Origin of the sequence: Bacteroides ilei, assembly GCF_900128495.1 — a bacterium.
GTDB lineage: Bacteria > Bacteroidota > Bacteroidia > Bacteroidales > Bacteroidaceae > Phocaeicola > Phocaeicola ilei.
The window spans coordinates 1,841,714-1,957,056 of the sequence record NZ_LT635801.1; the positions used below are offsets into that span (position 1 = coordinate 1,841,714).

At 45.3% G+C, this 115,343-nt stretch carries 85 protein-coding genes, 4 tRNA genes and 2 pseudogenes; 49 read left to right on the top strand and 42 right to left on the bottom strand.

Going from position 1 to position 115,343, the window contains the following annotated elements:
* Positions 1-273 precede the first annotated feature (273 nt).
* The 3 genes from BQ7489_RS07915 to rprY all read left to right on the top strand — a co-directional run bounded on the left by BQ7489_RS07915 (position 274) and on the right by rprY (position 4,949).
* A complete protein-coding gene (locus tag BQ7489_RS07915) occupies positions 274-2,433 on the top strand; it encodes an elongation factor G (RefSeq protein ID WP_072530580.1) in 2,160 nt (719 codons plus the stop codon).
* A 265-nt stretch (positions 2,434-2,698) separates the two neighbouring features.
* The gene (locus BQ7489_RS07920; protein ID WP_072530581.1) at positions 2,699-4,249 is read left to right on the top strand and encodes an ATP-binding protein; all 1,551 of its coding nucleotides are present in this window, start codon (positions 2,699-2,701) and stop codon (positions 4,247-4,249) included.
* Position 4,250: 1 nt separating this feature from the next.
* Positions 4,251-4,949, top strand: coding sequence for a response regulator transcription factor RprY (gene rprY, locus BQ7489_RS07925; RefSeq protein ID WP_072530582.1), 699 nt, complete (start codon positions 4,251-4,253; stop codon positions 4,947-4,949).
* A gap of 74 nt (positions 4,950-5,023) precedes the next feature.
* Here the strand turns inward: rprY and BQ7489_RS17660 are convergent, their stop codons facing one another.
* Both BQ7489_RS17660 and BQ7489_RS07930 read right to left on the bottom strand, forming a co-directional pair.
* Entirely contained in the window at positions 5,024-5,200 is a 177-nt protein-coding gene (locus tag BQ7489_RS17660) for a hypothetical protein (RefSeq protein WP_204352746.1), read from the bottom strand.
* A gap of 116 nt (positions 5,201-5,316) precedes the next feature.
* The gene (locus BQ7489_RS07930) at positions 5,317-5,763 is read right to left on the bottom strand and encodes a MarR family winged helix-turn-helix transcriptional regulator (protein ID WP_072530583.1); all 447 of its coding nucleotides are present in this window, start codon (positions 5,761-5,763) and stop codon (positions 5,317-5,319) included.
* 184 nt (positions 5,764-5,947) lie between these two features.
* Here BQ7489_RS07930 and rpsF point away from each other — a divergent pair, with 184 nt between their 5' ends.
* From rpsF to rplI, 3 genes are read left to right on the top strand one after another with little or no spacing between them, the layout of a single operon-like run.
* Positions 5,948-6,295: a 30S ribosomal protein S6 gene (rpsF, locus tag BQ7489_RS07935; RefSeq protein ID WP_072530584.1), complete on the top strand. Its 348-nt coding sequence runs from the start codon at positions 5,948-5,950 to the stop codon at positions 6,293-6,295.
* A 2-nt stretch (positions 6,296-6,297) separates the two neighbouring features.
* Positions 6,298-6,567 carry a 30S ribosomal protein S18 gene (gene rpsR, locus BQ7489_RS07940; RefSeq protein WP_005841178.1) on the top strand — a complete coding sequence of 90 codons (270 nt, stop codon included), beginning with the start codon at positions 6,298-6,300 and terminating at the stop codon, positions 6,565-6,567.
* A 17-nt stretch (positions 6,568-6,584) separates the two neighbouring features.
* Positions 6,585-7,034: a 50S ribosomal protein L9 gene (rplI, locus tag BQ7489_RS07945; protein ID WP_072530585.1), complete on the top strand. Its 450-nt coding sequence runs from the start codon at positions 6,585-6,587 to the stop codon at positions 7,032-7,034.
* A gap of 302 nt (positions 7,035-7,336) precedes the next feature.
* Here the strand turns inward: rplI and BQ7489_RS07950 are convergent, their stop codons facing one another.
* Positions 7,337-7,531 carry a PG1828 family lipoprotein gene (locus BQ7489_RS07950; protein ID WP_072530586.1) on the bottom strand — a complete coding sequence of 65 codons (195 nt, stop codon included), beginning with the start codon at positions 7,529-7,531 and terminating at the stop codon, positions 7,337-7,339.
* A gap of 361 nt (positions 7,532-7,892) precedes the next feature.
* On the opposite strand from BQ7489_RS07950, the gene mtaB reads away from it, so the two are divergent.
* The 9 genes from mtaB (at position 7,893) to BQ7489_RS08000 (ending at position 20,632) form a co-directional block, all read left to right on the top strand.
* Complete coding sequence (gene mtaB, locus BQ7489_RS07960) at positions 7,893-9,209, top strand: tRNA (N(6)-L-threonylcarbamoyladenosine(37)-C(2))-methylthiotransferase MtaB (protein ID WP_072530587.1); 1,317 nt, start codon at positions 7,893-7,895, stop codon at positions 9,207-9,209.
* A gap of 8 nt (positions 9,210-9,217) precedes the next feature.
* Positions 9,218-10,240 (top strand): glycosyltransferase family 2 protein, encoded by a 1,023-nt coding sequence (locus BQ7489_RS07965; protein ID WP_072530588.1) that lies wholly within the window; start codon positions 9,218-9,220, stop codon positions 10,238-10,240.
* A gap of 58 nt (positions 10,241-10,298) precedes the next feature.
* Positions 10,299-11,294 (top strand): AI-2E family transporter, encoded by a 996-nt coding sequence (locus BQ7489_RS07970; RefSeq protein ID WP_072530589.1) that lies wholly within the window; start codon positions 10,299-10,301, stop codon positions 11,292-11,294.
* A 280-nt stretch (positions 11,295-11,574) separates the two neighbouring features.
* Positions 11,575-14,526 (top strand): SusC/RagA family TonB-linked outer membrane protein, encoded by a 2,952-nt coding sequence (locus BQ7489_RS07975; RefSeq protein ID WP_162617785.1) that lies wholly within the window; start codon positions 11,575-11,577, stop codon positions 14,524-14,526.
* Positions 14,527-14,538: 12 nt separating this feature from the next.
* Entirely contained in the window at positions 14,539-15,966 is a 1,428-nt protein-coding gene (locus BQ7489_RS07980) for a RagB/SusD family nutrient uptake outer membrane protein (protein ID WP_072530591.1), read from the top strand.
* Between the two features lie 16 nt (positions 15,967-15,982).
* Positions 15,983-17,044, top strand: coding sequence for a choice-of-anchor J domain-containing protein (locus BQ7489_RS07985; protein WP_072530592.1), 1,062 nt, complete (start codon positions 15,983-15,985; stop codon positions 17,042-17,044).
* Positions 17,045-17,059: 15 nt separating this feature from the next.
* Entirely contained in the window at positions 17,060-18,154 is a 1,095-nt protein-coding gene (locus BQ7489_RS07990; RefSeq protein WP_072530593.1) for a M20/M25/M40 family metallo-hydrolase, read from the top strand.
* A 27-nt stretch (positions 18,155-18,181) separates the two neighbouring features.
* Positions 18,182-19,024 carry a cyanophycinase gene (locus tag BQ7489_RS07995; protein WP_072530594.1) on the top strand — a complete coding sequence of 281 codons (843 nt, stop codon included), beginning with the start codon at positions 18,182-18,184 and terminating at the stop codon, positions 19,022-19,024.
* 6 nt (positions 19,025-19,030) lie between these two features.
* Positions 19,031-20,632 carry a YfcC family protein gene (locus tag BQ7489_RS08000; RefSeq protein ID WP_072530595.1) on the top strand — a complete coding sequence of 534 codons (1,602 nt, stop codon included), beginning with the start codon at positions 19,031-19,033 and terminating at the stop codon, positions 20,630-20,632.
* 129 nt (positions 20,633-20,761) lie between these two features.
* Here the strand turns inward: BQ7489_RS08000 and BQ7489_RS08005 are convergent, their stop codons facing one another.
* The 10 genes from BQ7489_RS08005 to BQ7489_RS08050 all read right to left on the bottom strand — a co-directional run bounded on the left by BQ7489_RS08005 (position 20,762) and on the right by BQ7489_RS08050 (position 32,777).
* Complete coding sequence (locus tag BQ7489_RS08005; RefSeq protein ID WP_072530596.1) at positions 20,762-22,894, bottom strand: M3 family metallopeptidase; 2,133 nt, start codon at positions 22,892-22,894, stop codon at positions 20,762-20,764.
* 42 nt (positions 22,895-22,936) lie between these two features.
* Entirely contained in the window at positions 22,937-23,860 is a 924-nt protein-coding gene (miaA, locus tag BQ7489_RS08010) for a tRNA (adenosine(37)-N6)-dimethylallyltransferase MiaA (RefSeq protein WP_072530597.1), read from the bottom strand.
* Positions 23,861-23,978: 118 nt separating this feature from the next.
* Positions 23,979-24,533, bottom strand: coding sequence for an IS1096 element passenger TnpR family protein (locus BQ7489_RS08015; RefSeq protein WP_072530598.1), 555 nt, complete (start codon positions 24,531-24,533; stop codon positions 23,979-23,981).
* A gap of 44 nt (positions 24,534-24,577) precedes the next feature.
* Positions 24,578-25,345, bottom strand: coding sequence for an acyl-ACP--UDP-N-acetylglucosamine O-acyltransferase (gene lpxA, locus BQ7489_RS08020; protein ID WP_072530599.1), 768 nt, complete (start codon positions 25,343-25,345; stop codon positions 24,578-24,580).
* 6 nt (positions 25,346-25,351) lie between these two features.
* The gene (locus BQ7489_RS08025) at positions 25,352-26,737 is read right to left on the bottom strand and encodes a bifunctional UDP-3-O-[3-hydroxymyristoyl] N-acetylglucosamine deacetylase/3-hydroxyacyl-ACP dehydratase (protein ID WP_072530600.1); all 1,386 of its coding nucleotides are present in this window, start codon (positions 26,735-26,737) and stop codon (positions 25,352-25,354) included.
* Positions 26,738-26,741: 4 nt separating this feature from the next.
* Entirely contained in the window at positions 26,742-27,782 is a 1,041-nt protein-coding gene (gene lpxD, locus BQ7489_RS08030) for a UDP-3-O-(3-hydroxymyristoyl)glucosamine N-acyltransferase (protein ID WP_072530601.1), read from the bottom strand.
* A gap of 271 nt (positions 27,783-28,053) precedes the next feature.
* On the bottom strand, positions 28,054-28,878 hold the full coding sequence (gene pyrF / locus BQ7489_RS08035) for an orotidine-5'-phosphate decarboxylase (RefSeq protein WP_072530602.1): 825 nt from the start codon (positions 28,876-28,878) through the stop codon (positions 28,054-28,056).
* 23 nt (positions 28,879-28,901) lie between these two features.
* The gene (gene prfA, locus BQ7489_RS08040; protein ID WP_072530603.1) at positions 28,902-30,011 is read right to left on the bottom strand and encodes a peptide chain release factor 1; all 1,110 of its coding nucleotides are present in this window, start codon (positions 30,009-30,011) and stop codon (positions 28,902-28,904) included.
* Positions 30,012-30,036: 25 nt separating this feature from the next.
* Positions 30,037-31,206 carry an AIR synthase-related protein gene (locus BQ7489_RS08045; RefSeq protein WP_072530604.1) on the bottom strand — a complete coding sequence of 390 codons (1,170 nt, stop codon included), beginning with the start codon at positions 31,204-31,206 and terminating at the stop codon, positions 30,037-30,039.
* 65 nt (positions 31,207-31,271) lie between these two features.
* Positions 31,272-32,777 (bottom strand): glycoside hydrolase family 10-like protein, encoded by a 1,506-nt coding sequence (locus tag BQ7489_RS08050; protein WP_072530605.1) that lies wholly within the window; start codon positions 32,775-32,777, stop codon positions 31,272-31,274.
* A 165-nt stretch (positions 32,778-32,942) separates the two neighbouring features.
* Here BQ7489_RS08050 and BQ7489_RS08055 point away from each other — a divergent pair, with 165 nt between their 5' ends.
* The 5 genes from BQ7489_RS08055 to BQ7489_RS08075 all read left to right on the top strand — a co-directional run bounded on the left by BQ7489_RS08055 (position 32,943) and on the right by BQ7489_RS08075 (position 41,745).
* The gene (locus tag BQ7489_RS08055; RefSeq protein ID WP_072530606.1) at positions 32,943-34,376 is read left to right on the top strand and encodes a carbon starvation CstA family protein; all 1,434 of its coding nucleotides are present in this window, start codon (positions 32,943-32,945) and stop codon (positions 34,374-34,376) included.
* A 5-nt stretch (positions 34,377-34,381) separates the two neighbouring features.
* Positions 34,382-34,870, top strand: coding sequence for a hypothetical protein (locus tag BQ7489_RS08060; RefSeq protein WP_072530607.1), 489 nt, complete (start codon positions 34,382-34,384; stop codon positions 34,868-34,870).
* Between the two features lie 23 nt (positions 34,871-34,893).
* Complete coding sequence (locus tag BQ7489_RS08065; protein WP_072530608.1) at positions 34,894-36,150, top strand: hypothetical protein; 1,257 nt, start codon at positions 34,894-34,896, stop codon at positions 36,148-36,150.
* A 192-nt stretch (positions 36,151-36,342) separates the two neighbouring features.
* Entirely contained in the window at positions 36,343-38,451 is a 2,109-nt protein-coding gene (locus tag BQ7489_RS08070; protein WP_072530609.1) for a hypothetical protein, read from the top strand.
* A gap of 69 nt (positions 38,452-38,520) precedes the next feature.
* A complete protein-coding gene (locus BQ7489_RS08075; protein ID WP_394334077.1) occupies positions 38,521-41,745 on the top strand; it encodes a DUF4450 domain-containing protein in 3,225 nt (1,074 codons plus the stop codon).
* Positions 41,746-41,886: 141 nt separating this feature from the next.
* On the opposite strand, the gene BQ7489_RS08080 is transcribed toward BQ7489_RS08075, so the two are convergent.
* The 3 genes from BQ7489_RS08080 to BQ7489_RS08090 form a co-directional block, all read right to left on the bottom strand.
* Complete coding sequence (locus BQ7489_RS08080; RefSeq protein WP_072530610.1) at positions 41,887-43,527, bottom strand: rhamnogalacturonan acetylesterase; 1,641 nt, start codon at positions 43,525-43,527, stop codon at positions 41,887-41,889.
* A gap of 7 nt (positions 43,528-43,534) precedes the next feature.
* Positions 43,535-46,306 (bottom strand): alpha-L-rhamnosidase, encoded by a 2,772-nt coding sequence (locus BQ7489_RS08085; protein WP_072530611.1) that lies wholly within the window; start codon positions 46,304-46,306, stop codon positions 43,535-43,537.
* A gap of 115 nt (positions 46,307-46,421) precedes the next feature.
* Complete coding sequence (locus tag BQ7489_RS08090; protein ID WP_072530612.1) at positions 46,422-47,555, bottom strand: glycoside hydrolase family 88/105 protein; 1,134 nt, start codon at positions 47,553-47,555, stop codon at positions 46,422-46,424.
* A 307-nt stretch (positions 47,556-47,862) separates the two neighbouring features.
* On the opposite strand from BQ7489_RS08090, the gene BQ7489_RS08095 reads away from it, so the two are divergent.
* Positions 47,863-49,140, top strand: coding sequence for a rhamnogalacturonidase (locus BQ7489_RS08095; RefSeq protein WP_204352767.1), 1,278 nt, complete (start codon positions 47,863-47,865; stop codon positions 49,138-49,140).
* A 164-nt stretch (positions 49,141-49,304) separates the two neighbouring features.
* On the opposite strand, the gene rplS is transcribed toward BQ7489_RS08095, so the two are convergent.
* Complete coding sequence (rplS, locus tag BQ7489_RS08100; protein ID WP_072530613.1) at positions 49,305-49,658, bottom strand: 50S ribosomal protein L19; 354 nt, start codon at positions 49,656-49,658, stop codon at positions 49,305-49,307.
* A 202-nt stretch (positions 49,659-49,860) separates the two neighbouring features.
* Between rplS and BQ7489_RS08105 the strand changes: the two genes are divergently transcribed.
* The 13 genes and pseudogenes from BQ7489_RS08105 to tnpC all read left to right on the top strand — a co-directional run bounded on the left by BQ7489_RS08105 (position 49,861) and on the right by tnpC (position 66,578).
* Positions 49,861-50,616, top strand: a complete 756-nt coding sequence (locus BQ7489_RS08105) for a 5'-nucleotidase C-terminal domain-containing protein (RefSeq protein ID WP_113745284.1) — start codon at positions 49,861-49,863, stop codon at positions 50,614-50,616.
* Between the two features lie 13 nt (positions 50,617-50,629).
* Positions 50,630-51,475, top strand: coding sequence for a bifunctional metallophosphatase/5'-nucleotidase (locus tag BQ7489_RS08110; RefSeq protein WP_072530615.1), 846 nt, complete (start codon positions 50,630-50,632; stop codon positions 51,473-51,475).
* Positions 51,476-51,536: 61 nt separating this feature from the next.
* A complete protein-coding gene (locus BQ7489_RS08115) occupies positions 51,537-54,512 on the top strand; it encodes a serine hydrolase domain-containing protein (protein ID WP_083580693.1) in 2,976 nt (991 codons plus the stop codon).
* A gap of 120 nt (positions 54,513-54,632) precedes the next feature.
* The gene (locus tag BQ7489_RS08120) at positions 54,633-54,800 is read left to right on the top strand and encodes a DUF362 domain-containing protein (protein WP_021971341.1); all 168 of its coding nucleotides are present in this window, start codon (positions 54,633-54,635) and stop codon (positions 54,798-54,800) included.
* A 384-nt stretch (positions 54,801-55,184) separates the two neighbouring features.
* Complete coding sequence (locus BQ7489_RS08125) at positions 55,185-56,471, top strand: IS1380 family transposase (protein ID WP_071147970.1); 1,287 nt, start codon at positions 55,185-55,187, stop codon at positions 56,469-56,471.
* Positions 56,472-56,744: 273 nt separating this feature from the next.
* Entirely contained in the window at positions 56,745-59,801 is a 3,057-nt protein-coding gene (locus tag BQ7489_RS08130; protein WP_239496927.1) for a SusC/RagA family TonB-linked outer membrane protein, read from the top strand.
* A 23-nt stretch (positions 59,802-59,824) separates the two neighbouring features.
* Positions 59,825-61,270, top strand: coding sequence for a RagB/SusD family nutrient uptake outer membrane protein (locus BQ7489_RS08135; protein WP_072530617.1), 1,446 nt, complete (start codon positions 59,825-59,827; stop codon positions 61,268-61,270).
* 101 nt (positions 61,271-61,371) lie between these two features.
* A complete protein-coding gene (locus tag BQ7489_RS08140; RefSeq protein WP_239496985.1) occupies positions 61,372-62,484 on the top strand; it encodes a metallophosphoesterase in 1,113 nt (370 codons plus the stop codon).
* Positions 62,485-62,553: 69 nt separating this feature from the next.
* Positions 62,554-62,627: transfer RNA gene (locus tag BQ7489_RS08145), tRNA-Ala, on the top strand.
* A gap of 497 nt (positions 62,628-63,124) precedes the next feature.
* On the top strand, positions 63,125-63,889 hold the full coding sequence (locus BQ7489_RS08150) for a hypothetical protein (protein WP_162617786.1): 765 nt from the start codon (positions 63,125-63,127) through the stop codon (positions 63,887-63,889).
* A 106-nt stretch (positions 63,890-63,995) separates the two neighbouring features.
* A complete protein-coding gene (locus BQ7489_RS08155) occupies positions 63,996-64,364 on the top strand; it encodes a hypothetical protein (RefSeq protein ID WP_008668732.1) in 369 nt (122 codons plus the stop codon).
* Between the two features lies 1 nt (position 64,365).
* Positions 64,366-64,710, top strand: coding sequence for an IS66 family insertion sequence element accessory protein TnpB (gene tnpB, locus BQ7489_RS08160; protein ID WP_072529653.1), 345 nt, complete (start codon positions 64,366-64,368; stop codon positions 64,708-64,710).
* A gap of 88 nt (positions 64,711-64,798) precedes the next feature.
* A pseudogene (gene tnpC / locus BQ7489_RS08165) lies at positions 64,799-66,578 on the top strand (IS66 family transposase).
* A gap of 87 nt (positions 66,579-66,665) precedes the next feature.
* Here the strand turns inward: tnpC and BQ7489_RS17965 are convergent.
* From BQ7489_RS17965 to BQ7489_RS08180, 3 genes and pseudogenes are all read right to left on the bottom strand, one after another.
* Positions 66,666-66,822: pseudogene (locus tag BQ7489_RS17965) on the bottom strand (site-specific integrase); the annotation flags it as partial.
* Positions 66,823-67,271: 449 nt separating this feature from the next.
* Positions 67,272-68,282 carry a GGGtGRT protein gene (locus BQ7489_RS08175; protein WP_072530619.1) on the bottom strand — a complete coding sequence of 337 codons (1,011 nt, stop codon included), beginning with the start codon at positions 68,280-68,282 and terminating at the stop codon, positions 67,272-67,274.
* A 17-nt stretch (positions 68,283-68,299) separates the two neighbouring features.
* Positions 68,300-69,001: an iron-sulfur cluster assembly scaffold protein gene (locus tag BQ7489_RS08180; RefSeq protein WP_022354280.1), complete on the bottom strand. Its 702-nt coding sequence runs from the start codon at positions 68,999-69,001 to the stop codon at positions 68,300-68,302.
* Positions 69,002-69,286: 285 nt separating this feature from the next.
* Here BQ7489_RS08180 and BQ7489_RS08185 point away from each other — a divergent pair, with 285 nt between their 5' ends.
* The 5 genes from BQ7489_RS08185 (at position 69,287) to metH (ending at position 74,722) form a co-directional block, all read left to right on the top strand.
* Positions 69,287-69,799 carry a DMP19 family protein gene (locus BQ7489_RS08185; protein WP_072530620.1) on the top strand — a complete coding sequence of 171 codons (513 nt, stop codon included), beginning with the start codon at positions 69,287-69,289 and terminating at the stop codon, positions 69,797-69,799.
* Between the two features lie 96 nt (positions 69,800-69,895).
* Positions 69,896-70,708, top strand: coding sequence for a hypothetical protein (locus BQ7489_RS08190; protein WP_072530621.1), 813 nt, complete (start codon positions 69,896-69,898; stop codon positions 70,706-70,708).
* Between the two features lie 153 nt (positions 70,709-70,861).
* Positions 70,862-71,431 carry a Yip1 family protein gene (locus BQ7489_RS08195; RefSeq protein ID WP_072530622.1) on the top strand — a complete coding sequence of 190 codons (570 nt, stop codon included), beginning with the start codon at positions 70,862-70,864 and terminating at the stop codon, positions 71,429-71,431.
* Complete coding sequence (smpB, locus tag BQ7489_RS08200) at positions 71,431-71,889, top strand: SsrA-binding protein (protein WP_072530623.1); 459 nt, start codon at positions 71,431-71,433, stop codon at positions 71,887-71,889. Before BQ7489_RS08195 ends, smpB begins: the two co-directional genes overlap by 1 nt.
* Positions 71,890-71,965: 76 nt before the next feature.
* Positions 71,966-74,722 (top strand): methionine synthase, encoded by a 2,757-nt coding sequence (gene metH / locus BQ7489_RS08205; RefSeq protein WP_072530624.1) that lies wholly within the window; start codon positions 71,966-71,968, stop codon positions 74,720-74,722.
* Positions 74,723-74,829: 107 nt separating this feature from the next.
* Here metH and BQ7489_RS08210 read toward each other — a convergent pair whose 3' ends face one another.
* The 5 genes from BQ7489_RS08210 to BQ7489_RS08230 form a co-directional block, all read right to left on the bottom strand.
* On the bottom strand, positions 74,830-75,567 hold the full coding sequence (locus BQ7489_RS08210) for a nucleotidyltransferase family protein (protein ID WP_072532080.1): 738 nt from the start codon (positions 75,565-75,567) through the stop codon (positions 74,830-74,832).
* 4 nt (positions 75,568-75,571) lie between these two features.
* Positions 75,572-76,999, bottom strand: a complete 1,428-nt coding sequence (locus BQ7489_RS08215; protein ID WP_072530625.1) for a RapZ C-terminal domain-containing protein — start codon at positions 76,997-76,999, stop codon at positions 75,572-75,574.
* Positions 77,000-77,113: 114 nt separating this feature from the next.
* Positions 77,114-77,185, bottom strand: a tRNA-Glu gene (locus BQ7489_RS08220).
* Positions 77,186-77,223: 38 nt separating this feature from the next.
* Positions 77,224-77,298: transfer RNA gene (locus tag BQ7489_RS08225), tRNA-Glu, on the bottom strand.
* Positions 77,299-77,473: 175 nt separating this feature from the next.
* Entirely contained in the window at positions 77,474-78,838 is a 1,365-nt protein-coding gene (locus BQ7489_RS08230; RefSeq protein WP_072530626.1) for an alanine/glycine:cation symporter family protein, read from the bottom strand.
* Positions 78,839-79,094: 256 nt separating this feature from the next.
* On the opposite strand from BQ7489_RS08230, the gene BQ7489_RS08235 reads away from it, so the two are divergent.
* Both BQ7489_RS08235 and BQ7489_RS08240 read left to right on the top strand, forming a co-directional pair.
* Positions 79,095-80,927, top strand: a complete 1,833-nt coding sequence (locus BQ7489_RS08235; RefSeq protein WP_072530627.1) for a TrkH family potassium uptake protein — start codon at positions 79,095-79,097, stop codon at positions 80,925-80,927.
* 3 nt (positions 80,928-80,930) lie between these two features.
* Entirely contained in the window at positions 80,931-81,620 is a 690-nt protein-coding gene (locus tag BQ7489_RS08240; protein ID WP_072530628.1) for a potassium channel family protein, read from the top strand.
* Between the two features lie 79 nt (positions 81,621-81,699).
* Here the strand turns inward: BQ7489_RS08240 and mltG are convergent, their stop codons facing one another.
* Positions 81,700-82,728 (bottom strand): endolytic transglycosylase MltG, encoded by a 1,029-nt coding sequence (gene mltG / locus BQ7489_RS08245; RefSeq protein WP_072530629.1) that lies wholly within the window; start codon positions 82,726-82,728, stop codon positions 81,700-81,702.
* A gap of 174 nt (positions 82,729-82,902) precedes the next feature.
* Entirely contained in the window at positions 82,903-85,491 is a 2,589-nt protein-coding gene (gene clpB / locus BQ7489_RS08250) for an ATP-dependent chaperone ClpB (RefSeq protein WP_072530630.1), read from the bottom strand.
* A 204-nt stretch (positions 85,492-85,695) separates the two neighbouring features.
* On the opposite strand from clpB, the gene BQ7489_RS08255 reads away from it, so the two are divergent.
* Together BQ7489_RS08255 and BQ7489_RS08260 are read left to right on the top strand one after the other, a co-directional pair.
* Positions 85,696-86,277 (top strand): DUF6621 family protein, encoded by a 582-nt coding sequence (locus tag BQ7489_RS08255; RefSeq protein WP_072530631.1) that lies wholly within the window; start codon positions 85,696-85,698, stop codon positions 86,275-86,277.
* Positions 86,278-86,340: 63 nt separating this feature from the next.
* Positions 86,341-87,258 (top strand): LysR substrate-binding domain-containing protein, encoded by a 918-nt coding sequence (locus BQ7489_RS08260; protein ID WP_072530632.1) that lies wholly within the window; start codon positions 86,341-86,343, stop codon positions 87,256-87,258.
* A 40-nt stretch (positions 87,259-87,298) separates the two neighbouring features.
* On the opposite strand, the gene BQ7489_RS08265 is transcribed toward BQ7489_RS08260, so the two are convergent.
* Positions 87,299-88,375: a YeiH family protein gene (locus BQ7489_RS08265; protein ID WP_072530633.1), complete on the bottom strand. Its 1,077-nt coding sequence runs from the start codon at positions 88,373-88,375 to the stop codon at positions 87,299-87,301.
* A gap of 683 nt (positions 88,376-89,058) precedes the next feature.
* On the opposite strand from BQ7489_RS08265, the gene BQ7489_RS08275 reads away from it, so the two are divergent.
* From BQ7489_RS08275 to BQ7489_RS08285, 3 genes are all read left to right on the top strand, one after another.
* Complete coding sequence (locus BQ7489_RS08275; RefSeq protein WP_072530635.1) at positions 89,059-90,720, top strand: M23 family metallopeptidase; 1,662 nt, start codon at positions 89,059-89,061, stop codon at positions 90,718-90,720.
* Positions 90,721-90,726: 6 nt separating this feature from the next.
* Positions 90,727-92,373 (top strand): C69 family dipeptidase, encoded by a 1,647-nt coding sequence (locus tag BQ7489_RS08280; RefSeq protein ID WP_072530636.1) that lies wholly within the window; start codon positions 90,727-90,729, stop codon positions 92,371-92,373.
* A 124-nt stretch (positions 92,374-92,497) separates the two neighbouring features.
* Positions 92,498-94,243, top strand: a complete 1,746-nt coding sequence (locus BQ7489_RS08285) for a phospho-sugar mutase (protein ID WP_072530637.1) — start codon at positions 92,498-92,500, stop codon at positions 94,241-94,243.
* A 116-nt stretch (positions 94,244-94,359) separates the two neighbouring features.
* Here the strand turns inward: BQ7489_RS08285 and phoU are convergent, their stop codons facing one another.
* The 9 genes from phoU to BQ7489_RS08330 all read right to left on the bottom strand — a co-directional run bounded on the left by phoU (position 94,360) and on the right by BQ7489_RS08330 (position 103,324).
* Positions 94,360-95,046, bottom strand: coding sequence for a phosphate signaling complex protein PhoU (phoU, locus tag BQ7489_RS08290; protein ID WP_072530638.1), 687 nt, complete (start codon positions 95,044-95,046; stop codon positions 94,360-94,362).
* 18 nt (positions 95,047-95,064) lie between these two features.
* Positions 95,065-95,817 (bottom strand): phosphate ABC transporter ATP-binding protein PstB, encoded by a 753-nt coding sequence (pstB, locus tag BQ7489_RS08295; RefSeq protein ID WP_072530639.1) that lies wholly within the window; start codon positions 95,815-95,817, stop codon positions 95,065-95,067.
* A gap of 63 nt (positions 95,818-95,880) precedes the next feature.
* Positions 95,881-96,765: a phosphate ABC transporter permease PstA gene (pstA, locus tag BQ7489_RS08300; RefSeq protein ID WP_072530640.1), complete on the bottom strand. Its 885-nt coding sequence runs from the start codon at positions 96,763-96,765 to the stop codon at positions 95,881-95,883.
* A gap of 2 nt (positions 96,766-96,767) precedes the next feature.
* Positions 96,768-97,961, bottom strand: a complete 1,194-nt coding sequence (pstC, locus tag BQ7489_RS17410; RefSeq protein WP_072530641.1) for a phosphate ABC transporter permease subunit PstC — start codon at positions 97,959-97,961, stop codon at positions 96,768-96,770.
* A gap of 15 nt (positions 97,962-97,976) precedes the next feature.
* Entirely contained in the window at positions 97,977-98,795 is an 819-nt protein-coding gene (locus tag BQ7489_RS17415; RefSeq protein ID WP_072530642.1) for a PstS family phosphate ABC transporter substrate-binding protein, read from the bottom strand.
* A gap of 166 nt (positions 98,796-98,961) precedes the next feature.
* On the bottom strand, positions 98,962-99,753 hold the full coding sequence (gene nudC / locus BQ7489_RS08315; RefSeq protein ID WP_072530643.1) for an NAD(+) diphosphatase: 792 nt from the start codon (positions 99,751-99,753) through the stop codon (positions 98,962-98,964).
* Positions 99,754-99,808: 55 nt separating this feature from the next.
* Entirely contained in the window at positions 99,809-101,947 is a 2,139-nt protein-coding gene (locus tag BQ7489_RS08320; protein WP_072530644.1) for a Tex family protein, read from the bottom strand.
* Between the two features lie 129 nt (positions 101,948-102,076).
* Positions 102,077-102,367, bottom strand: coding sequence for a chaperone modulator CbpM (locus BQ7489_RS08325; RefSeq protein ID WP_072530645.1), 291 nt, complete (start codon positions 102,365-102,367; stop codon positions 102,077-102,079).
* 18 nt (positions 102,368-102,385) lie between these two features.
* Positions 102,386-103,324 carry a DnaJ C-terminal domain-containing protein gene (locus tag BQ7489_RS08330; protein ID WP_072530646.1) on the bottom strand — a complete coding sequence of 313 codons (939 nt, stop codon included), beginning with the start codon at positions 103,322-103,324 and terminating at the stop codon, positions 102,386-102,388.
* Positions 103,325-103,502: 178 nt separating this feature from the next.
* Between BQ7489_RS08330 and BQ7489_RS08335 the strand changes: the two genes are divergently transcribed.
* The gene (locus BQ7489_RS08335) at positions 103,503-105,239 is read left to right on the top strand and encodes a bifunctional metallophosphatase/5'-nucleotidase (protein WP_072530647.1); all 1,737 of its coding nucleotides are present in this window, start codon (positions 103,503-103,505) and stop codon (positions 105,237-105,239) included.
* An 8-nt stretch (positions 105,240-105,247) separates the two neighbouring features.
* On the opposite strand, the gene BQ7489_RS08340 is transcribed toward BQ7489_RS08335, so the two are convergent.
* From BQ7489_RS08340 to BQ7489_RS08355, 4 genes are all read right to left on the bottom strand, one after another.
* Positions 105,248-106,633: an efflux transporter outer membrane subunit gene (locus BQ7489_RS08340; RefSeq protein ID WP_072532081.1), complete on the bottom strand. Its 1,386-nt coding sequence runs from the start codon at positions 106,631-106,633 to the stop codon at positions 105,248-105,250.
* Positions 106,634-106,648: 15 nt separating this feature from the next.
* On the bottom strand, positions 106,649-109,762 hold the full coding sequence (locus BQ7489_RS08345; protein ID WP_072530648.1) for an efflux RND transporter permease subunit: 3,114 nt from the start codon (positions 109,760-109,762) through the stop codon (positions 106,649-106,651).
* 25 nt (positions 109,763-109,787) lie between these two features.
* The gene (locus tag BQ7489_RS08350; protein WP_072530649.1) at positions 109,788-110,993 is read right to left on the bottom strand and encodes an efflux RND transporter periplasmic adaptor subunit; all 1,206 of its coding nucleotides are present in this window, start codon (positions 110,991-110,993) and stop codon (positions 109,788-109,790) included.
* Between the two features lie 226 nt (positions 110,994-111,219).
* The gene (locus BQ7489_RS08355) at positions 111,220-111,531 is read right to left on the bottom strand and encodes a nitrous oxide-stimulated promoter family protein (protein WP_072530650.1); all 312 of its coding nucleotides are present in this window, start codon (positions 111,529-111,531) and stop codon (positions 111,220-111,222) included.
* 103 nt (positions 111,532-111,634) lie between these two features.
* Here BQ7489_RS08355 and BQ7489_RS08360 point away from each other — a divergent pair, with 103 nt between their 5' ends.
* The gene (locus BQ7489_RS08360) at positions 111,635-113,020 is read left to right on the top strand and encodes a threonine/serine exporter family protein (protein ID WP_072532082.1); all 1,386 of its coding nucleotides are present in this window, start codon (positions 111,635-111,637) and stop codon (positions 113,018-113,020) included.
* Between the two features lie 129 nt (positions 113,021-113,149).
* On the opposite strand, the gene BQ7489_RS08365 is transcribed toward BQ7489_RS08360, so the two are convergent.
* Positions 113,150-114,640 (bottom strand): butyryl-CoA:acetate CoA transferase, encoded by a 1,491-nt coding sequence (locus tag BQ7489_RS08365; RefSeq protein WP_072530651.1) that lies wholly within the window; start codon positions 114,638-114,640, stop codon positions 113,150-113,152.
* 275 nt (positions 114,641-114,915) lie between these two features.
* On the opposite strand from BQ7489_RS08365, the gene BQ7489_RS08370 reads away from it, so the two are divergent.
* Positions 114,916-114,988: transfer RNA gene (locus BQ7489_RS08370), tRNA-Thr, on the top strand.
* Positions 114,989-115,343: the final 355 nt, after the last annotated feature.

Genomic DNA, 115,343 nt, shown 5'->3' on the forward strand with positions numbered 1-115,343 from the left:
TCAAGTTGTTTTGATAAAGATTTCAAGGTCTTTTTTTACAGATTTCAAGCTGTTTTTCTGAAACGTGAAGATCTTTTTTATGCCCGGTTTTATTTTTCTATATCCTTTTCTCTTCTTGTAGAAAGAGTTAACCGAATTGTTATGCCGAAGAACATAGTTTAGTAACACTGAATGATAATTGTTTTTTTACGCATTAATTTCTAATTTGCGCATCACTTATGAATGAGATATGAAAAGCATATCCTTATGTTACTAATTAAATCTTGAAATACCATGAAAGTATATCAGACTCACGAAATCAAGAACATTGCCCTCCTTGGCAATGATGGCTCAGGTAAAACCACCCTCACAGAAGCGCTGCTCTATGAGAGTGGTATTATAAAACGTCGCGGCAGAATTACTGCCAAAAATACAGTCAGCGATTATTTTCCGGTAGAGCAAGAGTATGGGTACTCTGTTTTCTCTACCGTTTATCATGTAGAGTGGAATGGTAAGAAACTGAATATCATCGACTGTCCGGGTAGTGATGACTTTGTTGGTGCAGCTATCACAGCTTTGAATGTGACCGATACGGCTATTCTGCTGTTGAACGGTCAGTATGGTCCGGAAGTAGGTACACAGAATCATTTCCGTTATACAGAAAAACTGGGTAAGCCGGTGATTTTCCTGGTTAACCAGCTGGATAGCGAAAAGTGTGACTTCGACCATGTACTCGAGCAGTTGAAAGAAAATTACGGTTCTAAGGTAGTTCCGGTGCAGTATCCGTTAGCGACTGGTCCGAACTTCAATTCGTTGATCGATGTACTTTTGATGAAAAAATATTCATGGGGTCCTGAAGGTGGTGCCCCTACCATTGAGGATATTCCTGCCGAAGAAATGGAAAAGGCCATGGAATGGCACAAGAAACTGGTGGAGGCTGCGGCCGAACATGATGAAACCTTGATGGAAAAATTCTTTGAGTCGGAATCGTTGACCGAAGATGAAATGCGTGAAGGCATCCGGAAAGGGCTGGCAGTACGCGGCATGTTCCCGGTGTTCTGTGTATGTGCCGGGAAAGATATGGGTGTGCGCCGTCTGATGGAATTCCTGGGTAACGTGGTTCCGTTCGTTGATGAAATGCCGGTTGTCCACAATACACGTGGCGTTCCTGTTCCGCCCGATCCTAACGGTCCTACTTCCCTGTATTTCTTCAAGACTGCTGTCGAGCCGCATATCGGCGACGTACAGTATTTCAAGGTGATGAGCGGTGTGGTACACGAAGGTGACGACTTGACCAATGCCGACCGCGGATCAAAGGAACGTATGGCACAGCTTTATGTATGTGCCGGTGCCACCCGTGAAAAAGTGGATGAACTCCGTGCCGGAGATATAGGCTGTACCGTGAAGCTGAAGGATGTGAAGACAGGCAATACCTTGAACGGCAAGGATTGTGAAAACCGTTTCAACTTCATCAAATACCCGAATCCGAAGTATACCCGTGCCATCAAACCGGTGAATGAAGCTGATACGGAAAAGATGATGGCTGTGTTGAACCGTATGCGTGAGGAAGATCCGACATGGGTGGTTGAACAGTCAAAGGAATTGAAGCAGATTTTGGTTCACGGACAGGGTGAATTCCACTTGCGTACCTTGAAATGGCGTCTGGAAAACAATGAAAAGATACCTGTACAGTTCCTTGAACCGAAGATTCCGTATCGTGAAACCATTACCAAGGCCGCCCGTGCCGATTACCGGCATAAGAAACAGTCGGGTGGTGCCGGTCAGTTCGGTGAAGTCCATCTGATTGTAGAACCTTATTACGAAGGTATGCCTGCTCCCGAAACCTATAAGTTCAACGGACAGGAATTTAAGATGAATGTGAAGAGTACCGAAACTATCGATCTGGAATGGGGAGGCAAACTGGTATTTGTGAACAGTGTAGTAGGTGGTGCCATCGATACACGTTTCATGCCGGCTATCCTGAAAGGAATCATGAGCCGTATGGAACAAGGTCCGCTGACCGGTTCGTATGCCCGTGACGTGCGTGTCATTGTATACGACGGCAAGATGCATCCGGTAGATTCAAATGAAATCTCCTTTATGCTCGCCGGTCGTAACGCCTTCAGTGAAGCCTTCAAGAATGCCGGTCCGAAGATTCTGGAACCGATTTATGACGTGGAAGTGTTTGTTCCGAGCGACAAGTTGGGCGACGTGATGAGCGATATGCAGGGACGTCGTGGCATGATTATGGGTATGAGCAGCGAGAAAGGATATGAAAAGCTTTCCGCCAAGGTTCCGTTGAAAGAAATGTCGAATTATTCTACAGCGTTGAGTTCTCTGACAGGTGGCCGTGCTTCATTTATCATGAAGTTTGCAAGTTATGAACTTGTTCCTACCGATGTGCAGAATAAGTTGATGAAAGAATTCGAAGAGCAGGAAAAAGAAGAGTTATAAGCTCTAGTTGTTGTTTTTATAGGTTGAAAGGTCGTATTTATTAAAAATACGGCCTTTTTTATATAACTAACCTTAAACAATTTGGATAAATAATTTGTTTCTAATGTGAATTTTAGTTATTTTTGCATTAAAAGGAGATTCAGGCTTATATTAAATACTTAAATTGATATGTTAATTTTAAGATTCAGTTAATAATTGAGAAATCTCAGATTAAAACATGTTAAGTCTGGTACGATATAAACGATAGCCTGTTAAATTTGCCTCCATGAAAAAGACAACTATTTGGATATTAGGTATTGTAATGGGCCTATCTTTTCTGAGCTTGCTTTATCTGCAGGTAAGTTACATTGAAGAGATGGTCAAGATGCGTAAGGAGCAGTTTGAAGAAAATGTAGGACGTAGCCTTGCGCAGGCGGTTCACAATCTGGAGCTGGTCGAAACAAAGAGATATCTGGAAAAGGATGTTGCTGCAACTGAGCGGGCGGCCCGTTTGTCGCAGCAGATGGAGAGGGAAGAAGCTGCCGATAATAATGTGGTGGAACATCATCAGTATATGGTTACTTCTCCCGACGGTACAACCTTTTCTACTTTTGAAATGAAGACGGTCATCAAACGTCCGTCCAGTATTCCGAAGGTAGTGATTTCTACCGGTAAGAATATTCCTCAGACTTCGCGTGCCTTGCAGGAAATCTTGAAGGAACGTTATATTTACCAGCGTGCCTTGCTTGATGAAGTAGTATATAATATATTGTATACTGCGAGTGACAAGCCGCTGAAGGAGCGTGTGAATTTCAAGCAGCTTGATCATTTTTTGAAGGCCGAACTTCTGAATAACGGCATTGATATACCTTATCATTTTTCGGTAACCGACCGTGACGGTAAGGAAGTATACCGCTGTTCGGATTATGTGCACGACAATGAAAAAATATATTCCCGCCTGCTTTTCGAGAAGGATCCTCCTGCCAAGATGGGGTTTGTAAACATTTTCTTCCCGACGATGGATAATTATATATTCAGTTCGGTACGGTTCATGATCCCGTCTATCATCTTTACCTGTGTACTGCTGGTAACGTTTGTCTTTACGATCTATATCATATTCCGGCAGAAGAAGCTGACTGAAATCAAGAATGATTTCATCAATAACATGACGCATGAGTTCAAGACACCGATTTCTACCATATCGTTGGCGGCACAGATGTTGAACGACCCGGCCGTTGGCAAGTCACCGGCCATGTTCAAGCATATTTCCGGCGTAATTAATGATGAAACCAAACGTCTACGTTTTCAGGTCGAGAAAGTCTTGCAGATGTCGATGTTCGAACGTCAGAAGGCTATTCTGAAGAAGAAGGAAGTCGATGCCAACGAATTGATTTATGGTGTTACCAACACGTTCCGGCTTAAGGTGGAGAGCTGCAACGGTACAATCGATGTGGCTTTGGATGCCGATGATCCGTTTATATACGTTGATGAGATGCATTTTACCAATGTAATCTTCAATTTGTTGGATAATGCGTTGAAATATAAGAAGCCTGATGTGAATATTCATCTGAAGGTACGTACCTGGAATGAAGCGGGAAAGCTTCATATTTCGATTGAGGATAACGGAATCGGAATAAAGAAAGAGAATTTGAAGAAGATTTTTGAAAAGTTCTATCGGGTCCACACCGGCAATCTGCATGACGTGAAAGGATTTGGTCTGGGCCTGGCCTATGTTAAGAAGATTGTGACAGATCACAAAGGGACTATCCGTGCTGAGAGTGAACTGAACGTCGGTACTAAATTTATAATTGTATTACCTTTATTTAAAGACGAATAATATGGACGAAAAATTACGAATCTTGCTGTGCGAAGATGATGAGAATCTTGGCATGCTGTTGAGAGAATATTTACAGGCAAAGGGATATTCGGCCGAACTGTTCCCCGATGGTGAGGCTGGCTATAAGGCTTTTCTGAAGAACAAGTACGACCTGTGTGTGCTAGATGTGATGATGCCTAAGAAGGATGGTTTTACGCTGGCTCAGGAAATCCGCCAGGCAAATGCCGAAATTCCGATTATCTTCCTGACCGCGAAGACGTTGAAAGAAGATATTCTGGAAGGGTTTAAGATCGGTGCAGACGACTATATAACCAAGCCGTTCAGTATGGAAGAGCTTACTTTCCGAATTGAAGCTATCTTGCGTCGTGTACGGGGAAAACGCAACAAGGAAAGTAATATGTATAAGATAGGTCGTTTTACGTTCGATACCCAGAAACAGATTCTGTCAATAGGTGACAAGCAGACCAAGCTGACCACCAAGGAATCTGAGCTGTTGGGATTGCTTTGTGCGCATGCGAATGAAATCCTTCAGCGTGATTTTGCCTTGAAGACCATCTGGATTGACGATAATTATTTCAATGCACGAAGCATGGATGTGTATATCACCAAGTTGCGTAAGCATCTGAAAGACGATGATTCGATTGAAATTATCAATATACACGGAAAAGGCTATAAACTTATTACTCCGGAACAGGAATGAGGCTGTTTTGCGGGAAATAAAAAAGCCTGGATTCATTGAATCCAGGCTTTTTTATTTCTGATCTTTCGGAATAATCAGTCCGTAATGCGTTTGTTAAGAACAATGTAAGCGATCAGACCGATAACAATAAGTAACAATGATCCTCCCAAAACTGCATTGTTGTTTACATTGCCTGCCGCATAGCACGCAATCAGGATGACTGCACCGATGATAACCAGTATCACTCCTAAGTTCTTTAATAAGCTTTTCATGTGTGTCTTCTATTTTATGGTTTATTATATTCTTGGTTACAAATTAAAGTATAATTCTTGTATTGAGAAAATTATTTTAGGAAAAAAAATGAAATAGTTGACAGTGAATCGTTTTTTCAGTCTTTTGTATTGGTGAATATCTTTCTCAATACTTCCTGGCTTACCCGGAGTTCTTCCAGTGTCAGTCCGTGTAAAGCTTCCTTCAATGTCTTGTTGGCAATGAAACGGGCATTTTCTTCCAGTTCTTTACCGGTTTTGGTCAGATGAACCAGATTGGTCCGTCTGTCTTTCTTGTCCGACATGCGTACCACAAGGTTCTGGCGTTCCATATTGTCAATCAGGCGGGTCATACTGGGTTTGTCCTTGAAGGTGGCATTGCATAATTCCTGTTGTGTTACACCGTCTTTTTCCCAAAGGAACAAAAGGACAGTCCATTGTTCCGGAGTTATTTCTATTCCGTTCTGGCGGAAATTACGGCTTAGCTTGCGGTTGATGGCAGCCGAGACTTTACCGTTCAGGATGGCAAAAATTAATTGCAGGTCGAAATTAAATTGTTCTATCATAAATTATTGTTTCAACAACTACACAAATATACGGTGTTTTTCGGTATGTCTGTAATAAAGGAATGTATAAATAACATTCTTTATCATTTAAAAATGAGTTAAGTATTTGTTTATTAAATAAAAGTTAGTACCTTTGCGCCGCAATTGAAAAATTTTTATTAATAATTTAATTATAACGAATAGTATGAATCAATACGAAACCGTTTTCATTTTAACTCCCGTTTTGTCTGATGTTCAGATGAAGGAAGCGGTAGAGAAGTTCAAAGCTATCCTTACTCAGGAAGGTGCGGAGATCATCAATGAAGAAAACTGGGGACTGAAGAAACTGGCTTATCCGATCCAGAAAAAGTCTACAGGTTTCTATCAGCTGATTGAGTTTAAAGCAGAACCGTCGGTAATCGCAAAACTTGAAGTAAACTACCGTCGTGACGAACGTGTTATCCGTTTCTTGACTTTCAAGATGGATAAGTACGCTGCAGAATATGCTGCTAAGAGAAGAAATGTTAAATCAACTAAAAAGGAGGAAAACTAATCATGGCACAGCAACAATCAGAAATCAGATATTTAACTCCGCCTTCAGTAGACGTTAAAAAGAAAAAATACTGCCGTTTCAAAAAGAGTGGTATTAAGTATATCGACTACAAAGATCCTGAATTCCTGAAGAAATTCTTGAACGAACAGGGTAAAATCCTTCCGCGCCGTATTACAGGTACTTCATTGAAGTTCCAGCGTCGTATTGCGCAGGCTGTTAAGAGAGCTCGTCACTTGGCTTTGCTGCCTTTCGTAACTGACATGATGAAATAATTAAAGGAGGAATAAGTATGGAAATTATCTTGAAAGAAGACGTAGTTAACTTGGGCTACAAGAATGATATTGTAACCGTTAAGTCAGGTTATGGTCGTAACTATCTTATTCCGACTGGCAAGGCCGTTATCGCTTCTCCGGCTGCAAAGAAAATGTTGGCTGAAGAATTGAAACAGCGTGCTCACAAATTGGAAAAGATTAAAAAGGATGCTGAAGCAGTTGCTGAATCTTTGAAGGGCGTATCTTTGAAAATTGCTACAAAAGTCAGCGCTACTGGTTCTATCTATGGTTCAGTAGGTAACATCCAGATTGCTGAAGAATTGGCTAAATTGGGTCACAACATCGATCGTAAGATTATTGTTGTTAAGGATCAGGTTAAGGAAGTTGGTCATTACAAGGCAATCGTTAAACTTCATAAGGAAGTTTCTGTTGAGATTCCTTTTGAAGTTGTTGCAGAAGAAGCTTAATTTTGCAGTCTGTAAATACTTGATAATTCCCCTGTCGGACTTGTTTCGGCGGGGGATTTTTTTGTATATATGTTTCGGAGGTGTGTGCGTACGGATAGGGGGTAGTTTGTATTGATGTGTTGAAGTAGTGTGTGTATTTGCCTGTTGTGATAAAGAGTGGGTAGATAGAATAGAGGGGGATTAAGGTGTGTAGATACATGGGATAGATGTATCTGAATATTGCAGGAGGAGGGAAAAGGGCATAAAAAAAGTCTGTAGGCTGAGCTTACAGACTTTCAATTCTCTCGAATGTTCGGCTTCAATTATTCAGCTACAACTGCAGAGTCAACTGCTGCTGAATCAACTGCTGCTGAATCAACTACTGGAGCTGCTTCTTCTACAACTGTTGCTGCGATTGAATCTGAATCAACTGTAGATTCTGAATTAGCTGCTTTGTTACCGCAAGATGCGAAAGAAACAGCAGCAAATGCTACGAACAAAAATACTAATTTTTTCATTTTCTTTGCTTTTTAAAATCTGTAATACTTTAGTTGTTTTCTTAAAACGTTGCAAAGATATGTACTTTTCAGATACGTTGTTCTCCTGTCTTGAACTTTTTTTTGAAAAAGTGTATTTTTAACATTTTTAAAGTCATATATCCTTGTAAAATGCTCATTTGTGCTCTTTTTGTGCATGAATTTGTAAGATTTTTATTTCTTCTTATCTTATTTTATTTAAATGCTGTCTATTTGTGTCAATGCCCGGTTGGGGAGGATGCTGGTTTATTCCCAAAAAAATGATAACTCTGGAGTCTTGGATCTGAAAGTTCGGATAATATTGCGTAACTTTGTAACTTGAAAACATTTATATAAAGACAGAATGATTGATACAACTGTATTTCAGGATAAAAAGGCTATCTATTATACATTAGGATGTAAGTTGAATTTTGCCGAAACCTCGACCATAGGTAGAGCGTTGAAGGAAGCGGGGGTCCGTACGGCACGTGAGGGCGAGAAGGCTGATATCTGTGTAATCAACACTTGTTCCGTTACGGAAATGGCCGACAAGAAATGCCGGCAGGTAATCCATCGCCTGGCAAAGGAAAACCCAGGTGCCTTTATTGTCGTTACCGGTTGTTATGCACAGTTGAAGCCGGGTCAGGTGGCCGATATTGAAGGAGTTGATCTGGTGCTGGGTTCGGAACAGAAAGGGGATTTGCTGAATTATTTGGGCGCTATGGAGAAACACGGGCATGGTGAGGCTATTGTAACTGCTTCAAAGGATATCCGGAAGTTTTCCCCTTCCTGTTCGCGTGGTGACCGTACCCGTTATTTTCTGAAAGTTCAGGATGGCTGTGATTATTTCTGTTCTTATTGTACCATACCGTATGCGCGTGGAAGAAGCCGGAACGGAACAATTCAGGAGCTGGTAGATCAGGCCCGTCAGGTGGCGGCTGAAGGCGGTAAGGAGATTGTGCTGACTGGCGTGAATATCGGTGATTTCGGTAAGACTACAGGAGAGACATTCTATGATCTGGTAAAGGCTTTGGATAAAGTGGATGGAATAGAACGGTACCGGATTTCATCCATTGAGCCGAATCTGTTGACTGATGAGATTATAGAGTATGTATCTCATTCTTCCCGTTTCATGCCTCATTTCCATGTCCCGTTGCAGTCGGGTTCTGATGAAGTGCTGAAACTGATGCGGCGCAGGTATGATTCCGCTTTGTTTGCTTCTAAGGTAGCCAAGATCAAGTCGCTGATGCCCGATGCGTTCATCGGTGTAGATGTGATTGTTGGTACGCGTGGCGAAATGCCCGAGTATTTTGAAAAGGCCTATAAGTTTATAGAAGAACTGGATGTTACCCAGTTGCATGTGTTCAGTTACTCGGAGCGTCCCGGAACACAAGCTTTGAAAATTGATTATATCGTCTCACCGGAAGACAAACATGCGCGCAGTCAGCGTCTGTTGGCACTTTCGGATGAGAAGTTGAAAGCCTTTTATTCCCGTCATATCGGACAGGAAGCTGTTGTGCTGATGGAACACTCGAAACCAGGAGTTCCCATGCATGGATTTACGGATAATTATATCCGTGTCGAGTTGAATCATGATGATGACTTGGATAACCAACTGGTCCATGTACGTTTGGGCGATTTCAATGAAGATGGTACTGCTTTGAGAGGAATCATATTATAATCATAATTATGAAAAAGGTGTCGGTAGTTATATTGAATTGGAATGGAGCCGGAATGCTTCGGAATTATCTTCCTTCTGTGATAAGGTATTCACAAGGGGAGGATGTGGAGGTCTGTGTGGCAGATAACGGTTCGACCGATCATTCATGTGAAATTCTGGAGAAAGAATTTCCTTCCGTACGTCTGATTTGTCTGGATAGAAACTACGGATTCGCCGAAGGTTACAATAAGGCATTGGCCCAGGTGGATGCCAAATATGTCGTTCTGCTGAACAGTGATGTAGAGGTTACGGAAGGATGGCTTGATACATTGACGGATTATATGGAGAAACATCCGGAGGTGGTAGCCTGTCAACCGAAATTGCTGGGATGGAGAGACAGGGAACGTTTTGAATATGCAGGGGCTTCCGGAGGTTTTATCGATTACTATGGATATCCTTTCTGTAGAGGTCGTATTTTTGACGTTGTTGAGAAAGACAGGCATCAGTATGATACGGTTATTCCTGTTTTTTGGGCTACTGGCGCCGCTTTATATATCCGGTTGGATAAGTATAGGGAAGTGGGAGGTCTGGATGGCCGTTTCTTTGCGCATATGGAGGAGATTGACTTGTGCTGGCGGTTGAACAGTAGAGGTTATCGGCTGGTTTGTATACCTCAAAGTGTGGTATATCATGTTGGAGGGGCTACATTGAAGAAAGAGAATCCCCGTAAGACTTTTCTTAATTTCCGGAACAATCTTCTGATGCTTTATAAGAACTTGCCGGATGAAGATCTGAAACCGGTAATGAGGATGCGTGCCTTGTTGGATTTTATTGCTTCCATGGTTTATGTAGCGAAATTGGATTTCAGGAATGCAAAAGCTGTCTGGAATGCCCGGAAGGAATTTATGGCGCTGCGTGAACAGTTCAAACCCGACAGGAAGGAAAATCTGCAACGGACGGTCGTTTCTGATATTCCACAGAGATACAGATTCAGTATTTTATGGCAGTCGAAGATAAAAGGTAGGAAATTTTTTTCCACTCTTCCTGGATGACAGAAATGTTCATATTTTTTCTTATTGATTTTTATATGATATCATAAATTACAGTCGTATGAAAGAACAATATTGGAAGTATTCCTTGATTATTCTTATTGTTGTAGTCGGGTTTGTTCTGTTCCGTCAGGCACAGCCTTTTATGAACGGTGTGTTGGCTGCAGTTACTCTTTATATTCTGTTACGGAATTTTTCCCAGTGGCTTCAGTCAAAGATGAATCCGTTGTTGGCTGTGTGGCTGTTGACAATAGGGACAACATTATTTATCTTGATACCTCTGTCTTTGTTTGGTTGGGCTGTATTCAACCAATTGTCGGGGATGCATCTCAATACGCAGAGTATTATCCAGCCGGCGCAGCAGACTATTGAAATTATCAAGGAAAGGACCGGGTTTGATATGCTTTCTGAGAAAAGCCTTTCCTTTATTGTGGAACAGATTTCATCGATTGGTAAAACCGTCATGAGTGGAGTCAGTGATTTCATTATAAATTTTGCGGTTGCCATCATGCTGCTGTTCTTTATGCTGAGTGGCGGAAGGCAAATGGAAGAATATATATCTACTATACTTCCGTTCAAGAAGGCTGATAAAGACGAGGTTGTGAAGAAAGTAGCTTTGATTGTCCGTTCCAATGCTATCGGTATTCCTTTGCTTGCTCTTATACAAGGTGGAATTTCATTGGCCGGTTACCTGATGTTGGGGGTTCCTAACCCCGTTCTTACAGCTTTGCTGACAGGTTTCGCTTCCATTATTCCGGTAGTAGGTACTGCTTTGATATGGGTTCCGGTTGTCATTTATTTTATAGTGACAGGCGATTGGCTGCATGCTGTACTGATGACAGCTTATGGAGGGGTTATCGTGTCTCAATGTGATAATCTGATCCGGTTTATCCTGCAGAAGAAGATGGCCGACACTCATCCGTTGATAACCATTTTCGGCGTTGTGGCAGGGTTACCCTTGTTCGGTTTTATGGGGATTATATTCGGTCCTCTTATGGTAGCTTTATTTCTGCTGTTTGTGGATATGTTCCGGAAAGAATACCTGCTTTCGGATTAGGTATGTATATAAATTTGTATATATCTTTTTGTTTGTGTTGTTGTTTTTTGTATTTCATTTTGATTTTCATTTTATTATTTTTTTGCTCATATTGGTATCATATGATGATATTTTTATTAATTTTGGGCCGTTTTTATAAAAAGGTTACCAAATTAATCAAAATAGATGTATGATGAAGACAAAGAGAGGTTTGTAGAGAATGCCTCTATTTAAATGTTTTGTTGGTTGTTTCCTTGTCGGAAGTGTACCTGTTGCCAGTGTATATGGGGCTACATTGAACATGGAAGTAAATCAAAGACAAAATGTAGAGGGAGTTGTTCTCGATGTGAATGGAGAGCCTATTATTGGGGCTACAGTTCAACGGATTGGTCAGACAGGTGGGACCATTACAGATGAAAACGGTAAGTTTTCATTATCTTTTTCTGATAATGTTAAAAGAGTAAAATTGCGAATCAGTTACATCGGTATGGAGACGCAGGAGGTTTTTGCTCATGTGAATTCTCCGCTGAAGGTTGTAATGGAGGAAGATGTCAATACGTTGTCGGATGTGGTGGTGATAGGTTATGGTACAGAGAAAAAGAAGAACGTAGCGGGGGCCGTATCCAATATAAGTGGTGAGGAACTGACAAAAACCTCTGTTGAAAGTTTACAGAAAGCATTGCAGGGAAAGGTTTCGGGAGTTCAGATTACAACAGCAAACGGTGCACCTGGTGGAGGCTTTTCTGTCAATATCCGTGGACGCAGTACTTTTAGCGGCGGAACGTCGCCTTTGTATATAGTTGATGGAGTTCAAATTGTAACAGGTGACCAGTCAACTGGTATTGTAAAGAGTACGGATGTATTGTCTACATTGAATCCGGATGAAATAGAATCTATTGATATTTTGAAGGACGGTGCTTCTGCCTCTATCTATGGTGCTCAGGCTGCCAATGGAGTCGTGATCATTACAACCAAGAGAGGTCATGAAGGTAAACCGAAAATATCTGTAAATCTGTCTGGGGGTATGCAGCAAATCAGTCATAAGCTTGATTTGTTGAATGCGTCACAGGTGGCAGAACTTGATCTGTTGTCAATGAAGAACCGTTATGGTGAGAACAGTTCTGAATATTTGGCCAGATTGGAACAGTATCAAGGCTTCGGCTGGGGTGATGATGGTTATTCGAAAGCTGTTACGACCAATTGGTACGATGTAATTTATCGGACAGCATATACTTCGGATATGCAGGTGAGTGCCAATGGTGGTACTGAAAAAACAAAATATTATTTGTCTGCAGCGTATAACAAGACTGATGGTATTGTAAAGGAAACAGGTTTTAAGCGTGGAGCATTCCGTGCGAATCTGACACAGGAACTGACACCGTGGTTAAGTATTACGACTAATAATAATTACAGTGTCATGGATCAGAACCAATATAGTGGAGTACGTGCTTCCAATCCGAGCCGTGTAGCCATTCTGGTTCATCCTGCCAATTCTCCGTACGACGAAAACGGTAATTTTGTACAGAACTTACCCTATGGATACTATCAGCACAATTCATTGCAGATGCTGATGTTGAATGAATACAGCGGGCGTACTGAAAAGTTGATAACCGCTAACTCGTTGGACTTTAAGATTTTGAAAGGGCTGACTTTCAAGTCAAGTTACAATGCGGACTTGACAACCATTGATGAACATAATTTCATAGACCCGCGTACCCGTGAGGGATCCAAGGAAAACGGCTCAGTAACAAGTGTAACAGGACGGATTGTGAATTTTCAGACCGAACAGGTTGCGTCATATTCCAACGTCTTCAATGAAATTCACCGTTTGTCGGCTGTAGCAGGTTTTTCATACCGTCATCAGCAGTATACTTCGCACGGTGCCACAGGGACAGGGGTTTCTGATCCGTCATTGCACTTACTGGGTACAACTGCCGTAGCTAAAGAAGTTACCGGAAGTTTTTCCGAATGGAAAATGGCCAGTTTGTTTGCCCGTGTCAATTATACGTTGAAAGACCGTTATATTTTTACCGGAACTATCCGTCGGGACGGTTCTTCCCGTTTTGGTGAAAATAACCGATGGGGAGTATTCCCTTCTTTTTCTGCTGCATGGAGAATCATTGAGGAGCCGTTTATGACTTCTGTCAGATCTTGGATGAGTGACTTGAAGTTACGTGCAAGTTATGGTGTGACAGGTAATTCTGAAATAGGTGATTATACAGCCCGCCGTTGGTATTCAAGTAGTGGAGCCTATGACAATTCTTCGGCCATTATTCCATCTTACATCGGTAATCCTTATTTGACATGGGAAAAGAATCATTCACGGAATGTGGGATTGACTTTAGGACTTTTTCAGGATAGAATTTCATTGGAAACGGATTTCTATTTGAATGATACAAAAGACCTGCTTTATAACCGGACTATCCCTGCTACAACCGGATTTACTGTAATTCCTTCAAATATGGGAGGTGTACGGAATAAAGGTGTAGATATTTTGTTGAATACAGTAAATGTCAGATTGAAAGATTTTGAATGGCGTTCTTCTTTGAATATGTCATTCACCAAAAATGAAATTACTGAACTTCAAGACGGGTTGGAAGTTTTAGGTGATTATAAGGTCGGTGAACCGATATCTTCAGTGCTTACTTATCGGTGGGCCGGTGTGAATGCCGCAGACGGTAGACCCATGTATTATGATAAGGATGGTTATATTACTTATGTTCCTAAAGATGAGGACCGTGTGTGGACCAGACCTGCAGAACCTACATTTTATGGAGGATTCACGAATGATATAACATGGAAAGGTTTTACGCTCTCTGTATTTTTCCAGTTCCAAAGAGGAGCCGTAAGTTTATGGAGCGATAAACTGGTGCTTACAGCTTATGAGGGTGATACGAACCTGTTGAGCGATATGTATTATAAGCATTGGAATAAACCGGGTGATGTTACCTGGGTTCCCAAGCCATCTTATCAGGGATACTATCCTGCCAATCCACGGCAGATGTCGGAATATTCTACATTCTGTTATGAAAAGACCGACTACATTAAGTTGAAGAATATAAGTTTAAGTTATAATTTCCCGGCACAGTGGGTCAAGAAAATGGGCCTGTCCAATTTACAGCTTTATGTAAGTGCCTATAATTTATGGACCTCAACGACTTATCCGGGACATGATCCTGAATTTACCGGTAGTGATGTGGGAGCATATCCTCAGGCCCGTAGTTATACGGCTGGTTTAAAGCTTGATTTTTAAAAGATTGTAAAAATGAAAACTAAATTATATATTTTAGGATTATGCAGCCTGTTTTTATGTTCAGGATGCGATGATATGTTGGATACGAAATCGAAGACATTGTTGTCACAAAGTCAGATTCAGACAGAATCCGGTTGTGAATCAATGCTGTTAGGTGTTTATGATTTGATGCAGGAACCTGAATTCTACGGACGTGACATCTTGACTGTTCCGGAGGTGTTGGCCGATAATTCACGTCTTTCGCCTATGGCATCCAGATATAAAGGACAGGAAGATAACCGAATCGGTTCTCATCTGGACATCTGGGTTGAATCTTATGAAATTATAGCGCTTCTTAATGAGGTGATTGAATACGCTGAAAAGTTGCCTGAAACTTCTAAGGCCAAGGCTATATTGGGTGAATCTTATGCTTTGAGAGGATTGACTTATTTTAATCTGGCAAGAGTGTATGGTCGTGAGCCGAAGCATCTGGTGGATGGATTTGATTTGTGTGTCCCTTTGATATTGAAAGCTTTCTTTTATGATGGGGGACCGATGGATGAGGATGTTTATCCGAAACGTGCAACTGTAGATCAGGTCTGGGAGCAGATCGAGACCGATTTGAACAATGGATTTGAACTGCTTTCCGGAAACGATGAAGGGCTGATGCCTAAGAGAATGAGCAGCTTGGCTGCAAAAGCGATTCTGTCACGTGTCTTCTTGTATGAAAGCAAATGGAATGAATGTGTAGAAGCTGCAGATTATGTCATGAAGAATGCTCCTTTCGGTGTTTATGATGGAACGTATACTGATATCTTCTCCAAAGGTGAAGAAAATTTATTCTATCTCGTATTTACCAATTCCGAAAATTTAGGTTCAAGTTCCTTGCAGTCTGTCAATGGTATGGCTCCTTCTGAAGTAGACGATGAAGGATATGATATAGGAAAAGGAGTAGGTGATGCCGACCTTTGTGTAGCGGAAGAACTGGTAGCTCTTTTTGATCAGGAAAAGGATGTACGTTTTAAAATCTTACGTAAGGCGAAGATAAACGGTTCGAAAGTATGGTGGACTACCAAATTCAGTGGATGGCAGGGGGCTTTTGGATTGGATAATGTTCCAATAATCCGAATGTCTGAGGTCTTGTTGAATCGTGCAGAGGCAGAATCGGAATTGGGTAATGACAATTCAGCTTTGGCTGATGTAAATGAACTTCGGACAAAGCGTGGATTGGATCCGGTAACTCTTTCCGGTGAGGATCTGCTTAATGAAGTTTTGTTGCAACGCCGTTTGGAATTGGCTCAGGAAGGGCATCGTTTCTTTGACTTGAAACGTCGTGGACAAGATATCACAAAACCTGCAGGACGCACTCTTGTTCCTTATACCGATTTTAGAGTTGTAGCACGAATCTCAGAAACACAGATGGATGCAAATAAGAATCTTGTGAATAACCCGGGATATTAATTAAAGAGATAGATTTATGAATAAGAATAAAAATAAGTTGTATATAATAGGTCTTCTGTTGACTGTTCTGTTTATGGGTTCATGTGAATTGGAGGACCGTACTTATCAAGGACCTTTATATTATGAATATAGTCCGGTAGAATGTGGACAGACTATTTCATCCAATATCTTCGTGAAGGAAGCAGATAAAAAAGGTGAAGATAAAATCTGTGTCCAGTTAGTGAAACCGGCTGGCTTTTCTGTTTCTGTGAAGTTTAGGGTTGTTGACCAGCTATATTATGTAAGAAGTTCGGCAGAATATACGGTGGAAAAACCGGAATTGGCAGAAGATCAGTATGATATATATGAGAATACGGCACAATATGGTGTAGATTATACTTTTGAAAGCAGTACTACTCCTGTTAATTATGATGAAGATACTCATACGGGTGTAATAACCATTCCAGAAGGGGAGATGTTCGGTTATATTCCAGTGAATATATTGAAGAGGAACGGTCATTCGGCTTTTATTGTTTTGGAAGATTCTGAAAATGCCAGGGCTAATAAGCCGACTTCCATATTGAATTTAAAGTTAACAGCAGAGAAGACCTATTATTTTGACGAACCATTGGATGAAGGAATTCCGGAATCATGGAGTTTGTTGGATAAAGACGGTGACGGATTAGGTTGGTATTTTTATGAAAGTTGGGGTATGGTCATTTCCGATTCATATGATTATGATACGGAAAGTCCGGTCAGCCCGGAGAATTATTTGATAACTCCGTTGATAACTTTGCCTGACGATGTTTCAGATCCTGTTTTGACTTTTGAACTGGCAGCTTCTGCCACTAATGCTTATCAGGAAAAGTATAAAGTAGTTTTATCTGAAACTCCTTTGACATTGGAAAATTGCAATGATGCTGTAGTTTTACGTGATTATACAGAATTGACGGAAGCTTATCATAAGAAAACATTCCAGCTTGAACAGATTGATTTGTCTGCTTATAAAGGAAAGAGTTTCTATATCGGTTTTGTTCACGGTGATTGTACAGATATGGAGTCTTTGATATTAAGAAATGTAGTTGTTTACGGATATTAATGTGTGGAATGGACTATGATAGATTCAAGTTTGATAAATTTATTTCTTTCATTAGTGAAGATTGACGCCGTATCCGGTTCTGAAAAACCGGTAGCCGACTATATCTGTGACTTTGTGAGGAATTTAGGATTTGAACCTCATATTGATGACGCTGCGGCTTTGTCTGGAGGGAATACGGGGAATGTGGTTATTCCGGTTCATGGTGGCGGAGATTTTCTGTTGATGTCGCATATGGATACTCCTCGTTCCACTAAAGGTGTCAATCCGCTGTTGCAGGAAGATAGGATAACATCCGATCATACAACCATATTGGGCGTTGATGACCGTGGGGGGATTTCTGCCATCTTGTGGGCATTGAAATATGCAGTTGATCATTCGATGGTTCTGAAACCATTTACGATTTTGTTTACAGTCTGTGAAGAGAGTACTTTAGCCGGGTCTCATTTTTTCCAGCCGGATTCTCAAATTACTCATGGATTTGTTTTTGATTCGCATCTGTCGCCGGGTTCCTTTGTTTCTGAAACATGTGGTGCTATTGCTTTTAAATTTAAGGTTAAAGGCAAGAGCTCGCATGCCGGAGTCGCTCCTGAAAAGGGTATCAATGCAATCCAATTAGCAGGTGAAGGGATGAGAACTTTTCCTTTTGGGCGTATCAATGCTTCAACAACGGCTAATATTGGTATTATCAAGGGAGGTATAGCGACTAACGTTGTACCCGACGTGGTGGAGCTTGAAGGAGAAATCCGTTCGGATATATTGGATGAAGGTGAAGAACTTATGCATCGGGTCATTGCAGATTTTGAGAAAGCGGCAACGGAAAAGGGAGGAAGTGTTGAATGTTCCTGGAATTGGGACTTCAAGCCGTATCGTGTATCTACCGAACAGCTTCCTTATAAGAAGATGATGAGACTATGTGATGCATTGAATCTGAAAATTGAAGGAGTCAAATCAATGGGAGGTAGTGATGCCAACAGTATGAATGCGAAGGGTGTTCCTACCATTAATTTGGGCGTAGGGGCACAGAATCCCCACAGTACCGAGGAGTTTATTTTATATAAAGACCTTCAAACAGCAGCTTGGATGGCTTTGAAATTAATGACAGAGATTTGATGGATAATGAATTAAAATGATAAGGTTATGAAGAAAATAGTTATACTTCTATTTACATTGTTATTGTGTTACAGTGGTTGTTGGGCTGGAGATGAGGTCAAAGGCCATTTGTTTATTATTGGAGGAGGAGATCGTCCTGATTCTTTGATGACACAATTTGTAGAATTGGGAGGTGGTAAGGATGCCAAAATATTGATTGTTCCTTATGCCAGTGGTGATATAAATGATACCGGACAGTATCAGCAGCAGGAATTTAAACGTTTGGGCTGTACTTCGGTTGAATATGTTACAATAGCTAAAGAGGATATAGATTCGAAGCAATCTTTGGATAAACTGGATGGTGTTACTGCAGTCTTTTTTTCTGGAGGTGACCAAAACAGATTGACGGGTATGTTGTTGCATACCAAGTTCCTTGAGAAGATTAAAGACATATATCGGAATGGTGGAGTCATCGGTGGAACCAGTGCCGGAGCTGCCGTCATGAGTAAAATCATGTTGACAGGTGAAGAAAAGGATGTACCTGAAAGGAAAAGCGGTGACTTTTCGTTTATCCGGAAAGGTACCGTACAGACAGCGGAAGGATTTGGGTTTGTCGACAATGCCATTATTGACCAGCATTTCATAATCAGGAAAAGGGAAAACCGGCTGATCAGCCTTGTACTTCAACATCCGGACCTGAAGGGAATTGGAATTGATGAGTCTACTGCAATCATCGTTAATCCTGATCATTCGTTTAAAGTGGCAGGTAAAAGTCAGGTTATGGTCTTTGAACCCAAGGCTTCAGTTAAAGTTACTTCCGACGGATATCTGAAAACCGATTCTTTGAATATCCGGATACTGACTGCAGGAGATTCTTATCTTTTAAAATAGTGAAGCATGAAATTAGCTAAATTGCCGCATACTTATACCATCATTTCTGTTGTTATTCTGATATGTGCGGTCCTTTCCTGGATTATTCCTGCAGGTGAATATACCCGTGAAACCAAAATGGTAAACGGCACTGAGCGTACTGTTATCGTAGACAACTCTTTTCATGCAGTCGATTCTTCTTCACAAAGTTGGGAGGTCTTTGGAGTTTTGCTGGATGGATTTGAAGCTCAGGCAGGAATCATTGCATTTCTCCTGATTTTAGGTGGGGCCTTTCAGATTATGAATAGCAGCAGGGCTATTGATATCGGAATCATGTCTTTTCTGAGGCAGTGCTTAACATTGGAAAAATATGCCTTGTTCCGGTTCTTGGGGGTGAATAATGTAGTAATTACTTGCATAATTATCTTGTTCAGTCTGTTTGGGGCCATTTTTGGAATGAGTGAGGAGACATTAGCCTTTGTCGTGATAATAGTTCCTCTTGCCATATCTATGGGGTATGATTCCATCACAGGATTATGCATGGTGTATGTTGCCGCACATGTCGGATTCTCCGGGGCCATATTGAATCCGTTTACAATCGGTATTGCTCAAGGCTTGTCCGATTTACCTTTATTTTCAGGTTTCGGATACCGTATTTTCTGTTGGGCTCTGTTGACCTCCATACTGATAGTCTTTGTACTACGTTATGCTGCAAAGGTAAAGAAGAATCCGAAGTCTTCACTCATGTATGAACTGGACCAGCACTGGAGGGAAAAAAATCGGGAGGATATAGAACTCGACCTTCAGGGGAAAACCACACGGTCGGCATGGATTGTATATGTCCTGATATTGGTTGCATTGGCTTGTTTTTCGGTCAATTATCCGGTCTCTGTTTTTGATGTTGGGGAAAAATCCGTACGCTTTTCGGCTGTTCCGGCATTTTCTATTCTGTTTGCATTGACAGGCTACTGGGGGCTGAGGAAGTCGAACCAATTCTTTATATTGAACCTGTTGGGGTATACCATTGTATTTCTTGTAATTGGTGTCATGGGATACGGATGGTATCTTACCGAAATATCCGCTATATTTTTAGCGATGGGTATCTTGTCGGGTTTTGCCAATGCCAATACTTCAGATCAGATTATCGAACAGTTTCTGATCGGTGCCAAAGATATGCTTTCGGCTGCGTTAGTTGTGGGATTGGCCGGTGGAATCATCCAGATTTTGCAGAACGGACATATCATTGATCCCATTCTTCATGCTTTGGCTACATTGATGGGAGAAACAAGTAGGGTGATAGCGTTGGGAGTCATGTATCTGATACAGACTGCCATAAATATCATAATACCTTCAGGATCTGCCAAGGCTGCTTTGACTATGCCTATTATGGCTCCATTTTCGGACGTTATAGGAATTTCGCGGCAGGCTACGGTCCTGGCTTTCCAGTTCGGTGACGGTTTTACCAATATGATTACTCCTACGTCGGGAGTCTTGATGGGAGCTTTGGGACTTGCCCGTATTCCTTATGAAATATGGATAAAATGGTTCTGGAAGATTTTGCTTTTCTTCGTCATTCTTGGAATGTTATTGTTGGTTCCTACCATTTACATTCCTTTGGATGGTTTCTGATACAGAACCGGATTTTTCTTAAAAGAAAGCCCGTCATTGGTTGAAATGAATAACCAATGACGGGCTTTTTATTTCCCGGTATCTTTGTAGTTAGTATGGCAAAGACACCGGAGCAGGGAGGAGGAAAATTTATTTTCCTCCTTTCTTTTCTTCTATGGCCGGGGTTTGATCAAGTCCTCTTTTCTTCAAGAGCCATTTGATATCCGGATTCTTGCCTCTGAAATTTATATACATATCCATTGCATCATCGATTCCTCCAGGGGTAAGGATGTATTTCCGGAATTTATCGGCTATATCCTGATTGAAGATGTCTCCACTTTCTGTATATGCTCCGAAAGCGTCGCAATCCAATACCTCAGCCCAGATATATGAATAATATCCGGCCGTATATCCGCCTCCCATGGTATGGTTGAAATAGGTAGAACGATAACGGGAAGGTATCTGTTTCAGAATTCCACGTTTGCCTAATACCTTGTTTTCAAAATCCATGACATTCAAATTCTTAGGGATAGATTTCAATGTATGGAAATCCATATCCAGCAAGGATGCAGCCAGGTATTCTACAGTGGCGAAACCTTGGCCATATTTACCGCTCTTGTCGAGTTTTTCAATGAGTTCCTGCGGAATCACTTCTCCAGTCTTGTAGTGTTTGGCATAAACTTTCAACATTTCCGGTTCGAATGTCCAATGTTCGTTGATTTGTGACGGCAATTCAACAAAATCTCTTGGTACTCCGGAAACTCCTGAATAATGTACATTTTTGAAAAGTCCATGCAGGCCGTGGCCGAATTCATGGAAAAGAGTAGTTGCTTCGTCAGGGCTCAGCAAGGCTGGTTCTCCAGCTGCAGGCTTTGTGAAATTACATACGATGGTTACAATGGGAAGTACCTTATTGCCGTTCTTGTCGTATGATTGTGGGCGGTAACTTCCACACCATGCACCGCCCCGTTTGCTTTCACGAGGGAAGAAGTCAAAATAAATGATGCCTAGAGATGTTCCGTCTTTGTCGATACATTCGAATGCCTGGGCTTCCGGATGTGGTAAAGGCATGTATTCCAGTTTGCGGAAAGTTATGCCGTACAGGCGTTTGGCCATATAGAATGCGCCATCACGTACATTGTTCAGTTCCAGGTAAGGACGTATTTCGTTTTCATCGATATTGAATTTGGCCTTCTTGGCTTTTTCAAAGTAATATCTCCAGTCCCAACCTTCCGGTTCAAAGTTCTCTCCTTCTTTTTTGATTTCAGCCTTGATATCGGCCAGTTCTTCTTTGGCTTTCTCGATGGCCGGTTCCCATAATTGGTCGAGCAGGTTATATACGTTTTCTTCATTTTTGGCCATACGGGTATCCAATACCAGTGACGCATAATCCTTGTATCCCATGAGTTTGGCCTTTTCCAGGCGGGCTGTCAGCAGATCACGGATAAGAGCTTTGTTGTCTTGTTCATTATTGTTGTTACCACGGTTGATGTAGGCTTTGAAGATGCGTTCACGCAAAGCTCTGTTGTCGGCATACTGCAAGAACGGCATAACGCTCGGGTTTTGGAGAGTGAATACCCATTTACCTTCCATACCTAGATTTTTGGCGGTTTCGGCAGCAGCGGCAATCAGATTATCAGGAAGTCCGCTCAGATCCTTCTTGTCTTCTATTACCAGTTTAAATGCGTTGGTTTCTTTCAGCATATTCTGTCCGAAAGTAATCTGTAGCATAGAAATCTTCTGGTTTAGTTCACGAAGTTTCTTCTGATCTGCTTCGTTCAGGTTAGCTCCGTTACGCTCGAAACTTTTATAGGTTTCTTCCAGAAGTTTGCTCTGTTCTTTGTTGAGGTTGAATTTATCCCGATTGTCGTAGACCTCTTTGATGCGGGCAAACAGTCGGGGATTCATTGAGATATCATCCCGGTGCGCCGATAACAGAGGAGCCATTTCTTTACTTAAGGCTTGCATTTCAGCGTTGGTATTGCAGCTGTTCTGTCCGCCGAATACGATGGATACTCTTTTGAGGAGTTGTCCGCTACGGTCGTAAGCTTCTATGGTGTTTTCAAAATCTGGAACAGAACGTTGGTTGACGATTGCATCTATTTCCTTTTTCTGTTCTTCCATCCCTTTCAGGTACGCTTCACGATAATCCTGAATTGTAATCTGATCAAAGGGAGGAACACCGTACGGTGTATTGAACTCGGTCAAGAAAGGGTTGACTCTTTCTTGGCCTCCCGTCTGCGCAAAGACAGCAATGCTGGAGCTTAAAAGTGCGCTTACCATTAACATTTGAATTTTCATAATAAAAAAATTAGATAATTGTATTTATATTTGATTGTTCAGCCTTTTTAATTCTTCATTTATAAATTGCAGAATTTCTTTTTTCTGGTCCGGATGGAACCATGTAATATCTGCATCCCGTTTGAACCAGGTAACTTGTTTACGTGAATAGATACGTGAATTCTGCTTGATCTTTTCTATGGCGTAAGGAAGATCCCATTCTCCATCAAAATATTTGAATAATTCTTTGTAGCCTACTGTATTGAGGGAGTTCAGATTTCTATATGGATATACTTTCCGGGCTTCTTCCAGCAAGCCTTCCTCTATCATCAGGTCTACTCTCTGGTTGATGCGTTTATATAACTCTTCGCGGTCGCGTTGTAATCCTATCTTGATAATATGAAAAGGACGTTCTTTTTTGGTCCGTGTGCGGAATGAGGTATATGTTTTTCCGGTCATATAGCAGATTTCCAATGCATGGATGACTCTTTTGGGATTTCTGATATCGGCAATACTGTAGTATTCCGGATCGCGTAACTTTAATTCGGCACAAAGTGGTTCAAGGCCTTCTTTTTCATACCGTTCCATCAGATATTGTCTTGTTTCCTTATCAACGGTAGGGATATCGTCTATGCCTTTACATACCGCATCTACATACATCATGGAACCTCCTGTAAGGACGACTATAGAATGCTTCTGGAAAAGTTCTTCCAGTTTTTTTATGGCTTCGGCTTCATATTGTGCAGCACTATAGTAATCAGTCAGTTTCAATGTCCCTACGAAATAATGGGTAACCCTGGCCAGTTGTTCCGAAGTAGGGGAAGCTGTTCCGATTTTCAAGTCGGCATACAATTGTCTGGAGTCGGCAGAAATGATACATGTATGATATTTTTCCGCAAGATCCAGGCTCAAGTCGGTTTTGCCGATGCCCGTCGGTCCTATTATTACCAATAATGTAGGTTTATGCATGTATGTGTCTATGTTTAGCATTTAATGGCTTGATGAAAAGGCAAAGCGAAGAATTTCAGTACCTTTCAGGTAGTGAGATCCTCCGCTTTGGTCAAATTTGAAAAGTTATATAGTAAAATTAGTATTTGTCTTCATCGTACGGATTTCCTCCGCCTTCCATGTCAAAGCCTTCCGGATCAAAATCTTCCATATCAAACTCCTGATCGCCATAAAAATTTTCGTCCAGATCAAGTGAAGTATTGGTGTTCATCTGTTCGTCAAAATCAATGGTCTGCTTGGGAGGGTTACCCTCTTTGCGTGAACAAGTTGCATGCTGTAAGTCCTTGCCGGTGATGATTTCGGACAATTCAATGAAGAATACACGCTCAGCCAGAGGATCGAAAACATAAATCAGTTTTTGTTTTTCGTCTTCCAGCAACTCGCTCAGACGGGTATCTTTCATGACGAAAGTATCTTCTTCCGAGCTTCCGTTACCCATGTCTTCTAATGTGATTTCAATTTCTTTTTCCCAGTCGTCATCACAAATGAAGAATGAAGTCATCTGATCATCCTTGTATCCTGTATATTTGAGAATCGCTTCGTGAAGGTCATAGAACGACGCATCTGAATCGATCTTGATTTCTCTTAAGAAATCATCTACTTCATCGGATATTATTCTGAATTTGTATACCATTGTTCTCTTTTATTAATTTACCTTGTAAAGGTACAAAATTTTCGTTAGCGAATGATACCTCTTTCTGATTTTTCTATGAATGAAATGATATATTCGATTTCAGGACTCATTGGAATCTCTTCCCGGACCTGGATAAGAGCATCGCTGACATTCTTGCCGCTGTTGTAGATTATGCGGTAAGTGTTGTGGATATTCTCGATCATTTCATTTGAAAAACCTCGTCGGCGTAGTCCGACAATGTTTATTCCACTATAGGCAATCGGTTCACGTCCGGCTATGATATATGGAGGGATATCTTTACTGAAGCGGCACCCTCCTTGTATCATTCCATAGCCTCCAACGTGGCAGAACTGATGCATCAGGACATTGGCACTGATAATGGAGAAATCATCGATGACGATTTCACCAGCCATTTTTGTAGAGTTGCCGATGATGCATCCGTTACCGATACGGGCGTCGTGTGCCACGTGTACTCCTTCCATCAGAAGATTATTACTACCTACTACCGTTTTTCCTTTAGCTGCAGTTCCCCGATTGATTGTTACGTTTTCACGTATGCTGTTATTGTCACCTATTTCGGCTGTAGTCTCTTCTCCACGGAATTTCAGGTCTTGTGGAATGGCACCGATAATGGCTCCTGGAAAAATCCGGTTGTTGTTACCGATACGTGAACCATACATGATGTTTGCATTGGGCATGATTACATTGTTGTCGCCAATGACTACATTTTTATCGATAAAGACAAAAGGACCAATTTCTACGTTTTCTCCGATTTTTGCATCTGGATCTATATATGCTAATGGACTTATCATATCTGTTTATTTGTTTTTTACAATTTGTGCCATGAATTCAGCTTCACAGACTATTTTTTCTCCTACAAATATATAACCTTTCATTGTGGAGATTCCACGGCGGATAGGCGCCATCAGTTCTACTCTGAATATAAGGGTATCTCCCGGAACCACTTTCTGGCGGAATTTGACATTGTCTATTTTCAGGAAGTATGTGGAAAAACGTTCCGGCTCTTCCAATGAATTCAATACCAGTAATCCTCCCACTTGGGCCATGGCTTCAACCTGGAGTACTCCTGGCATGACCGGTTCCTGAGGAAAGTGTCCCTGGAAGAAGGGTTCGTTTGACGTTACATTTTTAACGCCCACGATATAGTTGGCTCCGATTGCAATTACCTTGTCTACCAGTTGGAAAGGATAGCGGTGGGGAAGCAGTTCCCGGATGCGGTTAACATCCATCAACGGTGCTTCATTGCAGTTGTATATCGGTGCCTGGATTTCATGCAGACGGATCTCCTTACGGATTTGGCGTGCAAATTTATTGTTGATGGTATGTCCCGGTCGGGTTGCTATGATACGTCCTTTGATGGGTTTACCGATTAAGGCAAGATCACCGATTATGTCCAATAGTTTATGGCGTGCAGGTTCGTTAGGCCATACTAAAGGTATATGATTGATATATCCCAGATGGCTGGCATCCATGTGGGGCACTCCCATAACGTCAGCCAGTTTGTCATAATTTTCCTGTGTCATTTCCTTTTCATAAATGACAATCGCATTATCCAAGTCACCTCCTTTAATAAGTCCGGCGTTCAGTAGGGGCTCTATTTCACGTACAAATACGAATGTACGGGCAGATGCGATCTCTGTAGGAAAGTCCTCCATATTTTCCAGAGTTGCGTACTGGTTAGTCAGAATTTTAGAGTCATACGAGATTAGTGTATTGACACTGAAATTTTCGTCGGGAAGTACAATGATGGATGATCCAGTTGTATCATCACGGAATTCAATTTTGGATTTGATGATGTAGAAATCTTTCGGTGCAGCCTGTTCTTCTATGCCTACTTTCTTGATACACTCTACATATTGTCTGGCACTACCGTCCAGAATCGGAAATTCAGGTCCGTTTACCTGAATCAGGCAGTTATCAATACCGGCGGCATAAAGAGCTGCCATTGCATGTTCTACGGTACTAACTTTTACCCCGTTTTTCGCTAAAACAGTTCCTCGGGTAGTATCAATTACGTTGTCTGCTACAGCATCGATGATTGGTTGGTCGTCCAAGTCTATCCGTTGGATTTTATACCCGTGGTGTTCAGGGGCAGGATTAAAGGTTACGGTAAGTTTGACTCCGGTATGAAGTCCTTTGCCGTTCAATGAAAAACTGCCTTTTAAAGTTTTTTGTTTCAACATGGGCTTATTTATTTAGTTGTTTTTTTAGTTCTTCAATTTCTTTCTGCAGGCGTCCCAACTCTGCATACATATCCGGTAATTTCTTGTAGATGGCAGCCGAACGTGCAAACTGTTTCGGGTCGATGGCGGGATATCCCATGAGGGTAGTATGTGGTTTTACATTTCCCGGAATTCCTGACTGGGCACCAACGTTTACATGGTCGCCTATCCTGATATGGCCGGCTACACCTACTTGCCCGCCGAACATACACCATTCACCAATTTTTGCTGAACCGGCCACTCCGCCTTGTGAAGCCATGACTGTGTGGCTTCCGACCTCTACATTATGGGCCAATTGAATCAGGTTATCCAGTTTCACCCCTTTATGGATGATGGTAGCTCCCATTGTAGCACGGTCTATGCATGTATTGGCTCCGATCTCCACATTATCTTCAATGATTGTAATACCAATTTGGGGAATCTTTTCATATCCTTCCGGAGACGGAGCGAAGCCGAAACCGTCTGCTCCGATAACAGAACCTGCATGCAATATGCAGTTATTTCCTATCCGGCAATCGTGATAGACGGTAACATGGGGATAGAGGATGGTATCATTTCCAACTTTGGCGTTGCATCCGACAGTAACATGGGGGTGAAGGTAAGTATTGTCTCCGATTTCTGCACCTTCTTCAACACATGCAAATGGTCCGATATAGACATTTTTGCCGATTTTAGCATTGGACGCAACAGAAGCAAGCGGATCAATGCCTGTTTTTTGGGGTTTGCTCATTTCGTACAAGGTCATCAGCTTGGCCAGACTTTCATAGGCATTGTCAACTTTTATTAGCGTAGCCTTGATTTCATGTTCTGGATGGAAGTCCTTGTTAACCAAAACGATGGTTGACTGGGTGTCATAAATATAATGGGTATATTTAGGATTGGAAAGGAAAGACAATGCTCCTGGTATGCCTTCTTCTATTTTTGCAAAAGTATGTACCGTTGCATTTTCGTCTCCTACAATTGTTCCTTGGATATATTCTGCAATTTGCTTAGCTGAAAACTCCATAGCTTTTATTTTCTTATTTGTTTTTCTTCTGTTTTTCTTACAAGCATTTAAAAAATGCTACATCTTAATTATGCAAATTACGTATTTTTTTTTTAGATAACCGTATAAAATGCCAATTATTTATTATTTCATGGATAGAAAAGTTGTCTCAAATACAGTACTTTGAGGGTATAAAAAAACTGCATCTGGATAGATAATTGCAGATGCAGTTTGATATGAGTTTGCAATTGTATAGTAGCAATTGTAAAAAATGAGCTATTTATTGTCTGTTTTATAAGATTGCTTTCAATTGTTCAGCCATTTGCAGTTGGACCTTTTGCGCTTCCTTGCCGGCAACTTCTGCAAAATTTTCACTTTTGTCGGCATAAATGATGGCACGGCTTGAATTGACAATCAGTCCACATTCTTTGGTCATTCCATATTTACATACTTCTTCCAGGGAACCTCCTTGTGCACCGATGCCCGGAACAAGCAGGAAATGGTCTGGAACAATTTTGCGGATATCTTCAAACATACGTCCTTGGGTAGCACCTACTACATACATCATGTTCTGGTCATTGCCCCACTCCTGTGATTTTCTCAAGACTTTTTCGAACAGACGTTCGCCTTCCGTATCTGTCGTCAGTTGGAAATCGTGTGATCCTTTGTTGGAAGTAAGCGCCAACAGGATAACCCATTTACCTTCATATCCCAAGAAGGGGGTGACACTGTCTTCACCCATGTATGGAGCCACCGTTACTGCATCCAGATTTTCTTCTTCAAAAAAAGTACGGGCATACATGGCCGATGTGTTGCCGATATCACCTCGTTTGGCATCGGCTATGATAAACTGGTCCGGATAATTCTCTTTCAGGTAGTTCACAGTCTTTTCAAAGGCAATCCATCCTTTTACTCCCATGCTTTCATAAAAAGCCAGATTGGGTTTGTATGCTATACAGAAGGGAGCTGTTGCGTCAATGATAGCCTTGTTGAATGTGAAGATAGGGTCTTCTTCTTCCAGTAGGAATTCAGGAATTTTCTTGATGTCTGTGTCCAGACCTACACATAGAAAGGATTTCTTTCTTTTGATATTTTCGAATAGTTCTTGTTTATTCATAATTATTTACATTATGTTTCGGCTTATAATTCACTTTCTTTTAAACGTTCTGCGTTCTCCGCAACAATCAGGTGGTCGATACAGTCTTGGATGTCACCATCCATGAAGGCAGCCAGATTGTAAATGGTGTAGTTAATGCGGTGATCGGTAATACGCCCCTGCGGATAATTATAGGTCCGGATCTTTGCAGAACGGTCGCCTGTACTTACCATGGTTTTACGCTTGGAAGCGATATCGTCAATGTATTTCTGGTGTTCCTTGTCGTAGATGAAGGTACGTAAACGTGCCAATGCCCGTTCCTTGTTTTTAGGTTGGTCACGGGTTTCGGTACATTCAATGAGAATTTCTTCCACAATTCCGGTGTTAGGATTTTTCCAGTTGTAGCGTAATCGTACTCCTGATTCCACTTTGTTGACATTCTGTCCTCCTGCACCGCCGCTTCGGAATGTATCCCATTTGATTTCTCCTTCGTTGATTTCTACATCGAACGGTTCTGCTTCGGGTAGTACTGCTACAGATGCTGCCGATGTATGTACGCGTCCTTGGGTTTCTGTTGCAGGTACCCGTTGTACCCGATGTACTCCCGATTCATACTTTAAGGTTCCGTAAACTTTTTCTCCTGTAACAGAACAGATAATTTCCTTGAAACCGCCGGCAGCCCCTTCGTTGGCACTTGAAACTTCCAGCTTCCAACCTTTCGACTCACAATATTTAGAATACATGCGGAACAAATCACCTGCAAATATTGCAGCTTCGTCTCCTCCTGTACCACCACGGATTTCCAGGATGGCATTGCGGTCGTCCTGAGGATCGGCCGGAATCAGCAGTAATTTGATCTCTTCTTCCAGTTCCGGTATACGTGCTTCATATTTAGCTGCCTCTTCACGGGCCATTTCTTTCATTTCTGGATCACTTTCCGACATCATCATTTTAGCCTCCTCCAAGCCGTTGAGGCATTGCAAGTACTCTTTACGCGCGGTCATCAAGTCACCCAGTTCCTTATATTCTTTAGTCAGTTTGACATATCGTTTCTGGTCGGCAATTACATTCGGGTCGGTAATCAATGTCGAGACTTCTTCGAAACGTGACATCAAGCCGTCCAGCTTCTCTAGTATGGTATTATGTTCTGCCATTTTATTCCTTAATTATGGCAGTTGATTAATATGTAAATTCTCCGAATTCAGAACGGATAATCAGTTCTTTGTGATCGCTTTCTTCAATGCGTCCGATAATCTGAGCATCGATATTGAACGACTTGCTGATTTCGATTACCTGTTCTGCATGTTCCGGTGACAGATAGACTTCCAGACGATGTCCCATATTGAAAACCTTATACATTTCGTCCCAGTCGGTACCACTCTGTTCCTTGATAGTACGGAACAAAGGAGGAACGGGGAAGAGGTTATCTTTAATGACACGGCAGTTGTCGCCTACAAAATGCAGGACTTTTGTCTGTGCTCCGCCCGAACAGTGAACCATACCGTGGATCTGCGGCCGTAGGGCATCGAGCAGTTTTTTGACTACAGGGGCATAAGTCCGTGTAGGAGAAAGAACCAGTTTTCCGGCATCCAATGGAGAGCCTTCTACGGCATCTGTCAGTTTGAGTTTACCGCTGTATACCAGTTCTGAGGGTACGGCGTGGTCATAACTTTCCGGATATTTTTCTGCCAGGTATTTGCTGAATACATCGTGACGGGCACTGGTCAGTCCATTGCTCCCCATACCGCCGTTATATTCTTTCTCATAAGTAGCCTGGCCGAAAGAAGCCAAGCCGACAATCACATCTCCCGGACGTATGTTGGCGTTGTCTATTACATCCGAGCGTTTCATACGGCAAGTTACCGTACTGTCTACAATAATGGTGCGTACCAGATCGCCTACGTCGGCTGTTTCACCACCTGTCGCATAGACTCCTACACCCATGTCACGAAGTTCGGCCAGCAATTCGTCAGTACCGTTGATAATGGCTGAAATCACTTCTCCCGGTACCAGCAGTTTATTCCGGCCGATTGTAGAAGATACCAGAATATTGTCTACTGCCCCTACGCACAACAGGTCGTCGATGTTCATGATCAGTGCATCTTGTGCAATTCCTTTCCATACGGACAGGTCGCCTGTTTCTTTCCAGTACAGATAGGCCAAAGAGGATTTTGTTCCGGCTCCGTCGGCGTGCATGATGTTGCAGTATTCCGGGTCTCCACCCAGAATATCCGGAATAATCTTGCAGAATGCCTTAGGGAATATACCTTTATCAATGTTTTTGATTGCGTTATGTACATCTTCTTTTGATGCTGAAACGCCACGCATCATGTATCGTTGATTGCTCATGTGATATGATTAAGTTTATTATTTCAATAGTTATGCAAAAGTAATGATTATTTTGCTTATTCCCATTAATTTTTCAAATTACTTTCTTGAAGGAAAGGCTTATTCATCGGTAGAGGCATGCTTTCATTTCCACAGCGGTCTGTTGCTGTTACCGCCCAGTAGATCCGTTCATTCCATGGCAGTTCAGGAATATAGGTATATTGGGTTGAATCAGTACGTATCTCTATCAGATTTTGGGGGTCTTCAATATTTACCGGATATTCATTGGATGCGTATATGCGATAGAATACAGGTGTGGCCAGATTGTCGGTAGATGGTTTCCATGAAAGTCTGACTCCTCTATCCAACGGTTGGAAATACGGTTCTGAAGGGGCAGACGGTGCAATGCTGTCAATCCATGTCATGGGAGGGACCACTGCCGGTGTAGTATAGAATTGTTCTTTGAGTTGGTCAAATAACCCCTTTGTATTATCTAGCAGGAATCTGTTCCGGAAATAGGCTTGCCCGTCTAACTTGATGCTGCGTATGAAGTATATTTGCCGTACTATTTCATCCAGTTTCCAATTCTGCTCCTTAGGATGAAGAAAATAGATTCCTAGACCAGGTATAATCCATTTCCCAGACTTGTTTTCCTGCCAGTCAAGGGCAAACGGGTAGAAACTGTTGCCTTGAAAATACATCATGGGAAACAAGGCGTCATGAATACCTTCTTTCAACCATGCCTGGGCGTCCTGGTATACTGTTTCGTATGCATTCCAGCCTCTCGACGGGTATCGTCCGGTATCATTGTATTTTCCGATGGGAGAGCTGCTGACCTTTACCCATGGCTTCAGTTTTTTTGTTTCGGAATAAAGTCGTCGTACGATATTGGTTATGTTATTCCTACGCCAATTTTTCAACGGTTGTTTTTTGCCGTATTTACGGTAAGTTGCCTGGTCTGGAAATTTTTCGCCTTGTTCCGGATAGCGGATATAGTCGAAATGTATACCGTCTATGTCGTAATTGGCAACGATTTCATGTACCAGACTTGCCAGATAATCGGCTGTTCCCGGATTTCCTGGGTTGAGGTACCAACTATCTTTGAACCGGGTACAGATACCCGGATGTTTTCTAGTTACAGAGTTTTTCCCTAAAAGTCGTACCTGACGAAGGTTTCCTATAGGAATGGTGACAAACCATGCATGCAGTTCCAACCCCCGTTTATGACATTCGTCGATTGCGAATTTCAATGGGTCATAACCTGGATTTTGTGCTTCGTGTCCGCTGAGGGATTCAGTGAAAGCTTCGATTTTAGATGGATAGATAACATCTCCCCGTACACGTGTCTGCAAAAGAACGGTATTGAAATTGGCTGCCTTCAGTTTGTCCAATATGTTGCATAATTCTTTTTTTTGGCGTTCTATGCTTCCGGCACTTGTCGCTTTTTGTGACGGCCAGTCCAGACCTCCCAATGTCGTGAGCCATGTAGCTCTGATTTCATATTTGGACTGTATGGATTGTCCTGAGACTGGGGTCCTATATACAAATCCGCATAGAGATAAGAATAGGATTATTATTTTGAAATGATACATATCTGTTGTTTTTGGGTGTGGCAAATATACAAACAATCTATGGGATGGAAGGTTGCCCCGGCCTTTTTATTTGGACTTAATAATGAATGAGTAAATTTTATTATATAAAAATATTGACTATCCTTTTAATTTGTTATTTTTGCCGTCGTTTTAATAAAATTACATATGATAACATTTAGTATAGCTTTGGTTTTGTTACTGGTTGGCTATTGGGTCTATGGGAAATACATCGATAAATTATTTGCTCCTGATTCTTCTAAAAAGACTCCGGCACTGACTATGGCCGATGGAGTGGATTTCATACCTCTTCCCACCTGGAAGATTTTTATGATCCAATTTCTGAATATTGCCGGTCTGGGACCGATATTCGGAGCTATAATGGGAGCGCAGTTTGGTACGGCTTCTTATTTATGGATTGTATTGGGTACTATATTTGCCGGTGCCGTGCATGATTTTCTTGCCGGGGGCTTGTCTATCAGGCATTCAGGAGAAAGTCTTCCTGAAATTATCGGACGTTTTCTTGGTAACCGTACCAAACAAGTAGCTTGTGTGTTTACAGTGTTGCTCATGATTCTTGTTGGAGCAGTCTTTGTTTCCGGTCCCGCTGAGTTGCTGGCTGGTATGACTCCCGATTCCTTGAATATTTATTTCTGGATCGTAGTGATTTTCATTTATTATGTGTTGGCAACCCTGATGCCTATTGATAAAATTATCGGAAAGATTTATCCGTTGTTTGCTTTTGCCTTATTGTTTATGGCAGTAGGTATTTTAGTCATGCTTTATGTAAAGAATCCTGACTTGCCGGAAATGTGGAACGGTTTCGGCACAAAATACGAAAAGAATCCGATATTTCCGATGATGTTCATTTCTATTGCCTGTGGGGCGATAAGCGGATTCCATGCTACACAATCTCCGTTGATGGCTCGGTGTATTACCAATGAAAAACATTGCCGCCCCGTATTTTATGGTGCCATGGTGACGGAAGGTATAGTTGCGTTGATATGGGCTGCAGCCGCTACTTATTTTTTCCATGAAAACGGGATTGTAGATGAAGCTACCGGTATAGCCTATTCAGGTGCAAAGGTAGCTACCGACATTTCAAATGATTGGTTGGGGACTTTTGGTGGCATCCTGGCTATTTTAGGTATTGTTGCTGCTCCTATTACCAGTGGTGATACGGCTTTGCGTTCTGCCCGGCTTATTGTTGCTGATTTTCTGCATATGGAGCAGCGTTCCATACGTCGTCGTCTGATGATCTGTATTCCTATATTCCTGTTGACTATGGGGTTGTTACTTTACAGTTTCGGTGATGCTGAAGGATTCAAGATTATCTGGAGATATTTTGCATGGTGTAACCAGACATTGTCTGTCTTTACATTATGGGCCATAACAGTATGGTTGGTATGTTCAAAGAAAAATTATTGGGTGACTTTGATACCGGCGTTGTTTATGACGTGCGTATGTTCAACGTATATATTGATAGCACCGGAAGGTCTTGCATTGGCTCCGTCTGTTGCATATCCGTTGGGAGGATGCTGTGTCATCATAGCGGTTGTCTGGTTTGTCGTTTGGTTCAGAAAATATAAGAAACTGAGTTAAAGAGTATGAAAAAGATACTGATAGTTTTTATCTTGTTGATGGGATGCATTCAGGCGAATGCGCAGTTTGAGAAAGGTACATGGTATTTGAATACTTCGTTGACTGGTTTGAATCTCTCTCATAGTAAATATGAAGGAACTAATTTCGGATTGAGTATAAGTGGAGGGGCCTTTATCTGTGATAACTTGTCTGTTTTGGTTGGTTTTAAAGGCGAATATGTTGAGAATGGCCTAGATGAGACGAGTCTTGGAGCCGGAATGCGTTACTATATAGCTGATAGTGGTGTGTATGGTGGGTTAGGTTTGGCCTATAAGCATTTGTCGAATGGAGCTACCCGGAAAAATATAGTATGTCTTACTCCCGAATTGGGTTATGCTTTTTTCTTGAGCAGGACGGTTACAATTGAGCCTGCTGTATATTATGACCTGAGTTTTAATGATTGCTCTGATTACAGCAAGTTGGGTGTGAAGATAGGTTTTGGTTTTTATTTTTAATGGCAAACAGTTGTTTTGATAGAATGAAAAAATATTGTTTATTGTTGGCTGTTCTCTTGGGTGGAACAGCCAATGTTTTTTCCCAGAAAAAGGGGTTTGACTATAATTTTTACGGACAGGTCCGTACGGATTTGTTCTATAACAGCCGTTCCAATTCTGAAACGGTCGACGGTTTGTTCTATATGTATCCATTGGATAAAAATCTTGATCCCAATGGGGAGGACTTGAATGGAAATTCCAACAGTGATTTCTATACCTTGTATACACGGTTGGGGGTAGATATTAATGGGCCCAAACTTGGGAAAGCCAGGACTTCAGCCAAAGTGGAGGTCGATTTTCGTGGATCAGGAACAACTTATTCCTTATTCCGTGTGCGTCATGCCTATTTCAACCTGGCATGGAAAAAGTCAGCTTTGCTGGTTGGTCAGACATGGCATCCTTTGTATGGTGATGTATCCCCTGAGATTCTGAACCTGAATATGGGAGCACCTTACCAGCCTTTCAGTCGTGCTCCACAGATCCGTTACCGTTATAGTGACCGTCATTTTCAGCTGACAGCTGCAGCTGTGTGGCAGTCGCAGTATCTGTCTGTAGGTCCGAAATCCAACAAAGCCGGTGAAACAGGTACGCAGAAGAGCCAGGAGTTCATAAAGAAAAGTTGTATGCCCGAATGGTATGTCGGAATGGATTATAAGCATACGGGGCTGATAGCGGGAGCAGGAGTACATGTGAGTTCTATAACACCTCGTGTGAATTCGGAAGTGACGGATGATAATGTCACTACCACCTATAAGGTTGATGAACGGATTACCGGTGTGTCGGCCGAGGCGCATGTCAAATATGTACGGCATAACTGGCTGGTGGCAGCGAAAAGTGTATTAGGTACCAATCTGACTCAGACCAGTACGGTCGGTGGGTATGGCATTACTCATATTGATCCGGTTACGGGCGAACAGGCATATACTCCATTGCGTACTTCCGCTACGTGGGTAAATGTCGCTTACGGGAAAAAATGGCGTCCTGCTTTGTTCTTTGGCTATCTGAAGTCGTTGGGTGCCAGTAAGGAAGTCATAGATGTATTAGGGACAGGAACCGGATTGGGGCAGCTGTTTACCGGTACGGCCGAACTCACCTATAACGTTCCTCATTGGAAGTTCGGAGCTGAATATTCTTTGTGTAATGCGTGGTATGGCGATGAGTTTGACGCTAAGGCGAAGGCTACGGAATCACATACAGTAATGAATCATCGTCTGGTGTTGACAGCCTTGTTCCAGTTCTGATATTGAGATTTATATTTATAACAGTTGACCGGGAGGACGGAGAATCGTTTTTCCGGTCTTTTTATTTTATTGGTTTCTAAATAAAAGGTAAAATTCGTGCCATTTGTCTGTAAAATCTATGTGTTTTATAATATATTGTTTATTTTCGTGGGCGATAACGAACTTAATCTAATTATAAAACCAATGAAAAACATGAAAGGTTGGGTATATTCTGTAGCTGTCCTGATGTTGGCAGCATGTAGTACACAAAAAACAGAACCGATTGACCGGTTGGCTTTGGTTACCCGTAACAATCCACAGGTAACAGCTGTTGATTCTCTGTCTTCTTTATCGGTTGGTAATGGAGGATTTGCCTATACGGTAGATATAACCGGACTGCAGACATTTCCCGAAGTATATAGTAATGGCGTCCCGTTGGGAACACAGAGTCAATGGGGGTGGCATAGTTTTGCCAATCCTGAGAAATTCAGGAGAGAAGAATATTTGAAAGAGTTTGATTTTGGAAAAGGGCATAAAGAGTTATATGCCTGTCAGTTTAAGGAAAAAGGCCGTCAGCATGATGCTTCCGAATGGTATCGCATCAATCCTCACCGTCTGCATCTGGGGATTGTAGGATTGGAAACAGGTGATAGTGTAACTGTTTCACAAGTGAAGGATATCCATCAGACTTTGGACATGTGGAATGGAGAGATTGACAGCCGTTTTAGTTTGGATGGCACTGCTTATCATGTACAGACTGTGTGTCATCCTTCCTTGGATATGATTGCGGCCCATATTTCTTCACAGATCCATCCTGCGGTCAAGTTACGTTTTCCGTATCCTACCGGAAAACATAGTGATGATGCTTGTGATTGGAATTCCGATGACAGACATTCCACGACTTTACTTACCCAGGATGCTCATTCGGCTGTGTTGAAACGTGAATTGGATTCTACTGTTTATTATGTGACGGTCTGTTGGGAAGGTGAGGCAACTGTTACAGAAAAGAAAAAGAACTATTTTGTTCTGACACCGGCAGATACGGTATTGTCGTTTACCTGCCTGTTTACTCCGGAACAACCGACAGTTCCTGATATAACATTTGCCCAGGCCGAGAAAGCTTCTGCTGCTTATTGGAATGGTTATTGGCAAAAGGGAGGCGTGGCCGATTTTTCTCAGTGTACTGATCCGCGGGCCAAGGAGCTGGAACGCCGTGTAGTGCTGAGCCAATATTTGTTGGCTATACAATGTGCTGGATCCACTCCTCCTCAAGAGACAGGACTTACGTATAATTCCTGGTTTGGGAAGTTTCATATGGAAATGATTTGGTGGCATCAGGCCCAATTTGCCTTATGGGGACATCCCGAACTGCTTGACCGTACGTTAGGATGGTATGGTACAGTAGAACCTGTAGCCAGGGAAATTGCAAGTCGCCAGGGATACGACGGTGTACGTTGGATGAAGATGACTGACCCTAGCGGTGAGGAAGCTCCTTCAAATGTCGGTAGTTTTCTGATATGGCAACAACCTCATCTTATTTATTTGGCCGAACTGGTTTATAGGGCAGACCCTTCAGACAGTATCATCCGGAAGTATAATCCGTTGATTCAGGAAACTGCTGCCTTTATGTATTCGTTTGCTACATATGATAAAGGGAATGACCGTTATGTACTGAAAGGTGCTATTCCTGCACAGGAAACTTTGAAGGCAGCCGAAACTGTCAATCCTCCTTTTGAATTGTCTTACTGGCATTTTGCTATGGAAACAGCCCAGAAGTGGCGGGAACGTGCCGGTATGAAGCGAGTTCCGGAATGGGATACGTTAATAGCAAAACTTTCTCCTCTGGCTTATAATGAGGATAAATTGTATCTGGCGGCCGAAACTGCAACAGATACCTACAAGGATATCCGTTTTACTTCTGATCATATGGCTGTATTGGGGGCTGTGGGTATTTTGCCATTAAGTAACCAGACTAATGTGGAGTATATGAAGAATACGCTTCATTGGGTCTGGGATAACTGGAACTGGAACAAGACATGGGGATGGGATTATCCGATGACAGCCATGAATGCGGCCCGTTTGGGAGAACCTGAGAAAGCGGTAGGTGCTTTGCTGATGGATAAACGTACCAATACTTATCTGGTGAATGGTCATAATTATCAGGATGGCAGGTTACGTATCTATTTGCCGGGCAATGGCGGGTTGTTGACTGCGGTTGCCATGATGTGTGCTGGATGGGATGGATCGGAAGGAATTAATCCTGGATTTCCGAAAGACGGCAAATGGAATGTTCGCTGGGAAGGTTTGAAGCCATTGCCTTGATTGTCGTTCCATTATACTTTAGTAGTTTGCATGATTATGAAAAATGTCCATTATCTTTGGTTTGCTTTGATGACTATTGGTTTTTTGCCGGGATGGTCACAGTCCAGACAAGCAAAAAGAATAGGTGATTTTATTGAGTCTACTTCTTATAATGAGGATAAGAGAGGAACTGTACGTCGGCTGCAGTATTATCCGGAAGGTGATGACTTTGTCTGTGTGAATGGAAAAAACCGGTTTACACGGGCACTTTATGGAAGTTGGTCGCCTTTCCGTCTGGAGACGAGCGACCGTCCGGTTTTTGCTGCTTATGATAAGAAAGAGAGTAAGAATATCCGTTTTAGTCTTCAATGTGGTACTTCTGTTCTGGCTCTTGATTCCATAGACTATTGTGAGGCCAGGTATACGGCCGGTCGCCGTACCTATTCATTGAAGGACGAGGCTTGGAAGGGTGGAATATTGTCTGTATCTGTCTTGGCTTTTCCGGATGTTGACGGTGCAGTATGGAAGTTTGAAACAGAGAATATGCCCAAGGATGCTGTGTTGCATTGTTACATTTCTGAGATCCGTGCCAAGAAATTGAACCGTAATGGAGATATGGGAGCCGATCCTCCCGGTTGTTTCGAGGCACCTGAACATCCGGAGCAATTGAAGCAATATGATTTACGGTTAGATAAAGAATCTTATTTGATACTGGAGAATCTGGATCTTCGTATTCCGACATTGGCGGAAGGAAGGATGTTATACGGAAAATCGGAGAAGGCACGTGTGAGTCTTGTGTCCAGAGTAAAATTTATAACTCCTGATCCTTATATCAATACGTTGGGAGGAACACTTGTTGCCGCTGCTGATGGTATTTGGGACGGAGAGGTATGGTTGCATGGGGCTGTAGGCTGGCGTATGCCTTTAAGCGGTTGGCGGGCTGCCTATACTGGTGATGCGTTAGGGTGGCATGACCGTGCCCGTACGCATTTTGATGCTTATGCAGCCAGTCAGGTAACTGGTGTGCCTAATACTATTCCACATCCGGCCCAGGATTCTGCTATGCATTTGGCCCGTTCTGTAAAGAAATGGGGTACACCTCAGTACAGCAACGGTTATATCTGCCGTAATCCTCACCGTAATGACCAGATGCATCATTATGACATGAACCTCTGTTATATAGATGAGTTGTTGTGGCATATGAATTGGACCGGCGATGTAGATTATGCACGTAAAATGTGGCCTGTCATTACCCGTCATCTGGCTTGGGAGAAATTGAATTATGATCCGGATAATGATGGCCTGTATGATGCTTATGCCTGTATATGGGCAAGTGACGCCCTTTATTATAATAGTGGTGCCGTAACTCATTCATCGGCCTATAATTACCGTGCCAATAAGTGGGCTGCTGAAATAGCGGCCAAAATCGGAGAAGATCCTGAACCTTACCGGAAAGAGTCGGAGAAAATTCTGCAGGCTATGAATACTCGTCTTTGGATGGCTGATAAAGGACATTGGGCCGAGTTTCAGGATTTTATGGGATACAAGCGCTTGCATGAAAGTGCGGCTGTGTGGACTATTTATCATGCCATAGACAGTGAGACCGCCGATCCTTTCCAGACTTACCAGGCTACCCGTTATATTGATACTTCCATACCTCATATTCCTGTAAAGGCCGAAGGGTTGCCGGATGAAGGATATGAAACCATTTCAACTTCCAACTGGCTTCCATATTCTTGGAGTATCAACAATGTAGCGTTTGCTGAGGTGATGCATACTGCTTTGGCCTACTTTCAGGCTGGGCGTGCCGAAAGTGGTTTCAAATTGTTGAAAAGTTCTGTGTTGGATGGAATGTACGTGGGAGATAGTCCGGGTAACTGGGGACAAGTGAGTTTTTATGATGCGGCCCGAGGAGAGTGTTACCGTGATTTTGGGGATCCTATCGGAGTGGCATCACGATTGTTGATACAGGGATTATTCGGGGTTTTACCCGATGCTTTGCATGATAAGGTTGTTATCCGTCCGGGATTTCCTATGGATTGGGATAAGGCTGCATTTGAAATGCCGGATGTGTCTTATTCTTTTGAGCGGAAGGGAGAACAGGATGTGTACAAGATTTCCAGTCATTTTGTGAAGCCTTTGGATGTTGACTTGCAGTTGAATGTGCGTAAAGAGCGTATCGGTTCGGTGACGGTGAACGGAAAGAAAACCGGATGGTCAGTCATTCCTTCAGCCAACGGTTATCCGGTGATATCTATAAAGATTCCGGCAACTGTTTCTGAAGCGGAGGTTATGATTGTATGGAAAGGGGGAGAACTGGCCGATTTGACAGGTAAAGAAATGCTTGTGGAGACAGGCGCTTCCTTGAAACTTGATATACCCTCGGAAGTTACAGTTACGGAAGTATATGATCCTCAACGTATATTGGAAAGTTATGACATGGGGTCCGGAAAGCATTTTTCAGCAATTGTAAATGCTGTATATGGGCATCATACCATTTTTATTAAAACCCGACAGGGGAGTATGGAATGGTGGCAACCTGTCAATATATTTATTCCGGAACGGAAAGAATTCAGGCCTGATTTTGATGATATTGATGCGGCATCATGTCGGATGGTAGATATGGATCGTTTCCTGAATGATTCGGTAACTTCTATTTTTAAGGAGCAGTATTATTCTCCTCGTTCTCCATATACTACCTTACAGCTTCCGGTTCAGGGAATAGGGGAATGGTGTCATCCATTGCTTAGCGCTACGGTCGATGATTCGGGCTTAAGAAATCTGATTCACGATAATAAGTTTGTAACAGGTTTGGGTATACCGTTCCGTTTGATGAAAGAAGGAAACAATATTGCTTTCACTTCGCTTTGGGACAATTATCCCGATCGTATTTCAATTCCGTTGTCTGGTAAGGCTTCGCATGCCTATCTGTTACTTGCCGGAAGTACTAACCATATGCAATGTCGTATAGCGAATGGGATAGTTACCGTAGAATATGCAGATGGTACATCCGATCGTCTGACACTGACTAATCCGGACAATTGGTGCCCGATAGAGCAGGATTTCTATGTAGACGGTGCTGCATTTACGGTGCCTGATCCCCGTCCTTACCGCTTGCATCTGAAATCAGGGAAAGTAAGCCGTGATTTAGGAAAGGAATTGGGGATAACCGGTGTATATGGACGGGAAATAGACGGTGGGGCAGGAGTGCTGCTTGATATGCCTCTGTCATCCGGAAAGGAATTGAAGTCGTTGACACTGGAAACTCTTGCAAACGATGTAGTTATAGGTTTGATGGGAGTTACTTTACAATAATAGGGTATTGCCTCTTTAGAATCGTAAATCTCTTTATTCTATAAGATCTATAAAAAATCACCCGGGTAAATAAGTCTGGTTAGTCTTATTTATCCGGGTGATTTGCGTTTATTCTTTCTGCCGGCTATTTTGTAGCCAGGTTTATTTCAGATAATCTTTCAGGTTACAATCTGACTGGAGCAGGCCTTCAGCAATGCTTCGGGCATTCAGTCTTGCTCCTTTGAGTGAGAAGTGGGTGTGGTCTCCGCAATAATAGACACCGACTTTCTTCAGACCTTTTTCATAGCCAAGTTTCTGTAATTTGCTACCTGTCAGTTTGTTGAGGTCGATATAATAGGCTCCGGTTGATTGGGCGGCTTCAGCCGACCATTTGCCGAATGAAGTAGCGTTGCTCTGTATTTTCCCGTTGTCCCACATGTTACGTGGAGTATGGCTCAATACGATAGGGATAGCTCCCTTTTCTTTGGCATCCATTACGAATTTTCGGATGTACCATCCGAAAGTGTAGACTACATCATATTGTTTGGTCGCTTCCATCAGAAAAACTTTACTTTCATTGCCGGAACCTGGGAGTTCGGCACGTGCCTTTCCTGTGTTGATTGGTCCTGCATCGTTATGTCCGAACTGCATGATTACATAATCACCCGGTTGTAGAGCATTATATACCTTGTCCCAATAGCCTTCTTCCAGAAAAGTTCGGGCACTTCTACCTGCTTTAGCACAATTCTCGACAGTAATACGTTTGTTGTCGAACAGTTCTCCTATAACACTTCCCCATCCCCACGGGCCGTCTTTATCCTTGTCCTGGTTGTGTACAGTGCTGTCGCCTATAGTGAAAAGAACCGGGCATCCCGGTTTCCTGCTTGATCCTGTTATTGTATCTTTGACGATGGGTTTCAAATATTGCGCAAGTTCCAGACCGGGGCAGTTACGTATGCCTTCTGCTGCCGATTCGGCATTGACACGGGCACCGAATGTGCTGGTATGGATGCGGTCAAGATAGAACATATATTTTACCTTTTCTTTACCGAATTTCTCGAATTTACGTGCCGTGATTTCATTCAGATCGATGAACGGTACGTTTTCTGCTTCGGCTACTTGTTTGGCCCAAAGGCCGAAAGTCTGGTTTACACGGATAATAATGGTGCTGTCTTTGTCATCCCAAGCGTTACGGGGTGTGAGTGAAAACAGAATCGGGTGCGCTCCTTTGGCTTTTGTTTCTTGGATATAGCGGCGCATGTATTCTCCGTAAGTATAGACTGTATCTCGTACTCCGGTTTCTTTGATAGTGACAATCAGGCTGTCGTTCCCGATTCCGGGGATGGATGCACGGGCTCTGCCGCTATCGTACGGACCATTATCGTTATGTCCAAGTTCAATGATGACCCAATCGCCTTTCCGGACACCTTTCAGAACGTCTTTCCATAAGAATTTGTAGAACGTACGGCTGCTGGTTCCTCCTAATGCATGGTTTTCTACTGAAATCTTATTTTCGTCAAAATATTCATGAGCAAAATAGCCCCATCCCCACTGGCCGTTATTTCCGTTACCTAATGTTCCGGTTCTCATAGTTGAATTACCGACCAGAAACAATACCGGATTCTGTCCTTTGCGAGTTGATCCGGCTACCGGGCGTACGGTCTTGGCCTTGTTCAGACTATCGAGGGTGAGGTCAATTACTTGGTTTACGTCTTTCATGGGCGCAGCTACCTGTTGCTGTGCCCAGGTGCCTGTTACAGCGAAAGCCGAAAGCAGGCATAGGATTAGTTTATGTTTTTTCATTTTCTGTCTATTTTGAATAGGAAACCGGAATCAGGCGGACATTTCCATTCAGTCCTGATGGCAGTGGTTCCCAATTGTCATAGGTTCCTTTCTTATAATTCAGTTTGGCAATATTGATATCTTTGAAGATACGCCATTCCACTTTTTCTCTGTCTAGTTCGGCAATGCGGTTAGCTGGCAGGTTAGTCACTTCTACTTCAATCAAGTTCTTACCCGGTTTCAGCAGGCTGCCTACAGTGAGGCGGAATGGGACGGCCCATACTATACCCGCATCTTTCCCGTTAATTCGTACACGGGCACTTTCTCTGACGTCACCCAAGTCAAGAATCCAGTTGTCAGCTTTCAATTGCGGCAGATCCATTTCTATCGAATAAAGTGCTGTGCCCATATTTGTCTTGGCTTCCGGACGGTCTATTCCAGTCCATGAGCTTGGTGTGTCGATAGTGTATTCGCCGTCAATAGTCGGAGTGCTTTCAATGAACTTCAGTTTCCATCCATGGTCAAGGCTTAGGCTGTATGTTTGCTCTTCCGGATATTTCCACTCCGGTTCACCGGCCAGTGATTTTCTGAATGTCTGTATAATGATACTTTCTCCCGATTTGAGCTGCAGGCGGACCTGTGTCTTTCCGTTCTGTACACGGGTCTGTGCCACACCTCTGTCACCGTTCATCGGGTTGAACAGCATAACAGACGTTTCGGGAACATTCAGGGGCACCCAAGCATCTATGTCTTTAGGTTGCAGGCACGAAACGAAGTAATGATGTCCTTCCGGATTTGTACGGCGGATGAACTGCAGGCCACATTGGGTTTTCAGGGATTCTGCCGGGACACCACTCATTTCGAGCGTCTTCCGATAGTCGGACCCGATAATGATTCGTCCTTTACCTAAGCTGAAACTTTGTGACTGGTCGAACGAATGTGTTTCTGGTAACTGACTGATAATCTGCTTGAAAATGGCCTGTCTTTTCTGTAGCTGGCTGTAACCAGGGACATCTTTCGGGTAGTGTTCGACAAATATGATAGTAGCACCCTGACGTGCCAGTTCTATCAGTTTCTTCAGGGTCTTTTCCGGCATCATCTCAACGGCCGGCACAATCAGTGCCTTGTAATGGGCTCCGCCTTCCGTTACCAGTTTTTCTCCTTTACATTGGGTGGATGTTACAAATTTGTCGGAAATATAGTCTACGTCATAACCGTTGGAAATGATAGTTTGGATTGTCTTGATGAATTTAGGTGCATACTGGTCCATTTTGTGGATGTCAAAGGCAACCATTCTTCCCGGAAGTTCCTCCCACATGTCGTAGATAGGCAGATATACCAGAAAATCATTGTCGGGTTGTCCCATCTGCAGGAATGACTGGCATCGTGTAATGTAGTTGAAGAACGCCGGAGCATCACGCCATATTGTATTGCTGGGCGACATGTTAATGCTGGCGTAGAACAGCCATCCCGGCCATGCTATATTTTGGGGGGAATATGGTGTTCCGTGGAAGAACATATGGTTTACTCCCGAAACGAACATCAGGTCCATATCAGGTTTGCATTGTGACAGGGATGTGCGGAAGTGTTCCGTAAGCCAGGTGAATGTTTCGGATGATGTATAAGTTTTTCCAGCAATGTGTGCAGCCGATGAGGCGTATTTCAGCATAGAAATATCTGAGAAGTTTGGTCGGGTCAGTGAATCTATACGCAGGCCCTTGATATGGAAGTCAGTCAGACCGAAGCCTTCACACTCTGGAATATCTACAGCGGCGTAGACGTCAATCAGGTTGGCTGGAGAACCGTGTGCCTGATTGCGTGTAGTGCTTCCGTGGCGGTGAGCCCATGCTGTCCACTGTTCCGTGAAGTTTTCCAGCAGCATTTCCCCCATTGTTTCACGGTAGTCTGAAACGATACGGCGGGTTGTTTCGGGACGTTCCTGATCCAGAAACTCCAGAAAATGGTCTTCAAGCTTGTAGCCTCTGCGCCGCTGGAATTCCTCGAGAAGGCTAGGCGACCAGTCGGCACCGTACACTTCGTATGAATCGTTGAAGAATGTACGTGGGTAAGGCGTATGGGTATTTTTGAATGCCTTGTCGAATTTGGACAGGTATTTTTTTACAGCATTGGCATCCAGGTGGTCAATAACCAGTCCTTCACCGCCGGGAGCGGCTCTTTTTACCTTTTGTAGTGTTTTGCCGATAAACAAGGCGACTAGTTTCCATTTTCCAGACGGGGCTTTCCATTCAAGTGTTCCGTTTGAGACCTTATTTGTCAGATTGAGGATCTGTCCGTTTTCACTGTATGCCATCAGTCGACTCAATCGGGCTATTTTCTGCTGTTTCTTTTCTTTCGGATCTGTAATTTCTATTTTCAGTGAAATATTTTTGCCTCCTTCTGTTTCGAACTTTTCAAATATGGCCTTGGTAGCTGCTTCTTCGGTTGTTACTTCCGGCCCGCCGAAGGGCCATCCTGTACCATTGTTCATGTCAATGTCTATACCATTCTGTTTTCCGATAGTCTGGCAATATCTGAGCATTTCCATCCATTTGTCGGACAGATAAGGGATGTCATTACTTTCATTACCTATGACGCCATAAATAGGGGTAATTTCCAGAGAGCCTAATCCGGCAGCCCCATATTTCTGAAGGTTATAGCTGAGGTTTTCTTTATCGACAGCACTTCCCAGCCACCACCAACGGCTACCTGGTTTGGCTTCGGGTTTCGGCTCCGGCCAGTTCTGTGCTTGTGCTGTGCCTCCCAAAAGCAGTAATGCTATCAGCATGTCGGTCGTTTTCATGTCTTTAAGATTGGATTGATTAAATATCCCTTATCTGGCCTGGAAGGGAAACAAGCCAGAATAAGGGATATGCCTATAAATTTATAACTATGAAAAAAATATTCTCGGGTTGAGTTTATTGGAGCTTATACATTTCAGTTCCTCCAAGAAGGAAACATCCGGTCCCGAAGTCGTCAAAATCCGGAACACTGTCGTAAGTGACAGGTTGTCCGTCTTTCGGTTCTTTACCGGTACCTTGTACATATCCCAAAAAGCCGTTCGGATGAACTGCGTCCTTAACGATGGAGTTCCATGCCTTCACTACAACGGGCAGATATTCGTTGCGGTCAAGAATTCCGTTGCGGATGCCCCATGCCATTCCATATACGAATAGAGACGTACCTGTCAGTTCCTTTCCTCCATAGTTGGTTGGGTCATGCAGACTGACATTCCAGAAACCGTCTTCCCGTTGGCATTTCTTCAAGGCCTTGCTCATGATGAGGAAGTCATTGATGTAATCCTGGCGATGTGTTTCATTGGCTGGTATTTCATCCAGTACACGGATCAATGCGGCGTATACCCATCCGTTTCCTCTGCTCCAGTAACAATCTTCTCCGTTGGGTTCTTTATAGGGTGGGTCAAAATCTTTGTCACGCCACCATAATCCGTCCTTCAGATTAAACATTCCGTTTTCTCCCAGCTTGTTTCGTGTATATTCATACATTTTCCACATTTTGTCGAAATATTTCTGATCGCCGGTCAGTTTACCCATTTTGGCTAATGCCGGCATACCCATCTGTATGGCGTCAATCCAAGTCCATTCATCCACTTGAGGGGTATTGACCAACATGTTAAGGTTCGATTTTACGAATTTGAGGATTTCAGGTTTCGGATAAATGTTATAGATATCCAGGTATACTTGTCCGCATGCGTAATAGTCGGCATGACGGACTGCTGCTCCTCCACTCATGTTCCAGTTGTGGAAATTCCCCCATTCGTAGGCGTAGTCAAAGTATTTTTCCTGAGGATGGATGGTATAGAGAGCCATCAGTCCTTCATAGTAAATCGTACGGGTCCATATGTTGCTTGGACGCATTTTACCGACAAAGCTTGGAAGGCGACAGTCGGGATTTTTCTTCATAAAATAATCGTTGACTTTAATCAGTGTCTTGAGCGTTTCCTGTCGGTCGGGTACTGGTACAGATTGTGCCTGGATGTTACAGAATCCTCCGAACACAAGGAGTAATGCTGCGATCAAGTTCTTTTTCATGGTATTTAGGGTTTATAATCTTTTGTTTTTACAAAAATAGATATAGTATCGGTTCTTCAAAATAGAATATCGTACAGATTTATCGATTTCTGTTCATTTCAGTACAGATATGGTTCATAAATCGCATTTGTGTACAATTTAATAGGAATATGTATATTTACCTATTCTGAAATATGAAATGATAATTTATTTTTGCAAATAGAAAATCGAAAGGATTAATGACTAATCATTTAATTTTATGAATCTATTGAATAATTTTTGGAATCGGAGTCTGGCTTTTGTTGCGATAGTGCTGTGTTTTGTGCAGATGTCTGCAAAAGATCTGTTTCCGGACGGGACTCCAGTTCCCGATTGGTTCCGCCAGACCGAAATTGTGAAATTGCAGGACTTGGGTAAGAGTTACCGTATAACCGATTACGGAGTTGTGAATGACAGTACGATTGTGCAGACAGAAAAAATCCAGACGGTCATAGATAAGGCCTCACAGGAAGGAGGCGGTGTAATCTATGTTCCGGAAGGAACTTTCTTGAGCGGTTCTTTGTTCTTCAAGCCGAATACACATCTGTATATAGAAAAGGGTGGTACATTGAAGGGAAGTGATGATATCAGTAATTTTGAGGTGATCGATACCCGTATGGAGGGACAGAACTTGAAGTATTTTGCCGCTTTGGTTAATGCTATCGGTGTTGACGGATTTACTATTTCGGGTGAAGGATGCATTAACGGTAATGGTTTGCGTTACTGGAAATCATTCTGGTTGCGAAGGAAAGTAAATCCCAAATGTACGAATCTGGAAGAACTCCGTCCCAGACTTCTGTATATTGCGGATAGCGACAATATTCAGTTGTCTGGTGTGAAATTGATGAATTCACCGTTCTGGACCACACATCTGTATCATTGCAATAACGCAAAATTGCTGAATCTGTATATTTTTGCTCCGGCAGCGCCGGTGAAGGCCCCGAGTTCGGACGCGATCGATATTGATGTCTGTGAAAATGTGCTGGTCAAGAACTGTTACATGTCGGTCAATGACGATGCTATCGCCTTAAAGGGGGGTAAAGGGCCGTGGGCCGACCAGGACAGTATTCATAACGGGGCTAACCGTAACATCATTATTGAGGATTGTGTATATGGTTTCTGTCACAGTGCGTTGACTTGTGGAAGCGAATCGGTACATAATCATAATATCATTCTCCGCCGTTGTCAAATAGACAGAGCACAACGTTTGTTGTGGCTGAAGATGCGTCCGGATACTCCGCAGGTCTATGAGTATATAACAGTAGAGGATATTACTGGAAAAGTTTCAAGTTTTCTGTTTGCAAAACCCTGGACACAGTTCTTTGATCTGAAGGGACGTAAGGACATCCCGTATTCATATTCAAACAATGTAACGATGCGGAATATCAAGATGGAATGTGATGTGGTGTTTGATGTGGTAAAGGCTGAAGACCAATATAAGCTTTCTGACTTTACGTTTGAAAATCTGGATTTGAAAGTGAATAAGGATTCATACATAAATAAAGATATTGTAAATCAGTTTGTTTTCAAGAACGTAAAGGTTAATGGTAAAGAGATTACAGATTGATGGGGTAATGGGGCTTCCATTGCATTGCCTGTCATATTTGTTTTCAAGAAACAGGGTCCGTCTGATTTTTTATCAGGCGGATTTTTGTGATTATACAAAACAAAAAAGCCAATGTCCTGAAGGACACTGGCTTTTTTGTATGTAAGGAATGATAAGTCTTCAGATTACACGTTAGCGCGTTTTTCCTGAATTCTGGCTTTCTTACCTGTAAGAGCACGCAAGTAGTACAATTTAGCACGGCGTACTTTACCGATTTTGTTAACAGTGATGCTGTCGATAGCCGGAGATTCCAATGGGAAAATACGTTCAACACCTACAGTTCCTGACATTTTACGTACAGTGAAACGTTTCTTTTCACCGTGACCTGAAATTTTGATAACAACACCGCGATATGACTGAACACGTTCCTTGTTACCTTCAACGATACGGTATGCTACTGTTACTGTGTCACCTGCTTTGAATGAAGGATGCTGTTTGCCAGTAGCAAATGCTTCTTCTGCAATTTTAATTAAATCCATTTTTTTTCTTTTTAATAAATTGTTTATCGTTACCAACGCAACATATCAAGTAACTCTTCTTGACAGCGATTACGCGAAAGCGGTGCAAAGTAAGTGATTTTTTGTGATATAGGCAAATATTGGTCCTATAAATTTAATCCCTTTTTTGCTCTGATATAGTTTTTTGCGTATATTTGACCGACTAAAAACAACTTGAATGGAAATGAAGAGAGTAATAATCTATGGGGCGCTGGTCGGTGCCCTGTTCTTTACAGCTTGCAGTTCCGGCTATTCATTGATGTCGGTTGAAGGGGGAAGGGTCCCTGTTACAAAGGAATATGATGTGAATTCCGATGAAGTGGCTGCGCAGATTCTTGAACCTTACAAGCATAAGATAGACAGTGTGATGGCTCCGGTCATCGGTCATGCTGCCAACCGCTTGGAAGCTTATCGTCCTGAATCTCCGTTATCGAATCTTATAGCCGATATTTTGGTGAGAAGTTCCAGCGAAAAGGCGGGGATCAAGGCTGATGTAGGAGTGATGAATATGGGAGGCATCCGTAATATATTGAATGAAGGTGAGATTACGGTAGGTGATATTTATGAAATTGTACCGTTTCAGAATGCATTGGCCATTGTAACGATGAAAGGCGATATCCTGTTGGAGCTTTTCAAGGATATGGCTGCTGTACATGGGGAAGGATTGAGCGGTGCCCGGTTAGTCATATCTAAAGATGGGAAACTGATTGACGCAAAGGTAGGTGGTAAGCCGGTCGATCCGGAAAAGGAATATCATGTGGCGACTATCGATTATTTGGCTGAAGGGAATGATCGTATGGATGCATTTAAGAAAGCCATTACAAAGACTCAGCCGAAAGATGTTGTTTTGCGTGATTTGTTGATTGATTATGTAAAATACTGTGATGCCAAGGGGGAGTTTGTTGATGCGAAGGTTGAAGGACGTATTGTTGAACGGTAAGGAGGAATAGAAGATGAAAAAGTTTTTTATTATGATTTGTGCCTGCCTGTTTGTCGGATCTGTATCGGCCCAGGCAGATAAGGAACTGCTTATTTTCCATACAAACGATATGCATAGCCGTGTGGAACCTTTTTCTGATGATTATCAGGATACGCTTCTGGCCGGTAAGGCAGGAATGGTAAGACGTGCTACCTTTATCAGTCGGCAGCGGAAGGAACATCCGGATCTGCTTTTGTTCGATTCGGGTGATTTTTCTCAAGGTACACCTTATTATAATATGTTCAAAGGGGAGGTTGAAATCAAGTTGATGAATGCAATGAAGTATGATGCCGGCACAATTGGCAATCATGAATTTGATTTCGGGCTGGACAATATGGCCCGTCTGTTCAAAATGGCTGATTTTCCTATCGTTTGTGCCAATTATGATGTGAGGGGAACTGTACTGGAAGGACTGGTGAAGGAATATACGGTCATTGAACGGGAAGGGGTGAGAATCGGTGTCTTCGGCCTGGGTGCTCCTCTTGACGGATTGGTTGCCGCCCATTGTTACGGTAATGTGAAATATGAGGATCCGGTTTCGGAAGCACAGCGTATCGCTGATATTCTGAAGAATCAGGAAAAATGTGATCTGGTAATCTGTCTGTCACATTTGGGATGGATGGAGGATCAGTTTTCGGATATCGAACTTATAGAAAATACACGGAATATTGATGTCGTGCTAGGAGGACATTCACATTCTTATTTCACGGAACCTAAATTCTATAAGAATCTGGATGGTGTGGATGTACCGGTCCAGCAGATGGGTAAGAATGCCGCCTTTGTCGGTAAGATGGTGTTGAAGTTGCAGAAGAATCGATAAATAGCAGAGGTGAAGCTGGAATATATCGGGCTTCACCTCTGTTTTTACATAAATGTTGGATATGAAGATTTACAGATACATAGGTGTTGTTTTTATTTGTTTTCTGACCGTATCGGCCGTTTACGGGCAGCCGGTGGGGATATTGCGTAATATAAAGGATACAGTGGCCTGTAACCGATGGGTAGAACAGAAACTGTCACAGATGACTTTAAAGCAGAAGATCGGACAGTTGTTTATTCATACGATGGCTCCTTATACCAATGAGAGGAATCGCGAGGAACTTGAACGGGCCGTAATGGATTATGGCGTGGGGGGGCTTCTTTTTTCGGGAGGTGAAGCCGATAAGCAGCTTCAGCTGACAAATGAAGCTCAGAAACTGGCCGAAATACCTCTTTTGATCACTTTTGATGGTGAATGGGGATTGGCTATGCGTCTGAAAGATACTCCTGAGTTTCCCAGAAACCGGGTGCTGGGGTGTATCCGGAATGATACATTGATATATAGGTACGGGCGTGAAGTGGCGCGTCAGTTGCGTGAGATAGGAGTGCACGTGAATTTTGCTCCTGTAGCCGACGTAGATAACAACCCGGACAATCCGGTTATAAATATCCGCTCTTTCGGTGGAAATCCGCGTGAAGTGGCCCGAAAAGTCATTGCTTATTCCCGGGGACTGGAAGACGGCGGTGTGATGGCTGTATGTAAACATTTTCCGGGGCATGGGGATACTGAGGTGGATTCGCATGTTTCTTTACCGGTCTTGCAGTTTGACCGTCAGCGTCTGGACAGTGTCGAGCTGTATCCTTTCAGAGAAGCGGTCAAGGCCGGTGTCAGCGGAATGATGGTAGGGCATCTGAAAGTTCCCGAATTAAGTGGAAAGCCTGCTTCCATTTCTTCTAATATTATAATGAATACATTGAGGAAGGATCTTCATTTTTCGGGAATGGTCTTTACGGATGCTCTTGAAATGGGAGGTATTGCGAAAAATTCGGATGATGTCTGTGTCGATGCTTTGGCTGCCGGAAATGATATGTTATTGGTTCCCAGGAATTTGAAACGGAGTATGGCTGGGGTATTAAAGGCTGTCAAGGACGGACGCATTACAGAAGAGTATATCACGGAAAAATGTCGTAAGGTACTGATATATAAGTATGCCTTGGGGCTGGATAAGAATCCGGTTATAGGGACAGAGGATCTTTCCCGGCGTCTGTCTACTGATGCTACGAATGCATTGATTAAAGAGTTGGAGCATGCGGCGGTAACCGTTATCAAGGATTCTTTGGATATACTTCCGTTAGACTTGTCTTTATCGGGAAGTGTATTGCTGAGTGTTTCTTCTTCCTTGACGGAAGCCTACCCTTTTTATAAGGAAATGCATAAATCGATGGCTTTGGCCTGGGTTCACGCAAATGTGGATTCCTTGGAGCAAATCAGGGAACGGATCCGTCCTGCCCAGCAGGTAATAGTAGCGTTGCATCAGCAGGATTGCAAGGAATTTGAATCGCTGATAGCCGATCTGGCTGCCGACAAGCCTTTGGTATTGGTCTGTTTTTGTCCGCAGGAGGTCTTGAAAAAAATACCTTCTATTACGGAGCGGGCGTCTTCTGTCGTTCTGGCACATGCCTCTGATGCAGATCTGCAGAAGTATGTGGCCGATGTTCTTGTTGGCAAGAATGTTGCAGATGGATTCCTTTCGGTTGATATACAGGGGGTGGCCAAATCGGGGACCGGAATTGTACTTGATCCTGACAATCCTCGTTCATATGTTCCTGAAGATTTCGGAATGGATTCGGGGGTTCTGGCACGGATTGATGAAATTGCTCGGGAAGGTATTCGTGAACAGGCTTTTCCCGGTTGTCATATACTTGTTTTAAAGGAAGGATATCCTGTGTATAACAAATGTTTTGGTAACCAGACCTATGATTCGGGTGTGGCGGTAAAGGAAAATGATATATATGATCTGGCTTCAGTCAGTAAGGTTGCCGGGACGTTGTTGGCTGTCATGAAGTTGTATGATGAAGGACGTATCGGGCTTACCGATAGGATAGGTCGTTACATTCCTGCCTTGAAAGGGACTGATAAACAGAATATAACCGTCCAGGAGCTGCTCTTCCATGAATCCGGATTGCCTGCTTCGTTGCCTTTTTATTTAGAAGCGATAGATTTAAAGAACACGAAGGGGGGACTCTTCAGGAAGAAACGTGACACTAACCATACATTGCAGATAGATGAAAACCTGTTTGTAAATCCTGATTTTGTCTATAAGAAGATGTGGGTTTCGACGGATTCTGCCGACGTTTATTCTTTGCGTTTGTCAGACCGGTTGTTTCTGAATCCTGAATTTCATGATGTAATTATGGATGAGATTGCCAAGGCACCGGTAAAAGGACATTCCTACCGTTACAGCTGTGTGAATTTCATGTTGTTGAAGGAGATAGTCGAGAATATTTCCGGAGTTGCCATGGATACCTATCTTGACAGTGTTTTCTATAAGCCGATGGGCTTGATTCATACGGCTTACCAACCCTTGAAGCATTTTGAAAAAAGTCGTATTGTTCCTACGTTGAAATATGATTTTCTGCGGAAAGGGGAATTGAGAGGATATGTCCATGATGAAGCTGCTGCTTTTATGGGAGGTGTTTCGGGAAATGCAGGCTTGTTTTCTACGGCCCGCGATGTATCTGTCATATTCCAGATGCTGCTGGATCGGGGAGTTTGCGGTGATGTCCGGTATTTGAGCAGGGCCACTTGCGATCTGTTCTTGACGATGAAGTCAAAGGATAGTCGTCGTGGGTTAGGTTTCGACAAACCGGATTCAGATGATGCTGATAACAGTCCTTGTGCTGCCGAGGTTCCAGCTTCGGCTTTCGGGCATACCGGATATACCGGAACAGCCGTCTGGGCTGATCCGGACAATGATATCGTTTTTGTATTTATGAGTAACCGGACATATCCGCAAGCTTATGACCATAAAAAATTGACTCAGCTGAATATCCGTCCCAGGATACAACAGGCAATATATCAGTCATTAACCCGATGATGTCTATTTAGACTATGTACAAATTAGATAAATTATGTAAAGTGTATGTTACAATTTCTAGCAAAAAATATAACTTTGCAATAACAAATTAGTACTAATAATAATTTAACTTTTACTACAATGGCTTACGTAATTAGTGACGATTGTATCGCTTGCGGTACTTGTATCGATGAATGTCCGGTTGGCGCAATTTCTGAAGGTGATAAGTATTCTATTAACCCGGAAATGTGTACAGAATGTGGAACATGCGCAGATGTATGTCCTTCTGAAGCTATCCACCAGGGATAAGAATCGAGACATCGTCTTTGAAATGCATAATAGGCTGCCCTAAGGGTGGCCTATTTTTTTATCTGGATATTCATGGGTGATGCTTGCTTGTTTTCATTATAGGGTAGATTGTGATATATAAATTGTAGCTTTTGTGGAATATTATTCTGTTGGAATAAAGAATTATAAATTTGTGGCTGTTTTTCTTTTTTATTTACTAATTTTGCGGGCGATTTTTTTTCATTTAGATTGCTAGTCTTTGATGTGTTCCTAAATTCCGCAGCATTTTAGTTTAACTTATTTTATAAGTACCTGAGCAACAAAAAGTTGCTCAGGATTTTGCCATGTCAGATTTTTCACCTATCTTAGTGTTGCAAATCAAAATATGTATCAAACCCGACAGACATGGCAAAGGTAGCAATAAAATCTGAGAAACTCTCTCCTTTTGGAGGAATTTTTTCAATAATGGAGCAATTTGACTCCAATCTCTCATCTGTAATCGACTCAACCCTCGGTATGAGATGTAGGCTGTATGGTTATCAATACAGCGAAATCATCCGTTCGCTTATGAGCGTTTATTTCTGTGGCGGCTCATGCATAGAGGATGTCACCACTCATCTGATGTATCACCTCTCGCTTCATCCGACACTTCGCACATGCAGTGCCGACACGATTCTCAGAGCCATAAAGGAACTGACCCAGGATAACATTTCCTACACATCCGACACTGGCAAGACCTACGACTTAAACACGGCAGACATGCTGAATACACTGCTCCTCAATTGCCTATTGTCCACAGGGCAGCTGAAAGATGGCGAGGGGTATGACGTTGACTTCGACCACCAGTTCATAGAGGCTGAGAAGTTTGATGCGAAACCCACATACAAGAAGTTTCTCGGATACCGTCCTGGCGTGGCGGTTATTGGCGACTTGATTGTCGGCATTGAGAACAGCGACGGCAACACAAATGTCCGTTTCCACCAGAAGGACACGCTGAAGAGGTTCTTTGAAAGGTTTGAAAAGAACAAGCTTATGATCAACCGTTTCAGAGCTGATTGCGGCTCGTGTTCTGAAGAGATAGTGGAAGAGATTGCTAAACACTGCAAGACCTTCTATATCCGTGCCAACCGATGCAGTTCGCTCTACAATGACATCTTTGCCCTCAGAGGTTGGAAGAAAGTGGAATTGGGCGGCATTGAGTTTGAGCTGGCCTCCATTCTCATCGAGAAATGGAAAGGGAAGGCATACCGTCTTGTGATTCAAAGACAGAAGCGGATAGACGGCGAACTCGACCTGTGGGAAGGAGAATACACCTACCGCTGCATCCTTACAAATGACTACGAGTCTTCCGAGAAAGAGATTGTCGAATTCTATAACCTCCGTGGAGGGAAGGAACGCATCTTCGATGACATGAATAACGGATTCGGCTGGAACAGGCTTCCAAAATCCTTCATGGGAGAAAACACGGTGTTTCTTCTGCTTACGGCACTCATACGCAACTTCTATAAATTCATCATGGCGAGGCTTGACGTGAAGAGGTTCGGACTCAAAGCAACAAGCCGCATCAAGGCGTTTGTCTTCAAGTTCATCTCTGTGCCAGCCAAATGGGTCAGGACATCAAGGCAGTATGTGCTGAATATCTATTCATGCAACAACGCTTATGCTGATGTGTTCCAGAATGACTTTGGATGACACCGACAACTTATGGTCGTGATTTTGCGTATTGCCTCAAGTCGCATGGTGGGGTAAGGGGATTTAATGCGTCTTTGTGGCGATTTTTGCTGCGTTGCACCCTCTTTTGCCACAGTGTCGCTACCTTTTTGACCTCTGTGTCATCTTATGAGGGCGGTTGCGGATTTGAGGGTGTTTAAAGATTAAAGAAAGATTGGCGTTTTAGAGGTAATAATAAAATAAACAAGTATGATGAGAAAATGTTATTCTCGGAGCGGTCGAAATTTTTGTGTTATGATGGTAGCACTTGGTTGTCTGGCTCCTGGATTTGTCCGAGCTGTAGAAAAACCATTACAGCTTATGTCGGCAGTTGCTGCTCCTACAGTTATCACTGGAACTGTTATTGATGAGAACGGTGAAACAATTATTGGAGCGAATATTTTAGTTAAAGGAACATCTCAAGGTGCCGTTACCGATATAGACGGTAATTTTGAATTGAGTGTATCAGCTCTTCCTGCTACATTAGAAATTTCTTATATTGGTTTTGTTCGTCAGACAATCAAAGTGACTTCAGCCAATCCGGTTACCATTGTATTGAAAAGTGACAATCTGGTAATGGATGAAGTCGTTGTAACCGGTTATGGTACATTTAAAAAATCAGCTTTTGCTGGATCTGCTTCAGCTGTGAAAGCTGAAAAGTTAGAGGATATTCCGTCTGTTTCTTTCCAGGATTTATTGCAGGGGAATGCAGCAGGAGTCCAGTTCAGTGCTCCTTCCGGCCAGCCTGGTGCGTCATCTTCTATCAATATCCGTGGTATGGGTTCTTTTAATGCCAGCAATACTCCTTTATATGTGATAGATGGTGTGCCTGTCATGTCTGGTTCCATTGATGCTACCGGATCAGATTCAGGGCTGGACATTATGTCAACATTGAATACTTCCGATATTGAAAATATATCAATTATTAAGGATGCTGCTGCAGCTTCTTTGTATGGTTCCCGTGCTGCCAATGGTGTCATTTTGATTACTACCAAACGTGGTCGTGAAGGAAAAGCCCAAGTTTCTTTGAAGGCCGATTGGGGTTTCAGTGATTTTGCAATGGAATTCCGTCCGGTCATGGGTGGTGAACAACGTCGTGAGTATATATACAGTGGGTTGAAGGCTGGAGCTTTGAGAGATGGAGCTACAGAAAATGAGGCCATTGAATATGCTGATGAGAATATTGATGATTATGCTCCTATCCCTTGGTGTGGTTATGTAGATTGGGATGATGTTATGTTTCAAAGAGGAGATCATCAGTCGTATGAAGCTTCTATTTCGGGTGGAACAGGTAAGTTCAATTACTATTCTTCATTATCATATTTGAAACAAAACGGTATTGCCTTTAATTCTGGATTGGAGCGTGTTAGTGGTCGTGTCAATGTAGATTTTCAGGCAACAGAACATTTGAAGGTAGGGGCAAGTATGTTGTTTGCGACTGTTAACCAGAATGTATATAGTGAAGGGACAAGCTATACGTCTCCGTTCTATTCTTCACGTAATGCTGTGGTTCCTTCGGATGCTGTTTATAATGAAGATGGAAGCTGGAATCGTGAGTTTATCCGTAATAGTGATCGTAACCCGTTATTGTCTGCCACATACGATTATACCCGTGAATATGTGACTCGTTCTTTTAATACTGTTTACGGTGAATATGAATTTCTTAAGGGGTTGAAATTCAAGTCTACGTTAAGTTATGACTATACAAATACAAAAGGTGAAGATTGGTCGGATCCTCGTACATCCAACGGTGATGATATTAACGGTGGTATGTATAAGCAATATAGAGAATATCATAAGACGTTGTGGGCTAATCAGTTAGGATATATTTTCAATATAAATGAAGATCATCATTTTGATGTATTGGCCGGTTATGAAATCGATGAACAATATAGCGATTATCTGTCGGGTGAGGTGACTAATTTTGCTACATTCGATAAGAATGCAGTAAGTAACGGTATGAAAGTTGAATCTGTTTCAGGTTCGGACAAGACAACCCGAATGATTTCGTATTTGAGCCGTGCCAATTATGATTATCAGAATAAATATTATTTAGGTGCCAGTTTCCGTATGGATGGTAGTTCCCGCTTGGATCCTAGTAACCGGTGGGGTAAGTTCTGGTCAGTATCCGGTGCTTGGAGAATAATTGAAGAGAAATTTATGGATCCGCATAAGGATTGGCTGACAGATTTGAGAATACGTGCGTCTTATGGTGTAAACGGGACCTTGCCTTCCGATTATTTCGGTTATATGGGATTGAGCTCTCTTACAGAAGGATATCTGTCTCAGCCGGGTATTACTCTTTCACAAATAGCCAATAAGGATTTGCAGTGGGAAACAAACTATAATTTGAACATTGGTCTGGATTTCGGTTTGTGGAACAGAGTGAATGCAACATTAGAATTTTATACACGTACAACTAAAAACTTGCTGATGGACTGTCCGATTTCATATACCACAGGTTTCGGAAGTTATCTGATGAATATCGGAAAGGTACGTAACAGAGGTGTTGAGCTGGAAATAACGTCTCAGAATATTACTTCTAAGGATTTTACTTGGACAACCTCTTTCAATTTAAGTCATAACCGTAATAAAATCTTGGTATTGGACGGAGAACAGACTCAGATTATCAGTGGTTCACAAATCCATAAAGTGGGAGAATCATACCGTACATTCTATCTGATTGAATTTGCAGGAATTAATCCGGAAACCGGTGCACCTCAGTTTTATACCAATGATTTGGATGAGAATGGGAACTATATAAAGGATATTACTGAAGATTCTTCTGAAGCAAATGCAATTGCATTGGACAAACATGCGGAACCTAATCTGATTGGTGGGTTGACCAATACCCTGCGTTATAAATGGTTTGATTTGAGCTTTATGTTTTCGTACCAGTTCGGTGGGTTCAGTTATGATACCTGGGCTCAGAAGACAGAACATGGAGGTAATGACCTGGAGGCTAATATCCCTACCTATTATGCAGACAACTGGAAGAAACCGGGCGATATTACTAGATATGAGCTTTTTATAGAGGAGCCAGACCAGGCGATGAATAAGATTTCTACTACCCGTCGTTTGCATAGCACTGATTTCATTCGTTTGAAAACATTGACTTTCGGGGTGACATTACCTTCTGAATGGACTAAGAAGATTGGGGTTCAGAATGCCCGTCTTTATGCTTCTGCTAATAATTTATGGACATGGGCTGCATACGATTATTATGATCCTGAAGCCGTTCAGGATGGTTCTGCCATTTGGGGAACTCCTCCATTAAAAACGGTAACATTTGGTATAAATGTAAATTTCTAGTTTAAATGATAAAGACTGAGTATATGAAAAAATTTAGTTATATAATATTGGGTGTTTTGGCCGTTGGCGGTATGACATCTTGTAGCCATGACTGGTTGGATGTGAAGCCTTCTACTTCTGTGGAAACTGAAAACAGTATAACGGCTTTATCCGAAATTGAAGCTACTTTAAATGGGATTTACAGTACAATGCAGAGTTCAGATGCGTATTCAGGACGCCTAGTCTATTATGGTGATGTAACGGGTGATGATATGCAGGCTGTCTCTTCTACGAAACGTACCGGAAACTATTATCGTTTTAATTGGACAAAAGATAGTGGTCCGAGTAGCCAGTGGTCATATCTATATGCGATTATTACGAGCTGTAATCTGATTATCAACAAAATTGATGAATTGAATGTTACAGAAAGTGATTTAGATTATCGTGATGATCTGCTCGGGCAAGCTTTGGCCATTCGTGGCTTGGCCTATTTTGACTTGACCCGGTTTTTCGGTTATCCGTATCTGAAAGATAACGGAGCTTCATTAGGAGTTCCATTGGTCTTGAAAGAACTTTCGATTGATGATAAGCCGTCTAGGGCTACGGTTTCCCAATGTTACGATCGGGTTATTGCCGATTTGAAGGAAGCTGTAAGTTTATTGGACACCAGCTTTAACAAAGGTAAGTTTAACCGTTGGGCTGCCATGACTTTGTTAAGTCGTGTTTATCTATATCATGGTGATAATAAGGAGGCATTGAACATGGCTGAACAGGCGATTGAAGGTGCGGAAGAAGAAGGATTCAAATTGTGGACAACAGAAGAATATCCGACAGCTTGGGGAGAGGATTCTTCGGAAGATCATCCAGGTGAAGTATTGTTTGAGATTGTCAATACCACAACTGATAGTCCGGGTAAGGAAAGTATGGGATATTTGAATTCATATGATGGGTATGATGATATGTGTATAACCGTTTCGTTTTATCATCTGTTGAGTCAGGATCCCAATGATGTACGCCTGCGTTTATTGAGTTTTGACAAAGATCGCTATGCATATGTAAATAAATATCAGCCTCAGGAAGGGGAAAACATTGCGGACGCCAATATTCCGTTAATCCGCTTGTCGGAAGCTTATCTGAATGCTGCAGAAGCTGCAGTCAAGGTTAATGATAATGAAACGGCGGTCAAGTATTTGGATCCGATTGTGAATAGGGCTGATAACAAGAATACGGTTGTCGGAAAGACATTGACTTTGAATGATGTACTGACAGAACGCCGTAAGGAACTTGTTGCTGAAGGACACCGTATGTTCGATGTCTTGAGAAATGGTTTGACAGTAACACGTGTAGATGAATCTGATCCAGATCTTTCAAAGACTAAGCATAATACGCAATATATGGAATTCAATTGGGATTTTTACTTGTGTGTATTGCCTATTCCGAAGCATGAGATGGATGCTAACGGGTCGATGGTTCAGAATCCAGGATATTGATATTTGTATGTATGGCTGTATCGGGGACCGTAAGGCTCTGATACAGCTTGTTTTTAATTGAATAAATGGAAAAATCTATGGGAAAATTATTGGGTTTCTTGATGTTGCCGTTTCTTTTCCTGTCTATAGGAACGGCAAGGGCGCAAGGAGAAGACAAGTCTTTGAAAACGGTCTTGTCGGCTGATGGGCCTTATATCTGTTATTCCCCTGATAATCGGGTGAAGACTTTACAGGTGACGGCAGGCGGTACTATTGATTCGGTGTGGTATGATCATCCGTTACCGTCGGATTATTCTTTCCCTGTAGTCAGTCATGACGGTAAATATGCTTTTCAGGTTACTTTACATCCGATAAAACGGCAGCCATGGAAGGGGGGAGCGGCAGACAAGGTCTTTGTAATGTCTGATCCTCATGGTAATCTGGATTGTGTAGTCAGTCTGTTGCAGGCAAATCATGTGATTGATTCCAACCTGTCATGGTGTTTTGGAAAGAACCAGTTGATGGTTTTGGGAGATGTTTGTGATCGGGGAAATGACGTGACGCAAATATTCTGGCTGCTTTATAAGTTGGAGGCTGAAGCGGAGGCGGCCGGAGGACAGGTTTCCTTTATTTTAGGTAATCATGAACCTATGGTCTTGTCGGATGATTTGCGGTATACCAAAGATAAATATAAAGCATTGGCCGACTCTTTACATATCAGATACTCTTCCTTATATGGTTCTGATACGGAATTAGGACGGTGGTTGGCAACGCGGAATGTGATTCAGATACTGGGTGATAATCTGTATGTGCATGCCGGTTTGGGTAAAGCTTTCTATGATGCCGATCTGTCTGTTCCGGATGTGAATGATGAAATGAGTAGAGTTCTGTTCCTGAAAAACAAGAAGCGTAAGGAATTTTCTGATCTACACGCCTTTTTGTATGGGAATGAAGGTCCTATATGGTATAGAGGACTGGTACGTGACAAGGAAAAATATAAACCATGTCCTGCCGATACATTGCAGTTGCTCATGAAGAAGTATGGGGTGGAGCATATTATTGTGGGACATACTATTTTTGATGATATTTCGACTTTTTATGGTGGAAAAGTGATAGGTGTAAATGTAGATAATCAGGAAAATAGGGAAGCCGAGCGGGGCCGGGCTATTTTAATCGAAAACGGCAGGTATTATGTAGTAGGAGATAAGGGTAAGATTCGCCTGTTGTTTGAATAGTTGCATTTTTTAGCGGGAAAATATATTTTGTTTTTAAAATATTGTTATCTTTGCAAAGCAAATCGGTAAGGGGCATTAGCTCATCTGGCTAGAGCGTTTGACTGGCAGTCAAAAGGTGGCAGGTTCGAGTCCTGTATGCTCCACAAAAATATATTCTTGATTACATAATCCTCTAAAAACCAGTTTTTAGAGGATTTCTTTTTTTGCTACTCCCCCTTTTACTCCCCCTATTTTTTTATTTTTCGACACGACATTACCCTGTTATATAAATAGGCTGTTCCAAAATGATCTGCACCCCGAAAGTTAGAAAAAAACTTTTGGGGTGCACTTCGCAAATTGGGGTGGACTTTTGTTCTATCACAGTTCTATTCATTGCTAAATGCATCCGAGAATATTTCAAATTTCATCTGAAATGCTTCATTTTATTGTATGATATCATCGGAATCCCAAAAAAAATCAATAATTTTATCGCCGATTTTTTTAAATGCTCTGAACAGATGAGTGGGCGTTATTAATTTACATATCAAGAGATGGAAGCAGACAATACGTTATCTAAAAAAATGTTATACAAATAATTGCATTATCAGTTATTCTCCCTATACCATTAAATTTCATTATAATATATCTGAATCCGATAGCAATGTTGACTGAATTTTATGATAAAGCTACTTGGGTAACATTTTGCGGAAATTACATGGGGGGATTAATGGGAGGAATTGTTTCATTAATTATCCTCAATAAAACGCTTAAACAGACATCTCTTCAACATGAAGAACTGAAAAAGTTGCAAATAAACACCATTACCTATGCCCAAAAACAAGAGTGGCTCAATAGCTTAAAAATCAGGCTTACCAAGAACCTAAGAAATATTGATTTATATATATTGAATACAGTCGTCTCTGATTTGCAACTCCATGAATATAACCATTGCAAAGAAATTCTTCAAAAAATAAACTATGAGCTGGAAAACCAGGTAGCCTTTTCTTATTTTGATTTCTCAGAAACAACATTTTCAAAAGAAGAGAAGAAGTTTATTATGGTAAACCAATTGATATATCTGGAATATACTTCTTTGATAAGAGATTTATTGTACTATATCCCTTTGGCGGTAAAAATTTATAAGGGAAATCCATTAACTTATGAAGAACTGATGGATTATACTTTCTCTCAGTATGATTATGTTTCTGCAAATAATCAGTCACAATATACGCTTCAGAAGAGTATTATTCTGCAGGTTCAGGAATTCAATCCAGACGATAACCTGGAAGAAAAACTGGAAAGTGTTGTCGAAAAAAGACTTACATTCAGAACAAACCTTTACCAGTTGAAAAAAGAATTGATAGAAGTTACACATGATGTTATTAACTATGAAACAGACGAAATAAATAAACTCCTGAGAAATTAGTAGTTATGCTGCTGATTCCATTTCCAACGTAAGCATACTATTTTCCGCCTTGACGCACATTATTCACAACCCTACCTTTGCGCCGTAACCTTTAACAATAATGATTATGGCAAAAGAAAAAGTAAACTATCAGGAGGTATATGACCTCTACCAGTTGTGCAGCGAGACCAAGGATCTTCGGGAGTTCTGTGCTGATTATGGAGTAAACTACGACAAGTTCATGAACTGGCAGCGTCACCAGCTGTGGAGCGAGAAGTTGGGTAAGACAGTCCAGGCTGAACAACCTAAGGTTGCCAAAGTCCAGATAACCGGTAAGCCTTGCAACAGTCCAACCGTGAAGTTGGAAGTGAAACATCCTGAAGGCGAATCTCCGATTAAGTGGGTGAAACTGCAACTGACATCCGGCGCGACACTGTTCCTGAGAAACACCACAGTTCTTGATTTGAGCTTGTTGCTTAATAAAATGATAGGATGATATGCTTGGACTGAGTGCTAACCTGAACTATTACCTGTTCAACGGTAATGTGGATTTGCGGAAAGGCATTTTCCGTCTGTGTGAGAGTATAAGGGAAGAGATGTCACTTGACCCGAGCGATGCATCCAATGTATATATGTTCATGTCCCGTAACCGGAAGGTCGTTAAGATACTTCATTATGAACGCGGATTTTATGTGCTTTACGAGAAACGTCCTGTTATGGGAAAATTCAAGAAACCTGTGTTTGATGAAGTCTCCAGGTGCTACCGTATTCAGTGGTCTGACATGGCTTACCTGACGGAAAGCATCGTAGTGGACAGAATGTATGTAACCCCTAAAGAATGAACAATAAGACGTTGACTTTCAATGAAATAATATAAAAACAAACGGTGAAAAGTTTGCGTAACTGCCTGATTTTTCGTACCTTTATATCATGATTGATGAAAGAGCATACGAGTTACTTTGCTGCCAGCTGGGTCTGGCAAATGAGGAAAAGGCAGGGCTTCGCAAACAGGTAAACGAACTGATTGCGAGGCTTAAGGCTATTGAAGAATCAAACAAAGAGAACTCCAAGGCTCTGGTTGATACAATCAATGACCTCAAAGAATCCCTCGAAAAGCAATCAACCACGGTTGAACATTACAGGAAAGAAATGNGAACTTATGAGAAAGCAGCTTGAGGCAAAAGACGAGGTGAACATGATGCTGGCAAATGAGATATCCAATCTCAGGCTTCAGCTTGAGGACAGCAGGAAACATCGTTTCGGCCGTACCTCCGAGCAAAGAAGGCTGCTGAACAACCGTAACATTGACAAGTCTGCGATGGAGAAGTCCGAGTATGACGGCTCTGATAAGAAAGATGATAATAATAAGGCAGATGGTAACGGTACTGGCAGCAATACCTCTTCCGGTAACGTACCTGCACAGAACTGCAGGCCTTCAAGGAAAAAGGAAACAGCTCCCCGTGCAGAAAAGACCAGGCTGAAGGTGGATAAGGTAGTTGTTCATGAAATAGAAGATTATTACCAACTCCCGGATGGTGCAAGGCTTATGAACCGTAACGGAATGGCTGATGTGTGGGAATACAGGGTCATAGAACATGTAAGGGCTCATAATGTGGAGCATGTGTACAAGGTGGCGAGGGTAAAGCTTGCCGACGGCACTTTCACAAGCACGATGGAGCATCCGCTGAAAAACCTTGGAGGAATCTTCTCTCCTGAACTGCTTGCCCGCCTGCTTTGTCTGAAATATGACTTCAGCATGCCTGAAAATAGACAGATAAGGCTGCTTGCAAGAGAAGGTATCCATATAAGCAACACCACGCTGAACAGCTATATCCATAACGGAATCGCCAAACTAAAGGAATTTATCGGAGATGCATTCAAGGAGTTTGTACAGAGGGCAAAATACCTTATGGTTGATGAGACTACCGAACTCGTTGGAGTTGAAACACCGGAAGGTAAGGCTTACAGGAGAAAGTACTTATGGGCTTTCTTTGCAAAGCATATAAAGATGGTCTATTATCACTATAACAACGGCAGCAGGTCTTCCGATACGGCAAAGTCGTTCCTGGAATATTTTATGGGAACCATATCCACTGACGGATATACGGTTTACAGGATGTTTGACGGAGAAGCCTCAAAGGTGCTTCACATAGGATGCTGGACGCACTGCAGGAGGTTGTGGGTTGATGCCTTGCCTTCAGACAGGACGGCGATGGACATAATAAATCCTATCGGTGATATGTTCAGAAATGAAGACCTGTTCCGTATGATGAAACTCAGCGGCGAGCAGATTAAGGAAAAAAGACTTAAGCTTACGGGACCGATTCTTGAGCGTATCCATCATAAGGTGGTCATGATGATGCAAGATACCAAAATCATGGCAAACGAACTGATGAGAAAGGCCGTGAACTATACGTTAAACCAGTGGAAGTCCCTGAGAAATATCCTCAAGGACGGTTCGGCGGAAATATCGAACAACCTCTGTGAGCAAAGGATGAAACCTGTAAAGCTGCTGCTCAAGAACTGCATGAATATAGGAAGTGAGGCAGCCGCAGAAAACTCGGCATTCATCTTCTCTCTGATAGAAAGCTGCAAACTTAATGACATAGATCCTCAGGATTACCTGAAGCACTTGTTTGAATGTATTCTTCATGGTAATAACTGCGACAAGAAGGCTCTTCTGCCATGTTTTTATAAACCGGAATGTTAAAACAAAAATATTTTCTTACGGACTTTTTTATTTTATCGGCTGAAAAACAGCCGATAAAATTGTCGTGGCGGAATATAGAATGGTTACATTTCCAACTACCTTTTCCTGTTCTCTGTTATGTTCTTCAAAGACTTCAAACAGGCTGGCTCTTTTCTTTGAGTGATTCTACCTTATCAAAATAAGCGTCACGTAATAGTTCTGCTGTGATGATAAAACCTCTGTCTAACAATTTTGCTTCTTTCTGATTTCGATAGGAGCTTTACCACTCTTTCTTGTTTTACTTTCTCTTATGGAAAAGAGAATAGAAAAAAATTTCTTACCATAGTTTAATCATTTAAAATTAGACATTAGGAAGTCCTTTTAAATATGATATATCTTTCTGTGTATTAGATAGATGAACCGAATTTTGTGACCACTTTTGAAAAAATGGGAAAATGGTCGCAAATTGGTCACAAAATATTCTCTTTTCAGCCCATTTTCAAGGATAATCAGCCACTTTTAACCTTAGAAAAACAAGCCTGTTTCAAGCGATATTTAGCTTTAATTTCAGCTTCAATTTCAGCATCCATTCACAACGATTTATAAGAAGCACAACAGATGAAAAGTGAGGGAGATCTATTATTTCTCTATGCAGCACGGATAAAATAAAAATCCCCATAACTCAGAGAGTTACAGGGATTTATCAAGTATAAATTACTTATTCAAAGCCAAAGCTACGTTAACAGCGCAAGCTACTGTACATCCTACCATCGGGTTGTTACCGATACCCAGGAATCCCATCATTTCTACGTGAGCAGGAACTGATGAAGAACCAGCGAACTGTGCGTCTGAGTGCATACGGCCCATAGTATCTGTCATACCGTAAGAAGCAGGACCTGCAGCCATGTTATCCGGGTGAAGTGTACGACCTGTACCACCACCTGATGCTACTGAGAAGTAAGGCTTACCGGCAAGAACACGTTCTTTCTTGTAAGTACCTGCAACCGGATGCTGGAAACGAGTCGGGTTAGTAGAGTTACCTGTGATAGATACATCTACATTTTCATGCCACATGATGGCAACACCTTCACGTACATCATCGGCACCGTAGCATTTTACTTTAGCACGAGGACCGTCTGAATACGGAGTTTCTTTTACAATGTGCAATTCGCCTGTGAAGTAGTCGAACTTAGTCTGAACGTAAGTAAATCCGTTGATACGAGAGATGATCATGGCAGCATCTTTACCCAGACCGTTCAGGATGCAACGCAACGGGTTCTTACGAACCTTGTTTGCCATTTCGGCAATCTTGATGGCACCTTCTGCGGCAGCGAATGATTCGTGACCTGCCAAGAAAGCGAAGCACTGAGTTTCTTCACGGAGCAGACGGGCTGCCAGGTTACCGTGACCCAAACCTACTTTACGGTCATCGGCTACTGAACCCGGAATACAGAATGACTGCAAACCGATACCGATAGCTTCTGCAGCGTCGGCAGCGTTCTTACAGCCTTTCTTCAGAGCGATAGCGCAACCTACTACGTATGCCCATTTAGCATTCTCGAAGCAGATACCTTGAGTTTCCTGACAAGTCAGATACGGATCAAGGCCGGCTGCGTCACAGATTGCATTAGCTTCTTCAATGTCTTTGATACCGTTTTCATTCAATGCAGCCAAAATCTGCTTGATACGACGGTCCTGACTTTCAAACTGTACTGGTCTAATCATAATCTGTGTCCTCCTTATTATTCTTTACGTGGGTCAATATATTTAACTGCGCCTTGTTCGGGTTTGAAGCGTCCGTAGGTACCGGTAACAGCTTTCAATGCTTCGTTTGCATCTACACCCTTCTTGATCTGTTCCATGAACTTACCCATGTGAACAAATTCGTAACCGATTACCTGGTTGTCTTTATCCAAGGCCATACGAGTGATGTAACCTTCAGTCAGTTCCAGATAACGGGTACCTTTTGCTTTTGTACCGTACAATGTACCTGTCTGGCTACGGAGTCCTTTACCAAGGTCTTCCAGACCTGCACCGATCATCAGACCACCTTCTGAGAAAGCTGACTGAGTACGGCCATATACAATCTGCAGGAACAGTTCACGCATTGCGGTGTTGATGGCATCGCAAACCAAGTCTGTATTCAGTGCTTCCAGAATAGTCTTTCCCGGCAGGATTTCAGAAGCCATAGCGGCTGAGTGAGTCATACCTGAGCAACCGATTGTTTCTACCAGACATTCTTCAATAACACCTTCCTTGACGTTCAAAGTCAATTTGCAGGCACCTTGCTGTGGAGCACACCATCCCACACCATGAGTTAAGCCTGAAATGTCTTTGATTTCTTTTGCTTGAATCCATTTTCCTTCTTCAGGAATTGGGGCAGGACCGTGGTTTGGTCCTTTAGCAACACAACACATGTGTTCAACTTCATGTGAATAAATCATATTCTTTACGTTTTATTGAGTAATAAAAAATAAGTATATCTCAATTGGACAATTATGGAATTTCTTCCTTAATTCCGACCGCAAAGTTAGCCTTTTTATTTAGTTCTGCAATCCCTAAAAACTAACTTTTTGCGCCTTTTTAAATATATTTTTATGGAAATTTCTCTAATTGTAAAGTCGGTATGACAAAATGTTTTTTCACATTATAAAATAAACATTATCTTTGCATCGCTTTTCAAGAATTAGGGGTATATACCTATATTTTATTAACCAGAAACAGGTAGCATGAGTGAAACGAAAATCATCGTAAAGGATGAAGATTTGAGAAAGGGTGCCGAAGCCGGGATGGACGGTTTCCTGCAGGTATTTATCGATAAGTACCTGGAAGTGACGGGGGGTGTAGTCAATGCCGCAACCATGCCGTTGCTCAACGGTTACCAGCATACGCTGCTGGGATATCATTTTTTCCGTGAGGAAGTGTTCGATGGGGGATTCGTACAGCTGATCCAGAACGGATACGGACCGTATATTTTCGACAATCCTTTCGCCAAGGCCATGCGCCTGTTCGGGGCCAAGGAATTCTCGAAACTGATTTATGAGGCTAAGAAGATATATGATGCACATCGTGCCGATCTTGAAAAGGAGTGTACCGACGATGAATTCATGGCCATGTACGAGCAGTATGAAGCCTTTGATGACTTGGAGGAAGCCTATATGGATATGGAAGAGGAGGTGACAGCACAGATTGCCGGGTATGTAGACGAACATCTGGATCAGTTTGCCGAAATATCTGAATAAATGTTAAAATGAATCTTGTGGTGCAGTGTTTTCACATTCTTTGCATTTAAACACCGAGGAAACATAAAAATGAATAATTTATATTATAATTGTATTATGAAAACATCTTTCTTTAAAGTTTGTCTGGCTGCTTTGTTGGCTGTGTTCAGTTTAAGCTCTTGTCTGGAATCGAACGATGACGGTACCAGATCAACTTATGGCTTTTTCAAGCCGGTTTCATTGATGGGGTATTCCTATTATGTGGATGCGTCCGGATTCAAGTACGTACCAACCGCTACGTCTTCTACTTCAACCACTACTCCTTCCTATGCATCCGATCTGGTTCTGCTCCAGTTCTCTTATAATGCGAACAACCTGACCATGGAGTCGACTTCACTGGATATCACGTTGCTGGCCAGTCCGTATTATGTCCGGGCTCTGGAATATGTGTCGGAAGCCGAAACGGAAGATAACAAGGCTCTTTCAATTTATAATATAGAAGGTCTGGGACTTTGGGGTACCGATTACCTGATTCTCCCGATTTCTACCCGTGTGCATAAGAGCACGACGAACGATACGTTTGAAACGGAAGCTGCCAACCATCATTTTGAACTGTATATGGATGAGGAAGGCTCGTCCGACAACCAGAATGTGTTGAGATTGAAGTTGAGGTATACAATCGATGATGTGACGGCCGATGATGAAGATAAACTGAAAGAATATACTACATATTATAGTGACTATATGAGCTGTGATATCCGTCGGGCCGTATATGATTACCAGGTGTTGAATGGTGGTGACTATCCGGAAAAGATTGAAGTCAGCTATCAGATGTCTCAGGCGGGAGCTGTTACTGGCGCTGATAAAGGTATAAAGAGTAGCGTTTCTGTCCTTTATCCGAAAAAGGATGAAACGACCGACCAGCAGTAATCGGAAAATCTGACATTCATGCAATAATCGGAAAGCCGACTGGCCTAATTTTATGGCCGGGCGGCTTTTTTTGTGTTATTTTTCCACTTATTCGGCTTTTCTTTTGTACATTTGCGGTTCGTGAAAAGATAGTGTAAACAAATAAGGTAAAAATTGAATTACAAGGATTTATTTCAACAGGTATGGGCTCTGTTGTCGTCTCCCGGTAAGGCGTGGGCTGAAATCAGTGATAGAGGTGCCGGGCGTGAAATCATGCCCGATTTTGTTTATCCGCTTATCGGCCTGTGTGGCCTCGCCGAGTTTGTAGGGGCCTTTATCGGGGAAGATATTTCGCCCGATGTGTTCCAGATAGCCTTGACCCGGTGCTGTGCGCTGGCAGTGGCTTTGTTCGGGGGCTTTTTCCTTTCCACTTATCTGCTTTACAAGTGTAGCAGGCTGCTGGCAGGTACCCGGCTTCCGTACGACGCTCTGATGGTATTGGTAGGATATTCGATGGTTGTCAAGTTGGCGGTCGATATCGTTTCGGCCTTTGTGGCGATTGACCTGATCGGCTTTATCCTGCAGATATATACCGTGGTGATTGTGTTTGAAGGGTCGAGACGCTGGCTGAAGATATCCGATGACAGGGTGGGAGGCTTTACAGTTGCCGCTACGGTGGCTGTACTGCTGTGTCCGTTCGTGATAGAGTTTATTTTTAACAAGTTTTCTGTAATATTGAGCTGATGAAACCGAATGCAAGCAATATAAACATAAAGAACAAACGTGCGTCGTTCGACTACGAGTTTATCGATACTTATACGGCGGGTATTGTCCTTACCGGTACGGAAATCAAGTCCATACGCCAAGGTAAGGCCAGTCTGGTCGATACTTTCTGCTACTTTTCGAAAGGGGAGCTGTGGGTGAAGAACATGCATATAGCCGAGTATTTCTACGGTTCGTATAACAACCACCTGGCACGCCGCGACCGGAAGCTGCTGCTTACCAAAAAGGAGTTGCGCAAACTGGAGCGGGGAATCCGTGAAACGGGATTCACCATTGTTCCCACCCGTTTGTTTATCAATGAGAAGGGGCTGGCCAAAGTGGTGATAGCCCTGGCGAAAGGTAAGAAGCAGTACGACAAGCGTGAAGCTTTGAAGGAGAAAGACGACAAACGCATGATGGACCGGATGTTCAAGCATTGATTCCGGTTCCTTCTATTTTTTATTCATTCCTGCTTTGTGTAGCGGGATTCTTGGTCATTTAGTTATACCCCGAATTATGCAGTCAAAATCAATACAGCAGCTGATACAGGAGAGAATCCTGGTGCTTGACGGTGCCATGGGCACAATGATCCAGCAGTATCACCTTTCGGAAGCCGATTTCCGTGGAGAGCGTTTCAAGGATGTTCCGGGACAGCAGAAAGGCAATAATGATTTGTTGTGCCTTACGCGGCCCGACGTGATTGAAGAGATTCACCGGAAGTATCTGGAAGCCGGTGCCGATATCATCGAGACCAATACGTTCAATTCGACCACCGTTTCGATGGCTGATTATCACATGCAGCCTTATTGCCGTGAAATCAATCTGGCGGCAGCACGCCTGGCCCGTAAGGTGGCCGATGAATATACGTCAGGGAATCCCGAAAAGCCCCGGTTTGTGGCGGGATCGGTAGGTCCTACCAACAAGACGTGCTCCATGAGTCCCGACGTGAACAATCCGGCTTTCCGTGCCTTGACTTTCGATGGTCTGCTGGCAGCCTACAAAGAACAGATGGAGGCTCTGCTGGAAGGGGGCGTAGACACGATTCTGATAGAGACTATCTTCGATACTCTGAATGCAAAAGCGGCTATTCTGGCCGCAGAGCAGTCGATGGAAAAGACAGGACGCAAGGTACCGCTGATGCTTTCGGTCACAGTATCGGATGTGGCGGGACGTACCTTGTCGGGACAGACGCTGGATGCCATTCTGGCTTCCGTACAGCATGCCGATATTTTTTCTGTCGGTCTGAACTGCTCATTCGGAGCAAAACAGTTGAAACCTTTCCTGGAACAGCTGGCACGCCGCGCTCCTTATTATATCAGCGCCTATCCGAATGCCGGGTTGCCCAATAGCCTGGGCCAGTATGACCAGACACCGGAACAGATGGCCATGGAGGTGAAGGAGTATGTCGATGAGGGGCTGGTCAACATCATAGGCGGTTGCTGTGGTACTACGGAAGAGTATATAGCCCGTTATCAGGATCTTATTGCGGGTAAGAAGCCGCATGTTCCGGCTCCCCGGCCTGAGTATATGTGGCTGTCGGGTCTGGAACTGCTGGAAGTGACTCCCGAAATCAATTTCGTGAACGTGGGTGAACGCTGTAACGTGGCGGGATCGCGCAAGTTCCTGCGGCTTATCAACGAGAAGAAATACGATGAGGCGCTTTCCATCGCCCGCAAACAGGTGGAAGACGGGGCGCAGATTATCGACGTAAATATGGACGACGGTCTGCTGGATGCAGCACAGGAGATGACGACGTTCCTGAACCTGGTGGCTTCCGAACCCGACATCGCCCGGGTACCGGTTATGATCGATTCCTCGAAGTGGGAGGTGATTGAAGCCGGACTGAAGTGTGTGCAGGGCAAGTGTATCGTCAATTCCATTTCCCTGAAAGAGGGGGAAGAGGTCTTTGTGGCGCATGCCCGTGCCGTAAGGCAGTATGGTGCTGCGGTCATTGTCATGGCTTTCGATGAGAAAGGTCAGGCAGATACATACGAGCGGAAGATAGAGGTGTGCAGCCGTGCCTATCGGATTCTCACGGAAAAGGTGGGTTTCCGTCCGCAGGATATCATTTTCGACCCGAATGTGCTGGCTGTCGCCACGGGTATCGAGGAGCATAACAATTATGCGGTCGATTTCATCAAGGCTGCCGGATGGATCCGGAAGAATCTGCCGGGAGCACACGTGAGCGGAGGGGTAAGTAACCTGTCTTTCTCCTTCCGTGGCAACAATTATATCCGTGAGGCGATGCATGCGGTGTTTCTCTACTATGCCATCCGTGAAGGGATGGATATGGGAATTGTCAATCCGGGTACATCGGTGCTCTATACCGATATTCCGGCCGACGTGCTGGAGCGGATTGAGGATGTGGTGCTGAACCGCCGTCCGGATGCAGCCGAGCGTCTGATAGAGATTGCCGAGAAACTGAAGGCGGAGAAGGAAGGGAATTCCGGACAGGATACGGCGGCCTCACATCTGACCTGGCGTGAGGGGACTACCGTAGAAGAACGTCTGCAATATGCGCTGGTCAAAGGTCTGGGCGATTATCTGGATGATGACCTGCATGAGGCGCTGGCGAAATATCCCAATGCGGTGAGTATCATCGAAGGTCCGCTCATGGCGGGCATGAACCATGTGGGCGACTTGTTCGGTTCGGGCAAGATGTTCCTGCCGCAGGTGGTGAAGACTGCACGTACCATGAAGAAGGCGGTGGCCATTCTCCAGCCTTATATCGAGGCGGAAAAGAAGGAAGGGGCTACATCGGCCGGGAAGGTCCTGGTGGCCACGGTCAAAGGTGATGTGCATGACATCGGTAAAAACATCGTATCGGTAGTGATGGCCTGCAACAATTATGAGATTATTGATTTGGGTGTGATGGTGCCTGCCGAGAAGATTGTGGAGACTGCCATCCGTGAAAAGGTGGATATCGTAGGGCTGAGCGGTCTGATCACTCCTTCGCTGGAGGAGATGGTTCATGTGGTTTCCGAGATGGAACGTGCCGGACTCGATATTCCGGTCATGATAGGCGGTGCCACTACATCGAAGCTGCATACTGCCTTGAAGATTGCTCCGGTCTACCATGCTCCGGTAGTCTATATGAAGGATGCTTCGTTGAATGCCCCTGTAGCGGCCCGGCTGATGAATCCGGAATCGCGCCGTGTGTTGGCCGGTGAACTGGACAAGGAATACCGTGAGCTGCGTGAAAAAAACAGAGACAGGCAGGTAAAGACCGTTTCCCTCAAGGAAGCGCAGGAAAACAGGCTGAAATTGTTCTGATCGGGAAATTCCAAGATATTTTCAGAAAAGCTCTTGATGTCCGGGAAGGAACGTCAAGGGCTTTTCTTTTGAATTTCAAGTTCTTTTTCGCAGAAGAATCTGGTGATTTACAGAATCGTCTTGATGAATTCTTCTGCCTTGGCCAGCGTTTCGGGTTTCCCTATGTCGATGAGGCGGAGCTGTTCGGTGAGATATCCGCCCAAACGGGCTTCACGGCACGTCTGCAGGTAGAAGTCCATGATGGAGAATTTTCCCTGCCACCGGTCCATGTAGCGGAAAAGGGAAGGAGAGATTACGTGGATGCCGCTGAAGGCGTATTCCCGGTATTGGCCGGCCCGGTAGATGAAACCTTCGGGTTTGGTCTGCAGGGTATCTTTGTTGATCCATCCGCGGAGGAGGTTCTCGTCGTCGAACAGGAGGTAGCGTATGGTTTTCCGGGGGCTTGCCAGCAGGGTGGCGTCGTTGCCGCTGTGCAGGTGGTATTCATACAGTGCTTTCAGGTCGGTATCCGAGAGTATGTCTACGTTATGTACCAGAAAGGGTTCGTCTCCGCTGAAAAAGTTCCGGGCTTTCTTGATCCCTCCTCCCGTGTCGAGCAGCATGTCGCGTTCGTCGCTGATGTGGATGGTGAGGCCGAAATTACGGTTGGCTTCCAGGAATCCGATAATCTGTTCTCCAAAGTGGTGGATGTTGATGACAAGTTCTGTAAAACCGGCGGCTTTCAGTTTCAGGATGACGTGTTCCAGCATGGGCTTTCCGGCTACCGGTACCAGGGCTTTGGGCATGTGGTCGGTAAGCGGTTTCAGGCGGGTGCCCAGTCCCGCGGCGAATATCATGGCTTTCATAGGCTTATCTTGCTTCAAAAATTTCTGTAATCTGCTGTTCCCTGTGTATCAGTTCCACTCGTATACCGAATTTCTCGTGCAGGTGGTGGGCCACATGTTCGGCCGAGTAGACCGAACGGTGCTGTCCGCCGGTACATCCGAAGCAGACGGACAGGTGGGTGAATCCCCGTTCCAGGAAACGGTTCACGTGGGCGTCTACCAGTGCGTCGACGTGTTCCAGGAAGGTCAGGATCTCTCCGTCGTTCTCCAGGAAGTCGATGACCGGCTTGTCGCGGCCGGTAAGCTGTTTGTACTGTTCGTATTTCCCGGGGTTATGCACGGCCCGGCAGTCGAACACATATCCTCCGCCGTTCCCCGACGGGTCTTCCGGGATTCCTTTCCGGTAAGAGAAACTCATGACACTTACGGTGAGTTTGCGTTTGTTGCGTTCATAGACAAACTGTGGCTGGTCGGTCATGCACTGCAATACTTCGCACAGATATGGATATTCCGGATATCCCTGTTCCAGCAGCACCCTCAGGTTCCCGATGGCGAAGGGGATGCTTTGCAGGAAATGGGGTTTCTTTTCGAAATAGCCGCGGAAGCCGTATGCGCCCAGTACCTGCAGGGTGCGGAAGAGCACGAAGTGGCGCAAGGTCTTCAGGAAATCTTCTTCCGTGATCCGGTAGAAAGGCTGCAGGGCTTCCAGGTAACGGCCGATGAGTTCCAAGCGCAGGCTGTCGGGAAAGTTGGCTTTGGCCTGCCACAGGAAAGAGGCTACGTCGTAGTATACAGGGCCTTTCCGTCCGCCCTGGAAATCGATGAAATACGGTTTCCCGTTGTGGATCATGACATTGCGGCTCTGGAAATCGCGGTACATGAAGGCCGAAGGTTCCGCCTGGAGCAGGATATCGGCCATTCTGTCGAAGTCGTCTTCCAGTCTGTTTTCCTGGAATTCGGTTCCGGTTGTCTTCAGGAAGCAATACTTGAAGTAGTTCAGGTCCCACAGGATGCTGCGCCGGTTGAATTCAGGTTGTGGGTAACATACGCTGAAGTCCATGTCTTCGGCACCTTTGAACTGGAGGACGGGGAGAAGTCGGATGGTCTGTTCCAGCAGTTGTCTTTCTGCGTCGTCGAACAGTCCGCTTTCACGTCCCTGTGCGATGAGTTGGAAGAGCAGTTCATCTCCCAGGTCTTCCTGCAGGTAACAGGTACAGTCTTCCGATACCTCATATACCTGGGGTACAGGCAACCCTTTTTCGTGGAAGTGTCTTGACATGTAGATAAAGGCTTTGTTCTCTTCGGCGGAGGTTCCGCATACCCCGATGAGATTGGCTGTCCCTTTCAGGCGGTAATACCGGCGGTTCGATCCGGCTCCGGGCAGGGCTTCCATGCTTTCCGGTTCCGTTCCGGTGTACCGCAGGTACAGGTTTGTCATTATTTCAGTATTCATGGTCGAATTTCGGATTTGGATATAAAGAATGTCCGGCAAAGATACGATAAATCCTGAAAAGAAGCGGAGGGAAAAAGAAAAAGCAGTACCGGATTCACCTGATACTGCTTTAAGTAGCCCGTGGGGGAATCGAACCCCCCTTTCAAGAATGAAAATCTTGCGTCCTAACCGATAGACGAACGGGCCATCCTTTGTTTGCACCGGCATTGCCTGATGCTTGTTTGTGGTAGCCCGTGGGGGAATCGAACCCCCCTTTCAAGAATGAAAATCTTGCGTCCTAACCGATAGACGAACGGGCCATCCTGGCTTTGTGTCGAGGTGTCTCTCGAACACGGGTGCAAAGGTACGGCTTTTTTTTGAATTTGCAAGTATCCAGACAGAAAAAATCAAGGAGAAATGAAAAAAAGTCTCATTTCTCCTTCTTCCCTTTCTGCTGGAGAGTGGAAATGCTTTATGCAGATAGCTTTTCTGTAACTATAAATCTTCCGGGTCGGCCGTATCTTCCAGACGGTTGTCCCAAAGGTATTTCTTGGTTTCCCTGGCGGCTATTCCCGAGAGGAGGATCAGCGAAATCAGGTTGGGGATGGCCATGAGTGCGTTGAAGCTGTCGGCTATGTTCCATACAGCTTTCAGGTTCATGGTAGAGCCTATATAGATGGATATTATCCAGAGAATGCGGTACGCTTTCCGGAGCTTGTCTTTTCCGAGGTATTCGATGGCTTTTCCCGAGTAGTATCCCCATCCGATGATGGTAGAAAAGGCGAAGGTGAAGATACCTATGCTGAGGATGCTGGTACCTACATAGGGAATCTTGCTGAAAGCGGCTTTGGTCAGTTCCCCTTCCTGGGTATAGTCGATATCGGGGTAGGCCAGTACGCTGGTTACCAGTACCAGACCGGTCATGGCGCAGATGACTACCGTATCCCAGAATGTTCCGGTCGATGAGACCAGTGCCTGACGTACCGGGTTACGTGTCTGTGCGGCAGCCGCCACAATGGGTGCCGAACCCAGTCCGGCCTCGTTGGAAAACAGTCCGCGTGCTATTCCGTATCGGGCGGCCATCATGACTGTGGTGCCTAGAAAACCTCCTCCTGCAGCCTGCGGAGTAAAGGCTGAAGTGACGATAAGCCTGATGGCCTCTCCCAGGTAGGCGTGGTTGATGCAGAGGATGGCTATGCAGCCCAGTATATAGAGGATAGCCATGACTGGTACCAATGCCATGCATACACGGGCAATGCCTTTAACTCCGAAAAAGACGACGAGTGCCACGCCCAAGGTTACGATAATGCCTATCACGTGTTCATTGATGCCGTAGGTAGTCTTCATCAGCAGGGATATGGCGTTGGCCTGAACCATGCTTCCGATACCGAATGCGGCAAGGGCCGTAAATATGCAGAACAATATCCCCAGCCATTTCTGTTTCAGTCCGCGTTCCAGAGCATACATGGGGCCGCCTATCATTTCTCCGTTCCGGCCTTTTACGCGGTATTTGATGGCCAGCAATCCTTCGGTATATTTGGTAGCGATACCGAATACGCCGGTAAGCCAGCACCAGAGTACGGCGCCGGGGCCGCCGAAAGCCACAGCTGTAGCTACACCGATGATGTTTCCCGTACCGATGGTGGCTGCCAGGGAAGTGGCCAGTGCACCGAACTGGCTTACGTCGCCTTCCGATCCGTCGTCTTTTTTGAAGGAAAGCCGGATGGCAGTAAAGATTTTCCGTTGCGGAAAGCGCAGGCGGACGGTGAGATACAGGTGGGTTCCCAAAAGCAGGATAATCATGGGCCAGCTCCACAGGAAGGAGCTGATAGAGGCGGTAATCTGTTCAAATAGTTCCATGGGTTACAGTTCAGCTGTCGTTTACCGGGTTACATCAAGTGTATTCCGGTTTAAAAATTGTCTTTAAAAAGGCTTTATAATGTATCAAAAATAAATCTTTTTGCAAATATATATGAAAATATGATAACATGATCCTTGTTTCTTGAATTATTTGTCAATACAGATAAAGCTTCCGGAATAAAACGTGTTGCATAATATTGTCGGAATCAAATGATTTTGTCTATTTTTGCAGAGGTGACCAATAAGTTTTTCTATTATGGATAAATGGGACAATCCGTTACTTGCTCGTAAGAATCTTTTCCGGCTCAGGTTGAACCAGGTGTTGCGCTGGTTCAATGCGGGGGCTTACTGTTTTGCCCTGCTGTTTATCCTGACCTTTATTTATGAACACGGGTTTGTAATTTCGGCATACGAATCGCAGGTTATCCGTGTTATCTATAAGCTGACCTGGATTGTGTTCCTGGTGTTCACTACGGTGCAGATTGCAACCCGGAAGGATGATGACGACAAGTCGAGACTGACCGTCTGGACATGGCTGCTGGATGTCCTGCTTTACCTTACGTTGCTGCCTGTAGTCTTCAAACAGCCCGAAACGGATACGGAGGTATATTGGATATGGTATTTCTTTCATCATGAGTATTACCGGATTGCCATTCTGTTCCTGCTCTCGCTGACCAACCTGTCGGCCAGTCTGGTGCGCCTGCTGGGAAAACGGACCAACCCTTCCCTGATCCTGGCTTCGAGCTTCCTGGTCTTCATCCTGATCGGTTCCGTGATGCTCATGTTGCCGCGTTCTACCTATCATGGCATATCTTTTATCGATGCTCTGTTTACGGCTACCAGCGCTACCTGTGTAACCGGACTGGTGTCGGTGGATGTTCCGTCGACCTTTACCATGCACGGGCAGATAATCATTATTTTGCTTATCCAGATAGGAGGACTGGGAGTGATGACGCTCACCAGTTTCTTTGCCATGTTCTTTATGGGAAACACTTCGCTCTATAACCAACTGGTGATAGGGGATATGATCAGTTCCAACTCTTTGAATTCATTGCTTTCTACCTTGCTATATATATTGGGGTTCACCTTGGCCATTGAAGGGATAGGAATGGCTTTTATCTGGTTCAGTATTCACGGAACGATGGGGATGTCACTGGAGGAAGAACTTTACTTTGCAGCTTTTCATTCCGTGTCGGCCTTCTGTAATGCGGGTTTCTCTACTTTGCCCGGTAATCTGGGTAATCCGCTGGTGATGCACGATCATAACCTGCTGTTTATAACCGTTTCATTCCTTATTATTCTGGGGGGTATCGGTTTCCCTATATTGGTAAACATGAAGGATACACTGGTCTATTACCTGAGTTTCCTGAAGTCGAAACTCTTCCGCCGCAGGACTGCTTTCCGCAAACAGGTCCACCTGTATGCGCTGAATACGAAGATTGTACTGATCATGACGGGAATACTGCTGGTGGCCGGTACGGTAATCATTGCTGCCTGTGAGTGGGACAATGCCTTTGCCGGAATGCCTTGGATGGATAAATGGGTACATGCCTTCTTTAATTCCACCTGCCCGCGTACAGCCGGTTTTTCGAGTGTGTCTCTGACCTCGCTTTCCACGCAGACATTGCTGCTTATGATTGTACTGATGGTTATCGGCGGCGGTACCCAGTCGACTGCCGGCGGTGTCAAAGTCAATGTGTTTGCTGTAATGCTGTTCAATCTTTGGGCGGTGATCAGGGGGGCCGACCGGGTTACCATCTTCAGACGTGAACTTTCATACGACTCTATCCGACGCTGTAACGCAGCCCTTCTGGTCTATCTGATCATCGTCTTTGCAGCCATATTCCTGATGACATTGATTGAGCCGCAGGCGTCGGTCATGGCATTGACTTTCGAGTGTGTATCGGCCTTGAGTACGGTAGGCTCCAGCCTGGACCTGACTCCGACCTTGAGTGTTGCAGGCAAAGGGGTGATCATTTTCCTGATGTTTGTAGGGCGTGTAGGAGTGTTTACACTTGTGCTCGGACTGATCAGGCAGGTAAAGAAACGTAACTATAAATATCCTACGGGAAATATTATTATCAACTGATATATGAAATACATCGTAATCGGATTAGGAAACTATGGCGGTGTACTGGCCGAAGAGCTGACTGCATTGGGGCATGAGGTGATAGGAGTGGATTGTAATGAACTCCATGTAGACCGTCTGAAAGACAAGATTGCCACGGCTTTTGTGCTGGATGCTACCGATGAATTGTCGCTTTCCACCCTTCCGTTGAAAAAGGTGGATATCGTGGTTGTAGCCATCGGAGAGAATTTCGGGGCTTCGGTCAAGGTTGTGTCTATTCTGAAGAAAAACAAGGTGCGGCACATTTACGCCCGTGCCGTAGATGAGATACATAAGACTGTACTTGAAGCATTTTCGCTCGACCGTATCCTGACTCCCGAAAAGGAGGCGGCCCGTATGTTGGTGCAACTGCTCGAACTGAATTCGGAAGTGGAGCCTTTCAAGATAGACGAAGAGTATTATGTGTTCAAGTTTGCCGTCCCGTCCAGACTGTGTGGCATGGCTGTAAACGACCTGCAGCTGGAAAAAAATTTCAATCTGAAGATCATTTCATTCATCCGCGGACGTCGGGTGGAGAACAGCCTGGGCATTTCGGTACTGGACCGGGGGGTAGAGAATTCGTTCGAAGAGAATTATGAGCTTCAGCCCGAAGATGAACTGGTGTGCTATGGCATGTACGATGATTTCCTGAAGTTCTGGAAATCTGTAAAGTGACGGTCTTCGGACATCTGTTTCATTTTATAGAAAATATCCCTCAAGACAGGAGGACCGGTTTTGAGGGATATTGACTTGTTCATTTCATGATTTTACGCTGGTTTAGCGCCTGCTGGTAACGCCGTGCGTTAGCCAGGTGTTCATTGATGTTTTTGGCAAAATTATGGGTACCCGAGAAATCTTCTTTCGCACACATATATAAATAGTCATGGCGCGAATAATTCAGTACACTTTCCAGTCCGTCGACAGAAGGGATGCGGATCGGACCGGGAGGAAGTCCTGCATATTTGTAAGTGTTGTACGGACTGTCGGCTTCCAGGTGTTTGTTCAGGATACGACGTAATCCGAATTCCTGTAGAGCGAACTTGACTGTAGGGTCGGCCTGGAGAAGCATGTCCTTATGGAGGCGGTTGATGTACAGCCCTGCCACCATCGGCTTTTCTGCCTTGTTGGCAGTCTCTTCTTCTACGATAGAGGCTATTGTAGCTATTTCAATGGGAGTGAAACCGATGGCTTTGGCCTGTTCGGTCCTTTTCCCGTTCCAGAACCGGTCATGCTCCTTGACCATCCGCTTGATGAATTCTTCGGGGCCGATGTTCCAGTAGACTTCATATGTGTTTGGAATGAAGAGTGCGGGAAGCGTGTATTTGTCGTATCCCAGCCGGGCGCAGTAGGCACTGTCATTCAGTAATGTGGCAATCGATGTGGAATCAGTCATGAGCTGCCGGGAAACGGTACGGATCAGTGTCCCCACAGTACGGACGCTGGGGATGGTTACCTGTACAGGTGTCTGGTTGCCGTTCCTCAATTTCCGGAAAATGGCTAATGTATTTTCCGAAGGGGTAAGCCGGTAGGCACCGGTACGGACATGTTCTTCATATCCGCTCCATGATGCCAGCATACGCAACCCGGTAAGGCTGGATACCTGGAGGTTCGCTTCAATCTTATGATAGACAGAGTCGGCTGTATCGTCATCATCGATATAGAGATAGGCTTTTGTTTCCGATTTGACCGGATGGTTCAGGAACAGGGCGCATCCGGTGATGATGCCCGCTATAACCAATACCGCTATGATGACCAGTGAGTAAATGATTTTTTTATGTTTCATCTTTCAGTTGATTTTCCGAGGTGCAAAGATAATGCATTTCTTGGACGAGACTTGAAAAGAATATCGTTTTTTGGCTTTCCGGCGGTTAATGACATAAAAAAACGCCCTGAAAGCGTCGGGGCTTTCAGGGCGTTTGAAGTTGTTCCGCAGAACGTTTTACTATGAATCGAATGTTTAGTTTCTGAATTTCAACTCACCGTTGGCACAATCTACAACGATAGGTTTGTTACGGTCTACTTCCTGTGCCAGCAACTTCTTTGACAAGTCGTTCAGCAAGTACCGCTGTATGGCACGTTTTACAGGACGTGCACCGAATTCAGGATCAAATCCGGCAGTAGACAGGAACTCATAGGCAGCATCAGTCAGTTGCAGCGTTACACCGTTTTCTGACAACATGTGCTGGATACCGTTGATCTGCAAGCGGACAATCTGGTTGATCTGGTTCTTGTCCAACGGCTGGAACATGATGACTTCGTCGATACGGTTCAAGAATTCCGGACGGATAGTCTTCTTCAACATGTTCATCACTTCGTTCTTGGTCTCTTCTACTATCTGGTCATGGTTCGTGTCATTGATCTTTTCGAACTGGCTCTGTATATAGGCAGATCCCAAGTTTGACGTCATGATGATGATGGTATTCTTGAAGTTGACCGTACGACCCTTGTTATCGGTCAGACGGCCGTCGTCCAATACCTGCAACAGGATGTTGAATACATCCGGATGCGCCTTTTCGATTTCATCGAACAGTACGACAGAGTACGGTTTACGCCGTACAGCTTCGGTCAGCTGTCCGCCTTCATCGTAACCGACGTATCCCGGAGGGGCACCGATCAGACGTGAAACCGTATGCTTTTCCTGGTATTCACTCATATCGATACGCGTCATCAGGCTTTCATCATCGAACAGGTATTCGGCCAAAGCCTTTGCCAGTTCGGTCTTACCTACACCGGTAGTTCCGAGGAAGATGAATGAACCAATCGGACGTTTCGGATCCTGCAGACCGGCACGGCTACGACGTACGGCATCGGCCACGGCCCTGATGGCTTCATCCTGACCTACTACACGTTTGTGCAGTTCGTCTTCCAGGTGGAGCAGCTTGTCGCGTTCGCTTTGCAGCATCTTGCTGACCGGTATTCCTGTCCAACGTGATACTACATCGGCGATATCTTCGGCGGTAACCTCTTCTTTGATCATGGCGCAATCACCTTGCTTCTGTTTCAGGTCGGCTTGGATATCCTTGATCTCCTGTTCCAAAGCCTGGAGCTTTCCGTAACGGATTTCGGCTACCTTACCGTAATCACCTTCACGTTCAGCCTTGTCGGCTTCGAATTTCAGCTGTTCTATTTCCTGCTTGTTCTTCTGGATCTTGTTCACAAGTTCCTTTTCGCTCTGCCATTTGGCCTTATAGGATGTTTCCTGCTCTTTCAACTCGGCAATTTCCTTGTTCAGTTTGGCAAGCTTGTCTTCATCCTTTTCACGCTTGATGGCTTCACGTTCAATTTCCAGCTGTTTCAATCGGCGTTCGATTTCATCCAGTTCTTCAGGCAGAGAGTCACGTTCCATACGCAACTTGGCGGCAGCTTCATCCATCAGGTCGATGGCCTTATCCGGCAAGAAACGTTCGGTAATGTAACGGTTGCTTAGTTCAACAGCCGCAATGATGGCTTCATCCTTGATACGTACCTGATGGTGGTTTTCATACCGTTCCTTCAGACCACGCAGGATGGAGATGGAGCTTAACGTATCAGGTTCATTTACCATGACCGTCTGGAACCTACGTTCCAATGCCTTATCCTTCTCGAAGTATTTCTGGTACTCGTCAAGGGTAGTGGCACCGATACTTCTCAGTTCACCACGTGCCAATGCCGGTTTCAGAATGTTGGCGGCATCCATGGCGCCTTCACCTTTACCTGCACCGACCAAAGTATGGATTTCATCGATGAACAGGATGATGTTTCCGTCGGACTTGGTGACCTCATTGATCACTGATTTCAGACGTTCCTCGAATTCACCTTTATACTTTGCACCGGCAACCAATGCACCCATATCCAGTGAATAGAGCTGTTTGTTCTTCAGATTTTCAGGAACATCTCCCCGGAGGATACGTTGTGCCAGACCTTCCACGATGGCGGTTTTACCGGTACCCGGTTCACCGATCAGGATCGGGTTGTTCTTGGTACGACGGCTCAAAATCTGAAGCACACGACGGATTTCTTCGTCACGGCCGATAACCGGATCCAGTTTCCCGTTACGGGCAGCCTCTATCAGATTGATGGCATATTTGTTCAACGACTGGTATGTATCTTCACTCGACTGGGATGTTACGTTCTGTCCCTGTCTCAGTTCATTGATGGCTGCACGCAGTTCCTTATCGGTCATGCCCGCATCCTTCAATATAGTACTTACTGTACTTTTGACATTTAACAGGGCCAGTATGATAGCTTCCAGTGAGACGTATTCGTCACCTAATTGTTTGGAGTAGTCGACAGCTTTCTGCAAAACCTCGTTGGCGTCACGGCTCAGGTACGGTTCACCGCCCGAAACCTTCGGCAGAGAAGCAATCTGCTTGTCGAGTACGGTAGCGATCTGCTGGCCGTTGATACCCAATTTCTGGAAAATGAAGTTGGTTACATTTTCACCGACCTTCAGCACACCTGCCAACAAATGCTCGGGCTCGATAGCCTGCTGTCCACGGTTCTGTACCAGGTTCACCGCTTCCTGCACAGCCTCTTGCGATTTGATTGTAAAGTTGTTAAAGTTCATATTGTGTCTCCTTTCTGTTTTCTGTTTTTATTAAGTTCGACTAGTATTCTCCAAAATCTTTGCCAATCTGTATTTTTGATAGATATATGCCTAAATGTCAGTTGTTTAGCTTTAGTTTCTGCAACTTTGTCTGCAAGAGGAACAAAATGTCAGCAAACTTTTTATATCTTTATGCCATAAACTTAAAAAGAGTAATATACAGCAATGGAAAAGAAGATACCTTTTGCCCCCACGGTGATGTTGATAGATGCGTCTTATCTGGATAGAGTAGGGAGTGACCTGACCGAACATTTCGCTCCGATAGTGAACCGGAAACTGCCGAAAGCCGATCTGGCAACCTTGCTGGAGTGTCTGGCTTTGGATTCGGGTGTGACGTTAGGTGAAAACGAAGTGCAGGTGATATTTATCTATCGGAACGGAGAGAATAAAATGAAGTTCTGCACTCCTTCCAATCTGGATAAGGATCTGCATGAAGTGGCGTTTAAGAGTCAGCTGGGAGAGTTTTCGGTATATGCTTTCCAGCCATCGGATATGGCTACATGCGAAGAGTTGTTCCTTGAATCGATGATGCTGGCCAGTGAATCCGTGCAGACGGAAAAGATCATTCTGGTTCCGGATGAGGACAGTTATGGGGAGCAGGTTGATGCCCGGCTCGGAAAGATGGATAAGAAAGAGCGTTTTGTGGTGTTCGGAATGAATCCTCCTGCTCATGAGCTGTCCTATAAGTTCGAGCTCGTGGGATTTTCCATTCTTCAGTCGCTCGGTATCCGTGCCGATGAGTTGTAGCCTTGATGTTTCCGGTGCTATGTGATTCTTACATTAATGTATTATTAATATTATTTTATTAGATTGTCCGATTTCCGTCTGAAAGTTTTTTACAGTGTAGCGAAAAACCTGAGTTTTACGAAGGCATCTCAGGAGCTGTTTGTCAGCCAGCCTGCTATAACCAAGCATATCCGTGAATTGGAGAGCTTGTACCAGACTCGTCTGTTCAACCGTTTGGGAAACAGGATTTCACTCACCGAATCGGGGCAGGTTCTGTTGGAGCATTGTGAACGGCTTCTGGACGATTACCGTAAGCTGGAATACGATATGCATTTGCTGCATAATGAGTATACCGGCCAGTTGCGTCTGGGCGCCAGTACGACGATTGCCCAATATGTGCTGCCTCCCGTGCTGGCACAGTATAAGCAGAAGTATCCGAAAATCAGTATTTCCTTGATTGAAACCAATTCCCGGAATATAGAGCGTGCCTTGCAGGAGCATGACATTGAATTGGGGATGGTGGAAGGTGTTTTCCGCCTTCCCAACTTGAAGTATGAACCGTTTCTGTGTGATGAGCTGGTACCGGTGGTACATGTAGACTGTCCGATCGGCAAGTCGGGTGAAATCACGTTGGACGAATTTAAAGAGGTGCCTCTGGTACTGCGTGAAAGAGGTTCGGGTACACTCGATGCCATAGAGATGGTGTTGGCCGAACAGCATCTGAAACTTTCATCTCTGCAGGTACAGATGTATCTGGGCAGTACAGAGAGTATAAAGTCTTATCTGGAATGTAGTCCGAGTATGGGGATTGTTTCCATTGCGGCAATCGGCAGGGAGTTGAAGAATGGCAGTTTCCGTATCGTAGATATTGCCGGGTTGCAGTTCAAGCGTCATTTCTGTTTTGTGTCTACACAAGGTCGTGAAGACGAGGCTATCCTGCATTTCATGAGATTTGTACAAGAAAAATTCCGCCACGGGAATCGCGGCGGAATATGGTTGTAGTTACGGTTTCCCGTTTCTGTTTCATGTGTTACGGAACCGGTTACATCAGTGCCGGAACCAGGTATCGGGTAATCAGGTATCCTCCGCCTACCAGCCAGATGTAGAGCAGTCCGGCCAGAAGGAAAGGTTTGGCACCTGCCTGTTTGAACTTCTCGATGCTGGTGTCTGTACCCAGGGCGGTCATTGCCATTGTAAGCATGAAGGTATCGATGTATTCGATTGCTCCGTTCAGAGGAATTTCCTTTACGCTGTCTACACCTAATATATATTGCAGTAAGGAATTCAGGCAGATAATCCCGATGAATCCGAATGCGAACCAAGGAATTGTAATCTTGCTTTTTCCGCTGGCATTACCGTTTTCGGTACTTTTACGTTTTGCCAGAGCGAAGCTCATGATTACCAGTACAGGGGCAAGCATCATGACACGGATCATTTTGGTTATGGTCGCTGTTCCGGCAATTCCCAGTGCATCTGTGGGATCCATTGCGTTACCGGCTCCGGCTACGTGTGCCACTTCATGGAGTGTACTTCCTGTATAGATGGCTACTCCCATATCGCCCAGTCCGTCGAGTAGTCCGGCACGGTACATGATAGGGTACAGGAACATGGAGATGGTACCGAAGATGACTACAGTCGATACAGCTATGGCTGTCTTATGTCCTTCACATTTCACTACAGGTTCGGCTCCCAATACGGCTGCGGCACCGCAGATAGCACTACCGGTAGCTGTCATCAGTGAAGTATCCTTGTCCATTTTGAGAAGTTTTCCGAGCCAGATCCCTAAGAAGATGGTACCGGCTACAATGATGATATCTATGACTACTGCAGGCAGACCTACGGCAGCTACCTGGGTCAGTGTCAGACGGAATCCGTAAAGAACGATACCGGCACGCAAGATTTGTTTGGTACAGAACTTGATACCTGGAACCCAGGTTTCGGGAAGGCGGTTACGCAGACTGTTGGCGTAAAGCATACCTAAAATGATACCTACAATCAGCGGACTGAATGAAAGGCCTTTTACAAAAGGGATTTCGGCGATGTAGAATGCCGCAAACGAGAACAATGCAATAAGCAGAATACCATGGAGAGTATTTCCTCTATTTCCTTTTTCAAACATTGTGTGATTACAGTTAGTTGGTTAATTCTTTGTTTCTGTCTGCAAAAGTAGGAGATAAAATCGGATGTGGCAATTGAAAAATTTTTATCTATTATAACTAAAAGTAATAATGAAGGCAATTTATTTTCGGAGGTAGATCGCCAATTGTTACAAGTGGATTCGACGGGCTGTAGAAAAAGCTGTCGGAATACTCTGAAGAGAGTGCCCGGTTCCACTTGTAACAAAAATGCGTACAAGACTTCATATACAGATGAAGAGGAACTGTTTTCTTCGGATCCTTTCCCGGAATATGACAGTTGGTGTTCTGAGTGTTCAGAACCATCCTCGCAACGACCGGTTACATCAGGCAATCGGCTAAAAGGTGCAGTTTACATCCAAAATGTGCCAGATTGCTGTTTAACTGTTTATTATATAGTCCTATTGAAAAACAAAAAATAAAAAGTAAAAGCAAGATGGTAAAATGGGATGGTCTGTCCCGATTCAACAGAATTGTCATGTTCGGGCTTTACGGATCCGAAAGAAATACCAATATACGAATATACGGAATTTGTATGATAAAAACAAGATTTTCAATATTTTTATGTTATATGATAAATATACTTCATTAAAGAATGGAGATTCTGATATTGTCCTTGGCAGGAAATCTTCTATCTTTGTAAGGAAAAAATAGGATTGATACAGAAATGATAAAAAAGGTGTTGTTGATGCTTGCCTTGGGTACAGGATTGTGCGGGCAGGCCCAGACGGAGAAGAGTGTGGAATTCCGTTCTCCATTTGATTTTCCATTGTTGTTGAGTGCTAATTTCGGGGAGCTTCGTCCGAATCATTTTCATAACGGATTGGATATAAAGACTCAGGGAGTGACTGGGAAACCGATCCACAGTGTGGCAGAAGGGTATGTGTCACGGATCATGGTGCTGCACGGGGGATACGGGCAGGCTATTTTCGTTACCCATCCTAACGGATATACATCTGTTTACGGCCATGTAGTTTCTTTTGCTCCGAAAATACAGCAGTATGTACGCGACTACCAGTATAGGAACGAGACGTTTGTGTGTGATATAAAGATCGGACCTGAGGTGCTGCCGGTCCAGGAGGGGGAAGTGATAGCCCTCAGTGGGAATGAAGGTTCGTCGGCCGGTCCTCATCTGCATCTGGAGCTGAGGAGGAATGATAACGGGGACTACGTAGACCCGATGCCTTTCTTCAAACGTTACCTCAAGGATAAAAAGGCTCCCGTTGCCAGTCTGGTAGGTTATTATCCGGTACCCGGAAAAGGGGTTATAAATGGTCTTCCGAGAAAGAAACTGGTGAATGTCAGTGCCTTGCGGCAGACAGTGACAGCGTGGGGAGATATCTATACGGGAATCAGTGCGCGCGACTATATGGACGGGACATCCAATTTCTACGGGGTTCATTCGGTTACACTGTATGTCGATTCCGTAAAGGTTTTCAACAGTACTACCGATGAAGTGTCGGCCGACGAGAACCGCATGATAAACGGATTTACCGATTATGACGAGCTGGTCCGTACACGTCGGCTGATTATGCGTTCATACAAGCTTCCAGGCAACAGTCTCCGTCTGCTGCATGTGGATGAGAGCCGGGGGGTAGTCCATATCGATGAAGAGCGCGACTACCGTTTCTGCTATGTGCTTGAAGACGGTTTCGGAAACAGAAGGACATACCGTTTTGTAGTTCGTGGCAAGAGACAGGACATTCCGTCTTATAAGGTGGATACGAACAAGATGCTGTACTGGAACCGGACGAATGTGATACAGGAACCCGGTATGGAACTGGTGGTTCCCAAAGGAATGGTTTATGATAATGTAGGCCTGCGGACGAAGGTGAAAGGTGATAGTGCCAGCATTTCCTTTGATTACGTGCTGGATGCAGGAAATACACCGTTACACGGTTATTGTTCCTTGTCGATTGGAGTCCGCCATATGCCTGTAGCCGATTCTACAAAATATTATATCCAGCAGAAGTTCGGGAAATGGCGTTCTTCCATGGGTGGAAAGTTCAGCAACGGCTGGGTGAAGACGAATGTCCGTAGCTTGGGCACGTTTGCTGTGGCTGTCGATACGGTAGCCCCGCGTATTACACCGGTAGGTAGGAACGGATGGCGTATCAACCGTAATGTCCGTTTTTCTGTAAGGGACACGGGAACCGGTATCAAGAGCTATAAAGTGTACATCGACGGAAAGTTTGTTCTGTTCGGGCTGAAAAAGGGGGTACTGGTTATCCAGGACCGGGAAAAGATAAAGAAAGGGGTGCCCCATACTGCCGATGTAACGGTGGTTGACTATTGCGGGAATGAAACACGTAAACAATATAAATTCTGATAAGCTATGATAAAGAAAATGATGTTTGTGATGGCACTGCTCGCTGCAGTTGTTGTCGAAGGTTGGGCCTGTACCAACCTGATTGTCGGCAAGAAGGCGTCGGCCGACGGTTCTGTAATTGTGTCCTATTCGGCCGATTCATATGGTATGTTCGGGTTCCTTTGTCATTATCCGGCCGCTACGTATCCTTCGGGAGCTATGCGTGACATCTATGAATGGGATACCGGTAAATATCTGGGCCAGATCAAGGAGGCCAGACAGACATATAACGTAATCGGTAATATGAATGAATATCAGGTAACCATAGGGGAGACTACTTTCGGGGGACGTCCCGAGCTGGTAGACACTACCGGAATAATGGATTACGGGAGCCTGATCTATGTGGCATTGCAGCGTTCGCGTACGGCGAAGGAGGCTATCAAGGTGATGACCGATTTGGTGAAGGAATACGGTTATTATAGCAGTGGTGAATCATTTTCCATTGCCGACCCGAATGAGGTATGGATCCTTGAAATGGTTGGAAAAGGACCTGGGGTGAGGGGAGCCGTATGGGTGGCTGTCCGTATTCCGGACGACTGCATTGCGGCACATGCCAACCAGAGCCGTATCCACAAGTTCGATATGAACGACAAGGACAACTGTCTGTATTCGCCCGATGTAATCTCTTTTGCCCGCGAAAAAGGGTATTTCGACGGCTTGAACAAGGATTTCAGCTTCGCCGATGCCTATTGTCCGCTTGATTTCAGCGGACTGCGTTTCTGTGAAGCCCGGGTATGGAGTTTCTTTAACATGTTCAGCAAGGTTACCGGACAGGCTTATCTTTCCTATATACAAGGTGAAAGCAAGGAGCCGATGCCACTGTATGTAAAGCCGGATAGAAAGGTCTCTGTACGTGATATCCAGCACGCCATGCGTGACCATTATGAAGGTACCCCGCTGGATATAACGGAAGATATGGGAGCCGGACCGTTCAAGACTCCTTACCGCCTGTCGCCTCTAACGTTTAAGGTAGACGGTCAGGAATATTTCAACGAGCGTCCTATTTCTACCCAGCAGACAGGCTTTACGTTTGTGGCTCAGATGCGTGCCAATTATCCGGATGCGATAGGTGGTGTTCTGTGGTTTGGTCTGGACGATGCGAATATGACGGTCTTCACTCCAGTTTACTGCAATACCGACAAAGTTCCGGCTTCGTATGCGGAAGGGGAAGGCGACTGTGTAACATTCTCCTGGAATTCCGGTTTCTGGATCTATAACTGGGTGGCCGACATGATACGTCCCCGTTACAGCCTGATGATTGACGATATGCGTGCCGTCCAGAATTCGTTGGAAGACATGTATGCGAATGCCCAGGAGGGAGTCGAAAGTCAGGCTATGAAGCTGTATGCACAGGATCCGGCTAAAGCCAAGGCTTTCCTGACGGATTATACGGGCATGAGTGCTCAGATTGCCGTTGACAGTTGGAAACGGCTGGGTGAATTCTTGATTGTACGCTATAATGACGGAGCGGTAAAACGGGTGAAGAATGGTAAGCTTGTACGTCCCGAAACCGGTAATTCGGCTCCGCTCGACCGTCCGGGGTATCCGAAAGAATTCCTTGACCAGCTGGTAAAGGAGACCGGCGACCGTTATAAGAGTAAGGTATTGGAATGATTGTTTGGTCAGCCATCTGTTTTTGAGTTTTTATTTTTCAAAAATGTTAGGAAATTTAGAATGAATCTTTTATTTTTGTTCGACTGATACAGTGGAAAACAATCATTATAAAAAAGATAAAATCATGGAAAACGAAGAATTGATCAAATTATGTACTGAGAAGGCTCAGAAATGGTTAACTCCTGCTTATGATGCTGAAACTCAGGCTGAAGTTAAGAAATTACTGGAAAATCCGGATAAGACTGACCTGATTGAGGCATTTTACAAGGACCTGGAATTCGGAACAGGTGGCTTGCGTGGTATCATGGGAGTAGGTTCTAACCGTATGAACATATATACGGTAGGGGCTGCTACGCAGGGATTGTCAAACTATTTGAACAAGTGTTTTGCCGGAAAGAAAGATATAAGTGTGGTAGTGGGTCACGACTGCCGTAATAATAGCCGCAAGTTTGCTGAAATTTCTGCCAATATCTTCTCTGCAAATGGTATCAAAGTGTATCTGTTTGAAGATATGCGTCCTACTCCGGAGATGTCTTTCGCCATCCGTCATCTGGGATGTCAGAGCGGTATCATTCTGACTGCTTCTCACAACCCGAAGGAATATAACGGATACAAGGCTTATTGGGACGACGGTGCCCAGGTATTAGCTCCGCACGATAAAGGTATCATTGATGAAGTGAACAATGTACATTCGGCTGCTGATATCAAGTTTGAAGGCAATAAGGATTTGATCCAGATTATCGGTAAGGAAGTAGACGACGAATATTTGCGTCAGGTTCATACTATTTCCATCGATCCGGAAGTGATCAAGCGCCAGAAAGATCTGAAGATTGTCTATACACCGATTCACGGTACAGGTATGATGCTGATTCCCCAGTCATTGAAGTTGTGGGGCTTTGAAAATGTTCATTGTGTGCCGGAACAGATGGTAAAGAGCGGTGATTTCCCTACCGTGGTTTCTCCGAATCCTGAAAATGCCGAAGCCCTGACTTTGGCTATCAAGCTGGCTAAGGAAATCGATGCCGATATCGTGATGGCTTCCGATCCGGATGCCGACCGTGTAGGTATGGCCTGCAAGGACAGTAACGGAGAATGGGTGCTGATCAACGGTAACCAGACTTGTTTGATCTTCTTGTATTACATCATCAAGAACCGTATCGCTATGGGTAAGATGAAGGGTAATGAATTCATCGTAAAGACTATCGTGACTACCGAACTGATCAAGAAGGTTGCCGACAAGAACCATATCAAGATGCTTGACTGCTATACAGGATTCAAATGGATTGCCCGTGAAATCCGTCTGCGTGAAGGTAAGGAACAGTATATCGGTGGCGGTGAAGAAAGCTATGGCTTCTTGGCCGAAGATTTTGTACGTGACAAGGATGCCGTTTCAGCTTGTTCTCTGTTGGCCGAAATCTGTGCATGGGCGAAAGACCAGGGCAAGACTCTATATGATATCCTGATGGAAATCTATGTAGAATACGGATTCTCCAAGGAAGTTACCGTGAATGTAGTGAAACCGGGTAAGAGCGGTGCCGACGAGATCAAGGCTATGATGGATAATTTCCGTGCATGTCCTCCGAAGGAATTGGGCGGCTCCAAGGTGAAGCTGGTCAAGGACTACAAGACTTTGAAGGCTACCGCAGCCGACGGTACCGTTACCGATCTGGATATGCCGGAACCTTCCAATGTTCTCCAGTTCTTTACAGAAGACGGATGCAAGGTTTCTGTACGTCCGTCGGGCACAGAACCTAAGATCAAGTTCTATATGGAGGTTGTAGGAGAGATGGGTTGCCCGAAATGCTATGCTAGTGCAACGGCTAAAGCTATGGAAAAGGTAGAAGCCATCAAGAAGTCATTGGGTATCTGATCGGGAATAGACAGATATTGTCTGTTTTAGATATAAAGGAAGCGGAAGGAGCGCATCCATTGTGGGTGCTTCCTTCCGCTTTTCGTTATGATATAACTGGATTTAGGAAAAGATTGCTATTCGGTTTTGTCCTGTTTCAGGGTTTTACTGTGTTTCAGCACTTCGGCGTCGATGTAGAAGATCGTTTCTTCGGCCAGGTTGTTGATATGGTCGCCGGCCCTTTCAAGTTTACGGAATATCCCTGCAATCTCCAGGCAGAGCCTGATGTCTTCCATGTGTTCTGTGGCGTGGACAGAAAGGGCGTTTATTGCATTCTGGTTCAGGATATCGAGGGTTTCGTCTTTCTCGAATACAGATTTTGTCAGTTGCAGGTCCCGTTTTTGAAGTCCGTCGTAAGTGGTATTAAGCATATCGAGTACCATGTCGAACATATCCTGCAATTGGAGTTCGTTGAACAGGACCTTGTTCTCAGGCCGTATCTGGTTGCGGATTACGAAACGGGCGATGCTGTCTGCATAGTCGCCTATGCGTTCCAGATTACTGTTTATCTTCAGCATGGCCAGGGCGAAACGAAGGTCTACGGCTACCGGATTGTACAGGGCTATGAAGTCTTCTATGTCACTGTCTATCTTCAGCTCGAAGGCATTGACTCTTTTTTCACGGGCAACGACCTTGTTGGCCAGCTTCTGGTCGGCGTCCAATACCGAGCGGTAGGCGCAGTCAAGCTGTTGGTATACCAGAGTCCACATTTCATTTATCTGGTTCTTTATGTTCTGGAGTTCATTTTCTACAAATTTGAGCATAGCGTTATGAATTATAGGTTATCCGAAGCGGCCAGTAATGTAATTCTGAGTCGCTTCTTTCGATGGATTGGTAAATATTTTCTTGGTCTCTCCATATTCCACCATTTCTCCCATATAGAAGAATGCGGTCTTGTTGCTGACCCGCGCTGCCTGTTGCATGCTGTGGGTTACGATGATGATGGTAGTCTGACTGCTCAGTTCACAGATCAGTTCTTCTATCTTGGATGTTGAAATGGGGTCGAGTGCTGAGGCGGGTTCGTCCATCAGCAGTATGGACGGTTCTACAGCCATGGCCCGGGCGATGCACAGACGTTGCTGCTGGCCTCCTGAAAGGTCAAAGGCCGATTCCTTGAGTTTTCCTTTCACTTCATCCCATAAGGCGGCGCCTGTCAGCGCTTCCTTTACCCGGTGTTCGATGAATTCCTTGTCCTTTATCCCGTTTACTCGAAGTCCGTAGGCTACATTCTCGAATATGCTCTTCGGAAAAGGATTGGGACGTTGGAATACCATCCCTACGTTTTTCCGGAGATTGTCTACATCTACAGACCGGTCGTATATGTCTTGTCCGTCAATCAGGATTTCTCCTGTCAGCCGTGTTCCGGGTATCAGGTCGTTCATCCGGTTGAACAGGCGCAGGAAGGTCGATTTACCGCATCCTGAGGGACCGATGAAGGCGATTACTTCCTTTTCGGGTATCTGTATGCTGATATCCTTCAATGCACGGAAATCGCCGTAGAAGAAATTGACGTTGGTTGCTTCAATCTTGTTCATATATGGTCTTGATTCTTGTTTTTCTGGTTGATCTTGTCTTCTTGTATTTTATATTGTACAGGCTTATTTCGATTTGAGTTTATCTTCAAAGTATTTCCGGATGCTGTTGGCCAACAGGTTCATGACCAGTATGATCATGATCAGTACAAAGGCTGTGCCGTAGGCTATGGGCATCTGTGCTTCGATGTCGGTTCCGCTTGTTGCTACCACATACAGGTGGTATGGCAGGGCCATACATTGGTCGAATATGCTTTGCGGAAGCTTGGGCAGGAAGTAGGCGGCGCAGGTAAACAGGATAGGTGCCGTTTCGCCCGATACGCGTCCCATAGAAAGAATCAGTCCCGTGATGATCCGTGGCATGGCCATCGGGAGCAGTACTTTCCATATGGTCTGCGCCTTGGTGGCCCCGAGTGCCATGCTACCTTCACGGTAGCTGTTCGGAATGTTCTTGAAAGCTTCTTCCGTGGTGCGGATAATGATGGGCAGTGCCAGTAGTCCCAGGGTTAGCGATCCTGCCAGGATACTGTCGCCGAAACTCAGGCGGTTGACGAAGAAAGCCATGCCGAACAGTCCGAAAACGATAGACGGGATACCGGCCAGGTTATTGGTCATCATCCGGATAAAGCTGACAAGCCTGCCTTTCGGGGCGTATTCGTTCATGTAGATCCCGCTCATTACCCCGATCGGGAAGGAAAAGAGGGCGCTTCCTGTCATCAGGTAGAAAGTACCGACAATGGCAGGCCAGATTCCGCCGCGTGTCATTCCGTCACGTGGAAATTCGGTCAGGAAATCCCAGTTGATGACACTTATACCTTTTACGATGATGAACCCCAGGATAAAGAACAGGATAAGTGCCACGAATATGCTCAGTATCCGGAAAATGGCGAACATGAAATGCTGTATGCCTTTCTTGCGCCGGTTGTATGTGCTGTTTGTTCCGATGGCCATGGTTATTTCTTGGATTTGTTGCGTGCGGAAACGAACTCGACGCACGCATTGGTGAATAATGTGATGAAGAATAGGATGACACCCAGCAGGAACAGAGCCTGGTAATGTGCGCCTCCTGCCGGAGCTTCTCCCAGTTCGGCTGCAATCGTGGCGGGTATGGTACGCAGAGGTTCCAGGATGCTGGAAGGCATGACTGCCGCATTGCCGGTCACCATCAGTACCGCCATGGTTTCCCCGATGGCGCGTCCTATGCCCAGCACGATTCCCGACGTGATACCCGAAGCTGAGAAGGGGATCACTACCTTATAGATGGTCTGCCACTGGCTGGCTCCCAGTGCCAGACTGGCTTCACGCATGGCACGCGGACAGCTCCGCATGGAATCTTCGGCTACGGTAATGATGGTAGGAAGAGCCATGATGGCCAGAACAATGCTTCCAGCCAGTCCCGATTCACCGACCGGCAGGTTAAAGACATTCTGGAGAAAGGGTACGATGACGGTAAGTCCGAAGAATCCGTAGACTACCGATGGGATACCGTTCAGCAGTTCAATGACGGGTTTCAGTAACCGACGTTTCCGGTCGTCGGCCACTTCAGCCAGGTAAATAGAAACGGCCATTCCGAAAGGTAGCGCTATCAGGATTGCGAAGAAGCTTACCCACAGGGTTCCGCTTACCAGCGGGAGGATACCGAAGATGGGTGATGGGGTTGCTGTAGGGAACCATTCATCACCCAGCAACACGTCCTTTACCGGGATTGTCTTGCCATCGATGACGCGTAAGTTGGAATGGTGTTCGATCAGTACTTCGGGGACAAAGGCAATTATACCCGGATTCCGGTAGATCTGTTCGGCTATTTTGTCGCCGGCATATTCATATTCAGGACCCAGTTCCTCTTCGGAGTAATACTTGTCGAGATCCTCCAGTCTGAATACCTTGACAGGCATGTCGGGTCCACCTAACTCTTTCCAGTTGGTGATCTCTTCGTCAAAGATGTCTTTAATTTCCTTTGCGCTGAGTTCTGTAACGGTGTTCTGCTGGTTCAGTGCTAATACATATCCTTTATCTATGATGGGGTTGTAGAACAGTCCGGCCGCTTCGCTGAAAAGAAATCCGATAATGAGCAGGATCGCTGCACTGGTGGTGAACCCGCTGACGGTAAAGATGCGGTTTACGATAATGTCAATCCATTTTTTCATAAGTCGGCATAGATATTAGCGGGGAATGAAACCAAGTTGGAGGATCTTGTCTTTCGCTTCCTGCGTAGTGAGGTATTTCAGGAAAGGAAGCACCTTAGCCTCATTCTTTTTTTCGTAATAATAATAGAGAGGGCGCACTACAGGGTATTCTTTCCGGATAGCAGTTTTCACAGAGGGGTAGACAAACGTTTTGCCTTGGTCGTAAGAAACAGCTAGTGCTTTTACGCGTGGGTTGAGGTAGGCAAGGCCTACATAGCCGATGGCTCCTTTGGTCTGGCTGACCGACTGGATGATGGCTCCGGTAGCGGGCATGGAAAGTACTCCGCTCATATAGTTCTTGTTTTTCAGTACGCTTTCCTTGAAGAATTCGTAAGTTCCCGACGATGTTTCACGTGAGTATACGATGATTTTCGCGTCTTCTCCGCCCACCTGTTTCCAGTTGGTTATCTTTCCGCGGAAAATGGCTTCCAGCTGTTCGCGTGTCAGTTGCCTGACGGGATTGCGGGGATTGACGATAATGGCCAGTGCGTCATAGGCGACAATGACTTCACAGGGTTCGTGCCGGGCCTGCTTCATCTTGATCTTTTCACTGAATTTGATGCGGCGGGAAGCCATGGCCAGGTCGGTCGTTCCGTCCATCAGTGCCGAGATGCCTACACCGCTTCCTCCTCCGGTTACGGTAACCGTTTCAGAAGGGTGACTTTTCATGTACATTTCCGACAGTTCCTGTGTAAGAGGGAGCACCGTGTCGCTTCCTTTGATTCGTTGTGCCGTTGCGGTGCCGTTCAGACAATAGAGGCACAAAAAAAGAAAAGGAAAAAATATACGCTTCATGAACGTTGGTTTTGGTTTGTTTCAAGTCTAATTTTCAACGTCGTAAAAGTATTACTTTTTCCTAGAAACATACGTTACAAAACGGTTTCAAATCGGATACAATCCTGTAACGTACAATTGTTTATGCATTTCCATGTTAAATATTTGTGAAAAAGATGGTACAGGTTTAAACCCGGTGCTCTAACCAGGCGTCAATCAGTTTCCGGGCTATGCTCAGTTTCTTGGGAATTTCGGGCAGGTTGTCGCGGGTATAGAAGGCTCCTGTACTCAGTTCTTCGTCCTGCAGTTTGATGGTGCCGCTTTCATAATCGGCGGTATAGCCTACCATGATACCGCTAGGGTAGGGCCAGGGCTGGCTGCCGAAGTATTTCAGGTTCTTTATATGCAGGCCGGTCTCTTCCATCACTTCACGGTATACACATTCCTCCAGGCTTTCTCCCGGTTCGAGGAAACCGGCTACCAGTCCCTTGAAGCTGCCTCTGAAGTTGCGTGCGTGTACCAGCAGGATGCTGTCGTCTTTCTTTATCAGCACGATGATGGCGGGTGATATGCGCGGATAGAATTCCTGTCGGCATTCGGGGCATCGTTTGGCGATGGGTGAGACCTGTACTGTGGGTACTCCGCACATCGGGCAGTAACGGCTGTTCCTGTCCCAGTTCAGTATCTGCGAGGCTTTTCCGGCACGGTTGTATTCTTCGAGGGGAAGCACGTCGTACGAGGCACGGAGGTCTTTCATCATCCGCAGACTGTCTTCATTGCCGCATACGGGTGTATGTATGGCGTAGGTCTTGGCCGGGAGTCCGTTTATTTCACCTATGGTATGTATGTTGCTTCCTACCGGTACGGGTACCGGCGGTTCCGTGCCGTAGGGAATGTGGTAACCGTCGGCCTTTTTCTCGATGAGCACCTGTCCGCTGTTGAATACGAACCAGCCGCATAGTTGTTTTTCTTCTGTCATCTTTGTTCCTTTCTGTTTTTAGCCTTGTTGTTCTGTGTATTGTTGCCGGGCTCCCTTATTGGGAAAGTCCTTTCATGGTGAGCTGGATGCGGCGGCGTTCATGGTCAATGCCGATCACCTTCACTCTTACATGCTGGTGGATGCTTACCACCGTAGCGGGGTCACTCACAAACTTGTCGGCCAGTTGGGATACATGTACCAGTCCGTTTTCCTTGATGCCTATATCCACGAAACAGCCGAAGTTGGTGATATTGGTCACGATTCCGGGCAGTTCCATCCCTTCGTGCAGGTCGTCGATGGAATGTACGTCCGGGTCGAACGAGAAGACTTCGATCTGTTGTCTGGGGTCACGTCCGGGTTTGTCCAGTTCCTGCATGATGTCTGTCAGGGTAGGGAGTCCTGTCGTTTCGGTCACGTAGTCGGCTATCTGTATCTTGTTACGTAGTTCCTTGTCCTGTATCAGGTCGTTTACGGAACATTTCAGGTCTTTGGCCATCTTTTCCACAATGGGGTAGCTTTCCGGATGTACGGCCGAGTTGTCGAGCGGATTGGCGGCATGAGGGATGCGCAGGAATCCCGCGCACTGTTCGAACGCCTTGGCTCCCATGCGCGGTACTTTCAGCAGCTCCTTGCGTGAGCGGAAGGCTCCGTTTTCGGTACGGTAATCCACGATGTTCTGTGCCAGGACAGGTCCCAGTCCGGATACATAGGTAAGCAGATGCTTGCTCGCCGTGTTCACGTTTACACCCACCAGGTTGACACAGCTTTCTATGGTGTGGTCGAGCGATGCCTTCAGGCGGGTCTGGTCCACATCATGCTGATATTGTCCTACACCGATCGATTTCGGGTCGATCTTGACCAGTTCGGCCAGCGGGTCCATCAGTCTTCTTCCGATGGATACGGCTCCTCTCACGGTAACGTCGTATTCAGGGAACTCGTCGCGGGCTGTCTTCGAGGCCGAATAGACGGATGCCCCGTCTTCGCTCACCACGAATACCTGTACTTCGTGCGGGAAACGCTGGGCCTTGACGAACTCTTCAGTTTCCCGGCTGGCGGTTCCGTTGCCGATGGCTATGGCTTCTATCTTATATTGGCTTACCAGCTGTACCAGTTTCCTTGCCGCTCCGGTTCTGTCGGATTTGGGGGGATGTGGAAAGATTGCCTCGTTATGCAGCAGGGTCCCCTGTGCGTCGAGGCAGACTACCTTGCATCCGGTACGGAATCCTGGGTCGATTCCCATGACACGTTTCTGTCCCAGAGGCGGAGCCAGAAGCAGTTGGCGGAGGTTGCCGGCAAAGACCCTGATAGCCTCTTCATCGGCCTTGTCTTTGCTCGATGCAGCGAATTCTGTCTCGATGGCAGGTTTCAGCAGGCGCTTGTAGGCGTCGTCTACAGCCTGTGCCACCTGTTCGGAACAGGCATTGTTTCCTCTGACGAACTGTCGTTGCAGCCGCATGGTACATTCCTCTTCATCGGCCGGGGTGATGCTTACCTTCAGAATGCCGTCCGCTTCCCCGCGGCGCAAGGCCAGCAGGCGGTGTGAGGTACACTTCTTCAGCGGTTCACTGAAGTCGAAGTAGTCCCGGTATTTCTGTGCCGTTTCGTCCTTCTCCTTGCCTTTCGATACTTTCGAGGTGATTACAGCCTGTCGTCCGAACTGGTTGCGGATGATGTTACGTGCCTTTTCGTCTTCGTTCACCTGTTCAGCTATGATGTCGCGTGCGCCTTTCAGGGCTTCCTCCTCATCTTTCACTTCACCTTTCACGAATGTGCGTACCCTTGCATTGAGATTGTTCTCGCGCTGCATCATCAGCAGTACGGCCAGCGGTTCCAGACCTTTCTGTCGTGCCGCTTCCGCACGGGTCTTGCGTTTGGGCTTGAACGGCAGGTAGATATCTTCCAGGGCGGTGCTGTCCCAACATTCCTCGATGCGCCGGCGGAGGGCGTCGGTCAGCTTTCCCTGTTCTCCGATGGTAGACAGGATGGTTTCCTTGCGTTTGGCCAGTTCGCACAGCTTTTCATGGCGGGACTGCACTTCTTCTATCTGTACTTCGTCCATGCCTCCGGTAGCTTCCTTACGGTAACGGCTGATAAACGGTACGGTGGCTCCTCCCGCCAGGAGTTTGAGTGTATTGTCTATTCGATGTACGGGCAGCTTCATGGCTGCGGCGATCATCTGACTGAATTGTTCCATGTAGATAAGGTCTTTGTTACTGGGATGCAAAAGTAGCTAAAAAAAGAATATGATGAAATGAAAAGAGGAACCGTGTACCCGATGACGGGCACAGAGTTCCTCTTAAGTCAATTATGAATAGGGATAAGATTATTCCTCATAAAAATGGAGTTCGTCTTCCAGCAGGCGTACCCGTCTCTGCAGGTCTTCTATACGTTCCAGCAGATGACGGATGGCGTCGATACCCTCTATATTGATCGACAGGTCGTAATACAGATGGGCGTACCGTTCCAGCTCGTTCAGCTGTGATGCCGGAAAACAATGGTTGTCATTTATTTCCTGAATATTTATCAGCCCGTCCTCACCCAACATCAGGATAAAGTCCGGTTCGATATTGCAGTGACTGCAATAGTCGTTGATTATGATCAAATCGTTCTGCATAGTCGTACTTTTTTAGGTTTATCCTTGCTGAATCTGGCGGAACAGGTCTTTCTGCCTTTCGCTCAGCGTGGTAGGTATATTTACATGATAGGTTACAATCAGGTCGCCGAAGCTTCCTTCCTGCTTGTATACAGGGAATCCTTTGCCTTTCAGGCGGACTTTCGCTTCCGGCTGCGTGCCGGGGCGTACTTTCAGTTTGACTTGTCCGTCCAGCGTGTTGACCGTAACTTCTCCACCCAGTACGGCAGTGTAGAGGTCAATGTTCACATTCGTATACAGGTCGTCTCCTTTCCGTTTGAAGACCGGATCGTCCGGGATGACGAATGTTATGTACAGGTCGCCGTTAGGCCCGCCGTTCGCTCCTTTTCCTCCGTGTCCTGCCAGTTTGATCACCTGTCCGTTGGCAGCACCGGCCGGAATGGTGATACGCAGGGTTTCCCCGTTTACGGTAAAGGTCTGCTTGTGGGTCGTGGCCGCATCCCTCAGTGAAAGCTGCAGCTCGGCCTGTATGTCTTGTCCGCGGAAACCGCCCCGGGCGCTTCGTCCTTGTCCGCGGTGTCCGAACAGTTCTTCAAAGAAATCCGAGAATCCTTCCGCGTTGCCGAACCCTCCGGCACCGTTTCCGAACCCTCCGGTGAAATGTTGTCCGTCGGTGGAATACCAGTATTCGCTGTGTCCGTTTCCGCCGCCCTGTGCCTCATAAGCTTTCCGCTGCGCTTCGAACTCATCGGCATGTTTCCAGTTCTCTCCGTAGGCGTCATATTTCTTACGCTTTTCCGGATCGCTCAATACCTCATTGGCTTCGTTGATCTCCTGAAATTTTCCTTTGGCCGACGGGTCGTTCGGATTCAGGTCGGGATGATACTTACGCGCCAGCTTACGGTATGCTTTCTTGATATCATCTTGGGTGGCTGTCTTGTCCACCCCCAATACTTTGTAATAGTCTATGTAAGCCATAAAGTCAGTTGTTTTTTTAACATACATGAAACAAAATATATGCCAACCAAGCTGTTTTTGTCATAATTATACCTCATTTTAGCCTATTTTATATTGTCTGTCTCCTGTTTATTTACAAATTGTCTTATTTTTGTAGGTCAGTATCTTTTTTTAGTTTATGAATTCAGTTTGATAAATTATGAAGTCAAGTTTCTTTTTTACTGTTTTGCTGGGCCTTTGTACTACGCTGGGAGCCTTCGCTTCGGGCGAGGAGGAGGTGACCCTGAAGCTTGTGGAAACAAGTGACGTGCACGGCTCTTATTTCCCGTACGATTTTATCCGCCGGCAGCCTACCAAAGGGAGCCTGGCGCGTGTTTCCACCTATGTCAACGGACAGCGGAAGACGTACGGCGACCGCCTGATATTGGTCGATAACGGAGATATCCTGCAGGGGCAGCCTGTGGCGTATTATTACAATTACATTGATACGGCGTCGGTGCATGTCAACGCTGCCATGCTCAACTACATGGGGTATGATGTGGCGACCATGGGCAATCATGACGTGGAGACCGGACATGCGGTATTCGACCGCTGGGTGAAGCAGTGCCGCTTTCCCGTGCTGGGAGCAAACATACTGGATGCGGAGACGGGTGAACCTTACCTGCCGCCTTATCACATCATCGAACGTGGCGGGGTGAAGGTGGCTGTACTGGGGATGATTACTCCCTCCATCCCTTCCTGGCTTCCCGAAAAGCTGTGGAGCGGACTGAAGTTCGAGGATATGGAGACATGTGCCCGCAAGTGGGTGAAGGTGATCCGTGAAAAGGAGAATCCCGATGTACTGGTGGGGCTGTTCCATGCCGGCCCTGAAGGGAACAGACTGGATAATGTGATCGAGAACGGGTCGAGGCTGGTGGCCGAGAATGTGCCCGGGTTCGATGTGGTGTTTATGGGGCACGACCATGTGCGCCATTGCGGCAAAGTGGCCAATGTGGCAGGCGATTCGGTCTTGCTTGTCGATCCGGCGAATACGGCCAAGGTGGTGGCGGATGTGACGGTGAAGATAACCCGGAAGGACGGGAAGGTGGTTGCTAAGTCGGTCGAAGGGAAACTGGCCGATGTGAGCGACATTGCGGTCGATGAGGCTTTCATGGAGCGGTTCCGGCCGGAGTATGAGGCTACAGCCGGTTTCGTATCCCGGAAAATCGGACGGATCAGCCGTACCATTACCACTAAGGACGCCTATTTCGGCCCGTCGGCTTTCATCGATCTGCTTCACCAGCTGCAACTTGACATTACCGGAGCCGACATCTCTTTCTGTGCGCCGCTTTCGTTTGCCGCCGAGATCAGGGAGGGGGATATCTATATGAGCGACATGTTCAACCTTTATAAATATGAGAACATGCTGTATACGATGGAGCTGACAGGGCAGGAGATCAAGGATTTCCTCGAAATGTCGTACGCTATCTGGACAAACCGGATGAAGTCGGCCGACGATCATCTGCTGCTTCTGAACGACAAGCCCGACGGTTTCGGATGGTTCCGGAATCCGAGTTTCAATTTCGACTCGGCGGCGGGCATCATCTATACCGTCGACGTAACCAAACCGCAGGGAGAGAAGATTACCATTGAAAGCATGGCCGACGGAAGTCCGTTCAGCCTGGACCGTGTGTATCGGGTGGCTGTCAATTCCTACCGCGGAAACGGTGGGGGCGACCTGCTGACGAAGGGTGCAGGTATCCCGAAGCAGGAACTTTCCAAGCGGATCGTGTTCTCAACCGACAAGGACCTGCGCTATTATCTGATGAAGCGGATCGAAGAGGTGAAGGTTCTCGACCCGAAGCCGTTGGACCAGTGGAAGTTCATTCCCGAGGAATGGACTGTTCCCGCAGCCGGAAGAGACTATAAGCTGTTATTCGGAAAAGGGCAGAAATGATTCTGTCCTTATTCCTTCCAGCCTCCGCCCAGCGCCTTGTACAGGTTGACCATGGTCAGCTGTTTGTCGCGTACAGCGTTGCTCAGTCCGATCTGCGCATCCAGGTAGGTACGCTGTGCGTCGAGCAGGTCCATATAGCCTATCACCCCGTTCATGTACTGTAGCTGTGCCAGTTCCAGGGTACTCTTTGAAGCCTGTTCCAGGCGCAGACGTGTCTCGTAAATTTCTTTTATCTTGTTGAATTCCACAATGGCATTGTAGGCCTCTTTGAAGGCGTTTAGCACAGTTTTTTCATAAGAGTAGGTAGCTTCTTCGTAGGCTGCCTTCTTTGCTTTCAGGGCGGCTCTGTTCTTGCCCATGGCAAAGAGGGGCTGCAGCAGTGTACCGCTGATGAGGTGGTACGGCGATTTCAGCAGGTCACCCAACTCTTCGCTTTCCGCTCCCAGATTGGCTGTCAGACTGATGCTTGGGAACATTTTGGTGAAGGCTACACCCACTTCCGCATTGGCGGCAATCAGGGCCTGTTCGGCCTGTCGCACATCCGGGCGGCGTTCGAGCAGGGCGGAGGGTAATCCTACGGGTAGGCTTGCCGCAAACGTTACGTCTTCCAGCATGGCCGTGCGTTTGATGCGGTGCGGGTATTCACCGGTCAGGAAGGCGATGTCATTTTCCTTCAACGCTATTTTCCGTTCCAGGTCGGGCACCAGGGTAGCGGTCTTGGCCAGTTCTACCTGTGACTGCCGGAAAGCGGTTTCCGAAGTCAGTCCCCCTTCGTAGCGCAGACGTGCCAGACGGAGGCTTTCGCGGCGGGCGTCTACCGTCTGTCTTACGATGGCCAGTTCATTGTCCAGGGCCACCAGTTCGAAGTAAGACTGTGCCACCTGTGCCACAAGGCTCATCTTCAGGGCGCGTTGGTTCTCGATCGATCCCATGAAGTCGGCCAGGCTCTTGTCGCGTGCCCATCTCAGTTTGCCCCAGAGGTCGAGCTCCCAGCTGATCACCCCTTTCAGGTCGAACTGGTTGTCGGGATTATACTTGTTGCCTCCGTAGTTGTCGGCTTCCTTTTCGGCATAGACCCGGGCGCCCACCTGCGGGAAGAGGTTGGCGAAGTCAATGCGTTTCAGGGCTGCCATTTCCTTGATCCGTGCCGCCGCTATCTGCATGTCCTTGTTGTACGACAAGGTTTTCCGTATCAGGTCCTGCAGGATGGTGTCTGTATAGAGCTGTTCCCACGGGTAATCGGCAATCGAGTTGCTGTCCACACTCAGGCTGTCCAGCGTTTCTGGCAGTTTCAGTTCCGGGCGGGTATAGTGTTTGCCTATCTGGCAGCTTCCGAGGAGGAATACCGCTGCCAGGATGAATGCGATTTTGCAGGCTGTATATGTATGTTTCATATTCTTGACCGACATTTAGTTGTTTGCTCGTTTATTTTTCAGCTTGTTTTTTGCCTTGTAGATCATTACAAAGAAGAACGGAACCAGTAGGATACCTACCGTCACCGCTACAATCATACCGAAGAACACACCGGTACCGATAGCCTGGCGGCTGGCAGATCCCGGTCCGGTGGCCATGACCATCGGGACCATACCCAGGATAAAGGCCAGGGAGGTCATCAGGATAGGGCGGAAGCGGAGGTGGGCCGCATGGAGGGCCGATTCTACCAGGTCCTTGCCCTGGTCCACTTCTTCCTTGGCGAATTCCACAATCAGGATGGCGTTCTTGGCAGCCAGACCGATCAGCATGACCAGACCGATCTGGAAGTAGGTGTCGTTTTCAAGTCCGCACAGGGCAACTCCGGCATAGGCGCCCAGTACGGCTACCGGAAGTGATATCAGCACCGCTATCGGGATGCTCCAGCTTTCATACAGGGCGGCCAGGAAGAGGAACACGAACAGGAATACCAGTGCGATGATCATGCCTGTCTGTCCGCCGGCTGCCTTTTCCTGATAGGAGAGTCCGCTCCATTCCACACCGATGTTTTTGGGCAGCTTCTCGCGGGCTATCTGTTCAAGTATCTCCATTACCTGTCCCGAGCTGGCTCCGTTGGCCGCCGTTCCGCGGATAATGGATGTGTTGAACATGTTGAAGCGCTTGATGCTTCCCGGTCCCGTGGTGTACTGGGTGGTACCCAGGGAAGTCAGCGGAATCATGGAACCGTCGCTGCCGCGCACGAAGAACAGTCCGATGTTGTCGCGGTGTTCACGGTACGGTGCTTCGGCCTGGATGTATACACGGTAGATACGGTTGAACATGTTGAAGTCGTTCACATATACCGAACCGGTATAGGCTTTCATGGTAGAGAACACGTCGGCCATCGGAACTCCCAGAAGTTTCACCTGGTCGCGGTCTACGTCGAAGTAGAGCTGCGGGATTTCCGCCTGGAGCGAAGTCGACAGTCCGGCGAATTCTTTCCTTTGCGAAGCGTAGTACATCAGCGTGTCGGTAGCCTTTACCAGATCGTCGTAGGTGGCGTCGCCGCGGGCTTCAAGCTGCATTTCGAAACCTCCCGACGTACCTAGTCCCGGAATGACCGGTGGGGTGGAAAGGTATACCTTCGATTCGGGGTACTGTTTCAGTTCCTCCTGTACCTCGGCCATAATCTTGCCGATGGTAGTGTCGTCTCTTTCCTTCCATTCTTTCAGGATGACCGTGAGCTGGCTTCGGGCCTGGCTGGTGCCTACACGCGGACTGCTTCCCGTCACGTTCTGCACGTATTCCACGGCCGGGTGTTTCATCAGAAAGGCGATGGCCCTGTCGGTTACGGCACGGGTACGCTCCAGTGTGGCGCCTTCGGGAAGTTCCAGTTCGACGGTGAAGTATCCCTGGTCTTCGGTAGGAAGGAAGCTGCTGGGTATCAGCCGGTGGAACAGGAAGATGAAGATAATCACGATGCCGAAGGCTACGGTTACCCGTTTCGGATGGCGGATTACTTTCTTGATTCCCGCCACGTATTTGTTGTTGCCGATAGCCAGCCATTTATTGATAAAGTTGAACACCCGGTTCTTGGGCTTGTTCGGGTCGGTAGGCTTCAGGATGAGCGAACACATTACCGGGCTCAGTGTCAGAGCTACTACCGTAGAGAGGATGACCGATACGGCAATGGTCACGCTGAACTGGCGGTAGAGCTGTCCGGTAATGCCCGACAGGAAGCTTACGGGCACGAATACAGCCGCCAGTACCATGGAGGTGGCTATCAGGGCGCCGGTAAGGCTTTCCATCGCCTTCTTGGTCGCTTCATACGGACTGAGCTTCTCTTCCTCCATGATGCGCTCCACGTTTTCCACCACTACGATGGCGTCGTCCACCACGATACCGATGGCCAGGATCAGTCCCAGCAGGGTAAGCATGTTCAGTGAGAAGCCGAATATCAGCATGAATCCGAAGGTACCTATCAGTGAGATGGGCACGGCCACGATGGGGATGACGGTAGCCCGCCAGCTCTGCAGCGAGAGGAATACCACTACGATAACCAGGAACAGGGCCTCGAACAGGGTCTTGTATACTTCATGGATGGATTCGGATATATAAGTGGTCATGTCGAAAGGAATCTCGTAATGCATTCCTTCCGGGAAATTCTTACTGATTTCCTCCATTTCCTTCTTTACACTTTCGGCCACTTCCATGGCGTTGGCTCCCGGCAGCATGTAGATGCCCAGTACGGCCGCGTTGCCTCCGTTGATACCACTTTCGGTATTGTAGGATGAGGCTTCCAGCGAAACCCGTGCCACGTCGCGCATGCGGATCATGGAGCCGTCGGCGTTGGCGCGGAGAACGATTTCTTCGAACTGTGAGGCCGAAGACAGACGTCCCTGTGCCGTGATCGGGGTGGTGATGTCGAGCCCCGTTACAGGCTGTTGTCCCAGCACACCGGCGGCCGATTCACGGTTCTGGTCCTTCAGGGCGTTCTGCACGTCCTGTACGGTCATGCCGAAATTGGCGAGCTTGGCCGGGTCTACCCATATCTGCATGGCGTAGTAACGGCTACCGATGTTCGATACACGTCCCACGCCCGGAATACGGCGCAGCAGGTCGAGTACGTTGAGGGTAGCGAAGTTGCTCAGGTAGATTTCGTCGAATTTGGGGTCGTCCGAACGAAGGCAGAGGGTCATCAGCTGGCTCGCCGCCTGCTTCTCTACCGAAATACCGTTTTGGATGACTTCCGCCGGAAGTCGGGATTCCGCCAGCTTGATACGGTTCTGAATTTCCACTGCGGCCAGATCCGGGTCGGCCGAAATGTCGAAGGTCACGGTGGCCGAGAAGCTTCCCGAGTTGGAGCTGTTTGATTCCATGTAGATCATTCCCGGCGTACCGTTCAGTTCCTGTTCGATCGGTGTGGCTACTGCCTGCGATACTGTCACGGCGCTTGCTCCCGGATAGGATGCACTGATCTTGACTACTGGCGGTGTGATCTGCGGATACTGGTCGATAGGCAGCATGGTAAGTCCGATGATACCTATGATAACGATTATGATGGATATGACAGCCGAGAATACAGGTCTGTCAATAAAGAAACTGACTTTCATACGTGCGCGTTTTTAGGGTTGCTGGTTACTCTTCGGTGGCTTGTACCTTTTCTTTTTCATCTTCTTTCACTGGAGCCGCTTCTACGCGTACCTTGATACCGGGAGTCAGCTTGTGGTAACCCTCGGTCACGATGAGTTCTCCCGGAGCGAGTCCTCGTTCCACAACTACGTTGTTCTGGAATTCCGGACCTACTTCAATGAAACGTTTCTCTACGGTCGAGTCACGCCGCATGACGAACACATAGGCTCCTCCCTTTTCGATAATCAGCGATTTCTGCGGAACTACTGTCGCGTTTTCGCGTACATCCAGCAACAGCCTTACTTTGGTGAACTGTCCGGGCAACAGCACATGGTCGGGGTTGGCCATTTCCGCGCGGACGGAGAATGTTCCGGTTTTCGGGTTGACCTGAGGTTCGGCAAAGTCTACCAGACCTTTGTGTTCATAGACGCTGTTGTCGGGGAGGGTGATGGTAACGGTAGGCTGCCATGAGCGGCTGGAGTCTTTTTGTCCCAGGGTGACGTTACGTTCCTTGCTCTTCAGGTAGTCAAGAGCTGTCATGCTGAAGTCTACCAGTACCGTATCGCTCTTGACGATGGTTGCCAGCAGCGATTTTCCGCTTCCTCCCACCAGCGTACCCAGGTCGACATGCCTTTCGCTGATGTGTCCCGAGATAGGTGAGCGCACCACGGTATAGCCCAGTTCCTGTTCGGCCTGATCAAGGTCGGCCTTGCTCATCCCCACACTGGCCACAGCTGTTTCGTAAGCAGCCACGGCGTTGTCCAGGTCGAGCTGGCTCGCCGCGTTCTGTTCATACAGCGGGCGGATACGCTCCAGATCGCGCTGTGCTTTCCGTGCCTGTGCTTCGTCTTTCTTCAGCTGGGCGCGTGCCTTGTCGGCCTTCGCGCGGTAGCGGTCCTGGTTGATGACAAACAGTACCTGGTTATGTTTTACGTAAGTACCTTCTGCGAAAAGCATCTTTTCAAGGAATCCTTCTACCCGGGCACGTACTTCTACGAACTGTTGCGCACGTATGCGCCCTACATAGTCTCCGTAGATTTCCACGTCCTGTCGGGCAGCGGGAGCTATATTGACTACCGGATATTCGGGAATCTGTTCCTTTTTCCGGGTTGCGATGAGATAGATTCCGATAATGACTGCAATGCCTATAATGGCATAAATGGTCTGTTTCCTCTTAAGTTTCAACTCTCTCTTGGTCAAAAAACGTTTCATACTTTCTATTTTTTATGTTAGATGCCGAAAGGCATGCCGGCAATATGTATGCCAAATATAAGAAAAATATTTAAGTCTTGAAAATCAGTGTTGTATGTACACTTTAAGATTATTTTTATATTGTGTATTTTCCGCAGATTTGTAGAAAAATTCTACAATATGTTCCACACAGGTACGGATATTTTCGTATCTCTGGTAGGCGGGCGCATTTCTGCCTGTCTCGGTTTCATTTCCGTCGTTCCCTCCACAGATGGACGATGGCGTCGGCAGGGTGGTATAGCAACATCCGCGGTCCTGCATAGCGCATGATGGCACGTATCTTTTCCTTCATTTCCGGCCTGTAGCAGTGGATCTTGCAAAAACGGCAGGTAGGCTTTTCTTCTCCGAAAGGACATTTCGACAGACGTTGCAGGGCGTAATCCAGAATTTTCCGGCAGGAAGGGCACAGCTCCTTGTTTCCCTCCTTGTGTCGGCAGTACAGCCTGATCATCTGTTCCACCGTCTTCTTTTCGTAACCTATGTGTGAAAGTTTATGCATATATATAACTTTAAGGAATGCAAAGGTAAAGTTTAAAAATATATTTTACTACCTTTGCGGCGAAAATAAGCTTTTAAACATAATGGTATCAGAGAACGAATTAATGACACTGGAAAAACATTTGGAAACGACGGTCAAGGCTCATGACCAGTTGTTGCACCGTCGGGTTGACCTTTTGCTGCGTACCGGAAAGCTGTTGGTTGAAAGTCTGGCCGACACGAACCGTATCGTACGTAACATGAAACGTACGGCAGCATATCTGGGTATTCCGGAGGAAAAGCTGCACATCAATGTGAGTTTTACCATGCTGATGGTGAATGTCAGTGACGGCGACTATTCTTTCACCAAATTTCAGCGTATCGAAGGACATGGAGTGAATATGACGGCTATTTCCGAAGTGAGCAAACTTTCCTGGAGAGCGATCGAGAACGACTATACGCTCGACCAGTACGAGGAAGAGTTGGAGAAAATCAGAACCAAGAAACGCAACTATACCCCCTGGCAGGTAGCTGTAGGTGCGGGGTTTGCCTGCGGTGGATTCTGTATCCAGTTCGGTTGCGACTGGATGGCGTTTCTTTACGCTTCTTTGGCTGCTATTATCGGTATGCGTGTCCGTGGGAAATGTAATGAATCAGGATTGAACCATTATATGGGTATCGCTATTTCGGCCTTCGTGGCCACGATCCTGGCATGGGCCAGTACTTTACTTCCGGATGCATGGACATCTACTCCCTGGCATCCGTTGTTGGCTTGCGCCCTGTTTATCGTGCCGGGAGTGCCGCTGATCAATTTCGTGGACGATATGCTCGACAACTATATACAGGTAGGTATTGTGAGGGCGGTTAATACCTTGCTGATGGTAGCCGCCATGGCTTTCGGTATTGCGTTTGCCGTGAAGCTTTGCCATGTGAACAACTTCTTCCCTACCATCAGTATGGTGCCTCACCACAAGTATTGGGAGTATGCCATTGCTGCAGCAATTTCGGCTATGGGCTTTTCTATGATCTTCAATATTCAGCGCCGGCTGCTGTGGGTAGTTGCTATCGGAGGTATCATTGCGGTATGTACGCGTAACTTCGTGAACCTGGGTCCTTCTACCAATAATATCGGTCTGGATATGGGGCTGGTTATCGGTTCCTTTGCTGGTGCTATACTGGTCAGCTTGATTGCTATCAAGGCGGTACACTGGTTCCACGTGCCCAACCATGTGCTGACTATCCCTTCCGTCATCCCGATGATTCCCGGGGTGTTGATGTACCGCATGCTGTTCGGCCTTATCAACATGAATGTGCAGACACTCGATGAGGTGACTCCGCTGATGAAGGCCATCGAGAGCGGTGTCAACTCAGGGCTGGTGATCATGTGTATCGCCTTGGGTGTAGCCATTCCGAACATCTTCGGCCGTAAGTACATCGCCTCTTCCAAGAACAAGCGCCTGGCTGCTATCCTGGAGGAACGCAGGGCGAGAGGCAAGTTCGTGGAATGGTAATGTTGCATTGTATCTGCCGTGCGGAATGGATGTCCGCTTGAAATAAGAATAAGAAAAAGACGGAGGCCGGGAAATTTCCCGGCCTCCGTTCTTTTCTGTCTGTATTGTGGTACCCGTGTCCGGGTATGTTTATTCGAAACGGGTGTTTCTCATATCGCCGGTTTCGGCAAAGGCGATGTGCATTTTGAATGCGTTCTGCAGTGACATGGGGGTGTGACAGGATTTCCCTTCCGACAGCTTCAGGTAATCCCAAAGCAGCTGCTTGTAGTCTGGATGCGCACAATTCTCGATGATGCAGCGCGCACGGTCGTACGGGCACTTGCCGCGCAGGTCGGCCACTCCCTGTTCGGTGGCGATGATGCGCACGTCATGCTCGGTGCTGTCTACGTGTGATACCTGCGGTACGATGGATGATATCAGTCCTCCCTTGGCGGTCGACGGGGTGGTGAAGATGGAAAGGTAGGCGTTGCGTGCGAAGTCGCCCGATCCTCCTATACCGTTCATCATCTTGCTACCCAGTACATGGGTACTGTTTACGTTGCCGAAAATGTCAGCTTCCAGTGCCGTGTTCACGGCTATGATGCCCAGTCGTCGGATGATTTCCGGGTGATTGGTGGTTTCCTGTGGCCGCAGGATGACGCGTTCCTTCAGGTCTCCTATATGTTCATAGAGAGTATCCAGCTTGTCGTCCGAGAGGGTAAGCGAGCTTCCCGCCACATAGTTGATGCGTCCCTGCAGCATCAGGTCGATAACCGAGTTCTGTATCACCTCGGTGAACATGGAGAAGGCGGGCAGCTTCTTTTCGTTGCCCAGAGCACCCAGCACGGCGTTGGCGATGTTCCCTACGCCCGACTGCAACGGCAGGAATTCCTTCGGGATGGCGCCTCTGCTCCATTCGCGTTCCAGAAAATTGGCTACGTTCAACCCTATCTGGCGGGTCGTGTCGTTCAGCGGGGTGAAAGGCGCTATCTGGTCTCTTTCGTTGGTCATGACTACCCCTATCACCTTCTTGGGGTCCACCTCCATGCTAATGCTTCCTACTCGGTCGTTCACATGGTAGATGGGCAGTTCGGTGCGGTAGGGAGGAGTTGCCGGTATGAATATGTCGTGCATGCCGTTCAGCCGGCCGGTATGGGCCGCATTCAGTTCGACTATCACTTTCCGGGCCACTTTTACCAGGGTAGGCGAGATACCTACCGAGGTGCTCGGTATCAGTCTCCCGTCGGGGGTGATTTCCGATACTTCCACGATGGCGGTGTCTATGTCACCCAGGAATCCATAGCGTACGTCCTGACCTATCTGTGAGAGATGCAGGTCGAAGTACTTGATCTCCTTGTCGTTGATGGCGTTCCGCATGTCTTTGTTCGACTGGAAGGGGGTACGGAAGGTGACTGCATGCGCCTTTGCCAGTGCGCTGTCTACCTGGTTTCCGGTAGCTCCGCCGGTAATCAGGCCTATCTTGAATTCCTTACCTTCCTTGTGGAGTGATTCGGCGTATTCGGCTAGTGCGGCAGGTACGGCTTTCGGTGTACCTACCGACGAGAACCCTCCGATGCCTACGGTTTCTCCGTTCTGTATGGAAGCTGCTGCTTCCTGTGCTGTAATAATAGGATATATCATATATAGTTGTCTTTTTTGTTAGATTTACTGCAAATGTATTCTTTAAGTTGTAATTTATCAAGTAAAATGCGGAATAAATGATATTTTGTAATCTTATTCGGGAATTATTCATAAAAAGGATATTCCGAGGCGTGTGTTTTCCGAAATGTGCCGTTACGGGTGTGGCAGGCTAATTTTACGTTTCCGGCTAAAAAAAATGGGATTTTTCTTTTGTCGCTCGAAAGAAAAAAATAAATTTGCAGCGCAATTCGGAATCAGATCCGGTTGTGGTTATCGCCGAAATAACTCAGTTGGTAGAGTAACTCATTCGTAATGAGTAAGTCGCGGGTTCGAGTCCCGCTTTCGGCTCTCGGCAGAAGAGGGGACAGCTTGTTGCGGTCCCCTCTTTTTTGTTCCGGCACCTCTTTTCCATTCTCCCGGTTCTTTTTTTAAAACGTTATAAAACTTGAAAAAATATTGGGCTGTATATAGGAAAATTCGTATATTTGCATCCCGAATTGTGATGTGACATAACGATGCGGAATGTGATGGATTATATTGACAATGAAGGTGGATATCCTGATGCGGGAATACAGTCGTTGCCTTTCGGGATGGATGGAAATGAGGGCTGTTGTTTCGGTTCATTTCCTTTCGTTTTCCTTTTTTTCCATATTTCGCTTTTTGTCGCTTTTCAGGATTTTCATTCTGTCGTTTATCAGAATTT

Coding starts and splice junctions, on each gene's coding strand:
- BQ7489_RS07915 (WP_072530580.1), top strand. CDS start 274: ATGAAAGTATATCAGACTCACGAAATCAAGAACATTGCCCTCCTTGGC.
- BQ7489_RS07920 (WP_072530581.1), top strand. CDS start 2,699: ATGAAAAAGACAACTATTTGGATATTAGGTATTGTAATGGGCCTATCT.
- rprY (WP_072530582.1), top strand. CDS start 4,251: ATGGACGAAAAATTACGAATCTTGCTGTGCGAAGATGATGAGAATCTT.
- BQ7489_RS17660 (WP_204352746.1), bottom strand. CDS start 5,200: ATGAAAAGCTTATTAAAGAACTTAGGAGTGATACTGGTTATCATCGGT.
- BQ7489_RS07930 (WP_072530583.1), bottom strand. CDS start 5,763: ATGATAGAACAATTTAATTTCGACCTGCAATTAATTTTTGCCATCCTG.
- rpsF (WP_072530584.1), top strand. CDS start 5,948: ATGAATCAATACGAAACCGTTTTCATTTTAACTCCCGTTTTGTCTGAT.
- rpsR (WP_005841178.1), top strand. CDS start 6,298: ATGGCACAGCAACAATCAGAAATCAGATATTTAACTCCGCCTTCAGTA.
- rplI (WP_072530585.1), top strand. CDS start 6,585: ATGGAAATTATCTTGAAAGAAGACGTAGTTAACTTGGGCTACAAGAAT.
- BQ7489_RS07950 (WP_072530586.1), bottom strand. CDS start 7,531: ATGAAAAAATTAGTATTTTTGTTCGTAGCATTTGCTGCTGTTTCTTTC.
- mtaB (WP_072530587.1), top strand. CDS start 7,893: ATGATTGATACAACTGTATTTCAGGATAAAAAGGCTATCTATTATACA.
- BQ7489_RS07965 (WP_072530588.1), top strand. CDS start 9,218: ATGAAAAAGGTGTCGGTAGTTATATTGAATTGGAATGGAGCCGGAATG.
- BQ7489_RS07970 (WP_072530589.1), top strand. CDS start 10,299: ATGAAAGAACAATATTGGAAGTATTCCTTGATTATTCTTATTGTTGTA.
- BQ7489_RS07975 (WP_162617785.1), top strand. CDS start 11,575: ATGGAAGTAAATCAAAGACAAAATGTAGAGGGAGTTGTTCTCGATGTG.
- BQ7489_RS07980 (WP_072530591.1), top strand. CDS start 14,539: ATGAAAACTAAATTATATATTTTAGGATTATGCAGCCTGTTTTTATGT.
- BQ7489_RS07985 (WP_072530592.1), top strand. CDS start 15,983: ATGAATAAGAATAAAAATAAGTTGTATATAATAGGTCTTCTGTTGACT.
- BQ7489_RS07990 (WP_072530593.1), top strand. CDS start 17,060: ATGATAGATTCAAGTTTGATAAATTTATTTCTTTCATTAGTGAAGATT.
- BQ7489_RS07995 (WP_072530594.1), top strand. CDS start 18,182: ATGAAGAAAATAGTTATACTTCTATTTACATTGTTATTGTGTTACAGT.
- BQ7489_RS08000 (WP_072530595.1), top strand. CDS start 19,031: ATGAAATTAGCTAAATTGCCGCATACTTATACCATCATTTCTGTTGTT.
- BQ7489_RS08005 (WP_072530596.1), bottom strand. CDS start 22,894: ATGGTAAGCGCACTTTTAAGCTCCAGCATTGCTGTCTTTGCGCAGACG.
- miaA (WP_072530597.1), bottom strand. CDS start 23,860: ATGCATAAACCTACATTATTGGTAATAATAGGACCGACGGGCATCGGC.
- BQ7489_RS08015 (WP_072530598.1), bottom strand. CDS start 24,533: ATGGTATACAAATTCAGAATAATATCCGATGAAGTAGATGATTTCTTA.
- lpxA (WP_072530599.1), bottom strand. CDS start 25,345: ATGATAAGTCCATTAGCATATATAGATCCAGATGCAAAAATCGGAGAA.
- BQ7489_RS08025 (WP_072530600.1), bottom strand. CDS start 26,737: ATGTTGAAACAAAAAACTTTAAAAGGCAGTTTTTCATTGAACGGCAAA.
- lpxD (WP_072530601.1), bottom strand. CDS start 27,782: ATGGAGTTTTCAGCTAAGCAAATTGCAGAATATATCCAAGGAACAATT.
- pyrF (WP_072530602.1), bottom strand. CDS start 28,878: ATGAATAAACAAGAACTATTCGAAAATATCAAAAGAAAGAAATCCTTT.
- prfA (WP_072530603.1), bottom strand. CDS start 30,011: ATGGCAGAACATAATACCATACTAGAGAAGCTGGACGGCTTGATGTCA.
- BQ7489_RS08045 (WP_072530604.1), bottom strand. CDS start 31,206: ATGAGCAATCAACGATACATGATGCGTGGCGTTTCAGCATCAAAAGAA.
- BQ7489_RS08050 (WP_072530605.1), bottom strand. CDS start 32,777: ATGTATCATTTCAAAATAATAATCCTATTCTTATCTCTATGCGGATTT.
- BQ7489_RS08055 (WP_072530606.1), top strand. CDS start 32,943: ATGATAACATTTAGTATAGCTTTGGTTTTGTTACTGGTTGGCTATTGG.
- BQ7489_RS08060 (WP_072530607.1), top strand. CDS start 34,382: ATGAAAAAGATACTGATAGTTTTTATCTTGTTGATGGGATGCATTCAG.
- BQ7489_RS08065 (WP_072530608.1), top strand. CDS start 34,894: ATGAAAAAATATTGTTTATTGTTGGCTGTTCTCTTGGGTGGAACAGCC.
- BQ7489_RS08070 (WP_072530609.1), top strand. CDS start 36,343: ATGAAAGGTTGGGTATATTCTGTAGCTGTCCTGATGTTGGCAGCATGT.
- BQ7489_RS08075 (WP_394334077.1), top strand. CDS start 38,521: ATGACTATTGGTTTTTTGCCGGGATGGTCACAGTCCAGACAAGCAAAA.
- BQ7489_RS08080 (WP_072530610.1), bottom strand. CDS start 43,527: ATGAAAAAACATAAACTAATCCTATGCCTGCTTTCGGCTTTCGCTGTA.
- BQ7489_RS08085 (WP_072530611.1), bottom strand. CDS start 46,306: ATGAAAACGACCGACATGCTGATAGCATTACTGCTTTTGGGAGGCACA.
- BQ7489_RS08090 (WP_072530612.1), bottom strand. CDS start 47,555: ATGAAAAAGAACTTGATCGCAGCATTACTCCTTGTGTTCGGAGGATTC.
- BQ7489_RS08095 (WP_204352767.1), top strand. CDS start 47,863: ATGTCTGCAAAAGATCTGTTTCCGGACGGGACTCCAGTTCCCGATTGG.
- rplS (WP_072530613.1), bottom strand. CDS start 49,658: ATGGATTTAATTAAAATTGCAGAAGAAGCATTTGCTACTGGCAAACAG.
- BQ7489_RS08105 (WP_113745284.1), top strand. CDS start 49,861: ATGAAGAGAGTAATAATCTATGGGGCGCTGGTCGGTGCCCTGTTCTTT.
- BQ7489_RS08110 (WP_072530615.1), top strand. CDS start 50,630: ATGAAAAAGTTTTTTATTATGATTTGTGCCTGCCTGTTTGTCGGATCT.
- BQ7489_RS08115 (WP_083580693.1), top strand. CDS start 51,537: ATGAAGATTTACAGATACATAGGTGTTGTTTTTATTTGTTTTCTGACC.
- BQ7489_RS08120 (WP_021971341.1), top strand. CDS start 54,633: ATGGCTTACGTAATTAGTGACGATTGTATCGCTTGCGGTACTTGTATC.
- BQ7489_RS08125 (WP_071147970.1), top strand. CDS start 55,185: ATGGCAAAGGTAGCAATAAAATCTGAGAAACTCTCTCCTTTTGGAGGA.
- BQ7489_RS08130 (WP_239496927.1), top strand. CDS start 56,745: ATGATGGTAGCACTTGGTTGTCTGGCTCCTGGATTTGTCCGAGCTGTA.
- BQ7489_RS08135 (WP_072530617.1), top strand. CDS start 59,825: ATGAAAAAATTTAGTTATATAATATTGGGTGTTTTGGCCGTTGGCGGT.
- BQ7489_RS08140 (WP_239496985.1), top strand. CDS start 61,372: ATGTTGCCGTTTCTTTTCCTGTCTATAGGAACGGCAAGGGCGCAAGGA.
- BQ7489_RS08150 (WP_162617786.1), top strand. CDS start 63,125: ATGTTGACTGAATTTTATGATAAAGCTACTTGGGTAACATTTTGCGGA.
- BQ7489_RS08155 (WP_008668732.1), top strand. CDS start 63,996: ATGGCAAAAGAAAAAGTAAACTATCAGGAGGTATATGACCTCTACCAG.
- tnpB (WP_072529653.1), top strand. CDS start 64,366: ATGCTTGGACTGAGTGCTAACCTGAACTATTACCTGTTCAACGGTAAT.
- BQ7489_RS08175 (WP_072530619.1), bottom strand. CDS start 68,282: ATGATTAGACCAGTACAGTTTGAAAGTCAGGACCGTCGTATCAAGCAG.
- BQ7489_RS08180 (WP_022354280.1), bottom strand. CDS start 69,001: ATGATTTATTCACATGAAGTTGAACACATGTGTTGTGTTGCTAAAGGA.
- BQ7489_RS08185 (WP_072530620.1), top strand. CDS start 69,287: ATGAGTGAAACGAAAATCATCGTAAAGGATGAAGATTTGAGAAAGGGT.
- BQ7489_RS08190 (WP_072530621.1), top strand. CDS start 69,896: ATGAAAACATCTTTCTTTAAAGTTTGTCTGGCTGCTTTGTTGGCTGTG.
- smpB (WP_072530623.1), top strand. CDS start 71,431: ATGAAACCGAATGCAAGCAATATAAACATAAAGAACAAACGTGCGTCG.
- metH (WP_072530624.1), top strand. CDS start 71,966: ATGCAGTCAAAATCAATACAGCAGCTGATACAGGAGAGAATCCTGGTG.
- BQ7489_RS08210 (WP_072532080.1), bottom strand. CDS start 75,567: ATGAAAGCCATGATATTCGCCGCGGGACTGGGCACCCGCCTGAAACCG.
- BQ7489_RS08215 (WP_072530625.1), bottom strand. CDS start 76,999: ATGAATACTGAAATAATGACAAACCTGTACCTGCGGTACACCGGAACG.
- BQ7489_RS08230 (WP_072530626.1), bottom strand. CDS start 78,838: ATGGAACTATTTGAACAGATTACCGCCTCTATCAGCTCCTTCCTGTGG.
- BQ7489_RS08235 (WP_072530627.1), top strand. CDS start 79,095: ATGGATAAATGGGACAATCCGTTACTTGCTCGTAAGAATCTTTTCCGG.
- BQ7489_RS08240 (WP_072530628.1), top strand. CDS start 80,931: ATGAAATACATCGTAATCGGATTAGGAAACTATGGCGGTGTACTGGCC.
- mltG (WP_072530629.1), bottom strand. CDS start 82,728: ATGAAACATAAAAAAATCATTTACTCACTGGTCATCATAGCGGTATTG.
- clpB (WP_072530630.1), bottom strand. CDS start 85,491: ATGAACTTTAACAACTTTACAATCAAATCGCAAGAGGCTGTGCAGGAA.
- BQ7489_RS08255 (WP_072530631.1), top strand. CDS start 85,696: ATGGAAAAGAAGATACCTTTTGCCCCCACGGTGATGTTGATAGATGCG.
- BQ7489_RS08265 (WP_072530633.1), bottom strand. CDS start 88,375: ATGTTTGAAAAAGGAAATAGAGGAAATACTCTCCATGGTATTCTGCTT.
- BQ7489_RS08275 (WP_072530635.1), top strand. CDS start 89,059: ATGATAAAAAAGGTGTTGTTGATGCTTGCCTTGGGTACAGGATTGTGC.
- BQ7489_RS08280 (WP_072530636.1), top strand. CDS start 90,727: ATGATAAAGAAAATGATGTTTGTGATGGCACTGCTCGCTGCAGTTGTT.
- BQ7489_RS08285 (WP_072530637.1), top strand. CDS start 92,498: ATGGAAAACGAAGAATTGATCAAATTATGTACTGAGAAGGCTCAGAAA.
- phoU (WP_072530638.1), bottom strand. CDS start 95,046: ATGCTCAAATTTGTAGAAAATGAACTCCAGAACATAAAGAACCAGATA.
- pstB (WP_072530639.1), bottom strand. CDS start 95,817: ATGAACAAGATTGAAGCAACCAACGTCAATTTCTTCTACGGCGATTTC.
- pstA (WP_072530640.1), bottom strand. CDS start 96,765: ATGGCCATCGGAACAAACAGCACATACAACCGGCGCAAGAAAGGCATA.
- pstC (WP_072530641.1), bottom strand. CDS start 97,961: ATGAAAAAATGGATTGACATTATCGTAAACCGCATCTTTACCGTCAGC.
- BQ7489_RS17415 (WP_072530642.1), bottom strand. CDS start 98,795: ATGAAGCGTATATTTTTTCCTTTTCTTTTTTTGTGCCTCTATTGTCTG.
- nudC (WP_072530643.1), bottom strand. CDS start 99,753: ATGACAGAAGAAAAACAACTATGCGGCTGGTTCGTATTCAACAGCGGA.
- BQ7489_RS08320 (WP_072530644.1), bottom strand. CDS start 101,947: ATGGAACAATTCAGTCAGATGATCGCCGCAGCCATGAAGCTGCCCGTA.
- BQ7489_RS08325 (WP_072530645.1), bottom strand. CDS start 102,367: ATGCAGAACGATTTGATCATAATCAACGACTATTGCAGTCACTGCAAT.
- BQ7489_RS08330 (WP_072530646.1), bottom strand. CDS start 103,324: ATGGCTTACATAGACTATTACAAAGTATTGGGGGTGGACAAGACAGCC.
- BQ7489_RS08335 (WP_072530647.1), top strand. CDS start 103,503: ATGAAGTCAAGTTTCTTTTTTACTGTTTTGCTGGGCCTTTGTACTACG.
- BQ7489_RS08340 (WP_072532081.1), bottom strand. CDS start 106,633: ATGAAACATACATATACAGCCTGCAAAATCGCATTCATCCTGGCAGCG.
- BQ7489_RS08345 (WP_072530648.1), bottom strand. CDS start 109,762: ATGAAAGTCAGTTTCTTTATTGACAGACCTGTATTCTCGGCTGTCATA.
- BQ7489_RS08350 (WP_072530649.1), bottom strand. CDS start 110,993: ATGAAACGTTTTTTGACCAAGAGAGAGTTGAAACTTAAGAGGAAACAG.
- BQ7489_RS08355 (WP_072530650.1), bottom strand. CDS start 111,531: ATGCATAAACTTTCACACATAGGTTACGAAAAGAAGACGGTGGAACAG.
- BQ7489_RS08360 (WP_072532082.1), top strand. CDS start 111,635: ATGACACTGGAAAAACATTTGGAAACGACGGTCAAGGCTCATGACCAG.
- BQ7489_RS08365 (WP_072530651.1), bottom strand. CDS start 114,640: ATGATATATCCTATTATTACAGCACAGGAAGCAGCAGCTTCCATACAG.